General features: G+C 36.9%; 117 protein-coding genes, 1 tRNA gene, 1 pseudogene and 1 other annotated feature (2 of these 120 running past the window's edge). Of the genes and pseudogenes, 36 read left to right on the top strand and 83 right to left on the bottom strand.

The genetic code is table 11. The features are described 5' to 3' along the window. From phnE to BM012_RS14915, 11 genes are all read right to left on the bottom strand, one after another. Nucleotides 1-526: the 5' portion of a phosphonate ABC transporter, permease protein PhnE gene (phnE, locus tag BM012_RS14965; RefSeq protein ID WP_061803349.1), read on the bottom strand. Its footprint begins 284 nt before the window's first position; 526 of the gene's 810 nt are visible here — the first part of the coding sequence; the start codon lies at nt 524-526; its stop codon lies off the left edge, out of view. Next, on the bottom strand, nt 523-1,293 hold the full coding sequence (gene phnC / locus BM012_RS14960) for a phosphonate ABC transporter ATP-binding protein (RefSeq protein WP_061803348.1): 771 nt from the start codon (nt 1,291-1,293) through the stop codon (nt 523-525). Before phnC ends, phnE begins: the two co-directional genes overlap by 4 nt. Before the next feature lie 90 nt (nt 1,294-1,383). Then, nucleotides 1,384-2,322, bottom strand: a complete 939-nt coding sequence (gene phnD / locus BM012_RS14955; protein WP_061803347.1) for a phosphate/phosphite/phosphonate ABC transporter substrate-binding protein — start codon at nt 2,320-2,322, stop codon at nt 1,384-1,386. 193 nt (nt 2,323-2,515) lie between these two features. Further along, on the bottom strand, nt 2,516-2,623 hold the full coding sequence (locus BM012_RS14950) for a YjcZ family sporulation protein (protein ID WP_074842835.1): 108 nt from the start codon (nt 2,621-2,623) through the stop codon (nt 2,516-2,518). 162 nt (nt 2,624-2,785) lie between these two features. After that, a complete protein-coding gene (locus tag BM012_RS14945) occupies nt 2,786-5,407 on the bottom strand; it encodes a single stranded DNA-binding domain-containing protein (RefSeq protein ID WP_061803346.1) in 2,622 nt (873 codons plus the stop codon). A gap of 180 nt (nt 5,408-5,587) precedes the next feature. Continuing rightward, nucleotides 5,588-6,154, bottom strand: a complete 567-nt coding sequence (locus tag BM012_RS14940) for a shikimate kinase (protein WP_061803817.1) — start codon at nt 6,152-6,154, stop codon at nt 5,588-5,590. A gap of 151 nt (nt 6,155-6,305) precedes the next feature. Beyond that, entirely contained in the window at nt 6,306-6,956 is a 651-nt protein-coding gene (locus BM012_RS14935; protein ID WP_061803345.1) for an amino acid ABC transporter permease, read from the bottom strand. A 14-nt stretch (nt 6,957-6,970) separates the two neighbouring features. Next, entirely contained in the window at nt 6,971-7,624 is a 654-nt protein-coding gene (locus BM012_RS14930) for an amino acid ABC transporter permease (protein ID WP_061803344.1), read from the bottom strand. 73 nt (nt 7,625-7,697) lie between these two features. After that, nucleotides 7,698-8,519 carry a transporter substrate-binding domain-containing protein gene (locus BM012_RS14925; RefSeq protein ID WP_061803816.1) on the bottom strand — a complete coding sequence of 274 codons (822 nt, stop codon included), beginning with the start codon at nt 8,517-8,519 and terminating at the stop codon, nt 7,698-7,700. A gap of 25 nt (nt 8,520-8,544) precedes the next feature. Beyond that, a complete protein-coding gene (locus tag BM012_RS14920; protein WP_061803343.1) occupies nt 8,545-9,273 on the bottom strand; it encodes an amino acid ABC transporter ATP-binding protein in 729 nt (242 codons plus the stop codon). A gap of 308 nt (nt 9,274-9,581) precedes the next feature. Next, on the bottom strand, nt 9,582-10,463 hold the full coding sequence (locus tag BM012_RS14915) for a foldase protein PrsA (protein WP_061803342.1): 882 nt from the start codon (nt 10,461-10,463) through the stop codon (nt 9,582-9,584). A gap of 371 nt (nt 10,464-10,834) precedes the next feature. On the opposite strand from BM012_RS14915, the gene BM012_RS14910 reads away from it, so the two are divergent. After that, the gene (locus BM012_RS14910; protein ID WP_061803341.1) at nt 10,835-11,038 is read left to right on the top strand and encodes a DUF3311 domain-containing protein; all 204 of its coding nucleotides are present in this window, start codon (nt 10,835-10,837) and stop codon (nt 11,036-11,038) included. Continuing rightward, nucleotides 11,038-12,534, top strand: coding sequence for a sodium:solute symporter family protein (locus BM012_RS14905; RefSeq protein WP_061803340.1), 1,497 nt, complete (start codon nt 11,038-11,040; stop codon nt 12,532-12,534). Before BM012_RS14910 ends, BM012_RS14905 begins: the two co-directional genes overlap by 1 nt. A 30-nt stretch (nt 12,535-12,564) precedes the next feature. On the opposite strand, the gene BM012_RS14900 is transcribed toward BM012_RS14905, so the two are convergent. The 9 genes and pseudogenes from BM012_RS14900 to BM012_RS14865 all read right to left on the bottom strand — a co-directional run bounded on the left by BM012_RS14900 (nt 12,565) and on the right by BM012_RS14865 (nt 20,965). Then, nucleotides 12,565-13,422 carry a dimethylarginine dimethylaminohydrolase family protein gene (locus BM012_RS14900; protein WP_061803339.1) on the bottom strand — a complete coding sequence of 286 codons (858 nt, stop codon included), beginning with the start codon at nt 13,420-13,422 and terminating at the stop codon, nt 12,565-12,567. Between the two features lie 120 nt (nt 13,423-13,542). Continuing rightward, nucleotides 13,543-13,678 (bottom strand): annotated as a pseudogene (locus tag BM012_RS26855) (IS200/IS605 family transposase); the annotation flags it as partial. Nucleotides 13,679-13,729: 51 nt separating this feature from the next. Then, the gene (locus BM012_RS14895) at nt 13,730-15,055 is read right to left on the bottom strand and encodes a GntT/GntP/DsdX family permease (RefSeq protein ID WP_061803338.1); all 1,326 of its coding nucleotides are present in this window, start codon (nt 15,053-15,055) and stop codon (nt 13,730-13,732) included. An 80-nt stretch (nt 15,056-15,135) separates the two neighbouring features. After that, nucleotides 15,136-15,861: a GntR family transcriptional regulator gene (locus BM012_RS14890; protein ID WP_172460258.1), complete on the bottom strand. Its 726-nt coding sequence runs from the start codon at nt 15,859-15,861 to the stop codon at nt 15,136-15,138. Next, nucleotides 15,861-16,877 (bottom strand): sugar kinase, encoded by a 1,017-nt coding sequence (locus tag BM012_RS14885; protein ID WP_061803336.1) that lies wholly within the window; start codon nt 16,875-16,877, stop codon nt 15,861-15,863. The genes BM012_RS14890 and BM012_RS14885 overlap by 1 nt, the downstream gene beginning before the upstream one ends. Then, the gene (gene dagF, locus BM012_RS14880) at nt 16,870-17,625 is read right to left on the bottom strand and encodes a 2-dehydro-3-deoxy-phosphogluconate aldolase (protein WP_061803335.1); all 756 of its coding nucleotides are present in this window, start codon (nt 17,623-17,625) and stop codon (nt 16,870-16,872) included. Before dagF ends, BM012_RS14885 begins: the two co-directional genes overlap by 8 nt. 1 nt (nt 17,626) lies before the next feature. Continuing rightward, the gene (locus tag BM012_RS14875; RefSeq protein WP_061803334.1) at nt 17,627-18,730 is read right to left on the bottom strand and encodes a DgaE family pyridoxal phosphate-dependent ammonia lyase; all 1,104 of its coding nucleotides are present in this window, start codon (nt 18,728-18,730) and stop codon (nt 17,627-17,629) included. Then, complete coding sequence (locus tag BM012_RS14870; RefSeq protein ID WP_061803333.1) at nt 18,708-19,808, bottom strand: amidohydrolase/deacetylase family metallohydrolase; 1,101 nt, start codon at nt 19,806-19,808, stop codon at nt 18,708-18,710. Before BM012_RS14870 ends, BM012_RS14875 begins: the two co-directional genes overlap by 23 nt. Nucleotides 19,809-20,299: 491 nt before the next feature. Then, nucleotides 20,300-20,965: an HAD family hydrolase gene (locus tag BM012_RS14865; RefSeq protein WP_061803332.1), complete on the bottom strand. Its 666-nt coding sequence runs from the start codon at nt 20,963-20,965 to the stop codon at nt 20,300-20,302. Between the two features lie 303 nt (nt 20,966-21,268). Between BM012_RS14865 and BM012_RS14860 the strand changes: the two genes are divergently transcribed. Beyond that, on the top strand, nt 21,269-21,571 hold the full coding sequence (locus tag BM012_RS14860) for an MTH1187 family thiamine-binding protein (protein WP_061803331.1): 303 nt from the start codon (nt 21,269-21,271) through the stop codon (nt 21,569-21,571). A gap of 136 nt (nt 21,572-21,707) precedes the next feature. Here BM012_RS14860 and BM012_RS14855 read toward each other — a convergent pair. Then, nucleotides 21,708-21,779: transfer RNA gene (locus BM012_RS14855), tRNA-Val, on the bottom strand. 124 nt (nt 21,780-21,903) lie between these two features. Beyond that, nucleotides 21,904-22,269 (bottom strand): hypothetical protein, encoded by a 366-nt coding sequence (locus BM012_RS14850; protein ID WP_061803330.1) that lies wholly within the window; start codon nt 22,267-22,269, stop codon nt 21,904-21,906. 144 nt (nt 22,270-22,413) lie between these two features. On the opposite strand from BM012_RS14850, the gene BM012_RS26455 reads away from it, so the two are divergent. The 3 genes from BM012_RS26455 to BM012_RS14840 all read left to right on the top strand — a co-directional run bounded on the left by BM012_RS26455 (nt 22,414) and on the right by BM012_RS14840 (nt 23,947). Then, a complete protein-coding gene (locus tag BM012_RS26455) occupies nt 22,414-22,551 on the top strand; it encodes a hypothetical protein (RefSeq protein ID WP_161939288.1) in 138 nt (45 codons plus the stop codon). A gap of 102 nt (nt 22,552-22,653) precedes the next feature. Further along, nucleotides 22,654-23,406: an arylamine N-acetyltransferase family protein gene (locus BM012_RS14845; protein ID WP_061803329.1), complete on the top strand. Its 753-nt coding sequence runs from the start codon at nt 22,654-22,656 to the stop codon at nt 23,404-23,406. 70 nt (nt 23,407-23,476) lie between these two features. Then, the gene (locus BM012_RS14840; protein WP_061803328.1) at nt 23,477-23,947 is read left to right on the top strand and encodes a GNAT family N-acetyltransferase; all 471 of its coding nucleotides are present in this window, start codon (nt 23,477-23,479) and stop codon (nt 23,945-23,947) included. A gap of 38 nt (nt 23,948-23,985) precedes the next feature. Here the strand turns inward: BM012_RS14840 and BM012_RS14835 are convergent, their stop codons facing one another. Then, nucleotides 23,986-24,516, bottom strand: coding sequence for a phosphatidylglycerophosphatase A family protein (locus BM012_RS14835; protein WP_061803327.1), 531 nt, complete (start codon nt 24,514-24,516; stop codon nt 23,986-23,988). Nucleotides 24,517-24,693: 177 nt separating this feature from the next. On the opposite strand from BM012_RS14835, the gene BM012_RS14830 reads away from it, so the two are divergent. Next, nucleotides 24,694-25,419: an alpha/beta hydrolase gene (locus BM012_RS14830; protein ID WP_061803326.1), complete on the top strand. Its 726-nt coding sequence runs from the start codon at nt 24,694-24,696 to the stop codon at nt 25,417-25,419. A 92-nt stretch (nt 25,420-25,511) separates the two neighbouring features. Next, nucleotides 25,512-26,024 carry a YjcG family protein gene (locus BM012_RS14825; protein WP_061803815.1) on the top strand — a complete coding sequence of 171 codons (513 nt, stop codon included), beginning with the start codon at nt 25,512-25,514 and terminating at the stop codon, nt 26,022-26,024. A gap of 345 nt (nt 26,025-26,369) precedes the next feature. Here BM012_RS14825 and BM012_RS14820 read toward each other — a convergent pair whose 3' ends face one another. After that, nucleotides 26,370-26,603, bottom strand: coding sequence for a hypothetical protein (locus BM012_RS14820; protein ID WP_061803325.1), 234 nt, complete (start codon nt 26,601-26,603; stop codon nt 26,370-26,372). A 153-nt stretch (nt 26,604-26,756) separates the two neighbouring features. Here BM012_RS14820 and BM012_RS14815 point away from each other — a divergent pair, with 153 nt between their 5' ends. After that, nucleotides 26,757-29,030, top strand: coding sequence for an ATP-dependent helicase (locus tag BM012_RS14815; RefSeq protein ID WP_061803324.1), 2,274 nt, complete (start codon nt 26,757-26,759; stop codon nt 29,028-29,030). 28 nt (nt 29,031-29,058) lie between these two features. On the opposite strand, the gene BM012_RS14810 is transcribed toward BM012_RS14815, so the two are convergent. The 5 genes from BM012_RS14810 to BM012_RS14795 form a co-directional block, all read right to left on the bottom strand. Next, entirely contained in the window at nt 29,059-29,313 is a 255-nt protein-coding gene (locus tag BM012_RS14810) for a sporulation-specific transcription regulator SpoVIF (RefSeq protein ID WP_019393801.1), read from the bottom strand. 136 nt (nt 29,314-29,449) lie between these two features. Beyond that, entirely contained in the window at nt 29,450-29,596 is a 147-nt protein-coding gene (locus tag BM012_RS14805; RefSeq protein ID WP_061803323.1) for a YjcZ family sporulation protein, read from the bottom strand. Between the two features lie 85 nt (nt 29,597-29,681). Next, the gene (locus BM012_RS14800; protein WP_061803322.1) at nt 29,682-29,876 is read right to left on the bottom strand and encodes a hypothetical protein; all 195 of its coding nucleotides are present in this window, start codon (nt 29,874-29,876) and stop codon (nt 29,682-29,684) included. Between the two features lie 85 nt (nt 29,877-29,961). Continuing rightward, complete coding sequence (locus BM012_RS26450) at nt 29,962-30,117, bottom strand: hypothetical protein (RefSeq protein ID WP_161939287.1); 156 nt, start codon at nt 30,115-30,117, stop codon at nt 29,962-29,964. Between the two features lie 120 nt (nt 30,118-30,237). Further along, the gene (locus tag BM012_RS14795; RefSeq protein WP_061803321.1) at nt 30,238-30,699 is read right to left on the bottom strand and encodes a hypothetical protein; all 462 of its coding nucleotides are present in this window, start codon (nt 30,697-30,699) and stop codon (nt 30,238-30,240) included. A 269-nt stretch (nt 30,700-30,968) separates the two neighbouring features. Between BM012_RS14795 and BM012_RS14790 the strand changes: the two genes are divergently transcribed. Together BM012_RS14790 and BM012_RS14785 are read left to right on the top strand one after the other, a co-directional pair. After that, nucleotides 30,969-31,691 (top strand): BMQ_0737 family morphogenetic spore coat protein, encoded by a 723-nt coding sequence (locus tag BM012_RS14790; protein WP_061803320.1) that lies wholly within the window; start codon nt 30,969-30,971, stop codon nt 31,689-31,691. Between the two features lie 156 nt (nt 31,692-31,847). Beyond that, nucleotides 31,848-32,615: a hypothetical protein gene (locus BM012_RS14785; protein ID WP_061803319.1), complete on the top strand. Its 768-nt coding sequence runs from the start codon at nt 31,848-31,850 to the stop codon at nt 32,613-32,615. Nucleotides 32,616-32,652: 37 nt separating this feature from the next. Here BM012_RS14785 and BM012_RS14780 read toward each other — a convergent pair whose 3' ends face one another. The 5 genes from BM012_RS14780 to mgtE form a co-directional block, all read right to left on the bottom strand. Next, on the bottom strand, nt 32,653-32,988 hold the full coding sequence (locus BM012_RS14780) for a DUF1360 domain-containing protein (RefSeq protein WP_061803318.1): 336 nt from the start codon (nt 32,986-32,988) through the stop codon (nt 32,653-32,655). A gap of 57 nt (nt 32,989-33,045) precedes the next feature. After that, nucleotides 33,046-33,495 carry a CotO family spore coat protein gene (locus tag BM012_RS14775; RefSeq protein WP_161939286.1) on the bottom strand — a complete coding sequence of 150 codons (450 nt, stop codon included), beginning with the start codon at nt 33,493-33,495 and terminating at the stop codon, nt 33,046-33,048. A 144-nt stretch (nt 33,496-33,639) separates the two neighbouring features. Further along, nucleotides 33,640-34,419: an enoyl-ACP reductase FabI gene (gene fabI, locus BM012_RS14770; RefSeq protein WP_019393810.1), complete on the bottom strand. Its 780-nt coding sequence runs from the start codon at nt 34,417-34,419 to the stop codon at nt 33,640-33,642. Between the two features lie 114 nt (nt 34,420-34,533). Continuing rightward, nucleotides 34,534-36,414 (bottom strand): monovalent cation:proton antiporter family protein, encoded by a 1,881-nt coding sequence (locus BM012_RS14765; protein ID WP_061803316.1) that lies wholly within the window; start codon nt 36,412-36,414, stop codon nt 34,534-34,536. A 24-nt stretch (nt 36,415-36,438) separates the two neighbouring features. Next, nucleotides 36,439-37,815: a magnesium transporter gene (mgtE, locus tag BM012_RS14760; protein ID WP_061803814.1), complete on the bottom strand. Its 1,377-nt coding sequence runs from the start codon at nt 37,813-37,815 to the stop codon at nt 36,439-36,441. Nucleotides 37,816-38,076: 261 nt separating this feature from the next. Here mgtE and prpE point away from each other — a divergent pair, with 261 nt between their 5' ends. Continuing rightward, entirely contained in the window at nt 38,077-38,832 is a 756-nt protein-coding gene (prpE, locus tag BM012_RS14755; RefSeq protein ID WP_061803315.1) for a bis(5'-nucleosyl)-tetraphosphatase PrpE, read from the top strand. Between the two features lie 16 nt (nt 38,833-38,848). Here the strand turns inward: prpE and BM012_RS14750 are convergent, their stop codons facing one another. The 4 genes from BM012_RS14750 to BM012_RS14735 form a co-directional block, all read right to left on the bottom strand. After that, entirely contained in the window at nt 38,849-39,748 is a 900-nt protein-coding gene (locus BM012_RS14750) for an RluA family pseudouridine synthase (protein ID WP_061803314.1), read from the bottom strand. Between the two features lie 123 nt (nt 39,749-39,871). Next, nucleotides 39,872-40,666 (bottom strand): NAD kinase, encoded by a 795-nt coding sequence (locus BM012_RS14745; RefSeq protein WP_019393815.1) that lies wholly within the window; start codon nt 40,664-40,666, stop codon nt 39,872-39,874. Between the two features lie 22 nt (nt 40,667-40,688). Further along, a complete protein-coding gene (locus BM012_RS14740) occupies nt 40,689-41,312 on the bottom strand; it encodes a GTP diphosphokinase (protein WP_061803313.1) in 624 nt (207 codons plus the stop codon). A 44-nt stretch (nt 41,313-41,356) separates the two neighbouring features. Continuing rightward, nucleotides 41,357-41,737, bottom strand: a complete 381-nt coding sequence (locus tag BM012_RS14735) for a UPF0738 family protein (protein WP_061803312.1) — start codon at nt 41,735-41,737, stop codon at nt 41,357-41,359. A gap of 227 nt (nt 41,738-41,964) precedes the next feature. On the opposite strand from BM012_RS14735, the gene BM012_RS14730 reads away from it, so the two are divergent. From BM012_RS14730 to BM012_RS14715, 4 genes are all read left to right on the top strand, one after another. Beyond that, nucleotides 41,965-42,561, top strand: a complete 597-nt coding sequence (locus BM012_RS14730) for a CYTH domain-containing protein (protein WP_061803813.1) — start codon at nt 41,965-41,967, stop codon at nt 42,559-42,561. Then, nucleotides 42,554-43,186, top strand: a complete 633-nt coding sequence (locus tag BM012_RS14725) for a lytic transglycosylase domain-containing protein (protein WP_061803311.1) — start codon at nt 42,554-42,556, stop codon at nt 43,184-43,186. The genes BM012_RS14730 and BM012_RS14725 overlap by 8 nt, the downstream gene beginning before the upstream one ends. Nucleotides 43,187-43,432: 246 nt before the next feature. Next, the gene (locus BM012_RS14720; protein WP_061803310.1) at nt 43,433-43,834 is read left to right on the top strand and encodes a globin domain-containing protein; all 402 of its coding nucleotides are present in this window, start codon (nt 43,433-43,435) and stop codon (nt 43,832-43,834) included. Next, a complete protein-coding gene (locus BM012_RS14715) occupies nt 43,831-44,712 on the top strand; it encodes a ClpXP adapter SpxH family protein (RefSeq protein WP_061803309.1) in 882 nt (293 codons plus the stop codon). The genes BM012_RS14720 and BM012_RS14715 overlap by 4 nt, the downstream gene beginning before the upstream one ends. Nucleotides 44,713-45,208: 496 nt before the next feature. On the opposite strand, the gene pepF is transcribed toward BM012_RS14715, so the two are convergent. The 4 genes from pepF to mecA all read right to left on the bottom strand — a co-directional run bounded on the left by pepF (nt 45,209) and on the right by mecA (nt 50,771). Further along, entirely contained in the window at nt 45,209-47,020 is a 1,812-nt protein-coding gene (gene pepF / locus BM012_RS14710) for an oligoendopeptidase F (RefSeq protein ID WP_061803308.1), read from the bottom strand. A 154-nt stretch (nt 47,021-47,174) separates the two neighbouring features. Then, nucleotides 47,175-48,362 carry a competence protein CoiA gene (locus BM012_RS14705; RefSeq protein WP_061803307.1) on the bottom strand — a complete coding sequence of 396 codons (1,188 nt, stop codon included), beginning with the start codon at nt 48,360-48,362 and terminating at the stop codon, nt 47,175-47,177. 104 nt (nt 48,363-48,466) lie between these two features. Continuing rightward, nucleotides 48,467-49,972 (bottom strand): cardiolipin synthase, encoded by a 1,506-nt coding sequence (cls, locus tag BM012_RS14700; protein ID WP_061803306.1) that lies wholly within the window; start codon nt 49,970-49,972, stop codon nt 48,467-48,469. 121 nt (nt 49,973-50,093) lie between these two features. Next, nucleotides 50,094-50,771, bottom strand: coding sequence for an adaptor protein MecA (mecA, locus tag BM012_RS14695; RefSeq protein WP_061803305.1), 678 nt, complete (start codon nt 50,769-50,771; stop codon nt 50,094-50,096). A gap of 475 nt (nt 50,772-51,246) precedes the next feature. On the opposite strand from mecA, the gene BM012_RS14690 reads away from it, so the two are divergent. Further along, a complete protein-coding gene (locus BM012_RS14690; protein ID WP_061803304.1) occupies nt 51,247-51,918 on the top strand; it encodes a TerC family protein in 672 nt (223 codons plus the stop codon). A 42-nt stretch (nt 51,919-51,960) separates the two neighbouring features. Here the strand turns inward: BM012_RS14690 and spxA are convergent, their stop codons facing one another. Continuing rightward, nucleotides 51,961-52,359 (bottom strand): transcriptional regulator SpxA, encoded by a 399-nt coding sequence (gene spxA / locus BM012_RS14685; RefSeq protein WP_019393828.1) that lies wholly within the window; start codon nt 52,357-52,359, stop codon nt 51,961-51,963. A gap of 460 nt (nt 52,360-52,819) precedes the next feature. On the opposite strand from spxA, the gene BM012_RS14680 reads away from it, so the two are divergent. Continuing rightward, the gene (locus BM012_RS14680; protein WP_061803303.1) at nt 52,820-54,013 is read left to right on the top strand and encodes an efflux RND transporter periplasmic adaptor subunit; all 1,194 of its coding nucleotides are present in this window, start codon (nt 52,820-52,822) and stop codon (nt 54,011-54,013) included. Further along, entirely contained in the window at nt 54,010-57,060 is a 3,051-nt protein-coding gene (locus BM012_RS14675; RefSeq protein ID WP_061803302.1) for an efflux RND transporter permease subunit, read from the top strand. Before BM012_RS14680 ends, BM012_RS14675 begins: the two co-directional genes overlap by 4 nt. Nucleotides 57,061-57,078: 18 nt before the next feature. On the opposite strand, the gene BM012_RS14670 is transcribed toward BM012_RS14675, so the two are convergent. The 6 genes from BM012_RS14670 to BM012_RS14645 all read right to left on the bottom strand — a co-directional run bounded on the left by BM012_RS14670 (nt 57,079) and on the right by BM012_RS14645 (nt 63,411). Continuing rightward, nucleotides 57,079-57,651 carry a GNAT family N-acetyltransferase gene (locus BM012_RS14670; protein WP_019393831.1) on the bottom strand — a complete coding sequence of 191 codons (573 nt, stop codon included), beginning with the start codon at nt 57,649-57,651 and terminating at the stop codon, nt 57,079-57,081. 156 nt (nt 57,652-57,807) lie between these two features. Further along, entirely contained in the window at nt 57,808-58,749 is a 942-nt protein-coding gene (locus tag BM012_RS14665) for an ABC transporter ATP-binding protein (RefSeq protein ID WP_277949786.1), read from the bottom strand. After that, a complete protein-coding gene (locus BM012_RS14660) occupies nt 58,733-59,809 on the bottom strand; it encodes an ABC transporter ATP-binding protein (RefSeq protein ID WP_061803300.1) in 1,077 nt (358 codons plus the stop codon). Before BM012_RS14660 ends, BM012_RS14665 begins: the two co-directional genes overlap by 17 nt. Before the next feature lie 13 nt (nt 59,810-59,822). Continuing rightward, entirely contained in the window at nt 59,823-60,740 is a 918-nt protein-coding gene (locus BM012_RS14655) for an ABC transporter permease (protein WP_061803299.1), read from the bottom strand. A 3-nt stretch (nt 60,741-60,743) separates the two neighbouring features. After that, nucleotides 60,744-61,679 (bottom strand): ABC transporter permease, encoded by a 936-nt coding sequence (locus BM012_RS14650; RefSeq protein ID WP_061803298.1) that lies wholly within the window; start codon nt 61,677-61,679, stop codon nt 60,744-60,746. A 106-nt stretch (nt 61,680-61,785) separates the two neighbouring features. Next, a complete protein-coding gene (locus tag BM012_RS14645; protein WP_061803812.1) occupies nt 61,786-63,411 on the bottom strand; it encodes a peptide ABC transporter substrate-binding protein in 1,626 nt (541 codons plus the stop codon). Nucleotides 63,412-63,952: 541 nt separating this feature from the next. Next, nucleotides 63,953-64,155: a binding site (T-box leader), on the top strand. 56 nt (nt 64,156-64,211) lie between these two features. On the opposite strand from BM012_RS14645, the gene trpS reads away from it, so the two are divergent. After that, nucleotides 64,212-65,198, top strand: a complete 987-nt coding sequence (gene trpS, locus BM012_RS14640) for a tryptophan--tRNA ligase (RefSeq protein ID WP_040057151.1) — start codon at nt 64,212-64,214, stop codon at nt 65,196-65,198. A gap of 26 nt (nt 65,199-65,224) precedes the next feature. Here the strand turns inward: trpS and BM012_RS14635 are convergent, their stop codons facing one another. The 4 genes from BM012_RS14635 to BM012_RS14620 form a co-directional block, all read right to left on the bottom strand. Then, on the bottom strand, nt 65,225-65,974 hold the full coding sequence (locus tag BM012_RS14635; RefSeq protein WP_061803297.1) for a YjbA family protein: 750 nt from the start codon (nt 65,972-65,974) through the stop codon (nt 65,225-65,227). Between the two features lie 254 nt (nt 65,975-66,228). Beyond that, nucleotides 66,229-67,011: a DUF2268 domain-containing putative Zn-dependent protease gene (locus BM012_RS14630; protein ID WP_061803296.1), complete on the bottom strand. Its 783-nt coding sequence runs from the start codon at nt 67,009-67,011 to the stop codon at nt 66,229-66,231. A 108-nt stretch (nt 67,012-67,119) separates the two neighbouring features. After that, nucleotides 67,120-68,355, bottom strand: coding sequence for a beta-ketoacyl-ACP synthase II (gene fabF, locus BM012_RS14625; RefSeq protein ID WP_019393840.1), 1,236 nt, complete (start codon nt 68,353-68,355; stop codon nt 67,120-67,122). Nucleotides 68,356-68,414: 59 nt separating this feature from the next. Continuing rightward, the gene (locus BM012_RS14620; RefSeq protein ID WP_019393841.1) at nt 68,415-69,353 is read right to left on the bottom strand and encodes a beta-ketoacyl-ACP synthase III; all 939 of its coding nucleotides are present in this window, start codon (nt 69,351-69,353) and stop codon (nt 68,415-68,417) included. Nucleotides 69,354-69,691: 338 nt separating this feature from the next. Between BM012_RS14620 and BM012_RS14615 the strand changes: the two genes are divergently transcribed. Beyond that, entirely contained in the window at nt 69,692-69,955 is a 264-nt protein-coding gene (locus BM012_RS14615; protein ID WP_061803295.1) for a hypothetical protein, read from the top strand. Nucleotides 69,956-69,999: 44 nt separating this feature from the next. On the opposite strand, the gene BM012_RS14610 is transcribed toward BM012_RS14615, so the two are convergent. The 4 genes from BM012_RS14610 to BM012_RS14595 form a co-directional block, all read right to left on the bottom strand. Then, nucleotides 70,000-70,191: a ComZ family protein gene (locus BM012_RS14610; RefSeq protein ID WP_019393843.1), complete on the bottom strand. Its 192-nt coding sequence runs from the start codon at nt 70,189-70,191 to the stop codon at nt 70,000-70,002. A gap of 63 nt (nt 70,192-70,254) precedes the next feature. Further along, entirely contained in the window at nt 70,255-71,211 is a 957-nt protein-coding gene (locus BM012_RS14605; RefSeq protein WP_061803294.1) for a BMP family ABC transporter substrate-binding protein, read from the bottom strand. Between the two features lie 113 nt (nt 71,212-71,324). Further along, nucleotides 71,325-72,176, bottom strand: coding sequence for an NAD-dependent epimerase/dehydratase family protein (locus BM012_RS14600; protein ID WP_061803293.1), 852 nt, complete (start codon nt 72,174-72,176; stop codon nt 71,325-71,327). Nucleotides 72,177-72,287: 111 nt separating this feature from the next. Next, entirely contained in the window at nt 72,288-73,022 is a 735-nt protein-coding gene (locus BM012_RS14595) for an alpha/beta fold hydrolase (RefSeq protein WP_061803292.1), read from the bottom strand. Nucleotides 73,023-73,266: 244 nt separating this feature from the next. Between BM012_RS14595 and BM012_RS14590 the strand changes: the two genes are divergently transcribed. Continuing rightward, the gene (locus tag BM012_RS14590) at nt 73,267-73,470 is read left to right on the top strand and encodes a YjzD family protein (RefSeq protein ID WP_061803291.1); all 204 of its coding nucleotides are present in this window, start codon (nt 73,267-73,269) and stop codon (nt 73,468-73,470) included. A 24-nt stretch (nt 73,471-73,494) separates the two neighbouring features. Here BM012_RS14590 and clpB read toward each other — a convergent pair whose 3' ends face one another. From clpB to BM012_RS14525, 13 genes are all read right to left on the bottom strand, one after another. Then, nucleotides 73,495-76,089 carry an ATP-dependent chaperone ClpB gene (gene clpB / locus BM012_RS14585; protein ID WP_061803290.1) on the bottom strand — a complete coding sequence of 865 codons (2,595 nt, stop codon included), beginning with the start codon at nt 76,087-76,089 and terminating at the stop codon, nt 73,495-73,497. Between the two features lie 88 nt (nt 76,090-76,177). Then, nucleotides 76,178-77,218: a nicotinate-nucleotide--dimethylbenzimidazole phosphoribosyltransferase gene (cobT, locus tag BM012_RS14580; RefSeq protein WP_082802516.1), complete on the bottom strand. Its 1,041-nt coding sequence runs from the start codon at nt 77,216-77,218 to the stop codon at nt 76,178-76,180. 80 nt (nt 77,219-77,298) lie between these two features. Beyond that, nucleotides 77,299-77,478 carry a YjzC family protein gene (locus BM012_RS14575; RefSeq protein ID WP_019393850.1) on the bottom strand — a complete coding sequence of 60 codons (180 nt, stop codon included), beginning with the start codon at nt 77,476-77,478 and terminating at the stop codon, nt 77,299-77,301. 106 nt (nt 77,479-77,584) lie between these two features. Further along, nucleotides 77,585-78,235 carry an SDR family oxidoreductase gene (locus tag BM012_RS14570; protein ID WP_061803289.1) on the bottom strand — a complete coding sequence of 217 codons (651 nt, stop codon included), beginning with the start codon at nt 78,233-78,235 and terminating at the stop codon, nt 77,585-77,587. Nucleotides 78,236-78,360: 125 nt separating this feature from the next. Continuing rightward, on the bottom strand, nt 78,361-79,314 hold the full coding sequence (gene argF, locus BM012_RS14565; protein ID WP_061803288.1) for an ornithine carbamoyltransferase: 954 nt from the start codon (nt 79,312-79,314) through the stop codon (nt 78,361-78,363). Further along, nucleotides 79,314-82,430, bottom strand: coding sequence for a carbamoyl-phosphate synthase (glutamine-hydrolyzing) large subunit (locus tag BM012_RS14560; protein WP_061803287.1), 3,117 nt, complete (start codon nt 82,428-82,430; stop codon nt 79,314-79,316). The genes argF and BM012_RS14560 overlap by 1 nt, the downstream gene beginning before the upstream one ends. Then, nucleotides 82,423-83,493 (bottom strand): carbamoyl phosphate synthase small subunit, encoded by a 1,071-nt coding sequence (locus BM012_RS14555; RefSeq protein ID WP_061803286.1) that lies wholly within the window; start codon nt 83,491-83,493, stop codon nt 82,423-82,425. The genes BM012_RS14560 and BM012_RS14555 overlap by 8 nt, the downstream gene beginning before the upstream one ends. A 105-nt stretch (nt 83,494-83,598) precedes the next feature. Then, nucleotides 83,599-84,759: an acetylornithine transaminase gene (locus tag BM012_RS14550; RefSeq protein WP_061803285.1), complete on the bottom strand. Its 1,161-nt coding sequence runs from the start codon at nt 84,757-84,759 to the stop codon at nt 83,599-83,601. Beyond that, nucleotides 84,734-85,576: an acetylglutamate kinase gene (gene argB / locus BM012_RS14545; RefSeq protein ID WP_082802515.1), complete on the bottom strand. Its 843-nt coding sequence runs from the start codon at nt 85,574-85,576 to the stop codon at nt 84,734-84,736. Before argB ends, BM012_RS14550 begins: the two co-directional genes overlap by 26 nt. Further along, nucleotides 85,539-86,771, bottom strand: a complete 1,233-nt coding sequence (gene argJ / locus BM012_RS14540) for a bifunctional ornithine acetyltransferase/N-acetylglutamate synthase (RefSeq protein ID WP_061803284.1) — start codon at nt 86,769-86,771, stop codon at nt 85,539-85,541. Before argJ ends, argB begins: the two co-directional genes overlap by 38 nt. 31 nt (nt 86,772-86,802) lie before the next feature. Then, nucleotides 86,803-87,870 (bottom strand): N-acetyl-gamma-glutamyl-phosphate reductase, encoded by a 1,068-nt coding sequence (argC, locus tag BM012_RS14535; RefSeq protein WP_082802514.1) that lies wholly within the window; start codon nt 87,868-87,870, stop codon nt 86,803-86,805. Between the two features lie 429 nt (nt 87,871-88,299). After that, nucleotides 88,300-89,547, bottom strand: coding sequence for a molybdopterin molybdotransferase MoeA (locus BM012_RS14530; protein WP_061803283.1), 1,248 nt, complete (start codon nt 89,545-89,547; stop codon nt 88,300-88,302). Nucleotides 89,548-89,618: 71 nt separating this feature from the next. Continuing rightward, nucleotides 89,619-89,924 (bottom strand): metal-sulfur cluster assembly factor, encoded by a 306-nt coding sequence (locus BM012_RS14525; RefSeq protein ID WP_019393860.1) that lies wholly within the window; start codon nt 89,922-89,924, stop codon nt 89,619-89,621. 211 nt (nt 89,925-90,135) lie between these two features. On the opposite strand from BM012_RS14525, the gene BM012_RS14520 reads away from it, so the two are divergent. From BM012_RS14520 to BM012_RS14515, 3 genes are all read left to right on the top strand, one after another. Continuing rightward, entirely contained in the window at nt 90,136-90,945 is an 810-nt protein-coding gene (locus BM012_RS14520) for a Cof-type HAD-IIB family hydrolase (protein ID WP_061803282.1), read from the top strand. Between the two features lie 105 nt (nt 90,946-91,050). Next, nucleotides 91,051-91,197, top strand: a complete 147-nt coding sequence (locus tag BM012_RS26445; protein ID WP_019393862.1) for a hypothetical protein — start codon at nt 91,051-91,053, stop codon at nt 91,195-91,197. Next, nucleotides 91,197-91,679, top strand: coding sequence for a hypothetical protein (locus tag BM012_RS14515; RefSeq protein WP_061803281.1), 483 nt, complete (start codon nt 91,197-91,199; stop codon nt 91,677-91,679). The genes BM012_RS26445 and BM012_RS14515 overlap by 1 nt, the downstream gene beginning before the upstream one ends. A gap of 44 nt (nt 91,680-91,723) precedes the next feature. On the opposite strand, the gene BM012_RS14510 is transcribed toward BM012_RS14515, so the two are convergent. Next, complete coding sequence (locus tag BM012_RS14510) at nt 91,724-92,569, bottom strand: YitT family protein (protein WP_061803280.1); 846 nt, start codon at nt 92,567-92,569, stop codon at nt 91,724-91,726. 223 nt (nt 92,570-92,792) lie between these two features. Here BM012_RS14510 and BM012_RS14505 point away from each other — a divergent pair, with 223 nt between their 5' ends. The 4 genes from BM012_RS14505 to BM012_RS14490 all read left to right on the top strand — a co-directional run bounded on the left by BM012_RS14505 (nt 92,793) and on the right by BM012_RS14490 (nt 95,512). Beyond that, entirely contained in the window at nt 92,793-93,683 is an 891-nt protein-coding gene (locus tag BM012_RS14505) for a DegV family protein (RefSeq protein WP_061803279.1), read from the top strand. A 52-nt stretch (nt 93,684-93,735) separates the two neighbouring features. Beyond that, nucleotides 93,736-93,867, top strand: a complete 132-nt coding sequence (locus tag BM012_RS26095) for a DUF3941 domain-containing protein (RefSeq protein WP_074842833.1) — start codon at nt 93,736-93,738, stop codon at nt 93,865-93,867. A 212-nt stretch (nt 93,868-94,079) separates the two neighbouring features. Next, complete coding sequence (locus BM012_RS14495; protein WP_061803278.1) at nt 94,080-94,571, top strand: YajQ family cyclic di-GMP-binding protein; 492 nt, start codon at nt 94,080-94,082, stop codon at nt 94,569-94,571. An 80-nt stretch (nt 94,572-94,651) separates the two neighbouring features. Further along, nucleotides 94,652-95,512, top strand: coding sequence for an SDR family oxidoreductase (locus tag BM012_RS14490; protein WP_061803277.1), 861 nt, complete (start codon nt 94,652-94,654; stop codon nt 95,510-95,512). Between the two features lie 33 nt (nt 95,513-95,545). Here the strand turns inward: BM012_RS14490 and BM012_RS14485 are convergent, their stop codons facing one another. The 5 genes from BM012_RS14485 to asnB all read right to left on the bottom strand — a co-directional run bounded on the left by BM012_RS14485 (nt 95,546) and on the right by asnB (nt 101,139). After that, nucleotides 95,546-96,190, bottom strand: a complete 645-nt coding sequence (locus BM012_RS14485) for an ABC transporter permease (protein ID WP_082802513.1) — start codon at nt 96,188-96,190, stop codon at nt 95,546-95,548. Between the two features lie 4 nt (nt 96,191-96,194). Beyond that, a complete protein-coding gene (locus BM012_RS14480) occupies nt 96,195-97,094 on the bottom strand; it encodes a glycine betaine ABC transporter substrate-binding protein (protein WP_061803276.1) in 900 nt (299 codons plus the stop codon). A 41-nt stretch (nt 97,095-97,135) separates the two neighbouring features. Further along, a complete protein-coding gene (locus BM012_RS14475; RefSeq protein ID WP_061803275.1) occupies nt 97,136-97,777 on the bottom strand; it encodes an ABC transporter permease in 642 nt (213 codons plus the stop codon). Further along, nucleotides 97,778-98,941, bottom strand: coding sequence for an ABC transporter ATP-binding protein (locus BM012_RS14470; RefSeq protein WP_061803274.1), 1,164 nt, complete (start codon nt 98,939-98,941; stop codon nt 97,778-97,780). A gap of 353 nt (nt 98,942-99,294) precedes the next feature. Further along, complete coding sequence (asnB, locus tag BM012_RS14465; protein WP_061803273.1) at nt 99,295-101,139, bottom strand: asparagine synthase (glutamine-hydrolyzing); 1,845 nt, start codon at nt 101,137-101,139, stop codon at nt 99,295-99,297. Nucleotides 101,140-101,331: 192 nt separating this feature from the next. Between asnB and BM012_RS14460 the strand changes: the two genes are divergently transcribed. After that, entirely contained in the window at nt 101,332-101,895 is a 564-nt protein-coding gene (locus BM012_RS14460; RefSeq protein ID WP_061803272.1) for a DUF2777 family protein, read from the top strand. A 38-nt stretch (nt 101,896-101,933) separates the two neighbouring features. On the opposite strand, the gene BM012_RS14455 is transcribed toward BM012_RS14460, so the two are convergent. Next, nucleotides 101,934-102,818, bottom strand: a complete 885-nt coding sequence (locus BM012_RS14455) for a fumarylacetoacetate hydrolase family protein (protein WP_061803271.1) — start codon at nt 102,816-102,818, stop codon at nt 101,934-101,936. Nucleotides 102,819-102,873: 55 nt separating this feature from the next. Then, nucleotides 102,874-104,037 carry a DUF418 domain-containing protein gene (locus BM012_RS14450; protein WP_061803270.1) on the bottom strand — a complete coding sequence of 388 codons (1,164 nt, stop codon included), beginning with the start codon at nt 104,035-104,037 and terminating at the stop codon, nt 102,874-102,876. Nucleotides 104,038-104,213: 176 nt separating this feature from the next. Here BM012_RS14450 and BM012_RS14445 point away from each other — a divergent pair, with 176 nt between their 5' ends. The 6 genes from BM012_RS14445 to BM012_RS14420 all read left to right on the top strand — a co-directional run bounded on the left by BM012_RS14445 (nt 104,214) and on the right by BM012_RS14420 (nt 106,190). Then, on the top strand, nt 104,214-104,435 hold the full coding sequence (locus BM012_RS14445) for a spore germination protein (RefSeq protein WP_019393877.1): 222 nt from the start codon (nt 104,214-104,216) through the stop codon (nt 104,433-104,435). A gap of 12 nt (nt 104,436-104,447) precedes the next feature. Then, nucleotides 104,448-104,687, top strand: coding sequence for a spore germination protein GerPB (locus tag BM012_RS14440; protein ID WP_061803269.1), 240 nt, complete (start codon nt 104,448-104,450; stop codon nt 104,685-104,687). A gap of 84 nt (nt 104,688-104,771) precedes the next feature. After that, nucleotides 104,772-105,383 (top strand): spore germination protein GerPC, encoded by a 612-nt coding sequence (gene gerPC / locus BM012_RS14435; RefSeq protein WP_061803268.1) that lies wholly within the window; start codon nt 104,772-104,774, stop codon nt 105,381-105,383. Next, complete coding sequence (locus tag BM012_RS14430; RefSeq protein ID WP_061803807.1) at nt 105,383-105,559, top strand: hypothetical protein; 177 nt, start codon at nt 105,383-105,385, stop codon at nt 105,557-105,559. The genes gerPC and BM012_RS14430 overlap by 1 nt, the downstream gene beginning before the upstream one ends. Nucleotides 105,560-105,571: 12 nt before the next feature. After that, nucleotides 105,572-105,967, top strand: a complete 396-nt coding sequence (locus BM012_RS14425) for a spore germination protein GerPE (protein ID WP_061803267.1) — start codon at nt 105,572-105,574, stop codon at nt 105,965-105,967. Nucleotide 105,968: 1 nt separating this feature from the next. Further along, on the top strand, nt 105,969-106,190 hold the full coding sequence (locus tag BM012_RS14420; protein WP_061803266.1) for a spore germination protein: 222 nt from the start codon (nt 105,969-105,971) through the stop codon (nt 106,188-106,190). A gap of 28 nt (nt 106,191-106,218) precedes the next feature. On the opposite strand, the gene BM012_RS14415 is transcribed toward BM012_RS14420, so the two are convergent. The 5 genes in view from BM012_RS14415 to addB are tightly spaced (at most 46 nt apart) and all read right to left on the bottom strand, a layout consistent with a single transcriptional unit that may run on beyond the window. Then, nucleotides 106,219-106,527: an HNH endonuclease gene (locus BM012_RS14415; RefSeq protein WP_061803265.1), complete on the bottom strand. Its 309-nt coding sequence runs from the start codon at nt 106,525-106,527 to the stop codon at nt 106,219-106,221. A gap of 22 nt (nt 106,528-106,549) precedes the next feature. Next, on the bottom strand, nt 106,550-109,933 hold the full coding sequence (locus tag BM012_RS14410) for an AAA family ATPase (RefSeq protein WP_061803264.1): 3,384 nt from the start codon (nt 109,931-109,933) through the stop codon (nt 106,550-106,552). Then, entirely contained in the window at nt 109,930-111,087 is a 1,158-nt protein-coding gene (locus BM012_RS14405) for an exonuclease SbcCD subunit D (RefSeq protein WP_061803263.1), read from the bottom strand. Before BM012_RS14405 ends, BM012_RS14410 begins: the two co-directional genes overlap by 4 nt. Nucleotides 111,088-111,133: 46 nt before the next feature. Further along, complete coding sequence (gene addA / locus BM012_RS14400) at nt 111,134-114,844, bottom strand: helicase-exonuclease AddAB subunit AddA (protein ID WP_061803262.1); 3,711 nt, start codon at nt 114,842-114,844, stop codon at nt 111,134-111,136. Further along, a protein-coding gene (addB, locus tag BM012_RS14395; protein WP_061803261.1) for a helicase-exonuclease AddAB subunit AddB crosses the window boundary here: on the bottom strand, nt 114,841-115,343 show its 3' end. 2,965 nt of this gene lie beyond the right edge of the window; the window shows 503 of its 3,468 coding nt (coding positions 2,966-3,468); the start codon falls outside the window, past its right edge; the stop codon is at nt 114,841-114,843. Before addB ends, addA begins: the two co-directional genes overlap by 4 nt.

The raw sequence follows: 115,343 nt of genomic DNA, 5'->3' as shown, positions 1-115,343 counted from the left end.
CAAGCGGTCCTTTATCAATCGATTCAATTGATTCGTAGATAAGCTTAGCAATGATACCAAGTGAAAAGCCAGTTAGAGCAAATACGCCTGGAATAGGGCCAATTCCAAAAATAGCTACAAAGATTGCCGCCAGAAGTAGATCTGGAATTGTTCGGATTAAATTTAGAACAAAGCGAGCTGGAATGGTAATAACCTTTGTTTGAAAAATATTACGAGCAGATAATAAGGCAATTGGTATAGCTAACAATGCTCCGAATGTTGTCCCAAGAACCGCCATACGCAAAGTGTCTAGTATAGGAGCTGTAATGTTTGAAAAGTATGCCCAGTTTGGTGGAACCATTTGAACGATAAGATCACCCATGTTAGGTAAACCCGTTGCTAAGCTAGAAAATGAAAACTCAACTTGCTTTCCACTCAAATAAATGAATAGAAGTAAAAGTATAAAAGTTAGGCTATGTTTCACTTTCTTTGAAGGCATTTTGTTATAGTGAACGGCTTTGTTTTGTTTAACTTGAACAGTTTTCATTTTGCAACACCCATTAGTTCTTCATCTTGAATTGGACGTCCATATATTTCTGCAAACTTCTCATCTGTTGCTTCATCAACACTTCCATCAAATACTACTTCTCCTGCTCGAAGACCAATAATTCTTGTGGCATATTGACGTGCCAAATCAATAAAATGAAGATTAACAACGGTCGTAATACCAAGCTCTTCATTAATTCTTTTTAAATCGTCCATCACCTGCTTTGTTGTAAGAGGGTCAAGAGAAGCAACAGGTTCGTCAGCTAAAATAATTTTTGCCTCTTGAGCAAGCGCCCTTGCAATCGAGACACGTTGTTGCTGACCTCCGGAGAGCTCATCTGCTCTTGAATAAGCCTTTTCTAGAATATTTACACGATTAAGCGCTTTTAGAGCAAGCTCTTTGTCATGTTGCGGAAACATCCCTAACATCATACGTAATGTTGAATGATAACCAACACGACCAGATAAAACGTTGCGAAGAACTGACGAACGCTTCACGAGATTAAAGTTTTGAAAAATCATTCCAATGTCACGGCGAATTTCATACAAGTTTCTTCCTTTTGCTTTTGTAATGGATTTTCCATTCACAATAATCTCGCCCTCGCTTACTTCATGTAGACGGTTAACTGAACGTAAAAGGGTAGATTTCCCAGCTCCTGAAAGTCCTACAACGACGATAAATTCTCCTTTTTGCATCGTTAAGTTAATATTGTTTAATCCTTTTGTTCCATTTGGATAAACTTTAGATACATTTTTAAATTCAATCATTTGGAATCCCCCGCTCTTGTGAGTATAGACAACAGAAAGATGGCTGAAGGCTCAGCCATCTTGATTTTTCTCTCTAAAATCCTCAGTTCACTACTCTGTTTTTACTTTTTCTCCATATTCTCGTACAATTTCAAACTTGCTATCATCAGCCTTCACATAACCTTCATGTGTATAGATATCGCGAATGATTTTCTTACCTTCTTCATCTTTTCCAATATTAATGAACGCTTCTTGAATGTCTTTTCTTAAGTCTTCATCCATATCAGATTGAACAGCAACAGTATCATTAGGAATCGGCTCTGTGTAATGAATTACTTTTGTTTGATCAAATACATCTTCATAATCCTTTTGAACGATTGTACGTGCATCTTGGAATGTTACAGCTGCATCAATATCTCCATTTAATAAAGAAATAACAGCTTGGTCATGACCTTTCAATGTCACAGGTTGTACATCTTTTAACGGATCAAGTCCAACGTCCATTAAAGAGGCTGCTGGCCATACATAACCTGCTGAAGATGTTACGTTTTGATAGCCAATCTTTTTCCCTTTTAAATCTTCTAAACTATCAATACCAGAGTCTTTTTTCACGATGAACATAGACTTGTAAGAATCAACAAGCTCGTCCGTTGGGGAACCATCTTTATTATTTACTCCATAGCGCTGAGCTTGCAAAATAACGTCAGCTGCTCCTTGGTCTTTTGCTAAAACATAAGCTGTTGGTGGTAAAAAGCCAACATCTACTTTCTTTGAAGCCATTGCTTCTACAATTGTATTGTAATCTGTAGAAACACTAACTTTCACAGGTCTATCAAGCTCGTCACTTAATAGCTTTTCAAGCGGCTTTGCTTTTGCTTCAAGCGTATCAGCGTTTTGTGATGGAACAAATTGTACAGTTAGCTCTTTTTTCTCTGCGCCTTCTCCGTTAGTTCCAGAAGAGGTTGATGCTTCCTCATTGTTTCCACAACCAGCTAGTACACCTGCAGCAAGTGCAACTGACATACTAACTCCTATCAGTTTCTTAAACATATTATGCCCCCTAAAAAATATGTAGTGTTTTGTCGTACATACAAACTTTACCAACTAAATATTTACTTTATATTATCTCGCTGTAAATTATATGTTAAATTGGGTTAATATTCTGTAAACTCGTCAGAATTTATTACATCTATTTTATAAAATCGAAAGGTGACTCTTCCTGAGAGCCACCTTTTAATTCTTATTAACAGTAAGATGCGCCGATGATGATTAACAAAATGAAAAGAACAACTAGTAAAGCAAAACCTCCGCCGAAACCTACACCGTAACCATCATTACATCCTTGACCCATAAGTAAACCTCTCCTTTTACAAAATCATTTTTTGTGAGCAGCTCTTTTTGCTGAGCTGTTACTTGTATCGTATGTATTTTAGAAGAGATGGTGAAATAATCTAAATAGAATGGGCGAATATCCAGAAAAAAACCTTAGTATAGAAGCTATACTAAGGTTTTTTTACTCTATAATTTTCCAGTATGAAACAAATTCTTCAGCTACTTTTTTTCCATTTTGTTTCTCAATATGACAAAGCAGTTTTTCTAACTTCTGTTCTTGAAGATAAGAGGACTTTGCCTTTTGTATATTTGAAATCTGCTTTGAAAGGGAAACAAAAGCTCCTTTATTTTTAAGATATCCTCGTTCATTTCCGGCTTCTAGTAACTCATCAAGATGATCTACGTCAAGCTTAACAAGAAGATCATATGTTTTAGATGTCTCATTTCCTGCTTTATCTGTTACACGAATTGTCACAGGATACTTTCCTGGAGGTAGCTCCATTGGTGCTAAGTGAAGGTTATTGCTTTCTTTTCCATTGAGTGTGACAATAATATCATTTACTCCACTTTGATCATCTCTCACCTGAATTTCTTGTAAAAACTCACCTGTTACAAATACAGACATATCGCTCATGTCTTCGATTGTTGGCGGTGTGATATCTTGAGAAATGACTTTCTCAAGATCATCTAAACTCAATAGCTTAAGCTGATATGTTCCTTTAAAATTAGATGATATTCCGTTAATCGTAACTATATCTCCTTCTTTATATAGAAGATGGAATTCATCTTGTGTTATTTCTGTTCTATGATCAACTCGAACCTTTGTTATATTGTTCTCATGGATAAGATCAAACTCAAACGCTCCTTGGCTAGAAGTAACGTTGCTTATTTTGCCTTCCTTAAGCTGAACTTTCTCGCCTTGGTTTTCCTGATTTAAGCTGGTAACAACTTTTGATTCTGGAACTTGTGTCTTTCCAATTTTCTCAATGGAGGCTGGATTAACTAATTCAAATTCTCCGTTATATACATCTGTTTGAGCCGTTATTCTTAGGTGATCTCCAACATTGTAATCAGCTTCATGCTGAAAAACATAGATGCCTCCTGTATCATCTTGTATATAAAAACCTTGCCCACCAAAAATTCCTGGTTGAGATGTTACTATCCCTTCAACTGTTACCATTTGGTCAAGTTCACTTTGTCTAGCTTGTTTAATTGTCGTTATTTTTGTATTTTCTTCGGGAAGGGGAGAGGTTGCCACATCATCAACTTTTACAGACTTAGTTAGTACATTTTCTCCGTCTTTCCTTAAGCGTAGATTAACGTCCCCTTTTATTCCTTCCTTCACTCTCATTTTTAAATCTATAGTTGCTTCACCGTTTGAACCTGCTTTTAACGAAAAAGGTGTGCTGTACCCATAAGAGGAAGGCCATGTACCATTTTCACTTTTTACTTGGGCTACTTGCATTCCTCCTTCAACGTACATTCCGATCTGCAGACCACTTATTTCTGCATTTGGCTCTACTCCTTTTGCACTTATACGAAGTTGGAATTCGTCATTATTTGGCAATATATCTTGATGAATAAGTTCATAAGAAGCCTGAACAGGTGGATTTTCTGATGAGCCATATGAACCAGAAGCAAATGTTGAAGCATCGTACCACTTATACCCTTTTGCAGGCTGTGACCAAGGCTCTGCTTGAGGCTCTTTTGAATTCACTGGCACTTCTGTTTCTAACATAGGAGAAGGCTCATCAAGGGGAATACCCTTTTCTTCAAACGAAGTATAACTCTCCTCTTTTGCAAGCCAATCGATTGTGTTAAGTAAAAGTGTTGTATCGTCCGCTTCTTTAAAACCATCATACGTGCGTTTTGTTCCACCTGTTTCTTCTCGTTTATACTTAGGAGTTATATCTTCAACAGGAGAAGAGTCTCCAATGAATGCTGCTTTTCCTAATCCTAATTTCGAAATAGCTGCATAAGGTCCTTCCTCTTCTCCTCCACCAAAGTAAATCCCTTGGTCAACTGAATTATTCCACTTATCTCCTGCATCCAGGCCCTCAGGCAAGTAAACGATTCCCTTTGCTTTAGAAGGATCTGTAATAGCAAGTGTAGAACCAGCATGCATTGCAACTGTTTGAACTCCTTCTGTAATACCAAATGATTCACTTGAAGAAACAACTTTATTTGCATTAATATTTCCTGGTGCATTGTATCTAAAACGAATGCCAAAGTGATCTGAAAGCCAATCTGAGCTTTCGACTCCTTCCATCGCTTTTGAAGAAGCTTCCTCTGCTGTCATACCTTTTGCAGGATTTTCATATGCTCCTCTACGGTAACCGTTCATTACCTCTGACGAATCCCATCGGTTTTTATTTCGATCAGCATTATAATGATCTGAAATAAAAAAGATACTTCCTCCCTCTTTCACATATTGAATCATCGCTTCTTGTTCAGATGTTTTAAAAGGAATATTTGCTTCTGGGATGACAAACACATCATATTGAGACAAATCATCGAGAGTAATAGGCGCCTCTTTTCGTAATTCTTTTACATAATAACCATTGTTAGCAATCCCGTTGGCAAAATCTGAAAAAGCTCCATCAATCACCCAGTCTGCTGCTCCTGCTGTTTGGGCATGAGTATTGTCAAATAAAACTTTCAACCCATTTGCATTTTTAGGAACAATTTCGGGAGCCGGATCTTTTGGCCCTTCAGCTTGTCCGTTTGTTAGTGGATACATCATAAATATGCCTAGAAGCATAAGCATTACAAGACCACATTTCCCCAACCACCTATGTACCATTTGTCTATCTCCTCCACCTTGTAGTATGATCGTTCTATTTAAAAGGATATATGGAGAATATTTGCACGAAATGAACTATATATTAAATTATCGTAAATTTTTCTAAATTTTCAATTTAATTGTCATATTCTATCACCCAAAATTAAAAAGCCTAAAGCTTGATTGCTTTAGGCTTTTATCTTAATCTTTTTGAGGTTGATAAAGATCCCAACCGAGTTTTAAGGTCTCAACAATATAATCAGCAACTTCTTCAGCTACAAGATTATCTGTCTGAACTCTTGAGTTATGCTTTGAATAAGCATCTTGTCTTGCATTAAAAAGCTCCTGCATTTCTTCAAGTGTACGATTGTGTAAAACAGGTCTGCTTTCAATAATAAGATCCAACCGTTCCTTCCAACGATCCCATGACAAATCAAGAAATAGGACAATGCAGTTTTCTAAACAAACGTTGCGAACTTCTTCTTGTTGAAAAGCTCCCCCTCCTAGGGAGACAACTTTGCAGCGCTTAGCCTGACAAATATCAGAGATTGTTTCCCTTTCAATACGGCGGAATTCTTTCTCTCCATGCTTACTAAAAATATCTTTGATAAGCATTTTTTCATTTTTCTCAATTTCCACATCTATATCTATGAAATCTCTGTAAAGTTTTTTTGCTACAAGTTGACCAATTGTTGTTTTTCCAACACCCATAAAACCAATTAATACAATATTTTTTTCCCTTACAGGGATTTGTCTCATATAACTCATCATATATTCTGTTCAATCCTTTCTTCCCTCGTATGTGAATATGCTACAAGTTCTCTTCATTATGTTCATTATAAGGGAAGAAAGACAAGAGTGGTACTATATTGCTGAATAAAAAAGGAAGCACGTCTTAAACGCCTTCCTTTCTTTATCACTATGCTGTTTTACTCTCAAGTCTTCTCGCTACAAGAGATAAACCATAATTTACAACAAAATACATTACAGCAATAAATAAGAAGATTGGCAACACATAGTTAATATTTTGTCCGTTAATAATTTGTGCACTATGAGTCAATTCTGGTAATGCAATAACAACGGCAAGAGACGTATCTTTTAACAGGGAAATAAATTGGCTCACAATTGGAGGAACCATCCTTTTTAATGCTTGAGGAAGAATGATCCCAAACATTGTTTGAGTATAAGTAAGACCTGACGAACGAGCAGCCTCAATCTGTCCTTTTTCAATTGATTTTAAACCGCTTCTTACAATCTCGGATAACATAGCAGATTCAAAGATGGTTAAAGCAGCGATAGCAGAAACTGTAATCCCTAAACTTATTCCAATTTCAGGGAGTGCAAAGTACGTAAAGAAAATAATTAACAATAGCGGTAAATTCCGAATAACTTCAACAATGACAGCAAGTACTTGAGAAACAACAGGGATTTTAGCATAGCGCAGTATTCCAACAATGCTTCCAATAACAAAGCTGAGAATAATTGAAATAAAGGCAACCTTTAGTGTAACAAAAAAACCTTGAAACAAAAATTGCAAGTGATCCATTGAATAAGCTCCAACAAAGTCCATTGTTCCACTCCTTTCTAGTTGCTACGTGCAAGCCGTTTTTCTAAATAGCCAACACCCAAACTAAGCGGGATTGTAAGTACGAGATAAAACAGAGCAACGAAAATGTAAACATCAAACGTTACGAATGTTGCAGATGCAACTAAGTCGCCAAAATACATTAAATCAAGTCCTGCTATGACACTTAAAATTGAAGAGTTTTTTACAAGGTTAATAAACTGGTTACCAAGCGTTGGCACAACAATTTTAATTGCTTGTGGTAATATGATTTGAAACATAGTTTGTAAGTAGGTAAGCCCTGATGAACGAGCAGCTTCTGTTTGTCCCTTAGGAACTGCCATAATCCCTGCTCGAATGGCTTCTGCAATAAAAGCCGAGGTGTAAATGGAGAGTGCAACTGTTCCCGCTACAAATCCAGTTAAGCGAATTCCAATAGAAGGAAGACCAACGAAAAAAATAAAGGCAATAAGCAAAAGCGGGATATTACGAATAAATTCTACATATATAGTCCCAATTGCATTTAATATTTTAATAGGGGCAATCCTCATAACAGCAATAATAGCACCTAATACAAAACTTGCTACAAGTGCAATTAAGCTTACTAAAACTGTGTTTCTAAATCCTTGCATATATAAATCCCAATTGTTGGTGAGAATTGAGAAATCAAGCATAGATGTTCACTCCTTTGCTCTAGTAAAGGAAGCAGGACAAGCAAATGCTTATCCTGCTTAAAAATGGTGCTTTCTATTTTGATGGAACTTCTTTAATCCACTTTTTATAAATTTCATCATAGGTTCCATCTGACTTCATTTTTTCTAGGCCCTTATTGATTTCTTTCACAAACTCGTCATCACCTTTTTTCACCGCAATTCCATATGGCTCATCTGTAAATGGTTCTCCAACAAGCGTATAGTTTGAATCTTGATCTGCCATACCGTAAAGAATAGCATTATCTGTTGTTAACGTGTCCCCTTGCCCTGATTTTAAAGCCGTAAATGCCTCTGCATAGTTTTCAAACTCTAAAACAGTTGCTTCCGGAGACTTTTCGCGAATATTTTGAGTTGAGGTCGAACCTTTAACAGCTAAAACTTTAGTTCCTGCTTTAATATCATCAATTCCTTTAATAGAGCTTCCTTTTTTCACAAGCAAAGACTGTCCTGCTTCAAAATAAACATCTGAGAATGAAACTTGTTTCTTGCGCTCATCTGTAATTGTCATCGTTGCAATAATCGCATCAATTTCTCCGTTTTGAAGCATTGGAATACGCGTTTTTGATGTAACTTCTTTAAGTTCAATTTTATTCTCGTCTCCAAGAATTTGTTTGGCAAGCTGTTTGGCGATATCAATGTCAAATCCTTCAATGTCTCCTGAGCTCGGGTTCTTCAATCCGAACAAACGAGTGTCAGTTTTAACTCCAACAACAAGCTTGCCTCTCTCTTTAATTTGTTCTAGTGTACTTTTCCCATCACTTGAAGAAGAAGTTTCTTTACTTCCTCCGCTTCCACAGCCTGCAAGTAAAACAACAGCTATTAGTGAAATAAGTCCTATCTTTAGTAATCTTTTCATCGACACAGCTACTCCCCCTAAATAATTAATGATTTAAAATACGGCTTAAAAATAAACGAGCTCGCTCTTCACGCGGGTTCGCATAAAATTCAGCCGGTGTAGCCTCTTCAATGATTCTTCCTTCATCCATAAAGACGACACGGTCTGCTACTTCACGAGCAAAACCCATCTCGTGTGTTACAACAACCATTGTCATTCCTTCTTTCGCAAGAGCTTTCATAACGTCTAATACCTCTCCAATCATTTCTGGATCAAGAGCAGAGGTTGGTTCATCAAAAAGCATGACTTCGGGCTTCATTGCAAGTCCCCTTGCAATGGCAACACGCTGTTGCTGTCCTCCTGATAGCTGTGATGGATACGAGGAAGCTTTGTCAGGAATACCAACTTTGTTCAAATAATACATAGCCGTTTCTTTTGCTTCTTCTTGGGAAATCCCTAGTACTTTCATCGGAGCAAGTGTTATATTTTGGAGCACTGTTTTGTGTGGATAAAGATGAAAGTGCTGAAATACCATTCCAATGTTGCGACGAAGCTTGTTAATATCCATTTTTTTATCATCTACTCTTGCGCTGTTCACAAGAAGCTTGCCATCTGAGATGGTTTCAAGCCTGTTAATACAGCGAAGCATTGTACTTTTTCCAGAGCCAGATGGACCAATTACAACGACAACTTCTCCTTTATGAATTTCGAGGTTAATATCCTTTAAAACATGAAAATCTCCGTAATGCTTGTTAACTCCCTCAAATGTAATCATAATGGGCCCCCTAAGTGCTTTTTATCTATGCATGTTTAAATAAAGATAAGCTTACTTCAATTATATAAAGTTTAAGAGCGTCTATGTTAAAATTTTCTGATATTTTAGTAAATTCTAACACCTTTCTCTATCAAAGTAAACAAGCTTGTTACAGATTCTTACACATATATAGTTAATATGTATTACTTCATATAGATAATATAGCTAAAACTTATTTCAAACTTTTCCCATATAATACAAAAGATTCATTTTCAAACAAGAAAGGCCTCACCTTTTAACATACATATGCTAAAAGGTGAGGCCTTTTATTATTCAAAACTGTTCGTTATATCATATTCTTTTTTCTTCTTCTCTAACCATGTTGAATATTCGGTTTGAAGTTTCTCGTTGAAGATCGCTTCTTTTACTTGTGCTTTGCTGTCTTTATAACTTGCTTGTTTGGCTTCTTTAACATCTTCTACCTTAATAATATGATAGCCATAGTCTGTTTTGACAGGGTCACTAATTTCTCCCTTCTTCATCGAGAACGCTTTTTTATCAAATTCATCAGTCATTGTGCCTTCTTCAAAGTATCCAAGCTCTCCACCACTTTCACTTGTTGCCGTGTCTGTGGAATATTTTTTCGCTAATGTTGCAAAATCTTCTCCTTTATCTAACTTCTCTTTCATTTCCTTAGCTGTTTTTTCATCATCAACTAAAATGTGGCTTGCTTTCACTTGCGCTGCTTGTGCAAAACTATCTTTATTTTCATTAAAGTATTCTTTCATTTCCTTCTCTGTAATTTTAATAGATGGTCGTAAAAGTTCTTCAATTTCTTTATTCTTTTTAATGTCTTCTTTAAGAGAGCTTAACGACACACCACTTGCTTCAAGTGTCTGATTAAATGTATCTTCTCCACCGTATTGTTCTTTTAAGTTATCTAACTCTTGATTCACTTGCTTGGCCGTAATCTTAATATCTTCCTTTTCAGCTTCTTTATCGATAATCTTCTCGGTAATAAGAGTATCAACAGCTGCTGCTCCATTTTGATCTGCCAGAAGGTTATACACATCGTCTTTGGTAATATCGCTTCCGTCAACGCTCGCAACAACTTGTTCTTTTGAATAAACCCATCCACCGCAAACAATGAGAGCGACAAGAGCTACGCTTAAAATAATATACATAACCTTACGTTTAAATAGTTTTTTCATCTTTTAAACTCCTTTTTTCTATTCTATAATGCTTGTTTAGCATGTACTTTTCACAGGAAAGAGCTTATGCCGGAGAGAGGCATCTTTATGGAGATAAACATAAGCTCTTTTGTTCTTCTTTCATAATGTAACAAGTGAATGTGTCAGGAAGATGTCCGCTGCCTATTTTTTATAAACATTTTCCCTTTCTGTTATGTAAATTGAAAAACAATATTAAAAATAAATAACTTAAGATGAAAGCGCTATTTTCCAAAATTTCTATTTTATCAAACTATTTTAATAATATTCTCTTGCTTAATTATGTCAGAATTGCTATCATAGTGAACATTATCACAACCTAGTTAATCATACATAAGATAGGAGGACTTAAATTGAATAAAAAATTCACAATATTCTTATTATCATTAATTCCATTTGTAGGTCAGTTTGCTTTTTTACCTCTCGTAAACCGCATTCATCCTATTATTCTCGGATTACCACTACTTCATTTTTGGCTCTTTCTTTGGATTATTTTAACACCTATTATTTCATTTATTATTTATCGTGTACAAAAAACAAAAGGAGATGTTGAGTAATGCAAGGAAATTTAACAGCACTGTCAATCACATGTTGTATCATTTTAGCTGTTGTCTTTATTGGTTTTCTAGCAGGGCGGGATAAATCATCACGAAGCTCTGTTGAAGAATGGTCTGTTGGAGGAAGACGTTTTGGTAGTATTCTTGTTTGGCTATTAGTTGGGGCGGATCTTTATACAGCATATACATTCCTCGGTTTAACAAGTACCGCTTACCAAGGAGGAAGCACGGCTTTCTTTGCGATTCCATATTCCGTTATTGCTTTTTTCATCTCTTACTTTTTCTTACCAAAACTGTGGAGTGTCGCAAACAAACATCGTTTAACAACACTTGCCGATTATGCTCGTGAACGGTTTAGCAGCAAGTTTCTATCTTCTTTAATCGCTATTGTTGGTGTACTTATGCTTATCCCTTACATTTGCTTACAGCTTAGTGGGATTCAAGACACTCTTACTGCTGCAGGTACAGGTTATATTAACGTAAAGGTAGTTGTTATTATCTCTTTTCTTCTTGTTGGTCTTTATACATTTTTTAGCGGAATTAAAGGTCCTACGTATACAGCTATTATTAAAGATATTTTAGTTTGGGTTATTATGCTTTTCATGGTTGTGTCTCTTCCTATTATTCATTTTGGGGACTGGGGAACAATGATTAATAAGATTTCACAAGAAGCTCCTGAAATGCTTACACTCCCAACGGAAGGCCCAAAAGGAATTCCATGGTTCATTACCGCTTCCCTTGTATCGGCACTTGCTCTCTTTATGTGGGCTCATGCAGCAACAGGTGTATTTACAGCAAAAAGTGCAGATTCACTTCGAAAAAATGCTATCTTCTTGCCTTTATATAATATTGTGCTTATTCTCGTTATTTTCCTTGGATTTGTTGCTGCTCTTGTTCTTCCTGAAGATACAAATCCAAAGTTCGCTCTATTAAATCTCATTCAAATTTCATACGGTGGAGTTGGACAAGGACTTGCTTACTCAACAATTGCTCTTGCTTCTTTAATTCCTTGTTCAATCATGGCAATCGGAGCATCCAATTTATTTGCGAATAACATTTATCGCGATTTGATTAAGCCAGATGTAACTCCTAAGACATTAACACTTGTAACTCGTTCAATGGTATTTGTTGTCATCGGCCTTGCTCTTTTATTTGGGCTTCTTTTCCCACAAGCTCTTGTTTCTTTACAACTCTTAGGAGTATCAGGAATGGTTCAGATTTTCCCGGCAATTGTCATCAGCTTATTTTGGCGTAATCAAACAAAAGAAGCAACTGTCGTTGGACTCTTAGTCGGACTTATTGTAACTTTTACGGTTTATTCAACAGGCACGTCCTTTGGTATCTATGAAGGTTTCTGGGGCCTTAGCGCAAACGTTGTAACAATGGTCATTATAAACCCTTTCTTTGTAAAAAAAGCAAAGCGTTCTAGAAATGATGTTGTAAACACACTATTCTATAGTACGAATAAAGAGGAAGGTACTTCTAAAAGTGCATAAAATAAAAGAGCGACTTTTAAAGCCGCTCTTTTATTTTCTTACAATAGGCATTGAACAACAGCGGAAGGAACCGCCTGATTTAATAATTTCTGTAATATCCACTTCAATGATTTCATAGCCGCGTTTTTTCAATTCTTTATTTGTATTCTTATTAATTGGCAGGCTAATGACCTTCCCGTTTCCAATTGAAAGCACGTTTACTCCCAACGTAAACTGTTCATCTTCTTCAACATGAATTAAATCATAATGTTTCGCTAATACAGCTTCATATTTCTCTTCCATTGCTCCTCTAAATACAAGAGCTTCCTTTGGAGATAAAATATTAAATACACAGTCTAAATGAAGATATTTTGGATGAAATGGAATAGGAACAACTTCGTAGCCTTCCAGATGCCCTCTCAATACGTCTACTGCTTCTTCTGTTGTACGGTCACTGATTCCAACAAAAACATGATCTCCATCAACAACAACATCTCCGCCTTCAATGTTCGTCCCTTTTAAATCTATGTAATTGATTCCTAAGTTTTTTAACTCCTGCTTTAAAACTTTCTGCTCATCAAAACGAATATCATTGCTCATACCAGCAATAAACACCTTATTTCCAATCGTAAAGCCAATGTCTCTTGCAAAAACCTGCTCTGGACGATCTTCACCAGGAGGTAAAAGATGAACATTTACATTATACTTTCTTAACGTATCTACAAACTGTTTATGCTGCGCCATGGCTTTTTCCACATTAATATTTTCATCTTTAAAATGCTTCTGTGTTTCGTTAATTACATCGCGGATTGTCATATGCTTTGGTTCACATAAAAACACATCATGTAATAGTTCATATTCAGTGTTACATCTTGGAACAAGTGGTTGAAATGATTGTTCTGGTAGCAAGTTTTTTCCTCCTCTATATACGTTGTGTTTATTGTTCCCGTTTTTCATGAAGATATAACATGTAGAAATTTTGATGACCTAGATGTTCTGCGCTATATCAGATTGAGTCTAGTTACGTATTATATAGTCTTCTATTACCTTCTTGTTTCTTCCTTCCTACTATATCCCTAGTATATCCATTACACAAAACTTTTCCGTTCCCATCTCTGTATTTCAAATTTACGTGTCCATCAAATACTATCAACCTACTTTTTCCTTATAAAATAAAAACAACCTCCTTCTACAGATCTGTAGAAGGAGGTTGTTTTTAAATGAACATATCGAATAGTAAAACGGCTCCGAAAGCGATAAATGAAAGCAATGTCTCCATTACTGTCCATGTCTTAAAGGTTTCTTTTACCGTTAACCCTAGGTATTCTTTTACTAGCCAGAAACCAGCATCGTTGACATGTGAGAGCATGAGTGATCCTGCTCCTGTTGCTATAACAAGCAATTCCAAGTTCACACCTGACATACTTGCAATAATAGGAGAAACAATTCCGGCTGCTGTTGTTAAGGCAACTGTTGCTGAACCTGTTGCAATTCGAATTAATCCGGCTACCATAAATGCTAAAACAATGGGAGATAGAGATAAACTTTCGGACATGTTCGCAATCGTTGTTCCTACGCCACTATCGATAAGAATTTGTTTGAATCCACCACCAGCACCGATGATCAAAATAATCGAACCAACTGGTAATAAGCTTTCATCTGTTAATTTTTTAATGAAATTTTTGTCCATACCCTGACGCATGCCAAGTAGGTAAAAGGCTGCGAAACAAGAGATGAGAAGCGCAATAACAGGACTACCAATAAATACGAAGAAATTCATTAATCCATTAGGCATTGTGATATACGGTGCGACAACAGACAATATCATCAATAGAACAGGTAATAGAATAATGAAAAATGAAATTCCTGTACTTGGTAATTTCTGTATACTTGTATTCACACGAACTAACTCTGGCTCTCCTTCAGGAATCACTCGTTTATGCACCCATTTTGCAAACAATGGACCTGCAATGATAGCTGTAGGTAGTGCAATAATGAGTGAGTAAAGAAGGACTCTTCCAAGATCAGCATTATAAATACCAATTGCAGTCATAGCTCCTGGATGCGGAGGTACAAGACCATGTACAATAGATAACCCAGCAATAACAGGTATTGCAATTAGTAAAATATTTTGTTTTGTTGTTTTATGAATAGAAATGACAAGAGGTAATAAGATGACAATTCCTACTTCAAAGAAAACAGGGATTCCGATGATAAAACCTGAAAATAACATGGCCCACGGTAATTTCTTTACCCCAAACAACCGAACGAAGAAATCGGCAACTTGCATTCCAGCACCTGAATCTGACATGATTTTCCCTAAAATCGTACCTAATGCTAAAATCCCAACCAAATGCCCTAATACACTTCCAACCCCAGTTTCATAGGCACCAACAATTTTATCCATTGATAATCCTGACATAACAGCTAAAAACAAGCTTGCGACAGTTAAACTAATAAAGGCATGCCATTTCCACCATGATACTCCTAAAATAACAATCACAATAGATAATAAAGTGATAGCTAATACATATATATCCATATTAAACCCCTCTCTCCACCCTCTTAGTAAACGCTTTCATAAGAGCAGCGAGAAAAGAGTGCTACATTTTCTCGCTGCCTTTATACATCATAATTCACAACATAATGTTGCATTTCCGTATTGTAGTACCCTTCACTATATTCAATCAAATTACCCATTTCATCATAAGAATAGCGCAATCGTTTTAATAAAGGTGTCTTCCTTTTTACATGTAATCTATCTTCTACATAAGAAGGAGCAATAGCAACAGCAAACTGATCTCGAAACTTTTCTAAAGAAATATCTTGTTCTTCAATCACTTCGTACAAGGATTGAGTATTTAAGTCTGAGCGTTCAGTGCCTTCAATTTGTGCCGTCACATAATGTGTATAATGGATATACGGTACATCATCAAGATGATAAAGTCGTTCAACACGAAGACAATGCTCTCCAAATAATCGGTACGGTTCTGTTCCCTCTTCATTGCATACAACTTCTGCCTGCAACAACTGCCTTTGAATCTTATGACCTTCTTCTACTAAAACTTCTGTAAAACGTTTCCCTTTAGAAAGTTTTGAAGCGGAAGTATTGCGAATGACTTTTGTCCCTTTACCACTCTTCTTTTCGAGATATCCTTCTTGAACAAGTTCTTTGATTGCATTTCGGATGGTAATCTTACTGACATTGAATTCATTCTCCAGTTGCGGTTCAGAAGGTATATTCGTTTTAATAGGATATACACCGTGTAAAATCCGATCTTTTAAGATATTCTTAATTTGTAAATATAATGGTCCTTTTTTTCGAGATACGTTCACTGTTACATTCACTACCTTTCTACATCGCCCACTGATTCTGTCATCGCTCGGAATATATCGGCTTCCGATGATATAGGGGTATCCCCTACAACCGTATGCGCAAGCATTCCTGCCGCTGCGGCAAATGCGACTGTTTTTTCTGGTAAAAAGCCTTCCATTTCACCATGTATAATACCACTCGCATAAGCATCTCCTGCTCCTATTCTATCATAGACAGAAAACGTGACGGTCTTAGAAAATGTGAATGTTTGATTCTTAAATATAAAACCACGTAATGAATGGGTATTGTCACCGTTAATTGACCGATGCGTCCCCGCTATAACAGAGATTTTGTACTTTTTTGCAACGGCTGGAATAAGCTCCACAAGTTGTTCTGTACGTTCTTTTTTCTCCGTTTTCATACCAAGAACAAACATTGCGTCTTTTTCGTTCATCATGACGATATCAGCTAAATCTAGCATTTCCTCATAATATCTTTTTGACTTTCTATATCCGTCCTCACCCCAGAGGGACGGACGATAGTTACAATCAAAGACAACTGTGCCACCATTCTCTTTGACCGCTTTCGCGAATGTTTTCATATGTTGGCGGATAGAATCATTCATCGCAAGTGTAATTCCGCAAAAATGCACAACATCGATCTCACGTGCAATTTCTTCAAAATTATACGTTCCTTCAGAAGCTGTATTGAAACTGCTTTCTAATCGATTGGAATAAGTAACGCGACTAGGCCGCGCCCCAAATCCATTTTCTAAAAAGTACATTCCAACATAATCCCCGCTTCGATGAATGAACAATTGGTTAATTCCTAATTTCTGAAGATAGGATGCAGCCGCATCACCAACTGCGTTATCTGGTAACGTAGACACAAGATACCCCGTATAGCCAAAACGCGCTAGAGCTGAGGTGACATTTACTCCTGTACCAGAGAAAGAATAATTTAATGTGCTTGCTTGTGACAGGAACTCATATCCTGGCACTTGCAAGCGCATCATAACTTCTCCAAAAGAAGCAACTCTCTTAGCCATGGTTATCCACCAATTTCTTTACTGTTCCAAGTAATTCACGGACATCTTTGACATTTGTTTTTCCAGTTTCTTTATCGATAATTGATGAATATACATGAGGAATGATTTGCGGCACGTTAGCTTCTAATGCAATACGTAAAATGGCTTCGAAGTTCTCTTTGTCAATCCCCCCTGTTGGCTCTAATGCAAATCCTTCTTCACCGCATGCTACTGCAACAGCACGGAATTCGTCCTCCCGAGTTAATCCTTTCATTGGGAAGTATTTTAATGCATTCCCGCCCATATCGCGAACAAGAGCGATTGCTGTTTTAACAGGTACAATTGCCTGTTCATCCTGTGCAGCGCTTACAGGACCTGTTGAAATATTTACATAACCAACACGTCCTGTTGGGGAAACTAAGCTATTAATCCAGCTATCCTTTTCACCAAGGTTAGCACGTGTTGCGCCAACAGCAGGAAATACTTGGTTGATATGACTTCCATGATAGTGTTTTGCAATCTCTGCTACTACAGCAGCTTGACGATTGTCGCCAGCCCCTAACCCAATTGATACCGCTTCCTCAATCTCTTCTCCATATTTCTTCATTGCTGCTACGGCTTCTTCTACCGTTGGATAGTCTTTGGAAAGAACACCAACTAAGACATGTCCTTCGGCTGCTTCAAATACTTCTTTGGCATTCTCTACACTATTTGCTAATACATTTAAAGCAACACGTTCCTTATAAAAACGTTCTGTAATTGTTGACATATTATTTTCCCCCTAATAATTCACGTATTTGAGATTCAATCACGTGGATATCATCACCTTGAAGTGGACGTGGATCGATATCGAAATACCCTTGTCTTACCCCATAGTCACGTGTGTAAATGGCAATTTCTCCTTCACGCAACCCTTTCACAACTTCTTTTGCTGTTGTGTTTGTTTGCTCTGGACTAATTTGAATACGAGCACGGAATATAGCTCGACCTGCTTCATCCTGGACAATCGTAACTTGGACTCCTTCAATTTCTTCTAATGACATCAACGTTTGTAACATTTCTTTTTCTTGTTCACTTTTGTCTTCTTTGACACCGTATTCATCCAGGGCTTGAAGTAAACCAAAGGTGGTTTCTTTACCAACTTTCATACTTCTTCCAATACAATGTAATTGTACTTTTAACCATTCAATATAGTTTCGCTTACCACCAACAATCCCTGAAGTTGGTCCTTCAATAGCTTTTGAACCACTATAAATGGCAAGATCTGAGTATTTCACATACTTTTGAATATCTTCTTCTGCTGCTGCATCCACGATAAGTGGAACACCATTACGCTTGGCAACTTCCCATGCCTCTTCAACTGAAATCATATTTTTTTGAACAGCATGGTGAGATTTCACGTAAAGAATGGCTGCTGTGTTTTCAGAAATAGCATCTTCAATATGTTCTGCTTTACCTTCATTAGCATAGCCCACTTCAATTAACTTGCCACCGCCCAAATAAATCATGGTTTCAACAGGGGCTCCATATTGGACATTATGCCCTTTCAGCATAATGATTTCGTTTTTAGAAATCTCTTCTTGGTGCAGACGTTCACTTTTGCGGCGATTGCCTTGTGTCACAAGTGCTGCAACAGAAAGAGCAATTCCACTTGATGCTGAATTAACAACAACAGCCGCCTCTGAATCGAGAATTCTTGCGATGTGATCCCCTGCTTTATCAACTAAATCGGCAATCTCTACATAATTTTGTCCGCCTTGTTTCATTGCATCCATGACTGTATCTGTTGGGGCTGACACGCCAAGGATACTCATTCGTCCACTTGCATTAATTACACGTTTAAGCCCATATTTAGCATTCAATGAGTTCACCATTTGCAACCACTCCTTTTGTTTCTATTGTTCTTTCTGCTACACGCTTGTCTTCTTCAGAATCAATCAATGTAACCGGATTATTTTGAACTGTAAATAGCGTTAAGTTTGCAATGTCTCCAACTTTAATTCGACCAAGTTCTGGTTTTTTAAGCCAGTTTGCTGCATGGGTAGTAACCGCTGCGATCACCTCTTCAAGTGAGTATCCGAGGTAAAGAAATTTCGAGAGAACATTTGCCATACTATATACCGGACCATTTAAACGGTTCCCACGGTAGATGTCTGTGCTAATTGTATTCAAACCAATATGATGTTGTTTTGCAGCTTCAGCAACTTTAAACGAAAAGCTTGCTGTCCCATGCCCAACATCCAAGTGTACACCGCGTTCAATTGCATCCATTAATACTTGAAGTGGTTCCCCTTTATCACTGAAAAGATTATTTTCTTTCCCATTAAGATAATGAGTAATAACATCATTTCTTTCTAAGAGTGGAATAACCTCTTCAATACTTGGCGGTGCAGAACCGATGTGAACCATTAATGGCAACGATGTTTTGTGAGAAATTGTTCTTGCAACACGTAATGGTTCAATCCCACTATTACGGACAACACTGCTGCTAATACGCGCCTTTAGTCCAACAATGACATCTTGATACTTTTTAGCAGCCTGTATGACCTTCTCTTTATCTATCCATTCCATATTTGATAACTCATCAACACGTTTTAAGCCAATTCGGGAGATATTCAAAAAAGCAAACAAGTTTGTTTTGGCTTGTTCTCTGCTCGTAACCAAATCAGCAATTCGGTCTGCCCCACAACTTCCAGCATCAACAATTGTTGTTACACCTTGTTTTACACCTATTTCATCAATTTCATCACCATACGGATCAAACTCAGGAAATGCGTGGACATGTAAATCAATCCAACCACTTGATACGTACACACCTGAATAGTCAAATACTAGCTGTCCATGTCCATTCCCAGCCTTTGTCACTTCAGCAATTTTACCGTCTTTGATAACGATATCAATTGCCTCTCCACTCACACGTTTCACGTTACGTAATACGAACTGCTTTTCCATTCATTTCACCTTTTCTTCAAATCTATTTGAATACGTTTTCAGAATGAATTACATTCATATTTCTTTTTCACACATTTAGATTAGCATAGAAAATCAACAAAGTAAATATAACGTTATAATGTTTGTTGTACCATTTAATTCCATTAAAGAATGCATTTTATTAAGTTTTCTCAATTTCACCTATAGGATGGAATATTCAAACCTCCTTATCAAGAAGGAGTGAAGGCATTTTACAATAGCTCTTCCTAGAGTAGAATTTCCATACTGATGTCCCCCCCCTCCTTTTATAAAGGAATACACAAAAAAGGACAGTGATTTTAAGAAATCACCGCCCTTTTTCAAAATATAAGAACTATACGTTTTGTATTTACATCTAGGCACCAAGGGCTCTCACGTTTAGCCAATCCATTCAGAAGGTTACAGAACCACCTTTTAGCCGGCTTATCTTAGTCTTATCGGCACCTTACACTTTTTTAAGATGACGGTTATTTTCAACCCTTACCTTTTAGAAAACTCTTTAATTCTTCTATATGTATTTCGCCTAAGGAAGCCACAATCCTATCTGCCTGTGATAAATTCATATGGATTTCTTTATGCCTAACACCAATGCAATGCATACCAGCCCTTTTAGCGGCTGTTAAACCATTGTACGAATCCTCTATAACTACACAAGTTGATGTTGGAACTCCAAGTTTTTCGGCAACGTGGAGAAAAATATCTGGATCGGGCTTCCCTTTCTCAAAGTCTTCTCCACTTATCACTTCATCAAAATAGGCTCTTAATTCACATTGGTCTAACACAGCTGATATTTTCTTCTTATTAGAGGAAGAGGCTAATGCAGTAGGAATACGGTGTTCTTTTAATTCCTGTAAAAGTGGCAAAACTGCAGGAAATAACAATGATTTAAAAGCCCATTCTTTCTGCGAGAATATCTCATTTTGCAAACAAATAAGCTCTTCTACACTTGGCGATAATGAAAATTTCTCCTTTAATATTGTCCACTTTCTTTTAGCTGTTCCTCCCACAAAACTAAGTTGGGTCTCCTCATCCACCTGAATCTTTAGCTTCTTAAATACATCCTTGTTCCAACTCCGGTAAATTGGTTCACTATCAATAATGACACCATCCATATCAAAGATGACAGCTAATTTTCCCAAACTTTATTCCCCCTTGCTTATTTATTCGTGTCTGTTTTTTCATACCCTAATACTTGCTATTCTTTTACGCCTAAATAATCCCTTTTAACCCTATCATAGACGTAAAGATGTACATACTCTAAAAAGCATGCTCTCGTTGAATCAAAAAGATGATTGATTAGCTCCCTTGGCCATAACAGCAAATAAAATAGGCTGTTTTTAAAAAAAGGATTAGTTTCCTATACTCTCTTGTTCTTTTAACCTGTTTCATTTAGTTCAAAATCGGTAAAAGAATGAATAACAGTCGAAAAGGAGGAGCTTAAAATGACAACATTACTTGAAATCAGTGTAATCCCGGTGGGAACGGAAAGCGCAAGTTATAAGGAGTATATCACAGATGCAGTTAATTTAATTAAGGACAAGGGCTTAACCTATCACATCGGCCCCTCTTCTACGGTAATTGAAGGTGAGATCGATCAGGTAATGGAAGTAGCTAAGGAAATTCATAAACATTCGCTAAAGCAGAACGCTAACCGTGTCGTAACGAACCTCAGAATCGAAGAACGTTCGGACAAAGACATGAGTATTAGTCATCAAATGAGGGCAGTGAAAGAAGCTTCTCAATAGACCTTTCTTTTTCACTTTAGTGAACAGAAGAAAGACATTCATAGTCTAAAAACTTTTTGCAACCTTGAGCCTATTCTAAGTTTTCTTTCTCACAATAAAAAAGCGTATTCTCAAATTGAGAATACGCTTTTTGTAATGACCTGAGAGGGATTCGAACCCCCGACCCCTACCCTGTCAAGGTAGTGTTCTCCCGCTGAACTATCAGATCAACATAGTATAGTCTTAATTTTATGGATTGCCTCCTTTATTGTCAACCTTTTTATAAGTGGCTCACAAAGTAGGAAACGGTCCTAAAAAAGAAAAAAGGCTGAGTGTTAGTCAGCCTTTTTTCCTTACTTGTTGTTATCGTCTTTGTCATTCTCGACACCACTGTAATTTGGATCATCATTGTTATCAGGGCCGTCGTCATTAATATTTGCATCATCGTCGACATTGTTAATGTCGTCTCCATCATTTATGTTACCATTGTTATCATTGTCTTTGTTGTTATTCATATTATTCATATTTTCATTATTCATATCTTCATTATCCATGTTTTCATCCATGTTTTCATCATTATTCTCATTGTCTGTGCCATTATCATCGTTCACGTCGTTTTCTTCCTGCTGATTATTATCGTCATTGCCACCATTGTTACAAGCAGTAAGACCAAAACTTGCGAGTAGAGATGCTGCGAGAATTAAAAGCCATTTTTTCATTGTAAAAACCTCCATGTTGTTATGTTTATCCATTTCATAGACTGTACAGTTTCCTTATTTTTATACAGAAAAATTTCGGATAAAAATAAGCACCTCGGATATTCTAATAAATGACTTTCTTACTTTAGAAAACGAGGGATTAAAATGGACAAAAAATATGAAGGTTACCCAGTTGCGGAATTATCAGAAGAACAGCTTCAAAAGATTCAGCAGCTTGAACAAGAAATTGCTTCTTCTTTAAATGAGCATATTGTATTGATTGCCTATGAAGAAAAGATATAAAAAAGGAACAGAGCCCTCCTCTGTTCCTTTTTTATATGACAAAATTAGTCAGTATTTGATATTCTTATAAAAGAACGGCTGTTAACAAAAGGGGGCTTTTGTATGAATATTGAACGCTATTTAGAGAGAATTCATGCCGTATTTAAACAAGAGCGCACGCTCGTTTATCTAACTTATTTACAACAACAGCATCTTTTTCATATTCCATTTGAAAATTTAGATGTTGTCTATAAAAAAGAGATTGTGTTAAATGAAGATATTCTTTTTCATAAAATCATTGAGAGAAATCGTGGTGGGTTTTGCTATGAGCTAAACAGTCTCTTTTGTGCTTTTTTACAAGAAATCGGATTTCAAGCAAAACTTCTTAGCGCCACTGTTCAAGATGAACAAGGGAAAGCATTTAGAGAAGAAAGTCATGCTACAACGCTCGTTCTTCTTAATGGAAAAGAATATCTTGTTGATGTTGGGTTTGGAGATTCAGTCCGTCAGCCACTGCCTCTTTCAGGTGAAATGGTTCGTGACGTTAGTGGAACGCACCGAATTTTCAAATCTCAACAACACTTTTGCTTACAAAAAAAGCTGAATGGAAAATGGATAACAAAATATCTCTTTTCTACAGAAGAAAAAGCTGCAGATTCTTTTAAAGAAGCCTGTATCTTTACTCAAACGTCCCCTACTTCTCCTTTTACAGGTCGCAGAATTGTAACAATCGCTACGCCAAGAGGACGTGTAACACTCTCTGACAATACGCTAACAATTGCGCATGAAGAAACCAAAACGAAAAAAACATTCAAAGAAGATCAATTTTTTCATATTTTACAAACTTACTTTCATATTCCTTCCTCTTCTTTATAAACTTAACACCCTATTTGGTTTTTGCTCATATACTGTTTTATCTTGGGATGAACACGGAGAGGAGACGGTTATGAACTTTCGAAAAGCAACACTTGGAGACTTTAGAGCCCTAAACACGCTTTTATTTGAGTCACAGCGCATGCATGCTAATGCACTTCCAGAGCTTTTTTCTATATCGCGAACAGTCATCCCCTACCCTGATTATCAGACAATGATTCACGGTTCTAACTTTCACATAATCGTGGCTGAAGAGCATGGAAAACTTATTGGATATTCAATAACTGAACTTACGGTAACTAGTTCTGGAATTGGACGTTCCAGTTCGCGTGCTGCTTATATGTACTACTTGGGCGTTGATACTTCTCATCAAAAGAGCGGCATTGGACGTAAACTGTTTGAAGAAGTAAAGAAATGGGCTATACAAAATAAAGCAAAGACAATTCATCTTAATGTGTGGTCATTTAATCAAAATGCTGTTGCTTTTTATAACCGCCTTGGTATGAAAGAGATTGGAAAATTAATGGCGTATGAACTCCATTAATAAAAAGATCATCCTAATTTGTTAGGATGATCTTTTTATTAATTAACTCTTTCTTGTTCTTCTTCAAGCAAATCACGTTGTTTGTGAGCAAGACGACTTGCTGCACTCGCCGCAACGCTTGCGACAAGATCATCAAGAAACGTATTAACGCCTCTCTTTTTATCTGTATCAAGTTTATTAATAATACCAATTTTACACTTATCAAGATGACCAAATGTTGTAACACCAATACTTCCGTATGTTAATGTGGCACCAAAAGCAATTGTTTCATCAACGCCAAACAGCCCCTCATCTTGTTCTACAATCGTTTGAAGCGGCTCTGATAACATTCCCTTTTCAGCAAGCTTATCAAGCTCAACTCCAACAAGGATAGCATGCTGAATTTCCCTTTTTGTGAGAACTCTTTCAACACTTGTAACGCATTCTTCGATTGTTAGCTTATCATTGTACGGCTTTTGCATTTCAAAAACAATTTCGGCTATATCCACAACAGTGACGCCACGTTCTTTTAATAAATTGAAGGTTGCTTCTGTAATTTCTTTGCTTGAAACAAAAGGTTTTTTTTCCACTATGTAGTTCCTCCTCTTATGAACGCAGTAAGGTGCTTCTTTTTTATTGTATCATGCGAAAAAGAGAGTGAAAAGAATACGACAGAAGGACAAACTAAAAACAGCACACACGGCTTTCCCCCGCTGCTTTTCCTGTGATAAAATAAAGGTAACGCTTTCAAGTTTGGAGGATTTTTAATGGATTATCGCCCTGGAAAAATTGAGGAACTAACGTTTTATAGTGAAGAACTTCAGGAAGAGATGACGCTGCTTTTATATCTTCCAAAAACATATTCTCCACTTTATAAATATTCCTTATTAATCGCTCAAGATGGGAAAGATTATTTTATGTTTGGAAAGCTATCACGGACGCTTGACGAATTGTCTGAGGAAGAGGAAATTGAACCAACAATTGCAGTGGGTATTCCTTATAAATCAGTAGATGAGCGACGCAAAATGTATCATCCTGACGGGGAAAAAGTTGAACAATATGTTCGATTTTTAGCTCATGAACTCCTTTCTTATTTAGATGACCTTCTTCCAACTCATAAAATGGGAGGAACAAGAACACTTATTGGAGATTCGTTAGGTGGAACAGTTTCGTTATTAACAGCACTTCAATATCCTCACACATTTAACAAAGTTGTGGCTCAGTCACCGCTTGTAAATGAAACGCTTCTAAATAAAGTGGCTGACTTTTCTTCTCCAAATGCCTTACATATTTATCATACAATTGGTCTTCAGGAGACAGAAGTTAGGACAACGGATAAGAAAATTGCTGACTTCCTAACACCTAACAGAGAACTTTATCAACTTCTTAGTACAAAAGGATTTTCTTACTTTTATGAAGAGATGGAAGGAAATCATACGTGGAGATATTGGCAGAAAGATATGCCTCGCGCTTTAAGAAAAATGTTAAGTTAACTAACATACTTTTGAGAATATAATACTTTTCAGAAATTTGCTATAATTAACAAGAAACTGCATCTTTATACAATTTAAGGAGGGACTGTATGATGAAATACGGAGTTGTTTTATTTCCATCAAAAAAATTACAGGATACTGCAAACTCTTATCGAAAACGCTATGATTCTAGATATGCTCTAATCCCGCCCCATATTACAGTTAAAGAACAATTTGAAACGTCTACTGATGAGCTTGAGACGTTAATTCCTACATTTCGTGACATCGCTCATAAACTCAAGCCAATCACCATTAATGTCACTAAAATTAGTTCTTTTTCTCCTGCAAATAATACAGTTTATTTAAAAGTTGAAAAAAATGATGATTTAAAAACGCTATACGAGCACCTTCATAGCGGACCTCTTGCTCAAGAAGTAGAATATTCATATATTCCTCACATTACAATTGGGCAAAACCTATCAGACGATGAACATCTTGATGTATATAGTCAACTTAAACTTGTTGATGTTAATCATGAAGAAGTTATTGATCGTTTTCATCTTCTTTACCAGCTTGATAATGGTTCATGGACGGTTTATGAAACATTTCGTTTTGGACATGAATAACATTACTTAAAAAAGAAGGCACAGTAGAATCCCTAATCTTACAGGGATTCTACCGTGCTTTTTTAATTTTAAACATAAAAAGAGCTCCTACAAAAACAAGCAATGCTGCTGAAACTTTAAAACTCTGCACAAAATAATAAAAAAGATTAGGTACGCTTTTCATTGCAAAATCTCCTTACTCTTATCAAACTATCTCTTAAATTCCACAAAATGTCATGTTACTAGTAACATCCTATATAATAATATGTTTTCCTTGTTAATTACAAGTATTAGTTACTATAAAAAGTAAATGTTTTCCTGAAATATTCTTTAAAATGAGTTTGAAGTTCCCCTATGTGCCCCTCTTTACACAAGATTGTTAAAGAACTTTCCTTTTCCAGTTATTTCACTTATCGTCTTTTGTATTTGCCTATTCTTTTGTCTTCTCATTTCTATTTTTTCTTTTTGAGATCTTTCATTACTTCCGTATAAGGCTTGTGTTGGAACTATTTTATGCACTGCCCCTCCCTTATGACCTTTTACTGTTCTATTAAGGTATTGAAGGTACGTATAATTTTTAATTGGTAAAATATACCCCATCCTTCCTCCCTCCTATTCTTTCCTATTATTTGCCCTTATTTGTTTCCTTCTAATCCTCTCAAAATGCTGTTGTTCTTTCGTTCTCCTTTCCATTCTGATATGATGAAGTTTGATTATAATGTTTAGATAAGTGCAAAGTGAGGAGACTATTTCATGAATCAAGCCATTTATCAAAATGAAATGATTTCACTTTCAACAATGAAAAGAGAGCTTTATCAATCTTTGTATGAAGAAAGTCAGCGTGGACTCGTTACATGCGCTCACTGTCATGAAAGTGTAAAGCTTTATATAGGAATGGAAAAAAAACCTTATTTTTATCATGCTTTAAAACCTTATGAACGTCCTGAATGCATAAAAAGCATAGAAGAAAAGGAGCAAAAAAAGGTTGTAAAAGAAACAAAACCTGCCTACCGTGAAAGTGCTGGATTTCGCTTACCTACGAGTAGAGCAATTAGTGGAAATACAGCAACGATTGATGTGTCTTTTACAAAAACAAAAGCGCTTGTTTCTCAAAGTTCCTTCAAAACACGGAGAGGCACGGTTATTAATTATGCCGGGTTGTCTCTTGATATACAGCAGGAAGAAGCGGTAAAAAAGACAGAGGGTCCATTGCTTGTTTTGGCTGGAGCTGGAAGTGGAAAAACACGAGTTCTTACAGCGCGTGCTGCTTACCTTCTCGTGGAGAAAAAAGTAGATCCATCTTCCATTATGCTTGTAACTTTTACAACAAAAGCAGCTCAAGAGATGAAAGAGCGGCTTCGTTCATATGAAGGTATCCAGTCCTCCATGATAGGAAAGATGGTAGTTGGCACATTTCACAGCATTTTTTATAGAATATTAAGCTACCATAAACCACAAGAGTGGCGGAACGACCGTCTAATGAAGTGGGAATGGCAGCGCGAAAAGTTTGTAAAAATAGCAGCACGAGAGCTTGATATTGAAGAAGAACAGTTTCCTTTTGACCAAGCTTTAAATGAAATAAGCTATTGGAAAAACACCCTCATCTTACCGAGTGATGTTAAGCCTGAGAATCAATGGGAAAAAGATGTTCAATATCTTTACAGACGCTATGAAGAAATGCGAATAGAGCAAGGGATGTTTGATTTTGATGACATGCTTCTAGGCTGCTATGAGCTTTTAAAAGAAAATGAAGAAATTCGTTCTTATTATCAAGACCGCTTTCAATACTTTCTAGTTGATGAATTTCAAGATATTAATCTTGTGCAATACGAAATCATGAAGCTTTTAAGTGCAAAATCTCAAAATATCTGTGTTGTTGGCGATGATGATCAATCCATTTATGCGTTTCGTGGAAGCAATCCAAGTTTTATTCGAAACTTTAGCAATGACAACGATGGCACCCAGATTGTTACACTTAGTGAAAACTATCGTTCAAGTCATGCTATTGTGGACGGAGCAAATGCGGTTATTAAGCGAAACAAAGATCGCTACACTAAAAAAATGCGTGCTCAGTTTGAAAATGAATTCACTCCGCTCTCATTTTCTCCTTATGATGAAGAAGAAGAAGCAACAATGATCGTAACGGATATTAAAGAAAAGATTGAACAAGGAGCAGATCCTAGTGATTTTGCCATTCTTTATCGCACACATACAATGTCAAGAGCTCTCTTTGAGCGACTGTCATCTTCTAATTTACCTTTTTCAATTGATTATGGTGCAGATTCTTTCTATAACAGACGCATGATCAAAGCAATGCTTGCCTTCTTACGATTGAGTATAAATGAGAACGACCAGGAAGCTTTAGGGCAACTTTTACCTGCTTTATTTTTAAAAGCTTCTGCTTTGAATGATGTAAAAGCATTGAGCATTTTGCATGATTGTTCATATGTAGAAGCGCTCATTCATTTAACAAACCTTCAAAGTTTTCAAAAACGAAAGCTTATGAAGCTTGTTCCACTGTTTTCGACATTAAAAAATCGTTCTCCTCTTGGAGCAATTGATATTATTGAAAAAGAAATGGGCTTTAATCAGTTTGTAAAAAAGCGTGGCAATGAAGGGAATGCTATTGAAAAAGGTTCTGACGATATTCGGGACTTAAAAGTTGTAGCGAAAAAATTTAACACTGTGAAACAATTTATAGAACATGCTGATCACATGAAAGCAATGAATGAAGAAATGAAGAAACTTAGCAAAACATTTCCTTCTTCGATTACACTTACAACTATTCACCGTGCAAAAGGCCTTGAATATAACCATGTATATATATTAGGAGTTGTTGATGGAGCTCTCCCTCATGACTATGCGCTTGATGCTTATCGAAATGGGGACGAGGCTCCCCTTGAAGAAGAAAGAAGACTTCTTTATGTAGCGATGACACGAGCTAAGCAATCTCTTTTTCTATCGATACCAGAACATCGCAGAGGAAAGAAAGCCCATCCATCCCGCTTCCTCAAAGGTTTATTTTAAAAAAGAACCCCATCTTTAAGATGGGGTTTTATTTTTTATTAATCATTTTCGCGATTGTTCCAAAATCAAGTGATTGACCGTTATCTGTAATCGCTTTAACAATTTTATCTTCTTTTTCTTTTGGTACAGGTTTGTTTGCAATTTGTGAAACACGGCGCACAAGATTGCGTACTGTTTTTTCATCTTTGAAGTTTGCTCCTTGCACAGAGTTAGCAAGTTCAAATACGTCTTTCATATTTACGCCTGTTTTCTTTTCAATATTTTTAAAGAGATTGTTATCCATCATGATCCCTCCTTATCACAGTAATATATCGTATGAAATTAAAGAAGAAATGGTGAAAAAGAAAGTGCGAGTAAAAGTTTACTCGCACTCTTTAACATACAGTATTGTTTAGGAGGGAAGTGTTCCAAAGTTCTGTTTAGCTACAAAAAGCAGCACCAACGATAATTAATAGAATGAACAATACAACGATTAGCGCAAAGCCGCTGCCGCAGCCGCCACCACCGTAGCCGCCACCGCCGTAACTATAGCCGCCACAACCGTAACCACCATATCCGAAGCCCATATCTTTACACCTCCTCTTTCCTTATTCTTTAACACGATATGTTGAAGGAGTGTATTTGGTATGGGCACATGTGGTTTTTCTTTTTTTATTTTCCAAAAGGATCGTTCATCTCATATTTCCCAAACGCTTCTTCACTTTTTTCAATGTCATGCATTTTTTTCTCGTCTTCCATCTTCTCTACATATCTTTCTAATTTCTGTATTCCCTCTTCTTCTTTCTCCATTTTGTTACTATGGAAGTTCTCAAAAAAAATTTCAAGCTCCTCTAAGAAATCACTCATTTCTTTCACCTCACACTTTCATGTTTATTCACCAAAAGAAAAAAGGGCAATCTATTATTGCCCTTTCTTTCGTATAATCTCGTGATTAACGTTTTGGATCTACTTTTAACTTCTTTCCACATCCACAGTCTTTAACTTGTTGTTTGTTTGCATTTGCATAAAGCTTGGGTTTCTTTTGCGGATGCTTATGTGATGAAGGATGATAGACATGACCATTTTGAGGATACTGAGGATATTGCATGTTTAATTCACCTCTTTTCTACTGTCATGTTTTCATTTGCTAGCACGAGTATGAAAAACAATATGAAACTCTCTCTTTACTATATTCTTCAAGACGCTCTCTGTTGATAGGATGTTTACCTTATTTTCTTGGTCTTCGCTTCTCTTTATAGAAGTTTTGCTCTTTTAAATTACGCATAAACCAATCATTATCATAGTTCTTAACATTATGAGGTTGGTCAACAGGCTTCTGATCGCGCACTTTCTTTTCTAGAATAGCAACTTGTTCTTTCAGCTTAGCTGTTTCTTCTTTTTGAAGTTTAAGCAGATCTTCTTCCTTCTCTTTTTCAACCGTTTCAATTTTTTCACTTAGTTCCTCTGCTCTTTCACGCCATTTTTCTTTTTCAAGTATAATTTGTTCTTTTTCAAGCATAATTCGCTCTTTTTCCTCAAGCCACTGCTCCTCTAATTCTTCTTCAATATCTTGTAAGTTCAACGTTTTTAAACGATTCTTATTATATTCACTTTTATAAAATTCAAGCTCTGCCCTCATTCGCTGTAGATAACCTTTTAGCTGTTCATATGTTGGTTTTGTTTGAGACACTGTCATACACTCCTTGCTGTCTTTGATGAACTCCCATATAAGCGCACAGAACAATTATCCATTTTAACGAAAAACCTAAAATAATTTCAAAAGAACACTAACACTTTTGTCATTTATGAATATGCTGTCACTGAGCAAATAATTCCGCTTTTACCCACGAAATTCCGCTATCGTTAAGGAACATAACAGAGCATTCTTCATACTATGTATTAGTCCTAAACGTGTTTCAGGGATGAGAGCGAGGACAATTATTTATAGGAGGTAAAACGATGGAACCTATTAAAGAGAGACTATGCATCCGCGTGCCAAAAGTCTACGATTGGGTTAATCGCGAAGTTGAATTACCTGTTTCTTGTCATATGGGGAAACATGGATTTGACAACTTAGACTTTGATTTTCATTTTGACTTACCAGAGGATACAGATCCGTATGAACTGGATTTCTTATCAGACACTTGTGAAGCGTCTTGTATGATTACAGATTCTTCTGGTAATCCAGTTGACCACAACTGCGCAGAAGGATTAGAAATTACAGAAGTTCTTCAATCAGGCGGTCGTCCTGAAGTAACAGTTACACTTCCAGATGGAGAGTGTGTAACACTCCAAAGAGTTAAAGTACTTGTAAGAGGTTACTATGTTGTTCGTATTCTAGATGAAGATGGAGATCTTTGCTACTCAGCTCCACAGCCTTTTGCAACAATCCAAACATTCTTCTTATGTGCTCCAGAAGGAACAGAGCTTGTCGGTCATATTACGTATGCTGACTGTCACGCATCAATTGTCAGCAACCCACACAACTGCTTCCAACAGCTTGATGTATGCTTAACACTTTGCTTAGACATTCAAATGGAAGCATATGTGAAAATTGAAGTTGAAGGAAAGTTCTGTGATCCACGTCCAGATATCGACATCGTTACAAACGGATCTTGCCCTGTAAAACATGCGCCACCACAGTGCCCAGAGATTTTCCCTGGCTATTCTCTATATGAATAAGAGGAGATTTTTTCTCCTCTCTTTCCTCAATAAGTGATGTGTCAACAGGCGATTGGCCCCCTCCAATTGCCTTTTTCTTATAAAGCAGAGAGTTTTTTAGAATATTGACAAATCCATCTTCGTATCTTCATACATATAAAAAGAGGAGGTAGAACTATGGGAAAAAAAACAGCTTCATCTTCTAATCAATCTATACAGCTACAACAGAAACTCATTCACTATAAATCTGAAATTGACCGATTGGAACATACAATAAAAAAGTACGAGCAAGATCTTGAAACAGAACGAGCAAATGTATCGTTTTGGAAAAAGAAATACATTCCACCTATTCATTCATTAGATGACGGACAGATAGAAGTGCTAAAAAAAGAACTTTCTCTGTTAAGAAATGAGCTTTCTGAACAAAAAATGATTAATGAACGCCTGCAGGAAGAAAGAATTCTCTCTTCTCCTAAGACCACTTTAACAACTTTGAAATGTTATTTTATGTACTCATCAATTATTCCGTCTGGAGAAGAAGAAGATGTAACACTCATTGGAAATGCCGTTATTAAAAATGAAACGGAGGATACAGTTCACGCTCCCCTTCTATGCTTAAAGGTAAGTGAACCAAAGTGTATCATAAGCGGGAAAATTCGAGATTCAGCTCATAAAGAAGAACCTGGTCTTTCAGAACAAAACTCAGAAGGATGGGAATACGCTGTAAAGGATTGGAAAGAGCGTGTTCAAAAAAATGGAGAGTATTGGTTGAGACCTTTAAAAACGCATGAAATTCCTCCAGGAGAATCTGTTACCTTTGATTCTTTTCAACTAACTCTTAGTTCTAGTCTTTCGTCTTTTATTTTAGAAGGATATGCATACACAACTGAGTTCAAAGAAGGCGTTCCATTCTTAAATAAGGCGATATTCAACTTCTCATCTTAGAAAAACAAGGTGTGGTTCAAAAACCACACCTTGTTTTTTATTCTACAAATGATTCAATAATTCCAGCTATACCTGCAATTGCAAGCACAAAGAGAAACGGAAATGAAATATCCGGATATATTGAATAAAGAGCATAAAGACCGATAGCACACCACATTCCTGTGCACCAATAACAGCTTAACAGTTCACCAATCCACCTTCTCAGTCCTGTTCCTTTCATTTTTATATACGTAGTTACAGAACCATCTTCAAGCGTTTCTTCTACAATTTCATGAAAGGGACGACGAATAAAGAAGGTAATCTTATCAAAAACAATGAGTCGTGTTAGACGAAATGTAGCAAGAACGAGCAGTAGCAAAGTCATCCACGTCATAAAAGTTTTTGCCTTCCTTTCATAGGCTAAACATTGTGTTTAGCCTAATTAAGATTCCTATATTTTTAAAATGGTAATATCTTTTACCTCAGTTGTAGGAACAACAGTTTGTTCTGTTTTAGCTGAATTGAGCATGTAAAGAGTCTCATCTTCTACTTTCACAATTGTGCCACTATAAGTTCGTTCTTTAGTTTCTACTTGGCAAACAGGCTGTGAGAGGTGTGGTGGAAAATCAGCTAAAAAAGCCGCTTTTTCCTCAATACTCATCTTCTGAAACATTTTATTTTCTTTTTTCTCTTTTTCTTTTTCTGCTAAAGGATTTTGGACTACTTCAAGCGCTTTTGAAAGCGATGCTACTTTTTCACGTTCATCTCTTGTTTTCTTCACTTTCTTAAAACATGAGTTTTGGTACACAGATTGCATCGATCGCTTTGGCTTTTCTATCGTCTCTGGTTGGACAATATACATAAGCGGCGTGTTTTCCCCTTCATTATTAAACTTTTTCAAACTCTTCTCCCCTTCCATGCTGACGTTCACTTAAAATTGCGACATTCTTTTAAAAATGTATGCTGTAAGGGAGCAAAGTTTGTTCGTTTCTCTAAAAAACATAAAAAAAAATCAGCTTTTCATAACGAAAAGCTGATTTTTTAGTTATCGTGCCATGCTATGGAAACCAGAATCAACGTGAATTGTTTCTCCCGTAATTCCGCGTGCAAGGTCGCTGAATAAGAATAATGCTGTATCCCCAACTTCTTCAGGGTTTGTTGTGCGACGAAGTGGGGCACGCTCTTCAATATCTTTTAAAATAGAGTTGAAATCGCTAATTCCTTTTGCAGAAAGCGTGCGAATGGGACCTGCTGAAACAGCATTTACGCGAATTCCATGCTGACCAAGATCAGATGCTAAATATTTCACGCTTGCATCAAGGGAAGCTTTGGCAACACCCATTACATTGTAGTTTTGGACAACGCGTTCTCCACCTAAATAAGTTAGTGTAACAATGCTGCCGCCCTCTGTCATGAGATCTTTGCTTGCTTTTGCAACAGCTGTTAATGAATAAGAACTAATGTTATGCGCAAGCAGGAATCCCTCGCGCGTTGTGTTCATGTATTCACCTTGTAACTCTTCTTTGTTTGCAAATGCGATGCAGTGAGCAATTCCGTGAATTGTTCCAACTTCTTCTTTAATTTGTGCAAAACATTTTTCAACTTCCTCGTCATTTGTTACATCACAAGGTAATACAAGTGAATTTGCTCCTTCTAAAGAAGAAGCTAAGTCTTGAACATTCTTTTCAAGACGTTCTCCTGCATATGTAAAAACTAGGCGAGCACCTGCTTCGTGTAAAGAACGTGCAATAGCCCAAGCAATGCTTCGTTTATTAGCAACCCCCATCACTACGTATGTACGGCCTTCTAAGGATAAACTTTTCATTGAAGATTCTCCTCACATTTTTTATTGTTAGTATTAGTATCAGGTACTAATATCATCTTCAGTATACCACATTATCACTTCTCAACAAATGCTTATCAAAAAAAAAGCCTGAACTTAAAGTTCAGGCTTCTCGATTGAATAACTCTTTCCAAACTGCAGTGTTCGCTTTAATTCTTCTACGTACTCTGTAGAGCCCGTGACAATAATCCGATCATCTCTTAATAGTTCAGTGTCTCCATGAGGAATAAGAGACTCGTTTCCTCTAAAAATCCGAACAAAAATCACATCTCCTGTAAATGGAAATTTTCGAAGTGGAATATTCATGTACTTTGGATTATGAACGTCAATTTGATAAAGAGCTGTATCTCTATTTGTTAAAATCCCAATTAAGCTTGGTGACTCGATAAGAGCTTTCATTAACGACGTTGTTGAAGTTAATACTGAAAAAACGTCAACATCGTGTTCGCGTACTTTGTCTTGTAAAGTTGGCGTTTCAATTCGCGCAATAACACGCTCAACACCTATCTCTTTTGCATAAAGAGCAATATCTGCATTTCGTTCCTCATTCCCAGATGTCACAACAAGAATGTCTGTATCAAATACATCTTGCTTCTTTAGGTCTCCTATGTCATAGCTTTCAATTTCAACAATATCAAATAGTGAACTTGATGTTTCATCTTCTACTTTTTCCTGTGCTGGATGAAATAATGTAACATCGTATACATGTGGGCTAAGCTCTTTTGTCACAGGTAAAGTAAGCTGGTTTGCTCCAATAAGCTTCACACGCACGCTAGGATCTTCTGAAGACGGATTACGGAACAACTTAGCAAATAAAATGGGCGAGATGATACTTGAAATAACAGCAACTAAAATCAGAGCTCCGCTCATTTTTTGATCAATAACGCCTAGATTTTCACCAACTTTTGCAGCTGCAATAACAAGAGACAAAGTTGAAGTTAGTAAGAAGCCAGCCGCAAATACTGTTTTTGTATCGTACCATTTTTTTAATAGATAAACTGGAATGATTTTTGAAATAAGTAAAGCTATAACAAGAAGTGGGATAAGAATAATTACTTTTGAATCACTTAACATCTCACCTAAATTCAACTCTACTCCAACCATTACAAAGAAAATTGGAATTAAGAAGCCATATCCAAAGGAATCCAGTTTCTGTACCATATCATGGTTTGGTGACAATAAGGAAACTAGAACACCTGCTAAAAATGCTCCTAAAATATTTTCTGCCCCAATAGATTCTGATAATCCAACAAGAACGATGATAAGTGTAAAGATAGCTCGGGTTCCAATTTGAATCGTCCCTGTTGATAAGGATTCAACAAAAGATCGCTTTTTGAAATAGTTTCCAAAAATATAAAGTACAATACCAGCGCCAAATAAAATAAGCAGAAGCCACATGCTTCCTCCGCCACCTTCATGAAGAGAAGCGAAAACGGCAAGCAAAATCATTGTAACAAGGTCAGCAATAACAGCTACAAGTAAAATGATTTGCCCAATATTTGTTTTCATAATTTGGCGGTCTTTTAGGGTTGGAACTACAACACCAAGGGAAATGGTTGAAATAATAAGCGTCATTAAGAATGCATTGTCGATAAACCCCATCCATACAAACAAGTATGAAAGAAGAAGGGAAAGAATAAAAACTCCTACAAAAATCAAGGTTGAAACTATAAACGTATTTGGAGCATTTTTTCCACTCGGAAGCTTCTCTTTTTGCTTGCCCCCAGTGAAAGCAGAAAAATCTATTTCTACTCCGCTTAAGAACATTAAAAAGATAAATCCTAGTGTTGATAATGTTTCAAGCCACATGTCTTGTTGAACAACATCAAATCCACTTTTTCCAATAATAAGACCAACGATAATTTCAGCTACAACAACAGGAATCACTCTTAACCTGAAACGATGTAGCAAAATAGGAGTTAAAAAAGCACAGATAACAACAATAGCTAATGAAACAACTGAAGCATTTTCTGCCATGTCTCTTCACCTTCTTTCTTTAATTTAAGATGTTAGATAACTCATAAACGTTGTTGCAAGCCCAAAATAAATAAGTACGCTTATAATGTCATTTACCGTTGTAATGAACGGACCTGAAGCAACAGCAGGGTCAATTTTAAATTTGTGCATAATAATCGGAACAAGCGCTCCTGCAATTGTTGCTGCAATAAGAGTCGCAAAAATAGAAGCTCCAACAAGCAGTCCTAACACGAAGCTGTGTTGCCATATATAAACAACAAAAACGACTAGGATTCCACAGCTTCCTCCTGTTATTACCCCTGTTAATCCTTCACGGATGATAAGTTTCCATTTGCTTTCCTTATCTGCTTCACCTGTTGCAATTCCTCTAACAGCAACTGCTAATGCCTGTGTTCCTGTATTACCAGCCATTCCACCAATAAGGGGAATAAAGACTGCAAGTATTGCTACTTTATCAAGTGTCTCTTCAAACTGCCCAATGAGATTTGCTGTTAACATTCCCAAAAAGAGCAGGATGACAAGCCACGGCAAGCGTTTCTTTGCCGCTGAGAAGGGAGTTCGAATCGTATCATCAACGTCTGAAATCCCGGCAAGCTTTGAATAGTCATCAGATGCCTCTTCATCAATAACGTCCATTACGTCATCAACGGTAATAATTCCAAGGAGGTGGTGCTGAAAATCAACAACTGGAAGAGCTAAAAAATCGTAGTCCCGCATTGTACGTGCTACTTTTTCTTGATCTTCAGCAACAGAAACAGCTACAACTCTTTCGCTCATTACTTCACGAATTAACGTGTCATCTTCTGCCACAATAAGATCACGTAAAGAAATAACTCCAACAAGGCGTTTCTCATCATCAATTACGAACACATAATAAATAGTTTCAGCAACAGGTGCTTTTTCTTTTAAAATTCTCATTGCTGAACTTACTGTTTCGTTTGCATAAATAGCTACGTACTCTGTTGTCATAATACTTCCGGCAGTTGATTCTTCATAATGAAGAAGTTCTTTAATTTCATCTGCTGCTTCATCATCCATAATCGTTAAATAGCTTGCAACTTGTTCTTTATCAAGCTCATTTAACACGTCAACTGCATCATCAGCGTACATATCTGCTAACATATTAGCTGCAAAGTCCGGCATCATTTCGCCAAGAAGCTCCTTATACTCTCCCTCTGAAACTTCAATACTTTCAAAGATTGAAGCCATTTCCTCTGGTGAGAGGAAATCATATAAAATAAGGCGTTCTTCTTCATTAAGCTCTTCATAAAACTGAGCTTGATCATAAGAATGGAGATTCAGAAATTCTTCTCTAAATGTTTCAATGTCACGTAAATGAAGTAAATGAAACAAAATGAGCTCTGTCTGCTCCTTTCTTTCTTGCGCTTTTTCATTATTCATCATAACCCACCTCCATGAAGTTGTTCATCTATAGAAGCTAGACAATACATGTATTCCGATAAAATCAATGTACCCTCTTTTGTTTTAGTTTTTATCCTTTAATATTAGAGTAGAAAAAAAACGGATAGGACATGATAAAATGTGTTGAAAAAGTTCTAGAAACTTCGAACGTTTCCTCTAGAATTACTACATATCGAAGAGAAATATAGAAGAAAACCCTCTAAAATTCAACTACGGATAAACTTAAAAAGGAATGATAACATGGTTAAACAATCTGCGCAAGGATTTGATGTAATCGGTGATATTCATGGCTGCTATGATGAATTTGTCCTTCTAACAAAAGAACTTGGTTACCAGTGGAATACCGATATCCCTCTCCATCCAGAAGGAAGGAAACTCGTATTTTTAGGTGATTTAACAGATCGAGGAAAAAATTCCTTAGCTGTTATAGATACCGTTTCAAAACTCGTTAGCAAAAAGGCCGCTTTCTATTGTCCTGGTAACCATTGCAACAAACTTTATCGGTTCTTTAAAGGAAATAAAGTACAAATCACCCACGGCCTTGAAACAACTGTTGCTGAATATAGATCTCTCTCAAAAGACAAGCAGTCGCTTGTTCGTGAACAGTTCATGAAACTGTATGAAAAAGCTCCTCTTTATCTTGTGCTTAATAAAGGAAAATTAGTTGTTGCACATGCTGGCATCCGGGAAAAAGATATTGGAAAACATAGTCATCATGTAAAGACCTTCGTTCTTTATGGAGACATCACAGGGGAAGTACATCCAAACGGCTCCCCAGTTCGTCGAGATTGGGCTCAGCACTATGAAGGGAAAGCAACTATTGTCTATGGGCATACACCTGTTAAAAACGTCCGAAAAGTGAATAATACATATAACATTGATACTGGAGTAGTGTTTGGAGGAGCTCTCACAGCTTTCCGATACCCTCAATATGAAACGATTTCTATTCCCTCCTCAATGCCATATGTTGAAGAGAAATTCTCTACTTTCTCCTAAAAAAAGAGAGCTTGCTTTACTGTGCAAGCTCTCTTTGACATTTCAACATATCTTCTGGTAGTTCTCCTACAAATGATAAATATTGACCTGTAAACGGATGTTTAAATTCCATTTTACAGCAGTGAAGCGCTTGACGGTTCATTCTCCCTTGCTTACCTCCGTATAAATCATCTCCAAGTAAAGGGTGCCCGATATAGCTCATATGCACGCGAATTTGATGCGTCCTTCCCGTTTCTAAAGAAAGCTCAACAATAGCTGCATCTTTGAAGCGTTCAAGCACTTTGTAATGAGTTACAGCATGCTGGCCATTCTCTACAACTTCTCTCTTAATAATGCTATCATCTGCTCTGCCAATTGAAGCAGATACTGTTCCTTCTTCTGTAGGCACACCATGAACAAATGCTTGATAAAAGCGATGGATTTTATGACTTTGCTGCGCTTTTGAAAATAAGTAATGACTATATCTATGCTTTGCCACAACAAGAAGTCCTGATGTATCTTTATCAAGTCGATTAACAAAGTGTAGCGTTGCATGAATATCGTTCTGCACGTAATAGTACAAAAGCGCATTACTCAACGTACCTGATTGATGTTCCCGTGAAGGAATTGTCGCAATACCCGCTCTTTTATTAACAATGAGAAAATGCTCATCTTCATATAGAATATCCAAGGGCATTTTCTCCGCTTTAATGTTCTCACTTCGTTTTTCAAGTGGAAAAGCTACCTCTAAAACGTCACCTTCTTTTAATATATATCGTACTGTTTCATCTTGATTATTAACCTTAATAAATCCACCTTGAAATTTAATTGCTGTAAGCGATGCTTTTGAGATGGAATGATCCTTTAAAAAGTCTCTCGTTATTGTTCCATCATAGCGCGCTGAAATTTCCCAAGAAAGGGTAAACCTTTTTTCCATTATCTCTACCCCTTTATTTAATATAGACCAAAAACTTTTTATCACTTATTTAAAAAAGAAAACGCAACTCGTGCTTTATATAAACTATACAAAAAAGGCAGCTTTTTATAAAGCTGCCTCCTTTTATTCTGTAACAAATGAATCTCGTACTCTTTGCCAAAACGGAAATGTACGAAAGCGCGCAAAGCGAATTTTCTCTTGAGCCACACGACATTGGATAGACTTTACTTCTTTATGAAGCAACGTCAGGTGATCAATTGTAATTTGAAAATCCACGTCATTCACAGGTTTGAACATTCCTGTATGATGAGCTGGCAAAACGAGCGGTGAACCAATTGTTCTGAATACGCGATTATTGATAGAAGCCATCTCTGCAACTTGGATAGCTTGAAGAGATGGATGAAGAATAGCTCCTCCCAATGCTTTATTATAAGCAGTACTTCCAGAAGGAGTCGAAATACAGAGACCATCCCCTCGAAACGTTTCAAAGAGCTGCCCTTTAATTTCAACGTCTACAACTAAAGAACCTTCAACGCTTTTTATTGTGCACTCGTTTAAAGCAAGATAGCGCGATTCTTTCCCTCCACCTAAATAGCGAATAATGACTTCAACAAGGGGATATTCCACAATTTGAAACGGAGTTTTAGCGATTGCAATAACGAGCTTTTCAATCTCTTTCGGTCTCCAATCCGCATAGAAGCCTAAATGTCCTGTATGAACTCCAACAAAAGCTGTTTTATCTAAACGATGCTGATAACGGTGAAAAGCATAGAGAAGTGTTCCATCTCCTCCAACTGAGATAACAATATCTGGATGTGTTTCATCATACTCTAAATTAAAATCAAGCAAATATGTACGCATTTTTTGTGCGAGCGTATTCGATGTTTCATCACCTTTTGACGTTACTACAAATTTCAATTGTGGCTCCCTCCATTGATTGCTATTTTTCTTTCTTTCGTGAAAACATAACTTGGGCTTCTTGGATTTCTTCCCTTATTTTAGACATCTCTTCGTCAAGTTGAAAAGCTGCTTCTGAAGCGCGTTGTAAACGCTCTTTAATTTCTTTTGGAAAGTTGCCGCTATATTTGTAGTTCAACGAATGTTCAATTGTTGCCCAAAAATTCATCGCAAGCGTTCTAATCTGAATTTCGACGAGAATTTTTTTCTCGCCTTCGATCGTTTGAACAGGATAGCGTAATACAACATGGTAAGAACGATAGCCGCTTTCCTTCTTCTCTGTAATATAGTTTCTTTCTTCTACAACTTCAAAATCGTTTCGTTCTTTTAAAATTTCTACAACAGAGGGAATGTCATCGACAAACTGACACATCATACGTAGCCCCGCGATATCCTGCATTTCTTCTTCTAAACGATCTAGCGGAATCCCTTTTCTTGCTGCTTTATCAAGGACACTCGGAATCGGCTTCACCCGACCTGTTACAAATTCAATCGGAGAATGAGTTGATTTCAACTCATACTGAGATCTCATTCCTTTTAATTTTACTTTTAATTCTTCAACCGCTTGTTTATAAGGAGCTAAAAATAAATCCCAATGTTTTAACATACTGATTTACACCACCAATTTTGTTCAAGAAAATATGTGCTCTTTTAAGCTTTATTTAAAAATATTTTTTCAACAGAACCCATAAATTCTTCTCCATAGTTAGAGTTTCCTTCGATGTTTTCTACAAGGTCTTCTAATTCTGTGAAAATATTTTCAAGTTGTACTTCATGTTCGCCTACAAGAGCTACAACATTGGCGTTATTTTCTTTCGCTTCCTTAATGTTATTCCAGTATGACTCCGTAATACTAACATAAACAAACGCTTCGTTTACATCTATAATATAAATGAAAGATAAATTATCAGAATCCACAATCATTTGACCTGTATCTTCTATTGTTTCGATGTTTTGATTTAACGCTTCTGTTTTAATATATAGGCGTCCCTCTTTCCATTCCGTACCATTTACTTCGATTCTGTTTGACATAGCAGTAAATCTCCCTTCAACAATAAATGAGCATATTATGTATATTTAGACTAAAATCTCTGAATTACCCGCCTTCATTTTACCATATTAAAGCTAAAATTCGTAGAGAAGTCATGCTAGTAAAGAAAGGTACTTAATAAAGAAAAAAAAGAGACAATTGAGTTTACTTTTAAAACATGGAATAATAGAAAAGATATTATTTTTTTTACAAGGAAAGGAAATATATGATGAAACAAGAAATTGAGATTGAATTTAAAAATTTATTAACTTCTACTGAATTTCACAAGCTTATGGATGCTTTTCATATAGACAACAGTCAGTTTAAAGAACAAACAAACTATTATTTTGATACTCCAAATTTTGATATTAAAGAAAAACGAGCTGCTCTTCGGATACGATCTAAAAATGATCGCTATGTTTTGACACTTAAACAGCCAAGTAAAGTTGGTCTTCTTGAAACGCATGAAACGCTGACAAAGGAGGAAACAACTCGTTTATTAAAAGGAGAATGCCCTCTTCCTTCTTCAATGGAAAAACAAATCAAAACACTTGGTATTGAAGTAAGAAAGGTTAACTTATTTGGCAGTCTTACAACAAAAAGAGCGGAGGTTCCTTATAGGGACGGACTGCTTGTTTTAGATCATAGTACATACCTTAATCATGAAGATTTTGAACTCGAATATGAAGTAAAAAATGAGGAAAGTGGAAAAAAAGCATTCCTAGAGCTTCTCAACCGTTTTCATATTCCGATACGAGAAACGAACAATAAAATCCAGCGTTTTTTCAACTTAAAATATAAGCAACTAGGAGAGCATGATGAATGATATTCAATCTTATTTAGCACTTCTGCAGCTTCAGGCTTTTCAAACGATGACATCTAATAAACTACCCGCAAATGAATCATCTTTAAACTCTCTATTTTCATCGATCCTTAGTGATGTATTGCTGACATCCGCTTCATCATCTGAAGCGGAAAAAAGTTCATCTCGCACTGCCTTTTTGCAGAATCAGCTTACACTTTCCTCTCCTCCAAGTGTGATGAGCCCATCTGTACAAGCGTCAGAAAAAAGCGATACGCCATTTATGGACCTTATTCATAAAGCGAGCGAAGAATTTGGAGTAGATGCTAAACTCATCAAAGCCGTCATTACGCAAGAATCTAATTTTAAAAAAGATGCTAAGAGCGGCGTAGGAGCATTAGGTCTTATGCAGCTTATGCCAGCTACAGCACAACGTCTAGGTGTACTAAATCCTTTAAACCCTCTTGAAAACATAAGAGGAGGCACAAAATATTTGAAAAAGATGCTTGAGAAATACGATGGAGATGTCTCCCTTGCTCTTGCTGCCTATAATGCAGGACCTGGAAATGTAGACAAATATGGAGGAATTCCTCCTTTTACTGAAACAAAAGAATATGTGAAAAAAGTAATGGGTTATTATCAAGTATAAAGGCTTCCTGTCTAAGACAGGAGCTTTTTTTTGCATGATGCTTATAGGCGGATAGTTTGAGTTAAAGAGAGACGACTGCTACAATATAACAAAGTAAACCGTTGTTTCTGACTGTTATTGCTATAGTAGAATCATTAAGTTTTTGGCAATATATTAACGAAAGCGGATATAACCTAAACAAAGCTATTTTGAATTTATTCACAATTTTATGTTTGAATAGAGATTTTTTATAAAGGAGTTATGACAATGGAAAAAAGAGATATGACGCCTTATGAAGCTATCGGGGGTGAACACATGATTTCTGACCTTGTAGAAGCTTTTTATAAGAGAGTAGGAAATCATCCAGACTTAGCTCCAATTTTTCCAGACGATTTAACTGAAACAGCTCGAAAACAAAAACAGTTTTTAACACAGTATTTAGGAGGGCCTTCCGATTACACAAACGAACATGGACATCCAATGTTAAGGGCTCGACATTTGCCTTTTGAAATCACGCCAGCGCGAGCAAAGGCTTGGCTCTCCTGTATGAGTGACGCAATGGATGAAGTAGAACTTGATGGTATGTTGCGAACCCAAATTTTTCATCGGCTCACGCTCACTGCCCAGCACATGGTGAATACTCCAGATGAAGAAGGCGTATTACCTTGAACAATAAACAATGTGAAAAAAGAAAGGCGTTCTCTTTACAACACCTTTGCAGAGGATCAAACAAAAAGCCGGTCGAAGTCTACTTTTTTGTTGATCCACTTTGTCCAGAATGTTGGGCACTTGAGCCGATTGTTAAAAAACTTCAAATTGAATACGGAGAGTATTTTAGTCTTAAACATGTTTTATCTGCTCAGTTAACGAGTCTGAATACGTTAAAAAAAGCAAAGCCTGAAAAAATGGCGCAAGTTTGGGAAAAAACAGGAAGTCGCTCTGGAATGTCCTGTGATGGAAGCTTGTGGCTAGAGAATCCAATCTCTACTCCACACGCAGCTTCAATTGCTATTAAATCAGCATGGCTTCAAGGAAAACAGCATGGCATTCGTTTTTTAAGAGCAATGCAGGAAACGCTTTTTCTTGAAAAACAAAATGTTACAGACCCAGATGTACTGCTTGACCTTGCCGCACAAGTAGGACTTGATGTCGAAGAATTTAAAAAAGACTTATTCAGTGAAAGCTCTGCAAAAGCTTTCCAATGTGATGCAAAGATTATGTATGAAATGGACGTTGATCAAAGTCCAACACTTGTTTTCTTTAACGAGAATATTGAGGATGAAGGAATTAAAGTTTCTGGATACTATGATTATGAATTATTTAAAAACATTTTATTTGAAATGTTAAAAGAAGTGCCAGATCCTTCGCCACTGCCACCGCTTGAAATCTTTTTAGAATATTATACATTTGTGGCAACAAAAGAAGTTGCAGTTGTTTATGATTTATCAATCGAACAAGCTGAAAAAGTACTTAAAAAATTTCAGCTTCAACAGCGTGTTGAAAAAGTCCCTGTCAAACATGGAACATTTTGGCGCTATATTATTTAATCATCTAAAACAGTCCTTATATCTTTTTTAAACAAAAGAAAGACCCAGCAAATTTGCTGGGTCTTTCTCGTTGTCATTAAGACAACAAGGGGATGGGAGAAATTTTTCACGGTCAAACAAAGGGGTATATGTTTGTGATTAATTTCACATCTATAATATAACAAACGTTATCTAGTGCTGACAAGTACTTTGTATTTCATTTCACATTTTTGTCAAACTTTTTAATACGGATGTTATGATTTCTTTTTCATATATATAGAAGCAAAAGTACAGAAAGGAGAAAAATATGAAAAAACTTTATCCACTTTTGCTTTTTTTCACGGCCTTTTGTTCGTTCCTGTTCTATGGTCTTTCTTTATTAAACCTTGTTTCTTTACTTATTGCTGCTCCACTTTTTTTCCTTGTTATTTTAGCTTTCTTCTCCTATCTTAATAACCGGAAGCGCTTTTCGGGATTCAAATAGAAAAAGGCAGGAAATAAGCTCCTGCCTTTCTTCTTATTGATTTAGAAGTTTTTCCATTTCATCAAGTTTTTCTTCAAATACTTTTAAAGCTTCTTCAATTGGTTTTGCACTTGTCATATCTACGCCTGCTTTTTTCAATACGTTAATTGGATAATCAGAGCTTCCAGCCTTTAAGAACTCTAGATAGCGTTCAACAGCTGGCTCTCCTTCTTCTAATATCTGTTTACTTAAAGCTGTTGCAGCACTAAAACCTGTCGCATATTGATAAACGTAGTAATTATAGTAAAAATGAGGAATACGTGCCCATTCTAAACTAATGTCTTCATCAATAACCATATCTTCCCCAAAATACTTCTTATTCAAATCATAGTATGTTTTAGAAAGAAGTTCAGGTGTTAACGGTTCACCATTTTGCGCCTTCACATGAATATCATGCTCAAATTCTGCGAACATTGTTTGACGGAATACAGTTGCACGGAATCCTTCTAAATAGTGGTTTAACACATACTGTTTTTGTTTTTCATCTTCTAAATTCTCTAATAAGTACTCATTTAAAAGTGCTTCATTTGTTGTTGAGGCAACTTCTGCTACGAAGATGGAGTAATCTCCATAAGGATATGGTTGCGTTTTTCTTGTATAGTAACTATGCACAGAATGGCCAAATTCGTGTGCTAAAGTAAATAAATTGTTCACATTGTCTTGCCAGTTCATGAGTACATAAGGGTTTGTTCCATATGAACCAGAAGAATAGGCTCCACTGCGTTTTCCTTTGTTTTCATGCACATCAACCCAACGATTGTTAAATCCTTCTTCAAGTACGCTTTTATACTCTTCTCCAAGAGGTTCAAGGCCTTTTAATGTATATTCTTTTGCTTCTTCATATGTTACTTTCATGTTGACGTCTTTGACAAGCGGAGTATACAAATCATACATATGAAGCTCGTCAACGTTTAACACTTTTTTACGAAGCTTTGTATAGCGATGAAGAAGCGGAAGATGCTTATTAATTGTCGTTACTAAATTATCGTATACTTCTTCCGGTATATTATTTGCACTAAGAGCTGCTTGACGAGCTGACTCATAATGACGAACAAGCGCATTGAAATTATCACGTTTTACTGTCCCAGATAGCGTGCTTGCAAACGTATTTTTAAATTTCCCGTATGTATCATACATTGCTGAAAATGCTTCTTTTCGAACACGACGATCTTCACTTTCTAAAAATCTTGTATAGCGGCCATGTGTTACTTCTACTTCGTTTCCTTCTTCATCTTTAATCGTTGGAAACTCTAGATCCGCATTATTCAGCATTCCAAATGTTGTGCTTGAAGCCCCTAAAACGTCTCCTGCTTTAGCTAGTAATGCTTCTTCTTCAGCGGATAAAACATGTGGACGCTGTCTTGTTATTTCTTCTAAAGCATGTTTATAAAGACGCAATGCTTCATTCTCTTCTAAAAAAGAAGAAATTTTCTCTTCTTCAATAGCTAAAATTTCGGGTGTCATAAATGACAAGGCACTTGCTACTTGCGTGTATAAATTTTGTATTCTGTCATTTAATCCTTGATAAAAACTGTTTGTTGTATCTTGATCGTAGCGCATATGTGCATATGCGTACAGTTTCTCTACTCTTAGTGTTACATCATCTTGTGTTTTTAAAGCATTATATAGGTTCTCTGATGACTCTCCTAATTTACCCGCATAAGCTGTAACAGATGGGATAAGTTCTTTTACTTCATCAAATTCTTTTTCCCATTCTTTATCTGTTGCAAAAATATCTTCTAGTCTCCACGTATCCTTCTCAGGAATTTCGCTGCGTGCTGGTAGTTTTTTAGTTTGTTCTGTCATCATTTTCCCTCCATATCTTAATTGTTCAAAGTTAGTTGTTAAAAAATTTACTACTTCTTTATAAATTCTTTGTTTATTCTATGCTTCCCTGCTTTTTTTCAAACATAGGGATGTTTTTCCTATCCTTTTATCGTATCGTTTTCTTTCTATGCTGTCATCCTTTTTGCTGTTTGAGTTGGAGTTTATTCATAATTTGATAGTCCCCATCAATTGGATGCTTGTGTATAGGCATTGTTGTCCACACTCTGTTGATTAAAAAGCGATTGGATTCTATTTCAGTAATAAATCCAACAGTAATAAGCAACCTTAAATATTCTTTCAAAGCGTCTTCAAAGCTTCCTTTTGTTACCATTGGAAGTTCTCTTAATTTTACATGTCGATTTTGTATCCTTCTTTTAAACTGCTTGAGAATGGTTTCATAGTGGATGATACTATTTCTTTTTTGAGGTAGAAAATGATCAAGTAATATATAAAGTTGCCACACACAAGAATGGCTCTCAATGAAATAGCCGTTTTTCACAGGCAGACCGGCTTCACTAGGAAAATGAGAAGGAGGAATATGATGAGTATAGAGAAGCTTTAAAAGAGGGGTGTACGGATTTCTAGGATATAAGGCGTATTTCATTCTCCATCCTCCTTTTTTAATAACCCAAGGTACGAAGAAAGAAGCTTTTGAGTAACGAAGGTGAAAAAGAGAATGGAGAGATAAGGAGGCTGTGCTGTAGTAAGAAACAGTAGCAAATACAGATGTCGGGGAGAAAGCTATAATATCGCTAACGATAGTAAAACGGGAAAAATTCGGACAATAATAGAGGAGATAGGGAGATAAATGAGAGACGGGATATTGAAGGAACTTCCATTCATTATACGATATCTTCAGACTTCCTTTTGCACTTCTTCTAAAACGTTCAGCACTTAAGATCCAAAGAGGCGTAATATTTAAACGGGAATAGCCTTTATTGCGCTTTCGAAATGCTTCAAGTGAAAGAGCTGAACATTGAAATTCAATAGCTATATGAGAATCAGGTAAAAAAAGATCAGGGCGCTGCGATATAGAAGGCAAATATTCTTCCATCTTTACTTTTGTTTGTTTTTCGAGCCATCTGTAGAGGCCTTTTTTCCCCTCTAAATGATAAGGTGTTTCCCTTTCATATTCGAAGGCACATGAGGACTTCGGTTCGTGAGCAAAGTGAGCAATGTTTTTTATCCCTACTTTCAATATGAGCTTTCCTTTACAAATTGGACAGTAAAATTTTGTTTCCTTTAGCGTTTGATAATAATCAGACGAATAGCGTTCTAACAAAGCAATCTTTTGACCTGTTTCAGTTTGAGCAACAAGCAAAATTCAAAAACCTCCCCTTCTTAGTTTTTCAGAGTACGAGTCATAATTCGACAACGTTTTCTAAAATCCTTTTTCCCATAAAAAAAGTTCTCAATAAGAGAACTTTATAAAAGAGGAGATAAAAGTCTACACGCTGATTCTATAAGACGAATGGCTAAAGGCCTTTGAGCAAACTGCTTACTTTCTAGATGATTCGCATCCTCAAAATCTTCTAAAAAAGCATACACAAGTTTCTGGGTGCTTCCCGTTTTATAAAGAAAAGCATTAACTTCGAAATTCAGATGAAAGCTCCTCATATCCATATTAGCTGTACCAATGGAAGCTATTTCATGATCTACGATAATAATTTTGCTGTGTAAAAAACCTTTCTCATATTCATATATTTTTACTCCTGCTCCCATCAACTCAGGAAAGTAAGATCGGGAAGCATAAAAAACAATCTTTTTATCAGGCCGTTTCGGAGTTAAAATTCGCACATCAACACCGCTCAAAGAAGCGACTTTTAAAGCAGTCACAATATCTTCATCAGGAATAAAATAAGGAGATGCAATCCAAACAGACTCTCTTGCTGTCGTAATCATAGAGAAAAAAAGATGCTTAATCACTTGAAATTCCCTATCAGGACCTCCAGCAATAATTTGGACGCCACCGTCTTTTTTTACATCAGGAAGCGTTGAAAAAAGATACATAGAGTTCAGCAAATCCTCTCCTGTCATGTAATACCAGTCCTGTAAAAAGGTTAGCTGAAGAGAACGAACACCTTCTCCTCTTATTTTCAAATGGGTGTCACGCCAAAATCCAAAATGCCTGCTATGTCCAAGATACTCCTCTCCAATATTCAATCCACCAACAAAACCAATAGAGCCGTCTACAATAATTAACTTACGATGGTTTCTAAAATTCACTTTGCTTGTTAGCAACGGGAAAGTAACAGGCAGAAAAGGAACCATTTCTACTCCTGCCTTTACAAGCTCTTTTATATACTTTTTTTTCAGTTTAAAACTTCCTACTGCATCATATAAAAAACGAACTTTCACACCTTGCAAAGCTTTTTCAATGAGAATTTCTTTAATCTGATTTCCTAACTTATCACTTCTTACAATATAATATTCTAAATGAATGTGATGTCTTGCACTATACAAAACGTTCATAATGGCAGCAAACGTTTCTGTTCCATTTGTTAATGTCTCTGTTTCGGTTTTGAAAGAAATTGGGCTTTTCCCAACATTATGAGCAAGATGGAACAATCGTTTTTCGTGCTGATTAAACGGATGTTGAACATCTTTAAATAGTTCTCCCTCTTGTTCTTTGAGGACTTTTTCATCTAATTTCCCTTTCTTCTCGAAAAGTCTTCGTTTCCGAACGTTGCGTCCAAAAAATATATAAAAAATGAAGCCAAAAAGCGGAAAACTTCCAAGAACAACGAGCCATGTAAGCGTCTGGTTAGGATGGCGATTTTCTAAAGAAATAAGGATGCTAATGAAGATAACGCTTATTGTCATAAGAATGCTCAAGATGCCAAGCAGTGTACTGTTCCATAAATGTTCAGTTAATAGAACGAAGGAGACGGTAACAACAACAAATAAAATAAGCTTAATTCCGTTCTTCAACAAATATGCACCTATTTCATTTTATATTGTGAAAAAACAGAAAGCCGTTACCACAATAAGGCAACGACTCATTCTCCACATATTATATATATCGCACAACCTTCAAGCTCAAAACTAAAAGTTAAGAATTTGCAAGAAGTGGGAAATGTTTTTTTACTTCTTCTAGTGCATTCTCTTTCATGACAAGCTTACCGTACTCTTCAAGATGATGAACAGTTGTTCTTGATTCTTCACTATATTCAAGCAAAATGCTAAGAATATCATCTAACTTCTCAATGTCATCTTGGCAGTTGAAAAACTCTACGTATAAGTAGTAACGATTTTCGAAAGCATATAAATTGTTCGGAATCTCAGGAAGCTGAATACGATGACTTAAAGAAATTAGATCTTCAAAATCTTTAAAATGAAGAACAAACTGAAGGGATTCTTCATCATCTTCATCTTCAGCAACTTCACTTATATTATGATCATCAAGCAAGGATTCCAGTTTTTCATCAACAGGAATATCAATTTTTTTGTCTTCCCCAACAGGGACTTCAAATTTTTGACCATCTTTAGAAAGGCTTGCTCTTGTAACGACAACCTCGATTCCTTTATCCATTGCTTGCACTTGAATCCAAAGAGGACCTTCAATTGTAAACTCCTCTTTGTGATGAACTTCATCCATCATATCCCAAAAGAGTTCTTCACTTCGTTCGCGACTAAACCAAATTTCATTTCGATCGAAGCCTCTTTCTTCTATATCAATATAGGAAACGTAAAATTTTACTGTATTTTCATTTATGCGTTCTATTTCCATTCGTAGCTCTCTCCCTTCTCGTTTTCATTACAAGGCATTTGACCTGTTTCTGAAGGGACGATATGACCCCTTTTTTATATTTCTTTTACCCACTTACAGTCATTCCTAACCGCTCCGAAAAACGTTATAGATCAGCAATTCACATCAGCTCTTTGCTTTGCGTTGGACATATTCTACACTAGAACACGTTTTTCGTAAAGTTTCTTCCTCTCTCCCTTTTTAAATCTTATCATTAGTTTCCCTAAAAGGACTTTGAATAGAAGTGGAAGACTTCGGTACTAAAAACTTCTGCTCTCACTGTAGATATTCATTACTACGGTAAATTATATCTTCATTGTATGACAAAATACCTCAGAAAGAAAATAAAATGTTTGGGAAGACTTTCATATCACTTTTTTTCTTCAATTAGAAAATAACAGACAAGCTTGAGACTTTTTTGAATATATTTAGATAATGAAGATGGGAGGATGTCAAATTGGAACTTGAAGCGCTCACCATTATTTTAATGATTATCGGCATTGACATTGTACTTGGAGGCGATAATGCCATTGTTATTGCTCTTGCTTGCCGCAACTTACCAGAAAATCAGCGCAATAAAGCGATTGTACTTGGTACAGGCCTTGCCATTATAGTGCGCATTCTTCTGACGATGGTTGCTGTCTATTTGCTTACTATCCCTTATTTACAGTTCGCTGGTGGTATTTTGCTCATAAGCATTGCCATTAAGCTACTGATCCAAGAAGAAGAAGAACAACATATTAAGGCTAGTGTGTCCATTTTTGCAGCCATCAAAACGATTGTTTTTGCGGACATTGTAATGGGTCTTGATAATGTACTAGCTGTCGCTGGAGCTGCACACGGAAACTTAACATTTGTTGTCATTGGCTTGCTTGTTTCAGTTCCAATTATTGTCTGGGGAAGCAAAATAGTTCTTTATTTAATGGAGCAATTTTCTTTTCTTGTATACGTTGGTTCTGGTATCCTTGCGTTTACAGCAGGTAAAATGATCACCCACGAAGAAAAGCTTGCTTTTTTCTTTCACTCCTCGTCAACTCTCTACATTGTTCCAACACTGCTTGTTGTATTTGTTGTTGCAATTGGGTTTATTTTCAATCAAAAAAAGACAAATCGAAAAAAAGTGGCTTAACTTATTGTTAAGCCACTTTTTTTATAGAAAGAAATATGTTTCTTATTCGTTAACCAATTTTTGTGCTTCACGTAGTTGAAATGTACGAACTTTTCTTGGTAAGAAACGACGAATCTCATCTTCGTTATACCCAACTTGCAGGCGTTTTTCATCAAGAATAATTGGGCGACGCAATAAACCAGGGTTGTCTTTAATTAGACTGTATAAATCTTTTAATGGCATTGCATCGAGCTGAACGTTCAGCTTTTGGAACGTTTTAGAACGAGTTGAAATAATTTCATCTGTTCCGTCCTCAGTCATACGTAGAACTTCTTTAATCTCATCAATAGACAATGGCTCTGAAAAAATGTTACGTTCTGTATAAGCAATATCATTTTCCTCTAACCACGCTCTTGCTTTTCGACATGAAGTACAACTTGGTGAAGTATATAGTGTAACCATTCTTTCATTCCTCCTCATTGGAATAAAATCATAAACACTTCAAACATGATGGAAGCGGTTCTTTTCTGTATACTAAAAATAGCATAGTTTGTATAATACTTATTTAAAATAGATACTAATTTAAAATAAGTTTAAATTGAGAATCTCTATCAGTATTATACAATAAATCTGACCTTAATGGTATACTTTTTCGAATTTTTCTTGTGCTTCCTTTTTTTTTACCACACCTAATATACGAATAAACGTCATAAGGGGTTTCATGTTCTTGATAAATATTCGTGACAACTTTTTGAACAAATTATTTTTCTTTTCTTAAAAAGGAAATTCTCCTGTAAAATTTGGCTTACTTGAAGGAATATTCCTCTCTTTTCGTTATAAAAGTTGAAAAAGAGCGCACGTTAAATATGATTTCACTTATTTATGAAGAGATACTACATAAACTCATCAAGGCGGTGAACATATGCGTAAGTTATGGTTAATAACCAGTATTCTTACTTTAGCTGCTTGTGCTCCAAAAGAAATTACAACTGATAATAATGAGAAAACAGCCATTCCCATTCAAACAGCCAAAGTAAAAGAACAAGATATATCAGGGATAATGGAACTATCAGGCGTAGCTATGCCTGCCAAACAGGCTCCTATTGTAACCTCTCTCCCCCTTCCTGTGGAAAAAGTTCATGTTAAAGTGGGCGATAGCGTAGAAAAAGGAGATGTGCTTATTACGCTTAACAATACAAAAGCTCAGCAACAGCTTAATACAGCCTCGGATACATTATCATCTATTGATTCCACCTTAAATGAAACCAAAAATGAAGACGTTGGTGCTGAAGTTCAAAAGCTTCGTAAAGATTTGCAAACCTCTATTTCTGCTTCTAAATCTCTGTTAGAGGGAATGGAGCAAGGAGAAAAAGTACAACAAGAAGCTTTAGCAAAAGGACTAGAAGTAGTGGTAACTCAAGCTCAACTTTCTCAAAAGATTCTAGAAAACCAAACAGCAACTGTCCCGGCAGAAACGTTGAATCTACAAAAACAACAAGCTCAAGCAGCGGTTGGTGAAGCTGAGACAGCGGTTGAAAACACTGTACTTCACGCTCCTTTCAGTGGACAAGTTGCAGATATTGCAGCTGTAGAAGGAAGTCCGCTTTCACCAAATTCTCCCGCTGCTGTCATTGTGAATCAGGATACAATAAAGGCAACCTTTCAGCTGAACAGCTATGAAGTAGCAGAAATAAAACCGAATATGAATGCCACCCTTTCCTTTGAGGGAATTAAAGAAAACTACCGAGCGACGGTTACAAGCATTTCTCCAACAGCAAATCCAGAGACAGGCCTATTTCCTGCTTCCATTTCTGTACAAAATGAAAACGGTGCTATTAAAGGTGGTGTTCGAGTTTCTGCTTCAGTTTCTGTTCAAGAAGTCCACGATGCTCTTACAGTTCCAGTAGAAGCTTTGCTTTATAACAAATCTAAACCATACGTTTATGTTGTAAATGATGATAAAGCACAACGAAGAGAAATTGAACTTGGCATAAAAAGTAATAATGCATATGAAGTGAAAAAAGGGCTAAAAAAAGGAGACCTTGTAATTATTGAAGGAAAAGAAGATGTAAAAGACACCAGTGATATAGAAGTGATTAAAGGAGACGTTTCATGAAAATTGTCCAATTCTCTGTTCTTCGTCCTATTGCTATGTCAATGGTTATTTTCTTTCTTATTATCCTTGGCAGTGTTAGCGTTAAAAACATGTCTATTGATTTATTTCCTGAGCTTACGTTTCCTACAGCCGTTGTAACAGCTACATATGATGGAGCAAGTCCAACAGAAGTAGAAAATTTACTCGCCCAACCAATTGAAGGAGCAATGGGGACCATTCCAAATATCGAAAAAGTTTCTTCTGTTTCTCAAAATGGCGGTGCTCTTGTTCTTGTTCAGTTCAATTGGGGAACAGATATGGATTTTGCCACTCTAAAAATGAGAGAACAAATTGATGCTGTTCGTGATGTTTTGCCAGACGGCGTCCAAACACCAAAAGTACTTCGCTTTAACCCAAGTGACCTTCCCATTATGCAGCTTGCTGTAACAGATACAAAGGGAAATATTGAAAACGCAAAAGAAGTAGCCCAAAAGGAAGTAAAGACAGCGGTTGACCGGCTCGATGGAATTGCCTCAACTTCTATTGAAGGTGGACCAGAACAAGAAGTTCAACTTATTACAAATCCGCAAAAGCTACTTTCTTACGGCATCACATTGAAGAATCTACAAGAAATCATTGGGTCAGAGAATATTGATTTACCTGGCGGAAATGTAGAAGATGACCAAGAAACACTGCCAATTCGCATTACAGGTAAGTTTGGCTCTTTAAATGATTTAGAAATGCTTCCCATTCCAACTAGGAAAGGAACTGTTCTTTTAAACGACTTAGTAGAAATAGAGCAAAAAGAACAAAGAGAAAATGGATTAAGTTATTTAAATGGAAAAGATGCTGTTGGCCTTTCTATTTTAAAACAGTCCGGAACAAATACAGTGCAAGTTGCTAAGAATATTCATAATGAGATAGAAAAGTTGAAAGAAGAGCTTCCAAGCAACATTAAGATTCAGACCATCTTCGATCAAAGTATGTTTATTAACCAATCCATTTCTGCTGTATCAAGCAATATGATCGTAGGAAGTTTACTTGCTGCTTTCGTTCTTTTTCTATTTTTGCGAAACTTTAGAAGTACAATGATTATTTCCTTAGCGATTCCACTGTCCATTATGACAACATTTATTTTTATGTATTTCAGTAACCAAACACTCAATTTATTGACGCTTGGTGGGCTTGCCTTAGGTGTCGGAATGATGGTTGATAATGCCATTGTTATTTTGGAGAACATTTATCGTTTAAGACAAGAAGGAGAAGGAAAAAAAGACGCCGCTATAAAAGGTACCAATCAAGTTGGACAGGCAATTATTGCTTCTACTCTTACAAGCGTTGTTGTATTTTTACCGATTATCTTTGTCGATGGCCTTGCTGCTCAACTCTTTAAACCTCTTGCTCTTGTTGTTTCATACTCTCAGTTTGCTGCTCTATTTACAGCCCTTATTATCGTTCCTCTTCTTTCTTCTCTAATTCTAAAGTTAAAGGAGAAGGAGAAAAAAAGTGTCTTCGATAAATTCAACAATCGCTATAAAGCACTGCTTTCCGCTTCGTTAAAACATCCGAAAAAAACGGTCGGTGTTGTTATTGTTCTTTTTCTTCTTTCCTTTGCAGGAGTACCTTTTATTGGCACAGAGTTTTTACCCTCACAAGATCAAAGCTATCTGTCTATTGAGGCTGAACTTTCTCCTGGAAGTACAGTTGAGAAAACGTACCGAAAAGTAAAGGAAATTAATGAGAAAATAAGACCTGTTGAAGAAATTGCGAACACGTACGTTACGATTGGTGGCAGCAGCAGCTTTTCAATGGGGGGCAGAAATAGCAATAATGAAGCAAATTATAGCGTTTTATTAACAGATATCGAAAATCGTTCAAGAACCGATTTAGAAATTGCAGAGGACATTCGTCAGAAGTTAAAAAGCATCCCAAACGCAGATATTACGGTTTCCTCTGGTACTTCTGGTTTTTCTGCTAATCCTATTTCTTTGAAAATATCAGGTCCTAATCTTGAAACATTGCGAAGCCTTTCAGATCAAACAATTAACCTTATTTCAAAAGTAGATGGAATAAGAGAACCAAAAGCAAATTATGAAGAAGGAAATCCTGAAGTTAGTATTTCTGTTAATCGTGATAAAGCAGCTCAATATGGAATTGGTAATGCCTCTGTTGCTCAAACAGTCTCAGACGCCACTAAAGGTCTTGTTGCAACAAAACTTTCAGGAGACGTTGGTGAAGAGCTTGATGTTCGCCTTCTCGTAGACGAAAAGTACATTTCCTCAACAGAGGAGCTTGAGAATCTTACCATTCAAACACAAGTGGGGACATCTATTCCTTTAAAAGCCGTTGCATCCATTTCAAGAGATACAGGTCCTTCTCAAATTACAAGAAGTGACAGAGTAAGAGAAATTACGGTGAATGCCGATATTCTTAATCGGGATCTCGGTACAATTACGAAAGATATTGAAAAAACATTGAAAGAAAACTTACCGTTACCAAATGATCAATACAAAGTAACCTTTGGCGGACAAAATGAACAAATGAATGATGCTTTTTATAAATTATCTCTTGCCCTTGCGCTTGCCGTTGTACTTGTTTATATGGTAATGGCTGCTCAGTTTGAATCGTTTTTTCATCCTTTTTTAATTATGTTTTCCGTTCCATTAACATTCATTGGGATTATTCTTGGGCTCTTAATCACAAATGAACCGCTTGGCGTTGGTTCTCTTGTTGGAATTCTTATTTTGACAGGCATTGTTGTTAATAATGCCATTGTGCTTATAGACTATTTAAAGCAGCTCAGAGAAGAAGGATACGATGCCAAAGAAGCCATTTTACTCGCTGGTCCTACAAGACTCCGTCCTATTATGATGACGGCTCTAACATCTGTTCTTGGCCTTCTTCCCCTTATGTTCGGGATTGGAGAAGGCACAGAAATCCAGCGTCCAATGGCAATTGTCATTATATTTGGGCTTACAGTTTCTACTTTTATTACGCTCATTTTCATTCCGACTTTATACTATATGTTCGAACAAAGAAGGATAAAGAAAAAAGAAAAGACAGGATGAATATTCATCCTGTCTTTTTTATAAATCATCTAAAATATTATCATGTTCTTCTTCACGAAGCTTTAATACTTCATCAGCATTCAGATAAGATCTGCCATACCATTGTTTATCTTTATACGTATGAATCGTCTCATACGTTCTTTTCATATGCTCTAAAATATCTTCTTCTGTTTCTTCATTAGGTGACCAATATAGAATCTCCATTGTATTCACTTCATTTGTAGCGAGGGAACGGCGACGATATCCAATTGAACGAGCATGTTTAAAACCTGCTCTCTTGTAGAAACGCAGTCGTTTTTCTGTGTCATGATCATCTTCATCAACGGGTTCCACTTCTAGAATGATTGGTTTTCTTTTATCTTTGAGTTTATCAAGGAGTTTATTACCAAGACCTTGCCCTCTTGCTTTACCTGATACGAATAAATAATCAATAAATAAAAACTCATCAAATTCCACATACATTAAAACGTGGTTTGAACTTTCATCTTTGTGATAAATATCTCCTTGTTCACTTAGAAGTGCCTCAATATGGTCCTTTGATTTCATTTCCTCCACCGGAAAATATTCGCTCAGTTTCTCATACCAATTCATTGTCTTATAGTAGTCCTCCCTTATTTTTTAGCGTTCTCCCTTTTATCTAAATGAAAAAGTGAGTCGCTCTATAACCATTCTTCCCATACCCGCGAAGAAGAAAACCTAAACTTCTTTGAAATCTAAAAAAGAGCAAACTCTAAAAGAGTATGCTCGCTAACTTTTATAATAATCTTTTTGGTATTGAATAAGCTCTGACTCTGAACAATAAACAAAATGATCATCAGCAACTTCTTGAAGTGAAGGTGTTTCATTTGTATAGTCATGCACTGTCACGTCATATGATTGTCTTACACGCTTTCGTTCAAAATCAGGATCTGGAAGCGGAATAGCTGATAAAAGGGCTTTTGTATATGGATGTATTGGATTACGATAAAGCTCTTCACTTGTTGCGAGCTCAACGATTTTTCCAAAGTACATTACCGCAATTCGATCACTAATATATTTGACCATTGATAAATCATGAGCGATAAACAAATATGTTAATCCACGCTCACGCTGCAGTTTTTTCAATAAGTTTACAACTTGAGCTTGAATTGATACATCAAGAGCTGAGATTGGTTCATCTGCAATAATAAACTCAGGTTCAACAGCAAGCGCTCGTGCAATACCAATTCTTTGACGTTGTCCACCGCTAAATTCATGCGGATAGCGGTTTGCATGTTCTCTATTTAATCCAACTGTATTTAGAAGACTATACACTCTTTCCATCCGATCTTTTCGGTTTTTCGCTAATCCATGGATATCAATGCCCTCCGCAATAATATCGCCAACGGTCATACGTGGATTAAGAGACGCATAAGGATCTTGGAAAATCATTTGCATTTTTCGGTTGAACTGCAATAACTCTGAGCGTGATTTTTTACCGTGAACATCATTTCCTTCATAAAGAACTTTCCCATCTGTTGCATTATAAAGTCTAATGATACTTCTGCCTGTTGTTGACTTCCCACACCCTGACTCTCCTACAAGCCCCAGTGTTTCTCCTTTATAAATATCAAATGTAATCCCGTCAACAGCCTTTACCGTTCCTTTGGAAGATGGGAAATGCTGTTTTAAATTTTGAATTTCAAGCAGTTTCTCAGCCATTTTGCTCACCTTCCTCAATTAATACTGGATTATCGTAACTTGTATTAAGTGCTTTAATGCGTTTTTGAACAGCAAGTGGTGGTTCAACTTTTGGTGCGTCTGGATGTAAAAGCCACGTCTTTGCAAAGTGTGTGTCTGACACTTTGAACATTGGTGGTTCTTGTTCAAAATCAATTTTCATCGCATATGAACTTCTTAGCGCAAAAGCATCTCCTTTTGGCGGATTAATTAAGTCTGGAGGTGTGCCAGGAATAGCTAGAAGCTCTGTTTGCGCATCGTTATCAAGACTTGGCATTGAAGCGAGCAGTCCCCATGTGTATGGATGCTTTGGATTATAAAAAATCTCATCGACTGTTCCTGTTTCAACAATTTGCCCTGCATACATAACCGCTACTCTGTCTGCTACGTTAGCAACAACTCCAAGATCATGCGTGATGAAAATAATGGCTGTATCAATTTTCTTTTGTAAATCTTTCATAAGCTCTAAAATTTGAGCTTGAATTGTTACATCAAGTGCTGTTGTTGGCTCATCCGCAATCAACAACTTCGGTTTTGCAGCAAGCGCAATAGCGATAACAACGCGCTGTCTCATTCCACCGCTGAATTCATGAGGATATTGATTAACTCGTTTTTCAGGCATTGGAATCCCAACAAGCTCTAATAGCTCAATTGCACGTTTTTTTGCAGCCTCTTTTGAAATTTTTTCATGTTTGAAAAGAACTTCTGTAATTTGTTTTCCAACTTTCATTGTTGGGTTAAGAGCTGTCATTGGGTCCTGAAAGATCATCCCGATATCTTTTCCACGGATAGCCTGCATTTGTTTTTCTGTTTTTGGAACAAGATTATCTCCATCAAGCAATATCTCCCCATTTTTAATAAAACCAGGAGGCATTGGGATGAGTTTCATAATTGTTTGTGATGTTACACTTTTCCCTGATCCAGATTCCCCTACAATCGCAAGTGTTTCACCTTTATCTAAATGAAAATTCACGCCTCGAATCGCTTGAACTTCCCCACCGTATGTTTTAAATGATACTGATAAGTTTTTCACTTCTAGTAAATGTGACATCTTTCACCCTCCCTTATTTTCTTTGTTTTGGATCTAACGCATCACGCAGTCCGTCTCCAATTACGTTAAATGCAAAAATCGTTAAGCAAATAAACGTGGCTGGGAAAAGCAAGCGCCATGGATAGTATTCAAGGGCTGGTACTCCTTCTGTTGCCATTGTTCCCCAACTTGCTAATGGAGCTGGAACCCCAAGGCCAAGATAGCTTAGAAATGCTTCTGTGAAAATAGCGCTTGGAATCGTTAACGTCATTGTTACAAGAATAGGACCCATTGAGTTTGGAATAAGGTGTTTAAACAATAAGCGGCTTGTTTTTGCCCCTAATGTTTGAGAAGCAAGCACAAATTCTTGGTTTTTTAATTGGAGCACTTGCCCACGTACAATACGAGCCATATTAATCCATCCTGTAATTGACATTGCAATAATCATTGGAAGCAGTCCTTTATCCAAAATAACCATTAAAAGAACAACCATTAACAGATAAGGAATTGCCCATAAAATATCTGCAATCCGCATCATGGCTTCATCGGTTTTCCCGCCGCGAAAACCTGCAATACTTCCCCAAATCACTCCAATAATTAGGTCAATAAAAGCAGCGGCAAGGCCGATGAAAAGAGAGATACGTGCCCCTTCCCATGTTCTGACGAAAATATCTCGTCCAAGGTCATCTGTTCCAAACCAGTGCTCACTTGAAGGAGCTTGATTTGTATTTAATAAATTTGTTGTTTCATAGTCATATTTTGAAAATACGGGAGCAAAGATAGCCATTACTAAGAGAAGAATAATCAATACTGTACCAAACATTGCAAGCTTGTTCTCTCGATAGCGAAGAAAAGCATCTTTCCAAAATGATAGACTCGGCTTTGAAATTTTCTCAGCCTCATTATGATTAGTAGATACAGGTTCAAACATGTCTTTTGGAATTTGTTGCATGAGTTAAGCTCCTTTCTTCGCTTTGGAGATTTTAATACGTGGATCAATAAATCCGTATAGAATATCAACAAGTAATACACACAATAGTAAGATGACACCGAAGAATACGGTAACGCCCATAATCACTGTATAATCACGGTTTGTAATACTGTTAACGAAGTGCGCCCCAAGACCGGGGATTCCAAAGATATCTTCAATAACAAAACTTCCTGTTAATACTCCAGCAGTCATAGGTCCCATATACGTAATAACCGGAAGCATTGCATTACGAATGCCGTGCGTAATGGTTACTCTTGCTCTACTTAATCCTTTAGCTTTTGCTGTGCGAATATAATCGCTTCCTAGTACTTCAATCATGCTAGAACGAGTAAGTCGAGCAATAAATGCCATCGGAGTTGCAGCAAGGGCTAGTGTTGGTAAAAATGTATGTGCCCATGACTCCCACTGTGCAACAGGGAATAAACCTAGCTTCATGGCAAAGATATACTGAAGAGCAGCTGCCATAATAAAACTTGGGATAGATATTCCAAGTACAGCAATAATGGCCACCGTATAATCCGGCCATTTATTATGATTTAATGCTCCAATAACTCCTAATAGCACTCCTAGTGCTAAAGCAAGTAGAATCGCTTCCATTCCTAATGTAAAAGAAATCGGAAATCCTGAATTAATGAGGTCGTTTACCGTCTGACCTTTATATTTAAATGATGGGCCAAAATCCCACTGTGCTACTGAAACTAAGTAATCAAAGTATTGCTTATAAAGCGGCTGATCTAGACCATAATGTGCATTTAAGTTTGCTTCAATCTCAGGTGGAAGCTTTTTCTCTCCGGAAAACGGTCCCCCTGGTGCTGCTTGCATAAGGAAAAACGTAGCTGTCACAATAATCCATAGTGTAATAAGAATATAAACTAGTCTTTTTCCAATGTATCTTAACAAAGCACTACACCTCCACGTTTTGACAAATTTTGCGTTTTGCAGACAGAAAAGTATATGAGAACACGACTCTCATATACTTTCCGCCTTCAAACTATGAAATTACTTTTTATTCAAAGTAAGCCCATTTGAACTGTACATCACCAAGTCCTGATAAGACAGCTCCTTTAAAGTTTTCATCTTGCAGCCATGGGTTTGTATAGAAATAGATTGGTGCAATTGGTAACTCATCCATAATAATTTCTTCAGCATCTTTTAGCATTTGTTCACGCTTTTTCGGATCTGTTTCTTTCGAAGAGTCGATTAGAAGTTTTTTGTATTCTGGATTTTCCCAATTCGTATCATTGTTTCCGCCTTCTTTATCGCGGTAAAGCTCAAGGAAGTTAATGGAATCGTTGAAGTCCGCAAGCCATCCTAAACGTCCAATTTGATAGTTTCCGCTATGAAGTTTATCAATGTATACGTTCCACTCTGAGTTATCTAGCTCAACGTTAACACCAAGCTCTTTTTTCCACATTTCTTGAACTGCTTGCGCAATTTTAGCATGTGCGTCATCTGTGTTGTAAGAAAGATTGATTTTTGGAAGTTCTGATGCATCTTTAAGACCCATTTCTTTTAAGCCTTTTTCAAGATATTCTTTTGCTTTTTTCACATCATGATCTTTGAAATAGCCTTTTTCATTATCTTTAAAACCTTCCATTGTTGGCGGTACAAGTGCCATTGCTGGAAGTTGTCCTGCCTGTGTTATTTCTTCTACAATTGCTTGACGGTTAATTGCGTAAGTTAGTGCTTTACGGATATTAACATTGTCGAATGGTTTTTGTTCTGTATTAAACTTATACACATATACAGAGGCAATTGGTTCAACGTTCAATGAACCATCTTTCTCTAAACTAGGAATCGCTTCTGTTGGAAGAGCTTCAAACGGAAGACCAGCCCAATCAATTTCACCTTTTTTGAACATATTTAAGTTGGTTTGAGCATCTTTAACCATTGCCATTGTAATCTTCTTAAGCTTTACAGAATCCTTGTCCCAATATTGATCGTTCTTCTCTACTGTAATAGAACCACCGTGCTTCCATTTTGTCATTTTGAATGGTCCGTTTGATACATAGTTCTCACCAGCATTTGTGTACCATTCAGGGTTTGCTTCAGCCACTTTTTTGTTGACTGGATAATACGTGTAGAATGCTGTTAGCGATTCAAAGAACGGTGTTGGGTTTATAAGCTCAACTTGTAATGTTTTGTCGTCAACTGCTTTTACGCCAACATCATCAAGGCTTCCACCTTTTGTATTTGCTTCTTCTGCTCCTTTAATATAATAAAGCTGATAAGCATATTGTGATTGGTTTTTCGGGTCTAATGCCCATTTCCAAGCATATTCGAAATCTCCTGCTGTTACAGGATCTCCGTTTGACCATTTCGCATCATCGCGAATTGTGAAAGTATATGTTTTCTTGTCTTCACTAGTTTCAATTTTTTCAGCCATCGCATTTTCAGGTTTTCCATCTTTTCCAATGCGCGTTAGCCCTTCAAATGTTTGTAATAAAACGTTACTTGATACGTTATCATTTGCTAAACCAGGATGTAGTGAAAATGGCTCAGTTCCGATGTTAATCTTCAACGTGTCCTTAGAACCACCATCACCTCCGTCTCCACCGCTTGAGGATTCTTTACTACCGAATCCACATGCGCTCAAGACAAGTGTAAAAACAAGTAGTAAACTTGTAAGCATTGCCCATCGTTTCTTTTGCACGATTGTTTCCCCCTTTTTCTATTTGTCAGCAATCACACGCATAAGTTCCTACTAATCTAAATTTTCAGAATAGGGACGGCATTAATTAGTAGATCTTTTAGTAGATAAAAGATGAATGGCTTCTTATTCATTTTATTATGTAATGTTTTATAACATTGCGCTCATAAGGATGAATTGACCATTTATTTGTTCTTTTCTGAAAATTAAAATGTTGTAATGAACTTGTAAAATAACTGTGGATTACGTTTATTATAAATAGTTTAAAAATTTATTGCAATACTAATTTTCTATAATTTTCATAAAAAAAAAGAAGTTGTAAGATAGAAATTGCTAGCTAAACCCTATATGCCTCTTGTGAAACAACCAACATATAGCTAGTTCACAATGTTTAGGAATCCGAAATGACTTTACCTAAAAAGCTTTTCGCATATAGTATGGGAGATAATATTACACAAAAGTTTTATTATTTTGAAGTTTGGAGAATTCGAATCATTTATGTATAATAGAAGCAGAGTTTTAATATCAGGCAATGAGAAAGAATAGTACATATGAAATGTAACTTTTTCAGAGAGTTTGTGGTTGGTGTGAACAAACAGTTACTCATATGGAATGGACTTTTGAGCTTCTAAGTGCAAAGCTTAGACGTATTATTCAACGTTACTGAATACGAGCTGGCTTTTTAAAAGCAAGTAGGGTGGTACCGCGAACCGATTCGTCCCTAGTATTTACTAGAGATGAATCGGTTTTTTAGCGTTCAATAAAGAAAGGATGAAAAACAAATGGAAACTATTTTTTCAGGCATTCAGCCGAGCGGTTCCGTTACATTAGGGAACTACATTGGAGCAATGAAACATTTTGTAGACTTACAAGAGGAGTATAACTGTTATTTTTGCATTGTTGATCAGCATGCAATTACAGTTCCTCAGGATCGGCTAGCACTTCGCAAAAATATCCGCAGTTTAGCAGCTCTTTATGTATCAGTTGGGATTGATCCAACAAAATCAACGCTGTTTATTCAATCGGAAGTTCCAGCACATACTGAAGCAGGATGGTTGCTACAATGTGTTGCTTATATTGGAGAACTTGAAAGAATGACACAGTTCAAAGATAAATCAGCTGGAAAAGAAGCTGTTTCTGCAGGACTGCTCACATATCCACCATTGATGGCTGCAGATATCTTACTTTATGGAACAGATGTTGTACCTGTTGGTGAAGACCAAAAGCAGCATATTGAATTAACGCGTGATTTAGCAGAGCGTTTTAATAGGAAACACAATGATATCTTCACAATTCCAGAACCGCGTATTCCTAAAGTAGGTGCACGCGTTATGTCACTAGCAGATCCAACTAGAAAAATGAGTAAATCAGATCCAAACCAAAAAGCTTTTATTACGTTGCTTGATGAGCCAAAGCAAATTGAGAAAAAAATTAAAAGTGCTGTAACAGACTCAGAAGGCATCGTAAAATATAATCGCGAAGAAAAACCAGGCATTTCAAATTTACTTGGTATCTACTCTATCCTTGGAAATAAAACAATTGCAGAACTTGAAGCTCAATATGAAGGGAAAAACTACGGGGAGTTCAAAAGTGATTTAGCACAAGTCGTAATTGACGCTCTTGCTCCTATCCAGAAACGCTATTACGAACTTATTGATTCAAAAGAACTTGATGACATTTTAGATCAAGGTGCTGAAAAAGCGAACAAAACAGCAAATAAAATGCTTAGAAAAATGCGTAATGCAATGGGAATTGGACGCAAACGCTAAAAAAAAGGCTGCAAATGCAGCCTTTTTTAATTTACCTTTGATTCTTGTTCCATTTCCCACAGTTTTTCAAAGAATGGTTGTCCTTTTACAAGTCGTTCGCATAGTAAAAGGTGTCGTCCTGACCATCCTTCTTTTGTTTCTTCGTAAAGTCGCTCCCACACTTCGTTAAAAGCCATTGTTTGAATTACTTCATACTCACTTGGATTCCATTCTGTGTACCAATAGCGAAGCTGAGCTGTATTCTTTGATGTATGTAGTTGATCTAAAGCCATAAAAAGAAGTTGCTTAAGCTGTCTTTCTTTTCGTGTTAAGCCATTCATTAATATAGGAGACGGCGATAAAATATGATGTTCCTTTTTCAAGAGCTGTTCTTTATCAAATTGGAAGACAAGTTCTTTTTCGTCTTTCACCATCTCATAGACAATTTGCTCTTGCCTTGGAATAAGGCGACTTTTGCGAATTGGGATTTGATATCCCATTGTATCAATAGCTAAAATATTTTTCCCATCTGTGACAATAAAACAATAGTCCATTTGAATACGTTCATGATTTTTTCTGATATATGCTTTTTGATAGATATCAGATAAAAGCTGCTCTGGAAGCTCCGCTAAGTCGTTTTCAATGTAATCAAAAAGCAGAGAATTAATTTTAAGAAGCGGAGCCTGATCTAACAACTCTACAGTATCTTCTTTTCTCCATTCATGAAATGAACATACATTGTAACCATTTTCTTCACCCTCAAACCAATTGACCCATACGTCATGAAGATATAGCATTTTTATCCCTCGCTTTATCACGGTTTATTAAAAATCAGTATAGGCATAGAAAACTCTTTTTATTCTATTTCAACATATATTTTATCCAACATTCCTCTACATTTTTCGATATATGAAAGAAAAGAAATGTATTTTAAAGGTTTAAGAAGATGCTACCAAAGAGAAAGGTAATCTTAAAAAGACTCCAACTTACTTACTACCTTTGTAATAAAATTCCCCCCTCTACTCTCCTATAAAACGTTGTTTTTAAAGTTTTATGAAAAGTTTTCCTCAGCCCACTTTGACTTTTCTAGTATGCTCTGCCCGTCTAAAAAAAATAAATCCTTCATTTTGTAAGATTGGTTTGAAAGTAGAGTTTGAACAATTTGAAAACCAACATGGTACCCAATCATCCTTGGCATAAATCCCCCTCCCACAAGCAATTGATCATGAGCTCGCTCTCTTTTTTTTACATGTAGAGAAGGTTTAATTACCTTTTTAAACAGATGATGAGCCTGTTTTTCTGTATAGTATGAAGCCCAAGAAGAAACATAGTCTTCTCCAACGTATTCTTGAACAGCAGACTCCGCAAGTCCTTCCATTATAATAGAATCAATGAGTGTATAGTTTTCTTCTTTTTTATTTATTTTGTGTAATCGACATACGTGGTGATATTCGTGTACAAGAACTGCCTGAATCTCTTTTAAAGGTAAACTTTCGCTCAAGAAAAGAAACACTTTATCATTAAAGGCTAAGCCTGATTTTCCACGCTGGGTGCGAACCATTTTTTTCTTCATTACGTCTAGTGGTGCAAGAAAAAGGGGAACGTTTGGACCTTCCCATTCTTTTTGCAATTCCCTATACGTTTTCTTAATACATAAAAGCACTTCTTTTGAAAAAATAGGACATATCTTTTCCTTTTCCCACTGAGAGATGGGAAGCATTCCATTCCTCTGTAAAAGAGTTAAGATGTGCTGGTTGTCATATCCTTTAAAAAAAGGGATGAGCTTTGAAACTACTTGCTCCTTTTCCCATTCATACATCTTCATAACCTGCATATTTTAAGTCTCCTTTATGCTTTTATGACATCATATGCGAGGAAAAGGAAAATGCACAAAAAAGCGCTCTTTCATTTAATGTTGAAAGAGCACTTTGAAGTCTAGCCTTTATTGATATTTTTTAAAGATAAGAGTTGCATTATGACCACCAAAACCAAGTGAGTTACTTAATACTGCGTTCACTTCTTGAGAACGAGCTTCATTTGGTACGTAGTCTAAATCACAGTCTTCATCAGGAGTTTGGTAGTTAATTGTTGGTGGGATAATGCTATCTTCAATCGTTTTCACACTAAAGATTGCTTCAATTCCACCAGCAGCTCCAAGTAAGTGACCTGTCATTGATTTTGTTGAGCTAATGGCAAGTTTTTTAGCATGTTCACCAAACACTTCTTTAATTGCCATTGTTTCATATTTATCGTTATACTCTGTACTTGTACCGTGTGCATTAATATAATCGATATCTTCAGGTTTCAATCCTGCATTTTCAAGAGCCATACGCATTGCGCGAGCTCCACCTTCTCCACCTGGAGCTGGAGCAGTGATATGATGCGCATCTCCTGTTGCACCATAACCAACAATTTCAGCATAAATGTGAGCACCGCGAGCAAGTGCATGCTCAAGCTCTTCTAGTACAAGAATTCCAGCGCCTTCTCCCATGATAAAACCATCGCGGTCACTATCAAATGGACGGCAAGCTGTTTTTGGGTCTGGATTTGTTGATAAAGCTTTGTTTGCACAGAAACCAGCTAGTGACATTCTTGTAATTGGCGCTTCTGTTCCTCCTGTAACCATTGCATCAGCATCACCACGTTGAATAACTTTGAATGCATCTCCAATAGAGTTTGTTCCTGTAGCACAAGCTGTAACAGTACAAGAGTTAAATCCTTTTGCTCCAAGAGCGATTGATACTTGGCCTGCTGCCATATCTGGAATCATCATTGGTACAAAGAAAGGACTCACACGGCGCGCGCCTTTTTCTGTTAATGTTGTGAACTGGTTTTCAAATGTCTCCATTCCACCGATACCAGAACCAATCCATACTCCAACGTTTGGAGCAATCTCTTCTGTAATTTCAAGCTTTGCATCTTCAACAGCCATAAGTGAAGCAGCAACAGCATATTGAGTAAAGCGATCCATCTTTCGAGCTTCACGACGATCCATATATTTTTCAACTTCAAAGTCTTTTACTTCCGCTGCTACTTTTGCAGAGAACTCTTCTTTATCGACTCTTGTTAGTTCTCCAATTCCTGATACACCTTTAATAGCATTTTCCCATGATGTTTTAGCATCATTCCCTAGTGGTGTTAAAGCCCCAACACCCGTAACAACAACACGACGTTTCATGTAGACATCTCCTTTTCTTTCATTTCAAACCTTAAAATAAAGAATTTTCTATAAAAAGCTTATCTTCCCCAACGCATAGCGATCGCGCCCCATGTTAACCCGCCGCCAAAACCAACCATAACTAACACATCATCATCTTTAATCTTCCCTTGTTCTAGCTCTTCAACAAGAGAAATAGGAATAGAAGCTGCTGATGTATTTCCGTAAAGGTTCACAGTCTTAGACATCTTCTCCTCAGGAAGATCAAGACGCTGACGAGCAGATTCCATAATGCGAATATTTGCCTGGTGTGGAACTAAAAAGTCCACATCTTCTTTTGATAAACCTGCTTTTTCAATTACATTTACTGCAGATTCTCCCATTTGACGAACGGCGAATTTGAATACTTCTCTACCGTTCATAAAAATAAAATCTTTTTGTTTTTGATAAAGGTGTTTTCCACCTGTTCCATCTGCTCCAAGCTCAAAAGATAAGATCCCTCTTCCTTCTGATACTGGTCCAATAACAGCTGCCCCTGCTCCATCTCCAAATAAAACAGCCGTATTACGATCATTCCAATCAGTAATAGAAGAAAGCGTCTCAGCTCCAATAACAAGAATATTTTTGTACGCGTTTGTTTCAATAAATTGTTTTGCAGTGATCACACCGTACATAAACCCTGCACAAGCGGCACTAATATCTAACGCTGCTGCACGAGTTGCACCAAGTCGCTCTTGAATCATACAAGAAACTGTTGGAAACGGCTGATCTGGCGTTACAGTTGATACAATAATCATATCAAGCTCTTCCGCTGTGATACCTGCGTCCTCTAGAGCTCTTACTGAAGCATGATAAGCCATATCCGATGTTTTTTCATTTTCTGCTACAATTCTACGCTGTTCAATTCCTGTTCTTGTGCGAATCCATTCATCAGATGTATCCACCATTTTTTCAAGATCATGGTTTGTGAGGATTTTTTCTGGTAAATAGCGCCCCATTCCAATTATTCCTGCATTCATATGAGCAACTCCTTTAAAAGAAAACTCTTTTATTTATCATTTACTATCATTTATTTTTTACACGCTCTCTATTATACAATAAAACTTTTAAGACATAAAAAAATCGCTTTGTTCTCGTCCCTCTGAGACTGAACTGAGCAAAATAGCATTGTAATTTAATATCAATTATTATGACTTGGTACTAATTTTAAATTATTTTAGTGTATTTGTCCACTTCAATCTATACAACTCTCTCAAAAAGTTTAGTATTTATAGTTACTTGCCCTAAACCTTTCTCAGTTCCTATCATATAGTAATAATTAAGGATTGGGTAATTTAGTCAAAGGGAGGGGAAAGGTTTGGCAGATCGTGAAATGGACCATTTCTCTAAGCTTATGTTCGGTTATAAAGAAACAACAAAGGAAGAAGAAAAAGAGACTGAAGATCAAGATTGTGAATGGGAAGAAAGACAAAAAGTAGAAGCTGAAGAAACAAATTCGTTTGAAAGCTATGGGGATATGGAACTTTTTGAACAAATATTTGAAATTATGGCCTCTTTAGAACGCGTGAAACCTCTTTTAAAAGAAATTTCTCCTCTTTTTCTAAAGTGGTTAAACAAGTAAACGTTCTAAAAAAGCAGCTAAGAGTATACTCTTAGCTGCTTTTTTTATGCTTCTTCAGAATTTAGTGCATCTTGTTTACCAAGCTCATATGCTTCATTCATCACTTTTGTAAGCAATGACATAAACGGCTGAAGATGTTCGGCGGTAAGCTCTGCTCCTGTTTCATCTAAGAGCTGCTTTGCTTCTGGAAGATACTTCATTGCAATTTGCATGAACTGCATACCTTTTTCATCCATCTTATGTTCCTCTTTTCTATTTAGCATTACTGTTTCTATCTTAACGAAAAAAAAGAAGAAACGCTACTTTTCATTTGGTAACTTCCCTGTCTTTTGATAAGTTTCAATATCGCGCTGTATTTTTTCTCGAAATGAATCATCTATATTCCGACTAAATTTCCCCATTGAAACAACTCCATCTTGAAAATCAAAGTAAGCATTCCCTGACTGCAACTCGCCTTTATCAAACTTCTCAGCTGCGACAACATAAAGATGAGCAACATCCTGAACAGTACTTGTTAATACCGTATTTCCACCAAAATGGCTCTGATCAGAGATAAATCCAATTGAATAAAGGTTTCTTTCTTTCAATTTTTCAATAAGTGGAACATTATAACCGTCCCCTGCTGGATATACAACATCAACATTGTTTTGAAGCATATTGTTAAGAATATGTGATGCTGCTTGTACATCGTCCCAGCTATGAACATAGCGAATATCAACATTTACTTTCTTATTCTGAAAAGCAGCTCCGTCAGCAAACCCCTTTACCTCTGGCTGCCATGCGTACGCGGCAATGATGCCTACTTGATCTGTCTCCGTCATCTTTCCCGCTACCATGCCACCAAAAAAACCCATAGCATAAGCGCTAAAATTCAAACTTGTTACATTATCCTCTTTTGCATCTCCATTAAATCCTACAAAATGCATATCAGGATATTTTTTTCCAAGCTTATTAAAGACAGGCGTATAAATATCACCATGCCCAAAGACTAAATTGACGCCTCTTTTATGAAATTCTTCTACCGATTCTTCTATGAGACTCTCTGAATCTATCTTTTCTTTATAAAAAATATCAACACCAAACTCAGATTGAATATCGACAAGTCCTGTATAACCTTTCGTACCCCATACCTGATCATTAACAGTACTTGGGATAAGCAAACCCACTTTTTCAATTTTATGTGGCTTATTGTCACACCCTGTTAAAAGCAAAAAAAGAAGGCATAGAAGCCCTAAACCTTTCTTCTTGTTATTCATTTCTCTCATTTACACCTTTCGCTGCTCCGACTCAAATGTTTAGTTCTCCTATATTCTACAACTTTGATGACCCTTTGTAAAAACCTATTTCCTCCATTAAATAGAAGGTTTTATTACTTTTCCAAAAACAGTAACTCTGTACTCTTTCTCTGCTTCTCAATTCCTTCCTCAACTCTTGTATAGGCAATATGATGGCCCTGTTGACAAGAGATATGTGGGCCATTTCTGTCTCCTTTTACCCCAGCTAAGGACGCAGCTTTTTGCCATTGTCTCTTTTGACCTGAGATAAAATGGGAGAGAGGAGCCAATTTATTTAGTTTCCTCTCATCACTAAGTTCTAATGCCACGTCTTCTACATATAATAAATCTCGTTTGTCTTCCGAAATTTTAGAGATTTGATTTCCAAGGAAGGATTGCTGAAAAACCATTGACATAGGCTGTAATGGACCATAAAGTGTAGCACATCGCACGATATAACACCTGTTTTGGTTACAGTGATATTGAAGCTTTTTTTCAAACTCATAATATAGCTTACCAGCTGCTGTTGTCGGTTCTGGAAACGTGCTTTTCTCAACAGTTTGTTGATGATCTCCGAAAACCTCTAGAGATGATGGAAAAATAAGTGGAATATGCTGGCGTTTACAAAAAGAAATAGTCTGTTTTAATGCATCATAAGCTTCAACAATTTTACCTCTTAAAAATGAACGTCTATAAAGATCTCCTCCATCTATGTACGTAAAATACACTGCTTCAATATTTTGGTCTTTAAAAATTTTAGAGAGGTCTGTTACTTCTGTAAAATTTGCATTACGGCCATACATAAAGGACATTTCTTTTCGCACAATTCCTTCCTCAGGATGACCGTCATGGACATATCCATAAACTTCTGTACCTTGCTCTAAAAAAATTTTTGTTAAATGAAAACCTAAAAAACGATTTGCCCCAATAATAGCTACCTTTTTCATATGAAGGCTCCTTCTCTAGTATGATACTGTATCGTATGCATGAAATAAGCTTTGCAATACTTATTTATTTCCACTAAAAGAAGACCTTTTTTAAAAAGGTCTTCTTGCTTTTTATAGTTCTTGTTCCCAGCTCTTATAGAATGAACAAAGCGCTTTTGAAAATAAATACTGTTTCTCAGGCAAGTAAAAAGAAATTTCTAGATTTCCTCCTTGCTCACCTTTCAATTTTTCATATTGCTTACTATGCTCAACAGAATACGGAGAAGAATTTCGTACATCGGCCCAAATTTTGGCTGGCACTTCGTTTTGATAATATTCAAGCCGCACATGATTTTCCATTGCCTCACGCGTCGTGGAACGTGTTAGATTATGTGCTTCACGATACTCTTTTTCAAGACGCTTTAAGAAAAAAGGATGTTTTTGAGCCTGCTTATAGTAAAGCTCAAAATCTAAACAAGGATTGAGAAAAGCAGCAGAGCGAATCTCCTCAGACATTTCTTCCATCAATTGAAGAGCAAGAAGCCCTCCCATCCCTTCTGCTAATAAATGGATTTTTCGATTTAAAATCTCCTGACGCATAACAAGATGATAAAGCTGTCTTGCTAAACGAAAAGCTTTTATACTTCCCCAATTCGCTCCAAATAAATTTGAATAAAACACCGTGTATCCTTCTTCAAGTAAGCAGTCTACCAGCCGTTCTCTCCCCTTATGCTGAGTCCATAAACTAGTTGAACCTTCTACAAAATGGTTGCTGTCTCCTAAAATTAAAATACCAAATCCACTTGGCTTTTCAGGAAGATGAATAACGTTCCATTGATTTTCAAGCATAAAGTAACGGCAATTCATAATGTTGTCCCCCGAATAGTTACTCTCTAACTTTAACAAGAAAGCAAAATGTTCTCTCGCTATGAACAGTCTATGAGAAAACAAGAGAAATGATAGGGAAGAGCGCCTAGTCTCTGCATTTTTTTAGTATCTGTTTTCTTTTTCATCTGTTTTAAAATGTTCAAAAAGTTTTTTTCTTTGCAATGATAATCCTCTAAAGGCTGTGGTACAATAGGAGCAAAAGCAGGGAGAATGAGGTGAGGAATTGAGAGTTATCGTATCTTTATTTTGGAGCTTTTTATTAGTAAACATGACAGCATATGTTGTGAATTCGATGCAAGGCGGTACATATAATTTTACCGTTGCTTCTATTTTATCTGTCGTTGTAACAGTACTAGTTATTATCCTAGGAGAAGCACTAGGCACTGGTGAAGAAGAAAAAAGAAAAGTAGAACTTGGTAAAGAATAAAGCAGAGGATTAATCCTCTGCTTTTTATTTTGTAATGAAAAATTCGCCGTCTTGCATATCGAGAACGATATGATCGTTATCTTGAATCGTTCCTTTAATCATTTCACGTGCAATTTTGGTTTCAATATTCTTTTGAATAAACCGTTTGAGAGGTCTTGCTCCGTATACAGGATCAAAGCCTTCTTTCGCTACATACTTCTTAGCTTCATCTGTTAATTCAACCGAAATTTGACGATTTTGCAATCGTTCGCTAAGCTCCTTTAACATTTTATCTACAATACCTGTAATTTCGTGTACAGTAAGTGGCTTAAATAAAATTGTTTCATCAATACGATTCAAAAACTCTGGTCTAAAATGGGCTTGAAGCTCATTCATGACGCTTCCACGCGCACTTTCTGTCAGCTTACCGTCTTCTAACCCTTCTAGAAGGTAATGTGATCCAATATTTGATGTCATAATAATTACCGTATTTTTAAAATCAACGGTCTTTCCGCGAGAATCTGTTATACGCCCATCATCAAGCATTTGTAATAGAACATTAAATACTTCTGGATGAGCTTTTTCAATTTCATCAAGCAAAATAACAGAATAAGGCTTACGACGCACTGCTTCTGTTAACTGTCCACCTTCTTCATATCCCACATATCCAGGAGGAGCTCCAATTAAACGAGAAACAGCGTGCTTTTCCATATACTCTGACATATCAATGCGAACCATTTGGTCTTCACTGTCAAATAAGCTTTGAGCAAGCGCTTTTGCAAGCTCTGTTTTCCCTACCCCTGTTGGCCCTAAAAAGATAAAAGAACCAATTGGTTTACTAGGGTCTTTCACACCAGCTCGTGCACGTAGCACGGCGTCTGTGACAAGTTCAATAGCTTCATTTTGTCCCACTACACGCTCTTCTAGGATAGATTCTAAGCGAAGCAGTTTCTCTCTTTCTCCTTCAACAAGCTTGACAACTGGAATTCCAGTCCATCTTCCTACTATCTCGGCAATTTCTTCTTCCGTTACTTCCTCTCGAAGCAAGCTGTGTTCTTCTCTTTCACTCATTTGTTTTTCAAGAGACGCTAGCTCTGTTTCAAGCTGAGGGATTTGGCCATGTCTTAGCTCTGCTGCTTTTTCTAAATTGTAAGCTCCTTCAGCTTCCTCTAGATCACGGCGAGCTTTTTCAAGACGCTCTCTTACTTCTTGAAGCGACTCAATATCTCCCTTTTCCTTTTCCCATTGAAGACGCATTGATTTAGATGATTCTTCTAAGTCTGCTAGCTCTTTTTCCAGAATGCTGAGGCGTTCTTGACTTATGCTGTCTTTTTCTTTACTTAAAGCTGCCTTTTCAATTTCAAGCTGCATAATGCGTCGGGTCACTTCATCAAGCTCAGCAGGCATTGAATCAATTTCTGTTCGAATTGTTGCACATGCTTCATCAATTAAATCAATGGCTTTATCAGGTAAAAAACGGTCTGAAATATAACGATCTGAAAGCGTTGCTGCTTCAACAAGCGCTCTATCGTGAATATTGACTCCGTGATGAATTTCAAAACGTTCTTTTAATCCGCGTAAAATTGAAATCGTATCTTCAACAGTTGGCTCTGCTACTTGAACTTGTTGAAATCTTCGTTCAAGTGCAGCATCTTTTTCGATATATTGACGATACTCATCAAGCGTTGTTGCCCCAATACAGTGAAGTTCACCACGAGCAAGCATTGGCTTAAGGAGATTACCAGCATCCATCGCCCCTTCTGTTTTCCCTGCTCCAACAATTGTATGAAGCTCATCAATGAAAAGTAAAATCCGACCGTCGCTTTTCTTAATTTCTTGAAGAACAGCTTTTAATCTTTCCTCAAACTCGCCTCTAAACTTCGCCCCTGCAACAAGCGCTCCAAGATCAAGGGAAAAGATTGTTTTATCTTTAAGCCCTTCAGGTACATCCTTGCGTACAATTCTCTGTGCTAATCCTTCCACAATCGCTGTTTTCCCTACTCCAGGTTCTCCAATAAGCACAGGATTGTTTTTCGTTTTTCGGGATAAAATCCGGATAACACGACGAATTTCTGCATCTCTTCCAATGACAGGGTCAATTTTCCCTTCACGTACTTCTTGAACAAGATCACGTCCGTATTTCTCAAGCACTTCATATGTGCTTTCAGGATTTTGACTATTCACGTGTGAATCACCTCTTATCGCTTTCACAACTTGTAAAATTTCTTTTTCGGTTAGCTTATATTTTAAAAATAAGTCTTTAATTTCTTTCTGTTCGTCTTCTGCTAATGAAAGCACAATATGTTCTACTGAAATGTAGGCATCTTTAAAAGCTTCCGCTTTCTTTTCTGCTCGTTGTAAAAGAGCCGAAAAAGAGCTCGTAATATAAATGGACCCTGCTTGAGCTCCTGAACCTGTTATAACAGGTTTCCGCTCAACAGCTTTTTCAACGTCAGTTCTAAAGTCCGTTACTGAAATATTCAGTTTTTCCAATATACGTTGTGCTATTCCCTCTCTGTCTTCTAAAAGAGCCGATAGCATATGAATAAGATCAATTTGCTGATGATGTTTTTCAATTACAAGATTTTGTGCACGCTGAATGGCTTCCTGCACTTTCCCTGTCATTGAATTCATATCCATTTAAATCACACACCATTTCACTAATTTGACTTTCTTTGACCTTTAGTAATAGTATATAAATTTTTTCCTTGTAGAACAACTAGAATGCTTAGATTTTCATGCCTGCTTCTTCAAATGTCATCATATCTTCATTCATAAATGTTGCTGCTTCAATAATGTTAAAAGAAAGAGCTGCACCGCTTCCTTCTCCAAGACAAAGTCCTAGTTCCAACAAAGGTTTAAATCCTAAAAACTCGGCCGCGGCTTTTGCTCCTTGCTCCATTGATAAATGAGCAGGAATTAAATAAGGAAGAACTTTAGGTTCAATAGCATGAGCAATAAGGGCTGCTGATGTTGAAATAAATCCATCCACAACAACAGGAACTTTCCGCGCTGCACCGGCTAACATAACTCCTGCCATTGCCCCAATCTCAAATCCGCCAATCTTCGCTAAAACGTCCACCCCATCATTTTTATTGGGCTTATGTCGTTGAATTGCTTCTTTAATGACAAGTGCTTTATGTGACAACTTTGCTGTTGGAAGGTTTGCTCCTACCCCTGTTACTTCCTCTGGATCTTTCCCTGTAAAAAGAGATACAATGGCGGAACTTGGGGTTGTATTAGCAATCCCCATTTCTCCTGTGCCAAGCAAGTTTTTCCCTTGATCAATTTGCTCATTAGCAAGACGGATACCGACCTCAAGTGCCGCTACTGCTTGCTGCCTTGTCATCGCAGCTTCCCTTCTAATATTTCCTGTTCCATAAGCAATTTTATAGTTTCGAATAAGCGGATAATTGATATCCGCTGCGACCCCTACATCTGCTACAACAACTTCTGCTCTAGCTTGTCTTGCTAAAGCACAAACTCCTGTAACTCCCTTAGTAAAAAGCTCTGTCTGTAAAGCAGTGATAGACTGAGGGAAAGCTGTTACTCCTTCTGAAAACACGCCATGATCTCCAGCCATTACGAGAACAACTTTTTTATCTACTTTTGGATGTAGAGTTCCAGTAATGCTTGCAAGCTGTATGTAGAGCTCTTCAAGTCTTCCTAAACTTTTTAACGGCTTAATAAGCGTGTCTACACGTTTGGTCGCTTCTTCCCTTTTATGTACATCAACTTCTGTAATGTTTTTTACTGTATTGTTTAACATATTTATACGTGCCCCTTTCACTTCCATTTTAAACGAAAAAGGCAGAGCTCGCTTTAAAAAATAAAAGCGAGCTCCAACTGTTATGGTTTTCTCATATATGTCCAGTGACGGTCATCGTTTGACGTTTCAGGGAAACGATCGCCTGCTTTAAGCTTCAATTGCTTCGGATTGTTTACATTGCTTCCTGTCTCACCGATTTCAATATATCGGCCATTGTTAGGAGCTTTTTGTCCTGGTGTAAAGTGTCGATTTTGACCCATTGTAAAACCTCCTTATAAGCTTTTCCGCCCTCTTAATATACCCTTTCTAAGCTTCATTACTACCTATTAAAAACTTCCATAAAAAAACGGCCATATCAGCCGTTTTCTACATACTTTCCAGTGCTTCCTCTATATGACGTTCACCAGATAAAATCTCAAATGTTTTATTTGTTACATGTTCATTTGTTAAGGATTCAATCAGCACGTTCGCAACATCTGCTCTTGGAATAGAGCGATCTTTCATATCTTCAATTTTTTCTTTTGCTTCGATTTGACCATTTTCTGCATCATTAGAAAGTGGTCCAGGACGCACAATTACATAGGAAAGACTAGATTTCTGTAAATACTCATCAGCAGAGCCTTTTGCTTCAAGATAAACTTTCATATTCTGATCTGATGTAGCATCTGGATTCCCTGCTCCGATTGAACTAAGCATAACAAAACGTTTTACTCCATGCTTTTCTGCTTGATTTACGAGTTGTTTCGCTCCCTCTTGATCAACAGCATACGTCTTATCTGGCCCTGTTTTTGAACCTGCCCCTGCTGCAAAAATAACAGCATCCATTCCTTTTACAGCATGTTCTATATCTTTTTCAAGATCAGCAATCACAATCTCATCTGCTCCTAGTTGCTCCACTTTGGCTTTTTGTTCCTCTTTTCGAACCATGGCAACTGCTTTGTGCTCTCTGCTTTTTCCTAGTTTTTCGACAAGAATATTTCCTGTAGTACCGTTTGCTCCAACAATAAGTACATTCATTTATCTTTCCATCCTCTCTACCCACAAAATTAATTTGTCCTTCTTTCTATTGTTGAAGTTCCCGCCTCTTTCTATCCTAAAACAAAAAAGCAGCACACTTTAAAGTGTACTGCTTGAAATCCTTTTTAGCCAAGAATAAGCTGTAACAGAGCTTTCTGAACGTGCATTCTATTTCCAGCTTGTTGAAAAACGTAAGAATTTTCTCCATCGATTACTGAAGCTGTTACTTCTTCTTCACGATGTGCAGGAAGACAATGAAGGAACAAGTAGTCATCTTTAGCATGCTTCACAAGCTCATCGTTTACTTGATAGTTTGAAAAAGCTTTTAAGCGAATATCATTTTCAGCTTCTTGCCCCATACTTGTCCACACATCTGTGTAAACTGCATCTGAATCTTGGACAGCTTCAATAGAGTTCTCTACAATAGTGATATTTGCGTCTTGTTGTTCAGCAATTTTTCGTGCTTCGTTCACAATCCACTCTTTAGGCTCATAGCCTTTTGGACAAGCAATTGAAAAATGAGCCCCTACTTTGGCACATGCAATCATTAAAGAGTGAGCTACGTTATTGCCATCCCCAATATAAGCTACTTTTAAACCCTTCAATGTACCTTTTTCTTCATAAATCGTCATCAAATCAGCAAGAGCTTGGCATGGATGAAACTCGTCTGTAAGGCCATTAATCACAGGAATTGAACCGTACTTTGCAAGTTCTTCTACCTTGCTGTGTTCAAACGTTCTAATCATAATAGCATCAATAAATTCCGAGAGCACTTTAGCTGTATCGTGAATGCTTTCTCCTCTGCCAATTTGTAAATCTTGCCCATTTAGATAAAGCGCATTTCCACCAAGCTGTATCATCCCAGCTTCAAACGATACTCTTGTACGTGTTGAAGACTTTTCAAAAATAAGACCAAGGGTTTGACCATTAAGAGATGTATTCAACTTTCCTTCCTTACGCTCTCTTTTGAGTTCGATCCCTTTTTGTAAGACTGCTTCAATTTCTTCCTTTGACCAGTCGAGTAATGTTAATAAGCTTTTTCCTTTTACATTTACTGCGTTTGCTTGTAAAGAACTCATTATGCACCAACCTCTTCTCTCTCATTTTGCCATTCTTGAAGCGACTGCACTGTATAGTTTTGGTGACTATATCCTTGTAAAAAGACAAAGCACGTCTCTAACTCATTCATAACAAACAAGCCATGTTTTAAAGCTTTTAGGCGATTCTCTTTTCCTTCTGAAACATCTTTTAAGCTTAAAAATAGTAGAGCAGAATCTCCTTTAGCCCAATCTTCTATAGCGCCTTCTGTTATAAGCTTTACACCTGCTTCTTTCGCTTTTTGAGTAAGAAGCTCTGGAATGTCACTGCTGTCTACATAAATTTCTGTGCCTTTATCATGAGTCTCAAGATAGCTTTTAAACACTTTATATGCTGCTTCTTCTGCGGTAGCTGCGATTGCAACTCCTTCACCTGTTGACTTCATTTCAGGCCCAACATGCGGATCAACACCAGAGATTTTCGTTGTCGAAAAGACAGGGAATTTTAATACTTTATATGGAATATCGGACAATAATCCTGTTTCTTCACAAAGATCCGTCAATAATTTCCCAAGCAATACATCTGTTGAAAGTGAAATAAGGGAAACGCCTGTGACTTTACTTACGAGCGGTACTGTTCGACTTGCTCGTGGATTTACTTCCAATACATAAACAGTTCCATCTTGCACAATATATTGAATGTTCATAATCCCCTTGTAACCGACTTCTTTTGAAATTTTCTCTGCATAATCTACAATGTATGATTTTTCTTTTTCTGATAAACTTTGAGCTGGCAACCATGCATAGCTATCACCAGAGTGGACACCTGCTTTTTCAACATGCTCTACAATTGTTGGAATCACAACGTTTTCTCCATCACATACCGCATCAATTTCAACTTCTGTTGTTTTCAAATAACGATCGATTAAAATTGGATAATGTGTTGGATGAACTTTAGCCAGGCACTTTTCAAGCTCTTCTTCATTATAGATTGTCATCATTCCTCTTCCGCCAATTACAAAAGATGGGCGAATCAGAACAGGGAATCCAATTTGCTTTGCCTTATGAACAAGCTCTTCTTCATTTGCTGCCATTTCCCCTTGAATATGTGGAATATCTAGTTTTTGAAGAAGCTTATAAAACTGGTCACGATCTTCGAGTGCATCAATCACTTCTTTACCAACACCAAGAATAGAAACGCCAGCTTCTGTTAACCCATCAACAAGTGAAATAGCTGTCTGACCACCATATTGAACGATAACATCCATTGTGCCTTCTGCTTCTAGCACGTTTAATACATCTTCAACAATCAATGGTTCAAAGTATAAGCGATCAGCAAGTTCAAAGTCTGTACTTACTGTCTCTGGGTTATTGTTAATTAAAATCGTTTCATATCCTGCTTTTTCAAGTGCCAGTACCCCATGAACAGAGCTGTAGTCAAATTCAACTCCTTGACCAATACGGATAGGACCTGACCCAATGATAGCAATTTTTTTCTTTGAAGAAGGGATCGTTTCTGTTTCTCCAAAATAACTTGAATAATAGTAGGCTGTCTCAGAAGCAAACTCTGCTGCACACGTATCGACCATTTTGTAGCTTGGTATGATTCCTTTTTCCTTACGTTCTGCTCGCACAATAGATTCTGTTGTATTCCACACGTGGGCAAGCATGGCGTCTGAAAAACCTTTTTCTTTTGCAAGTTTAAACAAGTCTTCTTCAACTTTTTCTAACGTTGTTTCTGTAAGCTGTTTCTCCAGCTGAACAAGATTTTGGAAGTGATCAATGAAAAACAAATCAATTTTTGTTAATTCATGAATTCTCTTGCCGTCAAACCCTCGACGTAGCAGCTCAATAATCCCAAATAGGCGCTCATCTGTTTGAGCTAAGATAAGTTCAACAAGCTCGTCTTCACTTTTATGTGCAAGAGATGGAAGAACCATTCCATCGTTATCCATTTCAAGTGAGTAAAGGGCTTTTTGGAAGCTTCGCTCAAAATTGCGGTCAATTGCCATTACCTCTCCTGTTGCTTTCATTTGTGTTCCAAGTGAACGGTCTGCCTCCATAAATTTATCAAACGGAAAGCGAGGTACCTTTGTTACTACATAATCAAGAGCAGGTTCAAAGCTTGCATATGTTGTTCCTGTTACAGGATTTAAGATTTCATCTAAGCTGTAACCAACAGCAAGTTTTGCTGCAATTTTGGCAATTGGATATCCTGTTGCCTTTGAAGCAAGTGCTGAAGAGCGGCTCACCCGTGGGTTTACTTCAATGAGGTAGTACTGCTTGCTGTTTGGATCAAGAGCAAACTGAATATTACAGCCCCCTACAATCCCAAGTGCCGAGATGATTTTAATTGATGCAGAACGAAGCATGTGATACTCCACATCTGTGAGCGTTTGAGACGGAGCAACAACAACAGAATCACCTGTATGAACTCCAACAGGATCGATATTTTCCATATTACAAACCGTAATACACGTATTTTTGTAATCACGCATAACCTCATATTCTACTTCTTTAAACCCCGCAATGCTTTTCTCTATTAAGCACTGTGAAATAGCACTTTCACGAAGTCCACTCTCTGTTAGTGTTCTGAGATCTTGAAGTGTATGAGCAATTCCGCCTCCTGTTCCTCCAAGCGTATAAGCTGGTCTTACAATGAGAGGAAAGTCAATTTTCTCAGAAAACGCCACTGCTTCTTCAACCGTTGTTACGATTTCACTTTCAGGAACAGGCTCATTTAACTCTTTCATAAGAGCACGGAATTTCTCACGACTCTCCCCTTTTTGAATAGATTCAATAGGCGTTCCAAGGAGGCGTACTCCGTATTTCTCTGGAATTCCTTGTTCATCAAGATTCAGTGCTAAGTTTAGCCCTGTTTGACCTCCGAGTGTAGCAAGAAGACCTTCTGGCTGTTCTTTTTCAATGATTTTCTCAACAGAGCTTACTGTTAAAGGCTCAAAATATACTTTATCTGCAATATGACTATCAGTCATAATTGTAGCTGGATTGTTATTTAAAAGAATAACTCTGTATCCTTCTTCTTTTAGAGATAAGCAAGCTTGAGCCCCTGAATAATCAAATTCCGCTGCTTGCCCAATTACAATCGGACCAGAACCGATGACTAGTATTGTGGATAATGTTGTGTCTTTAGGCATATGCTTTCTCTCTCCCTGCTTCTTTCATAAGTGTTAAAAATTCATCAAAAATGTAGTTACTTTCACTTGGTCCTGGATGTGCTTCAGGGTGATATTGTACAGAAATGACAGGTAACTTCTTATGTGTTAATCCTTCAACAGATTTGTCATTTACATTTTTAAAGCGAACTTGTAGTTCTGTATTTTCTAGACTTTGTTCATCAACAACATAGCTATGATTTTGAGATGTCATAACAACACGCTTTGTTTTCAAATCAATTACAGGCTGATTTGCTCCACGATGACCAAATGCAAGTTTTTTAGTTAATGCACCAAAAGTCAATCCTATAAGCTGATGACCCATACAAATGCCGAGAGTTGGGTATGATGATACAATTTCCTTTAAATGTGAAAGCTGTGGGTTCATTTGAACAGGATCTCCTGGTCCATTAGAAAGCACAACTCCATCTGGCTTGAGGGCTTCAATTTGCTCTTTTGTTGTATTGTACGGAGCAATCGTTACTTTACAATCTTTCTCAAGAAGAGAATCCAAAATGGATTTTTTAAAGCCAAAGTCCATCAACACGACGTGTCGCTTTCCTTCCCCGATTGTTTCGAACTGTTCAACAGATACAGCTTGAATTTGCTTTCCTTCTTTTAACGGATTCACAACAGCTGCTTCTGCCGCAATCGTTGCTCCCATTGTTCCTTGTTTACGAATTCTCTTCACAACCGCTCTTGTATCAACGTGTTTAATAAGTGGAATATCCCATTTTTTTAAATATTCCTCTAATGAGTAATTAGCTTCATAATGGTGTTTACTCGTTTTGCTTTCATATACAACAACAGCAGACACGTGAGGCTTCTTACTTTCAAAATCTTCTTTATTAATTCCATAATTGCCAATAAGCGGATATGTGAACACAATAATTTGATCTTTGTAAGAAGGATCTGTTAGTACTTCCTGATAGCCCGTCATTCCGGTGAAGAAGACAATTTCGCCTCCTACATTTTGCTTTGCTGATGTTTTAGCTAACTCTCCAGTAAATGTTTCTCCGTTTTCTAAATGAAGATAGCCCTTCATAATGCACCTCTCACGAATAATTATTTCTTTTTAAGTATTTTTATACAAGCTTATTTTAAAAAGAAGGTCTGATTAAAAGAACAATCAAACCTTTTACTCTTTTCATTACTGTATTACTGGCGTAGTCATCTCAGTAAATACTTTTTCTAGCTTTTCAATGGCTTCGTCCAGTTCTTCTGTTGTAACAGTTAGTGGTGGAAGAAGTCTTAAAACCTGTGGTCCTGCAGGTAGAGCTAATAATCCATTTTCACGAAGCTTTGTTAAAAGTTCCCCTTGATTCACAGATGTTTCAATTCCAATTAGAAACCCTTTCCCTCTCACTTCCCGAATTTCTTCAATATGTTGAAGCTTCTCAGCTAATTTCTCTGTAAAATAATCTACTTTTTGATTGACTTCTGTTAAAAAACTCTCATCAAAAATCTCAGCCAAGACAGCTTTTGCAGCTGCCATTGCCAGTGGATTCCCTCCAAATGTTGTACCATGTGAACCAGCGGAAAAAGTATCACGGAGGAATTCCTTTCCAAGCATCGCCCCTACTGGAAATCCATTTCCAAGACCTTTTGCAATCGTAATTACATCTGGTTCGATGTCATAATGCTGATAAGCAAATGGTTTTCCAGTTCTTCCGATACCTGTTTGCACTTCGTCAACAATAAAAAGTGATCCGTTCTCTTTGCAAAGCTGTTGTACTTTCTGTAAAAACTCAGCATTTGCAGCATGAACGCCGCCCTCTCCTTGAACAACTTCTAGCATAACAGCTGCAACACTCTCATTGATTTCACTCGCTAAAGCTTCGCTATCGTTATAAGGAAGGTAAACAAATTCTTGTAAAAGAGGGCCAAATCCTTCTTGAATTTTCCCTTGCCCTGTTGCACTCATTGTAGCAAATGTTCGACCGTGAAATGATTGCTTGAACGTAATCACTTTTGTTCGCCCAGTATACTTTCGTGCTAGCTTAATTGCAGCTTCATTTGCTTCTGCTCCACTGTTACAGAAAAAAGCAGCATCGCAGCAGCTATGAGCAACAAGCTGCTCTCCTACTTCCTCTTGAAGAGAAACCGGAAAAAGGTTGGAAACGTGCCAAACTTTTTCGAGTTGCTCTTCGATCGCTTTTTGCACAGAAGGTGGACGGTGACCTAAATTACAAACAGCAATTCCAGAGATAAAATCAAGATATGTTTTTCCATTTGTATCAGTTACTTTCGTTCCTTCTCCATGTGCAATTTCAAGCTCTAATCGATTATATGTTGGAAACAACGCGCTCATCATTACACTCCTTACTTTTTGTGTCATATTTTATAGATGTTCCGATTAATCCTTGCTCATTACAAAATGAAGATGTGCCACTTGCAATATAAACATTATCTAATGATGATGACAGAGCACTTACAGCTGTTTTTACTTTCGGAATCATTCCTCCTGTAATTACTTGTTCATCGATAAGTTTTTCAACCTCTTTTACTGTTAACGTTTCTAGCAGTTCTCCATCTTTTAAAACACCTTTTACATCTGTAATAAAAAGCAATCGCTCTGCTTTCAATCCTTTTGCAACAGCTCCTGCTGCAACATCTGCATTTACATTTAAAAGCTGGCCGTTCTCATCCATTCCGATTGATGAGATAACAGGAACATATCCCTGCTCTAGAAGACTATAAAGGAGGTTGCTCTCAACATGACTCACTTCTCCTACAAATCCTAATTTTCCGTCTTGAATTTGCTGTGCCTGTAGAATAGCTCCATCGCATCCAGAAAGACCGACTGCTTTGATTTTATTTTTAAACAGTTTTGTGACAAACGTTTTATTCACTTTTCCTCCGAGCACCATTTGAACAACGTTAAGTACCTCGACAGACGTTTTTCTAAGACCTTCTACAAATTCAGTTTGAATATTTAAGCTGTTCAAAGTCTCGGCAATATCAGGTCCCCCACCATGCACAATTACAACATGATGATTTTGTTTTAGAACGTTAAGACTTTGAAAAAAATCGTCTGTTAGTTCATTAATGATGCTTCCTCCACATTTTATAACAACAACTGATTTTTCCTCACGTTCTGTAGCTAGCATTGATTTTGACATAGTCATACGTTAAGTCACACCCCCATGCTTTTCCAGTTTCTTCTCCATTATGAAGATTCACATGAATGACAACAGTAGAATTCTCAAGATATTTTGTTGCTTCTTCCTCATCAAAAGGTTGTGGTGTACTGTTTTCGAGCATTGTAATTGGTCCGAGTGCAATATGAACAGTTTCAGGGTTAAGGTCTGCACCAGAATAGCCTATTGCACAAAGAACTCGGCCCCAGTTTGCATCAGATCCAAATACAGCTGACTTTACAAGATTTGAACCAATAACAGATTTCGCCACTTTGTTTGCATCTTCTTTTGTAGCTGCTCCTGTAACATTCACTTCAATCAGTTTTGTTGCTCCTTCTCCATCTTTAGCAATCTGACGAGCGAGATCTTCACAAACAAGCTGAAGTGCGTTATAGAATGTTGACCATTCTTTATGTTCTGTTGTTAATGCTTCATTTCCCGCCATGCCATTTGCCATTACAAGCACCATATCGTTTGTTGACGTATCTCCATCAACTGTAATTTGATTAAAACTGTTGTCTGTAATAGAACGAAGAGCACCTTGTAGAGATTCACTATCAATATTTGCATCTGTTGTTACAAAGCCAAGCATTGTGGCCATATTTGGATGAATCATGCCTGATCCTTTTGCAGCTCCGCCGATTGTCACTGTTTTCCCATCAATTTCAAACTGATAACAAGACTTTTTCATTATTGTATCTGTTGTTAGAATAGCCGTTTGAAAATCTTCCGCTCCGTTTACTCCGTGATTTGTTGTAACATCAAGAATACCGTTTCGCACCTTCTCCATTGGCAGCATTTCTCCGATTACTCCTGTCGAAGCAACTGCTACATAGTGCTCTGGAACAGAAAGCTTATGTGCTGTAAGCTGTCTCATTTCATACGCGTCTTTCAATCCTTGTTCACCAGTACAAGCATTTGCATTAGCGCTATTAACAATAATCGCTTGTAAAAGCTGTTCCTCTGCAATACTTTCTCTCGTTACTTTTAGCGGAGCTGCTTGAAATACATTTTGTGTATATACAGCTGCGCAGCTTGCTGGTTTCTCACTTACAACAACTCCAACATCTTTCTTTGCGTGACGAAGTCCTGCATGAACACCTCCGGCTGAAAAGCCTTTTGGAGATAAAAGCGAGCCCTCTTCTATTTTATAAATCTTCTGTTCTACCTGAACTTGTAGCAATGTTTTCTCCTCCTTGAATCCTTCTATTCTATTACGGGTACATAGGTAGAAAGCCTAAACCTGTCTCTGCTTTTAGCCCCATTAAAATATTTGCATTTTCAATTGCTTGCCCTGCAGCTCCTTTTACAAGGTTGTCAATGACTGAAACAATCGTTACCCTATTTGTTCTTTCATCGTAATCAATCCCAATGTCACAATAGTTTGATCCACTTACTTCTTTCGTTGCTGGGAACTCACCTAGAGGACGAACTCTTACAAATGTTGAACGTTCATATGCTTTTTTATATACCTCATAAAGCTCTTCACAAGTCATAGCGTCTTTTACCGTTGCATATATTGTCGACATAATTCCTCTTGTCATCGGGACAAGGTGCGGATTAAATGTGACGTGTCCAATATTGTCATCAAATCTGTGCAATGTTTGTTCAATCTCCGGAATATGCTGATGTTTATTCACTTTATATATTTTCATATTTTCATTAATTTCTGCGTAATGAGCTGTTCGTGATAGCGAACGACCTGCTCCTGAAAGACCCGACTTTGCATCAATAATAATTGAATGAGGCTGAATCATTCGCTCTTTTACAACCGGAATGAGACCTAAAAGCGTTGCAGTTGGATAACACCCAGGATTAGAAATAAAAGTACTCTCTTTCACTTCTTCTGAAAACCACTCTACAAGTCCATATGTTGCTTCATCTATGTATTTCTTAGGACCTGGTGTTTTCCCATACCACTTTTCATACATGCCTTCTTCTTTTAATCGAAAATCTCCTGATAAATCTACGACTCTGCTTCCAGCTTCGATAAGCTGTGGTACGAGCGTTGTTGAGATTCCTGATGGAGTAGCCGTAAATACAAGATCAACGCTTTTTGCCATCTCTTCGGGATCAATTTTTTCAAGTAACCAATTATAGTGGGCAAGATGAGGGTATTCCTCTCGAACTTCTTTTTGTTCTTTTGAAGAAGAGTAAACAGCTTCCACTTGAAACACAGGGTGTCCTTCAAGTAAACGAATTAACTCAACGCCTCCATATCCTGTAGCACCAACAATGCCAACTTTCACTTTTTTCTGGTTTTCTTGAATTTCGCTATCCATTCTATATATGCTCCTTTGTTCGCATGCTCTGTTTCCTCTAAATTTAGGTTAAAGAATAGAACACTTAGTTGAATTAATTGTTATTATAACTTTGCATAAAAATAAAGTCAATTGTATATTTAATTCATTTCGCAATACTTTTTCTTTTCACAATTCGTCTTAACGCTAGAATCTTACCTCATTTTTATTAAAAACCCTTTCCCCTCCATGTATTTATATACCATCGCCATTCAAAAAAGATAGCAAAAATCATAAACATAAAAATAAAAAATCTATATTTTTAGAATTTTTGTTATCTTTTTATTCCTTCAACGTTCTATATACCAATTTTTAATATATGTTAAACCCTCTTTTTTCAGCACCTTGTTATGCTGTACTATTTTAAATGTCATAAAAAAAAGCGTGCCAAGCAAGTCTGGCACGTTTTGATTAATTCATATCTTTAGTTAATAAAACATCTACTTTCTGACCCTTTTGAAATCCTTTTGTTCCTCCTGGAAGAATTGTTAAACCATTTGTAAAGGCAAGTGAAGATACAACATTTGATTTATCAAGACGAGCGGGATTTACAACAAATCCTTCTTTTGTGTATTCAATGCTTGTTCTCACAAATCGAGTAAAAGGGTTTGCCTTTAAAAAATCACTTCCAAGCGTTGCCTTAACAACACTGTGGTGAGGGTTTTTACTATGAAGAAAAGATTTAATGATTGGATAGGTAAAAAGCTCAAATCCAACGTAGCAAGCAGAAGGATTTCCAGATAAGCCAAAAAGAAGTTTACCATCAAGCTCTGCAACCGTTGTGACACTTCCTGGTCTCATGCCTACTTTGTTAAAGAGTACATTTGCACCTATTTTTTCGTAAATAGCTGGAAGATAGTCAAAATCACCTACAGATACGCCTCCTGTCGTAATAAGAAAATCAACGGAGTTTATTGCTTCTTCTACTGCCCCATAGCATTTTTCGAAATCATCTTCCAATATTCCTAAATCTATTGCTATTCCACCGCTTTGTTCAATTTGAGCGCATACCATTGGCGCATTGCTGTTTCGTATCTTTCCTGGTTCTAACTCCTGATCTACGCTTAAAAGCTCTGTACCTGTTGCAAATACTCCGATCCTTGGCTTTTGAACAACTTGTAATCGTGAATAACCAAACGTTGCTAAAAGAGCTACAGTGCCTGGGTTAATCTTTGTTCCTTTTTCAACAAGCACTTCTCCCCTTTGGACATCTTCTCCTTTAAATGAAATATTATCTCCAGCTGAAAATGATCGTTTGATAGACATAAATGTTTGTTGTTCTTTCACATACGAATGAGTCAATTCAAGCATAACAACTGCATCTGCTCCCTCCGGCATTTGAGCTCCTGTCATAATGCGAACAGCATGAAATGGCTGAAGGGGAGCTGAAGCGACTTTTCCAGCTCCAATTGTTTCTACTACTTTAAATGAAACAGGATTTTCTCTTGTCGCATATTTACTATCTTCTGCACGGATTGCAAAGCCATCGTACGGTGAGCGATCAAATGGTGGAACAGGATGCGTAGCAATGATGCTCTCTCCCAAATATCTTCCACATGCTTCTTTCAACAATACTTCCTCAACTTCTCCATGTTTCATATACTCCATCACTTTATGTACAGCTTCTTCAACTTTTACTGGTGTTCTTCTCTCAACCATTAATAAACTCCCCCTGAATTATGTATAGAAAAAAACCCCACTAGTGTGTTAAACACCTAATGGGATTTCTTTTATTGTACGCCAAGCGCGATTTTTGCATAGCGAGTCATACGATCTTTTGACCACGGTGGATCGAAAACAATATTTACTTCAACGTCTTCTACTCCTTCGACAGCCCCAAGAGCTGTTTTCACTTGGTCTGAAAGCATACCTGCAAGTGGGCAGCCAATAGAGGTTAACGTCATTGTAACAAATACTGTACCTTTATCTTCTTCAACTCCATAAACTAAACCTAAGTTCACAATATCAACGCCTAACTCGGGATCAATTACGTTCTCAAGAGCTTCCATGATGACTTCTTCACGTTTTGCTTCCATTTTTTTACCTCCTTAAAGTTCGCCTTTTACGGTCTTACTTTTTAGGCTTTTTATGTCCCCATTATAACGACAAATGAAGTCTATTGAAACCAATTACGCTCACAACAATTGAAAAAGCGTTAAATCCTTGCTAAAACGTTCATTTCGCCCACTGTTCTACATATACTTGTGTTACAGTAAAAAAGACAAGCTTTATAAGAAAGGAGCTCTTATGCCAGAAAAACATTTGATTGCTTTAGACCTTGATGGAACATTACTAACAGATAAAAAGGAAATTACCCCCTATACAAAAAGAGTCATTGCAAGCGTTAGGGAGCAAGGCCATATTGTAATGATTGCTACAGGACGTCCTTATCGTTCAAGCACGATGTATTACAAGGAATTAGACTTAACCACTCCTATCGTGAACTTTAATGGAGCACTTGTTCATCATCCACAAGACGGGACATTTGGAACATATCATAGTCCAATGAATCACAAAACAATTCACGAAATTGTAGAAGCAATGGAACAGTACGAAGTCACTAATATTTTAGCTGAAGTTATGGACGATATGTACGTTCATTATGATGATAGACAATTAACAGATGTACTTGCACTTGGCCATCCTAAAGTGACAAGAGGCGACTTACGAAAGTTTCTCCGAGAAGATCCAACCTCTATTCTTATCCATGCAAATCAATCACAAGTAGATGATATTCGTTCACACCTTTCAGATGTTCATGCAGAAGTTATTGAGCATAGACGATGGGGAGCTCCTTTCCACATCATAGAAATTGTTAAGAAAGGAATCAATAAAGCTGTTGGCTTAAAAAGGGTTGCCGAACATTATAACATTCCTACACAGCATATTATTGCCTTTGGTGACGAAGATAATGACTTCGAAATGATAAAGTTTGCAGGAGTTGGCGTTGCAATGGGAAATGCTATTCCCTCATTAAAAGAAATAGCTAACACTTCCACTTTAACAAATGAGGAAGAAGGCATTGCTCATTTCTTGATTGACCATTTAAAACTATAGTAGGCAAATTTTTTCCGTTATATTTTTCTCTCCCAAGCAAACAATAGAACTGACACCAACCAACGTTGGGTCACTTGCGGGTATATTTTTAAGGGGGAATGAAGAATGGGCAGAAGCAACAAATCAAAACGTTTTGTAAAACAAGGTGCAGACGCAGTAAGTAAACATGCTGAACGTATTCCTTATCACTTAACGCTAGAACAAGCTGAACAAGCACGTGCTCATTCCTCTTCAACAGGAGGACAACTGTAATGGAAAAGTCATTTTTAAGAAGTCTTATGGAAAGATTTATGCAACGTTCACATTCTGGAAATGGCAAGAAAGCTCAACAGCCAACACGCCGCCCTTCACCAGAAAGTATTGAGATGGCTGAAGAAATTCTCGGTCATCCGCACAAAGGTATTGATAATGAGGAGAAAAGCCACTTAAGTAACTTGCAGAAAAACTTCTCAGGGTCTCATTCTCAAAGCTCACGAGGCCATAACGGGCAGTATGATATAACAAGTGAAACAGTCAATAAAGCTAAAGCAGGCGCTTCAAGTGTAGAACAAAAGCATTTAGACACTTTCTCACAGCAGTCACTACATGGAAGCAGTATGAAGAATAATCAAAACTACAGTGAAGAAATTGCGAATGAGACTGTTTCAGGAGCCATGCAAAAGGCAGATGCTCAAGAAAAACAGGAGTTAGAAAACTTCTCTCGTCAGCTAAAAGGTCCAAACAATAAGAAATAAAGATAAAAAAAGCTGAGGTCATAAGACACATGACCTCAGCTTTTTTAATTGTCTCTTCTAAAAAATCCAAAAACCCCCGCTGTTTCAATAATATTTGTAAATGCTTCGGGATCGATTTCTCCAATGATTTTTTCTAAGTCATAAAGTTCATACCGTGTAATAACCATAATCATCATCTCTTTTTCTTTGTTTGTAAAAGCGCCTCTAGCAGGAACGGTTGTAATACCCCGCACCATTTTGGCATAGATAGCTTTTTTCAGATCTTCTGTTTTGGTCGTAATAATCATAGCTGTTAATTTTTCGTGTCTTGTATGAATGGCATCAATAACCCTTGTTGAAACATATAGCGTTACTAACGTATAAAGAGCCTTTTCCCAACCAAATAAAAGTCCAGCAGTTAAAATGATAATAGCATTCAAAATAAAAAAGTACGTGCCAATTGGTCTGTCTTTCATACGAGATAAAATCATTGCAACAATATCAAGTCCTCCTGTAGATGCTCCCCACTTTAACGTAATTCCCATCCCAACTGCTGCAATGACTCCACCAAACACAGCATTTAGTAAAAGATCTTCTGAAACATTTAAGACAGGTACAATAGCAAGAAAGAACGTTGATCCTATAACGCTTATAAAACTGTATAAAGTAAATGACTTACCTACTTTTAACCACCCTAAGATAGCTACAGGTATGTTTAACAGTAATAAAAGAGTTCCTGTGGAAATATTAAATGCTGTAAATTCTGTTAAAATGCTTGAAATAAGCTGAGCTGCCCCTGTAAAGCCACTTGCATACACATTAGCAGGAATTAGAAATAAATTTAACGAACATGCATTTAACAACGCTCCAATCAGTACAATGATAAGGCGCTGGATTTCAATCAGCATCATAAGATTCCTCTCTTTCAGCAGCAAAGTGATTTTTATGTCTTAATATCTAGTTAGAAAGATTTTTTCACAATAAACAAGGCTTTAGAAGCATTCCCTTTGTCTCATTTATTGCATAAAGACCTATGGATACTTTTCCATTTAATCTTTATAATAGAAATTCAAACAACACTTATTTTTATCGTAAAATAGAAACTTTTTATCTTAACTTTAGGAAGGTGAAATAATGGCTATCCAGCTTATTACAGATAGCGGAGCTGACTTATCTCAACAGACTTTATCTCAATATAATATAACCTCAATCCCACTCCGTGTTCATATTAACGGAGTGGACTATGAAGATTCTCAATCGCTCTATCCAGAAGAGCTTTATGAACATATTCGACTTGGTGATGAAGCGAAAACATCACAACCATCGCCAACAAGGCTTTATGAAATATTAGAACCACTTGCTAAAAAAGGCGATCCTATGCTTTATATTGCTTTTTCATCAGCACTTTCAGGTACATACCAAACCGCACTCAGCGTGCGTGAGGAACTTTTAACTACATATCCAAACATTGAATTTGAAATTATCGACTCCAAATGTGCATCCCTTGGTCAAGGTCTTGCTGTTTATTATACCGCTCAACAAATTTTACAATCCAAATCCTTTGAAGAAGTTATTGAACAAGCAAAATTTTATTGCGAAAATATTGAACACATCTTTACAGTTGATGATCTTGCCTTACTAGCTAAAGGAGGGCGCGTTAGTAAAACAGCCGCTTTTGTAGGCGGATTGCTAAATATTAAGCCTCTTCTTCATGTTGAAGACGGAAAACTTATTCCTCTTGAGAAAATTCGCGGTCGAAAAAAAGTTTTTCGACGCATGGTTGAACATATGAAACATCGTGCCCCTACCTTATCAAATCAAACAATTGCAATTAGTCATGGTGATGATGAGCAAGCTGCAATTGAGCTAAAAGAAATGATTGTACAAGAATTTGGCCCTCGATCTTTTATTATTGAAATTATTGGGGCTGTAATTGGTTCTCATGCTGGCCCAGGTGCTCTTGCTCTTTTCTTTGTAAATGAAGCGAAAGCAACGGATAAAAGAAAACATCCTGAGTTATCCTAATACCTGTAGTACTACTATAGAAATACTTTAAGGATGAAAGGAGCTGTTTTCATTGTCTAGAACAAGTGATAACGATAAAAAAGCAAGAGACCATAATGCTGAGCTTCATGAAAAAAATCTTCTCCGGGAGCGTAATCGCAAGCTTGGAAAACATGCAGAATCAAAGAAACCTGATCACCTTTAAGACTCGCTTCTAATTTCCATAAAAATGGAATTACCATAATTTTTTATAACGAATTTAAGGGTAGTCTGTCAACAAGCTGAATCATAACGACTAAAAAACTTTGCTTCTAAAAGCAAAGTTTTTTAGGTTTAGGATTGTCTCTATCCTTTATTTTTTCTATAATAAACCCAATTAGACTTGCTCAAAAAGCAAAAAAGATGGTGGAGGTTATTATGGCTAAAGAAAATTCTTTTGATGTTGTATCACAAGTAGATTTGAGTGAAGTAACAAATGCAATCAACATTGCCCTAAAAGAAATTAAAAATCGCTATGACTTTAAAGGAAGCAAAAGCGATATCTCTCTTGATGGAGAGGAACTTATCTTAATTTCGGACGATGACTTTAAACTTGATCAGCTAAAAGACGTGCTAATTACTAAACTAATTAAACGAAATGTCCCAACCCGAAATATCTCTTATGGTAAAGTTGAAAATGCCTCAGGAGGAACAGTTCGTCAGCGCGCAACGCTTGTCCAAGGCATTGATAAAGACAATGCAAAAAAGATTAATACAATTGTAAAAAATTCAAAGCTCAAAATAAAAAGTCAAGTGCAAGATGATCAAGTACGCATTAGCGGGAAAAATCGTGATGATCTTCAACAAATTATGAACGCTATTCGTGAAGCTGAGTTACCTATTGATGTTCAATTTATCAATTTTCGTTAAGAGTCCTTTTAAGGGCTCTTTTTTGTATAGCAAGGAAAAAACAAGCTCAAACTAAAGTAAAACTCACAAGGAGCCCTGTTATGACTAATGAAAAAAAGACCTTTCCCCCTCAGCATCAGCAGCATCAACCAGGTATTGAAAATGAAATGAACCCACTTCCTGTTTCCATTGATCCAAACTATAAGCCCTCTGATAAATTAGCTGGAAAAGTTGCAATTGTTACTGGTGGAGATAGCGGAATCGGTCGAGCTGTTTCTTATCATTACGCTTTAGAAGGAGCTAAGGTTGTTATTGTATATTTAAGTGAAACAGAAGATGGAGAGGAAACGAAGAAAAGAATTGAAGAAATGAACGGCGATTGTTTACTTCTTCAAGGAGATGTTGGAGACGAATCATTTTGTAAAACAGTTATAAAAGAGACAATGAAAAAGTATGGGAAAATTGACATTCTTGTTAATAATGCTGCTGAACAGCATCCACAAAAAAGCTTGCTTGATATTACAAAAGAACAGCTTCATAGAACATTCACAACAAACATTTTTTCTTTTTTCTATCTAACAAAAGAAGCTCTCCCACATTTTAAAAAAGGCAGCACTATTATTAACACAGCTTCTGTTACAGCCTACAAGGGGCATGAAACCCTTATTGACTATTCTTCAACAAAGGGAGCTATTGTTTCGTTTACTCGCTCTTTAGCTGCTTCTCTTGTTGGACAAGGAATACGTGTAAATGGCATTGCTCCAGGACCTATTTGGACCCCTTTTATTCCGTCTACCTTTGACAGCAATCAAGTTGAGACATTCGGCTCTAATACTCCAATGGAACGAGCTGGCCAGCCATCTGAAGTTGCTCCAAGCTATGTCTTTCTTGCGAGTGACAGCTCTTCTTATATGACAGGTCAAATGCTACATGTAAATGGCGGAACTCCTGTAAATGGGTAACAAAAAGGCATAGCGTTCTCGCTATGCCTTCTTTTAACGTGTAACTTTTATTTTCATTTTACGTTCGAGCTTTCCTAATAAAATATCAGCTATGACAGCTACAATACAAGCTGGAATTGCTCCTGCATAAATACGAATGGTATTACGGGAGTTAATCCCTGAGAAGATTTCTCTTCCAAGTCCGTCTCCACCAACAATTGGAGCAAGTGTAGCAACACCAACAGCGATAACTGCTGCAATACGCAGCCCGGCCATAATAAATGGCATTGAAAGAGGAAGCTGTACTTTTGTTAGAATCTGAAAGTACGTCATACCAATTCCATGACCTGCTTCAACTGTAGTTTTATCAACTTCTTCAAGCCCAACATACGTATTTCTAATAATAGGAAGAAGTGAATATAAGAAAAGTCCGATTACAACTGTGTAAAATCCTAGTCCAAAGTAGAGCATTAAAACAGCTAATAAAGCTAAGCTTGGAATAACTTGAACAACGTTGGCAAGCGTCAAAATAATAGGAGCTACCCTTTTATACCTAGAGCAAATAATGCCAAGCAGCGTCCCAACAATAAGAGCAAGGCCAACGGCAATAATGACCATTAGAAGATGTTCTCCTGTATACAAAAGCAGTAAATCAATATTATCTGCCCAATATCCAAAAAGTTCTTTAATAAAATTCATTGTCTCACTCCGATTTATCCCCGAGTAAACCTCTCTCGGTTAGAAATTCTTTTGCCACATCACGCTCACTTCGATTTTTAATATCCACTTCATAGCTTAATTTTGTAATCGTTTCAGCATCAATTTTTCCTGTTAGCTCATCTATAATTCCTTCAACTTCTGGATGCTCTTTTAAAATGTCGTTACGAGCAACCATTGAAGCATCATAAGGTGGGAAAAATCTTTTGTCATCTTTTAAAACTTTTAAATCGTATTCAATAATGCGTGGATCTGTTGAATATGCCACAACAACATCTACATCTTTTGTACCTACAGCTTGATATAATAAATTGATATCCATTGCATATAAGTTTTGGAAATTTAAACCGTAATATTTAGAAAAAGGGCGATATCCGTCTTCTGTTCTTTCCTTCCAACTTGAATCAACACCAAGCTTCATACTATCTTGATATGGTTCTAGATCAGAGATATTTTGCAGGTTCTTTTCATCTGCCTCCTCTTTGCGAACAGTGACGGCATATGTATTTTCCCAGCCTAATGGATCAAACCATTTAAAATCGTAGTATTTATTAAAACCTTCTTTTGCAATCTTTAATACTTCATCGCGATCTTTTGTTGATTCTACCGGAAAGAAATTATTGAAAACAACGCCTGAATACATTAAAGACATATCAATATCTCCACGATCCATTGCTTTTAAAATCATTGGTGTTGAAAGCAAATCTGGAATAACGTCTACTTCAATATCTGTTCTATCTTCAATAAGCTGTTTATAAATTTGAGCGATAATTTTCGATTCTGTAAATGTTGCTGCTCCAATCTTAATCGTATCTTTTGAACTACAAGATGATAAAAATAAAAGCGAAACAACACAAATTATCGTTAGTTTACTTAATATCCTCATAATATCCTCCTTGGCTGTTGAGATGAACGAATCCAAATTGTTTAGGCTCTTTGTGTTTTCTTCACAAGGAAATTTAGTAGAAAATCTACAACAAGGGCGAGGATAACTGAGCTTATTGTACCTGTGAAAATTAAAAAGTTGTTGTTGGTACTCATTCCTGAAACAATTAAATCCCCTAAGCCGCCTGCTCCAATAAGTGCTGCGAGCGTTGTCCAGCTAATAATATATACAGTTGTAAGACGCACGCCTGACAAGATGTATGGAAGAGATAAAGGTAGTTCAACTTTAAAGAGTCTTTGCATTGAACTAAACCCCATTCCTCTGGCGGATTCAATTAAACTTTGATCAACTTCCTTAATTCCTGAGTATGTATTCCGTAATAGAGGGAGAATAGAATAAAGAAAAAGCGCAAAAATAGCCGGATACATACCAACTCCAAAAAGAGGAATTAACATAGCAAGCAATGCAATGGTTGGGACCGTTTGAAAAATGTTTGCAAGCCCAAACGTTAATGAATTAATAACTCCCTCTTTTATACGTGTTAACAAAATAGCAACCGTAATAGAAAGAATACAGCCAGCAATAACGGCTAATACAACAATTAAAAGATGCTCTCCTAACCGACTCAAAACTTCTGGATACCTAGATTGTAGAAACACTCCATATTCTTTTAGCGTATCCATCTATATAACCTCATCTTCTGCGGAGTAAGCAGATGCCATCAACTTTACCATACTCCCTCTTGTAATAACTCCAAGGAATATGCCTTCCTTTGTTACAACAGGAACATAAGGCAAATTATGCTCACTCATATAGTCAAGTGCAACAGTAAATGGAGTGTTTTTATGAACAACATAAGTAAAAGGTTCCATCGCATCCTTTAGAGTTTTTGTTTCATCTCGATACTGTTTTAAAATATTCAAAATAGGAGCATATCCAAGTAATTTTTTATGATGATCAACAACAATTAGCGTATCTACTTTTTTCTTCTCCATTAGTTTCAATGAAGAAGCAAGCCCTCTCTCAGGATAGGCTGTTACTGGTTTTGGAATCATTACTTCTTCCACTGTTGGAAGTTCATCTCCTTCAAAATCAAAAGATGAGTCTCCTCCGTTTCCTTTTAATCGTTTCTCACCAATGAATTCTTTCACAAAGTCATTCGCAGGGTGACGCAGAATTTCATCTGGGGAGCCAACTTGAACAACTTCTCCATCTTTCATTAGCACAATATTGTCAGCAATTTTAATTGCTTCATCCATATCATGAGTAACAAATACAATCGTCTTTTTTATATTTTCTTGAAGGTTTGAAAGCTCATCTTGGAGCTGCTCACGACTAATCGGATCAAGAGCACTGAATGGTTCATCCATTAAAATGATATCAGGTTCTGCGGCAAGAGCTCTAACAACCCCAACACGTTGCTGCTGACCTCCGCTTAGTTCATTTGGATAACGGTCTCGATATGTATGTGGATCTAAGTTAACGAGTGAAAGAAGTTCATCTACTTTCGTTGAGATTTTATCTTCATCCCATTTTAATAAGCGAGGAACAATAGCTACATTATCTGCTATTGTCATATGAGGAAATAAGCCGATGCTCTGAATAACATAGCCAATCTTACGGCGCAATTGAACTGGGTTCACTTGTGAAATATCCTCGTCATCAATATAAATTTTACCTTCCGATGGAGTGATTAATCTGTTAATATGCTTCATTGTAGTTGACTTACCACACCCGCTCGGGCCAATAATCACGTGAATTTTCCCACTTTCAAGCGTTAGGTTTACATCCTTTAGGGCTTGAAATCCATCATTGTACCTTTTAAATATTTTTTCTAGTCGAATCATTGATTGTCATCACCTCTTAGGTTTATTGTTCCTTGATTGTCACCTTTTAGACCTAAAATATCAGATAAATTACACAGGTGAACTAAACATTTACCCTTATTCTACATAGAATAAACCTCTTTTTTTAAAATCCGTCTTCTTTTTTTCTAATTTTCTAAAAAAAATCCCTACTTCATAGGAAAAGGCTTCTAACTAATTGTTGCTAAAATTCTATTTTTATCATCTTTAGTTACAAAAGTTTTCTCATTTTTCAACGATAACTTGTCCAAATAAAGCCTACTTTTTTACTCCTTATCCTTAATGTTGCATTAAAAAAACATAGTCTCTCCAAAAAGGAGACTATGTTTTTAGCTTTATTTCACAATTTTAATATTGTAATTCTCAAACCAAACATGAATCTGACAAAGGTGGGCTAGAAGCTGCGGACCTGTCATAAGCTGCCCGAACCAAGGAACAGAAAACTCTTTTCCTTTTGAATCCGCAATTGCCTTAAGTTTTTCAGCATTAAAAAGCTCATAAAGAGGTGAATTAGAGTCTTTTAAAATATCTTTTAACCATTTTTGCACAATGTTTGTATAGTGAGGATTGTGTGTTTTAGGATATGGACTTTTTTTGCGATAAAGAACTTCGTTTGGAAGTACTCCTTCAAGCGCTTTTCTTAAAATCCCTTTCTCATATCCTCCTGCCATTTTCATCTCCCATGGAATGTTCCATACGTACTCTACAAGACGATGATCAGCAAATGGAACGCGCACTTCCAGACTTGCTCCCATACTCATACGGTCTTTTCGATCAAGAAGCGTTGGCATAAACCAAATCATATTCAGATAAAATAAGTTTCTTCTATTTGCCTCTTCTTCACTTTCCCCGTCAAGAGCGGGAACTTCCTTAATGGATTGCTCATAGCCGTTCTTTACATATTCCTTCAATGAGAGTTTTTTTTGCCACTCGTCTTTTAAAAGATCTACCCTTGCATCAACAGAGCGCATCCATGGAAAGTTATCAGAAGAAAGAGCATGCGTTTTATGGAACCAAGGATATCCACCGAAAATTTCATCTGCACATTCACCTGAAAGACCAACAACAAAGTCTTTCTTAATTTCTTTACAAAACCAAAGGAGAGAAGAATCGATATCAGCCATGCCTGGTATGTCTCGAACAAGCACAGATTCTTCTAAATAATGAGCAAGCTCTTCATTGTTAATCACACAGCTATGGTGAATTGTCTTAAATTCATCAGACATCTTTTTGATGTATACTCCATCTGAGTTTGGTTGGAACTCTGATGCTTTAAAGAACTTCTCGTTATCTTCATAGTCAATTGAGTAAGTATGAAGGGACTGGCCTTGTTCCCGAAAAGCATTGGCAGCAATGGCTGTAATGGCACTTGAATCGATTCCCCCCGATAAAAAGGTACAAACTGGAACATCAGAAACAAGCTGTCTTGTTACAGCATCCTGAAACAGTTCTCGCACATGTTCTGCTGTCTCTTCAAGTGAATCGGTATGTTTTTCACTTTTCACATTCCAGTAGCGCCATATGTTCAATCCTTCTCTACTAAATGTCAAAGCATGTGCAGCACGCAGTTCGTCAATCCCTTTAAAAATTCCATGGCCAGGCGTATGTGATGGACCAAGACCTAATACTTCAGCTAATCCGTCGTACGTAATTTCTACCTCTACATCTTCATGAGCAAGAATAGCTTTTAGCTCTGAAGCAAATTGAAGCCCTCCTCTATATACACGATAAAACAGCGGCTTTACGCCGAGTCTGTCGCGAGCCATAAAAAGAGATTGTTGTTCTTCATCCCAAATGGCAAAAGCAAAAATACCGTTAAAATGTTCAACACATTTCTCTCTCCACTCTACATAGGAAAGAAGAAGAACCTCAGTATCAGAATGACCGTTAAATGTATAGCCTCTCTTTAAAAGTTCCTTACGAATATCTTCTGTATTATAAAGTTCTCCATTATAGCAAATGGTGTAAGAATTTTCTTTTTTATCTCTTGTCATTGGCTGTATGCCGCCGCTTGGATCAACTACAACAAGACGCTTATGTCCAAAAGATACATGCTCTCTTACCCAAGTGTTCGTATCATCAGGCCCTCTTTTTTCAAGTGTTTTTGTCATCCTTTCAATTGTGTCACGCTTTTTCAGTAGGTTCTGATTATAATCGATCCAACCAGTAATACCACACATGTTTTCCCCACCCTTTCATTATCGTGGTCCATAGCTTTTTCAATAGTGCTATCTTATGCGTAAAAAGTAAGAGGTTGATTTGTCCATCCGCTTTTTCTTCAAAATTTTGTGTTTTATAGTTATAGAAAATAGGAAATTAGACAACAAAGAATAGTAATAGGATTTTCAACAAACCATTTGGAGGAGTGGCCTATGAAAAATTTATCGAAAACGCAGTGCTTAGAAATGCAACCACGCTCCTTTATTTCAGGAACGCTTGAATGTATTGATTCACAATGGATTTTTTTTGATGAAGAAGATGAAGCTTCAATGCTCCAAGATATTCTTAGCTCATCTTGTGAGGTATATTGGAAAGGTCATTGGCAAAAAGCATGTTGGAAAAAAGATAATTCATTTGAAATTAACAACACAGTTTGCTTTTTACAAGATGGGGCAGAGCTACGCGTTGGAAAAAAACTACAACACGCTTATCAACTTCTTATTGATGAGCTTTCAACTCACTCATTCATGCGCTTAAGCCAACTATTGAATGATCTCTCTTTTTCTCTTTATGATTGTATTTATTGCTTTAACACTTTATGTTTCTTACCTACTGATGGTGAAAGAAACGGCGTGAATTTCCTTATATTTGATAACGAAGAAAGAATCTGTTCAGTGCATCACCACTTTAATTGTAGTGAAGAAAACGACCGGTTTGAGATTACACTCAATACAGGTGAGCAGTTCTTATCATCTGATTTAAGAAAATTGGGATAAAAAAAGATCGTAAGAAGAATTCTTACGATCTTTTTTGGTTACTGCACTTTATTTCTTAATGTTCCAATACCTTCAACTGTTATTTCAATGATGTCCCCTGAAGATAGAAATTTTGGTGGATTAAATCCTTTTCCAACTCCAGCAGGCGTTCCTGTAGCAATAATGTCACCAGGTTCAAGTGTTGTTCCTTTTGATAACGTTGCAATAATTTCTTCAATCGGAAAAATAAACTGTTCTGTATTGCCATCTTGTCTTATTTCTCCATTTACTCTCGTTTCAATATGTAAATTTGCTGCATTCTCAATTTCTGATTTATGCACAATAAAAGGCCCCATTGGACACGAAGTATCCAAACTCTTTCCGATTAGAAACTGTTTATGTTTTGACTGCAAATCTCGTGCTGTAATATCATTCAAAATGGTATAACCAAAAACGTGATGAAAAGCATCATCTTTAGAAATTGATTTTCCTTTTTTTCCGATAATAACAGCAAGCTCTCCCTCATAATCTAATTCATCTGTTACATCTTCATGTCGTAAAATAGGTGCATCAGGGCCTACTACAGCTGTTGGTGCCTTTGAAAACATCATAAGATTCGTTGGGATATCTTGTTCACTTCCCATTTCAATGGCATGATCACGATAGTTCTTTCCAACACAAAATACATTTTTACTCGGTCTTGGAATTGGAGCAAGAATCTCTGTTTCCTCTATGGAATATGAAAAAGCATCATGCCCTTTTTCTTCGATAATTTCCTTAATAATATGTTCAAAATAATGAAAATGCTCAATAAATGAAATCATATTTGTTGGAATATCTGTCTGAAAACGCTCTTTTGCAATTTTATTTATATGAATTGCTTTCTCTCCTTGGATCATACCAATAAACTCATCATCATGTAGTCTAGCTGTCACAAATTTCATTTTTTATTCCTCCTCTTTCTACCTTTTAAACAATTCGCTCTTTCTTTCTATATTCCTACTTTCCAACTGCGTTTTTTTCATTTTTCATTCCTCGATATGTGAAGGAGCGCAGAAGATGCTCCAAAGGACCTCTAGAGTATCTCTTCAGGATAATAGAACTTCCAATGCATTGAACAACAAAGAAACCAAGGGCTAACAGAAAGCCTTCCATAACTGTTACGTTTCCATAAAAACCTAATCCATAATTATAAAACAGGAGCGTACATACAACAGATTGAGCAATATAATTTGTGAGTGCCATTCTTCCTGCTGACTGTAGAGGCTGCGCGGCAAACCGCGGTATTTTTTCACCATATAGCATAAACAGTGTAATATAAAAGATTGCTCCTAAAGGTCCGCCAACGCTGTCTTGCATAAAGTCCGTAGCTACGTTAAACCCAATCAAATACGGAAGCACTTTAAAAAATAGGAAAGCAAAAAAGCATATCATACATACATATTTAATGAAAAGAACATTTTCCTTTATACGTTCAAAACCTTTTTCTTTTGCTAAAAAGGCTCCGATTAGAAAGAAAGGAAAAACAGATAAGAATAGAAGCGGGAACGTCCCTATATTATTGATATAATACCAATCAAGGAAACGCTGAGAAAAAATCTCAGCAATGCTTCCATCTCTATAAGCACTTATGGAACTATCAATAAGCGGCTGCACGACGCCAACAGCATTTGACTCTGCTTTTGAGAACGAAGCAACGATAAGAAGAAGAATCATAATGATACTTGGAATAATAAATAAAGCTCCTCCCCAATAAAGGAAGGTGCGCCCTCTTGCTTCTTGAAAAAAAAGGAGAAAAAAACCGCACACAGCATACAAAATTAAAATATCACCATACCAAATAACAAAAGCATGTACACATCCGATACACAAAAGTAAAAACAGCCTTCTTGAAAACAAAGGAGTAAAAGCAACATTATTCTTAAAAGAAGTTTGAAAGATTTTCATAAATCCAAAACCAAATAAAGTAGCGAAAATAGGATAGAAACTTCCCTGTCCTAAAATATCTATAACCATATATATTTTTGAGTGGGTATCCTCAAAGGAATCCATATAGATAGAAGGTGAATAAAATCCAGGCATGTTGACAAGTAGAATCCCTAAAAGAGCGAACCCTCTCAAGAGGTCAACAGTTGCTATTCTTTCATCTTTTATTCCATTCATTTTCTCACTTCCTTATTCATTTCTCTCTTAGCCATCCATTATAGCTGAAACTTAATAGATCATCAGCTTTAAAGGGGTCAGAAATTTATTCCAATTACAAAGGGATAAATAGGCTATCACCTTATATTTCGTCCTAACATACGATACACTATAACTCAAAATCAAAGGGTGTTTTTATGCCAGCTATTGTTGGAGCAGTTAGTGTAAATAGTGTTGGAACAGCAAGTATTTTTCATATTGGAGACGTTTATACAATCGCACCTTCAGCAAATTCTAAAACATTTGCTGGAGCAGGATCTTTTAGCACTGGAGATGGATTGGTGATTAACAATAAAATTAGTTCAACGAATACGCAGGATCAAGACTTTATTGATCAACCTATAGCGGCCAATGCTTAATGAGGTGAGGTTATGAATTTCTATGTAAATCAAAGCATTTGCATCCATTCAATCCGGATTGCGAGCGTTAGTAACTCTTCTGTTTTTCAAATTGGAAGCGCTGGAATGATTCGTTCTCTTGCGCAGCTTTACAATACAGGTGGCTTCACAGGGAAGGCTCCTGAAACCGTAAAACCAGGTGAGACCACAAACATTGTTGATCCAGAAGCACCAAGCGTTCCTCTTAATTTAGGAAGAAAAAAGAACGTATGAGTTGAGAAGAACTCCTTCACATCTTTTGGGCACATGCATAATGTATAAAAGTAGCTTACTCATATGAAATGGAGGAGATTCTTTATGCAATACGGAGGAACGATGCAAACATATATCCACCAACTTCAGACCCAAATTCAACAACAGAATCAGCGAATTCTGCAGCTTGAGCAAGCTATAGGAACCCTCCAGAAACAGATGAATTCATTAAAAGAGGCCCCTTCAACTAAAATCGACAGAATTGAATACAAGTTTGATCAACTCAAAATTGAAACACTAGAAGGAACGCTAAATATAGGACTTAATCCACTTTCTCCTGATCATCAGATTGAAGATTTCAGCATTAGTCAGAGTGACTTAACTCCACCAAATCGGAATGCACATATAAAAGAGCTAGGCGATGAAATTTATGAAGAGACGCTCACCTTATTAGAAGGAAACGGCCATGATTGGATTCGTGACCTTGCTAGGGAGAAAGGAATCAACTTACATGAATCCTATTATGATTTCATTACAGAAGATATAAAGAAGCAGCTTGAAGAACGGATTCTTTTCCATCTACAGCAACGAGATGACGAGCAATCAAGAGAAGAGAAAAAAGAAAGTATAAAAACTCAAATTACTCAGGATATGAAACGGGGAATCGATGCCTTTTTAACACATCTCCCTCAATCATTTAAAGGAGCCGAAAAATGATGAATTATACGATTGTGAATAGAGACTTACTTGTTGGAAATATTCATGTGCTTGGTGTATCTACCTCTTCTGTATTTTTGATTGGTGATACTGAAAGCATAGCTCTTTCCTCTGCCTACGATACACCTCCAGAGTCTCTTATTATCGGTCCTTATGTTCCTCTGTCTTTACAATAAAGGAGAAAAAGTATGCGTACTTCAAAAGTAGATTGGTTTCAAATGAATTCCTTAACATCTAGCTCTATTTTTAATATCGGCGATTCAACACATATTAGAGCTTCGGCAAAAGTAATCGCTATACAACGTGAAGCAGAACTTTTTTTGGGCAGGGAAGGAAATTTTAAAGATTATATACTTTTTAAACGAAGCTATCCTCTACTAACTTTAAAACGAATTCCAACGGTAAAATATAACGAATCTAATATGATTCATGTTGGATCGGTTCGGGTGACTGGAGCTTCTACATCTTCTGTTGTTCAAGTTGGCTCAACAAAAGATATAAAATGTTATTCACGTGTTAAACATATTAGACAGCTTCTAAGTGATCGGCGAGAGAAAGAGCAGGGAGAAAGAGAGGAGGGATAGCATGCCAGCACTTGTTGGACCTGTACAAATTGTAAGCATTGGCGGCGGTGGTGTTGTTACATTTGGGGATACCTTTTATGTTTCACCTAAAGACACTTCAAAAGTTGCTTATGGATCGGGATCTGGAAATACAGGGAACCTTATTAACACAAATACAGGCGGATCTGCTACAAATACGTTCGACCCAGATATTGCAGATCAAACCATAGCAGGAAATGGATAAAAAAAACAGGCCGTCGAGGCCTGTTTTTTTATGCTTTTCTACTATTAGACTTGCGTGTTCTTGGGAGGCGTGATGACGGCTGCTTTCTGATCCACTTAATAAATTTACTGATTTTTTCATCCTGCTGCAAGTTAGGAATTGTATTCAATCGAACTGCTAGCTCGTCATTTGTATAAAGAGCGTGAATTTGCTTGTGACAAGGAATACAAAGGTTTGCTGTTGGTTCAAATGTGCCTCCCATTTCCTTTGGAGTTAAATGATGAACAGTTGTATAAACATCATCTCTTCCACAAAGCTCACATCGACCAATTCGTCGCTCTTCTTTTGATCTTGCCACACCATACCTGCTCCTTTCTCCTTTAAAGCGTTTCGAATTTCACTTTTGTTCCATTGCCAAGATCATCTGCTTTCTCAACAATAAGGCGTTTAGGCAGACGTGCACGCAGCTCTTGAACATGACTAATGATTCCAATTGAAAGATCATTAGACTGAAGCTTTTCGAGTGCTGTAATAACTGTATCAAGAAGCTCACTATCAAGTGTACCGAACCCTTCATCAAGGAAAAAGAACTGCAGCGGATATTCTCCTCGAAGCTGAATGCCTGCAGAAAGAGAAAGTGCTAAAGATAGAGAAGTTAAAAATGTCTCTCCACCAGACAAGCTTGAAATCGGTCGCTTTACTCCCCCGTTGGCATCATCTCGAATAACAAATCCTCCTTGTGAGTCTACTTCAAGAGCATATCTCTGTCTTGTTAAAAACCCTAATCGTTCTGATGCATCGCGGCTAATTGCAATAAGCTGCTCTTGAGCCATATACTCGATAAAAGCATTTCCTTTAAATACGCTTTGAAGCTTCTGATACTGAGAGAGCTCTTCTTGTATCTTTTCTCTCTCTTTTTCCAAACTTCCCAATCGTTCATTTCTTACTTGCAAATCTTTTAAAAGAGCTCTTGCTGACCCTAGTTCTGTTGTTGCTTCTTTCACACTTTCCTTTAAATCAGCCAAAATAGAAGATGTCTCTTTAAAAGATTGTTCTGTGACGCTTTGATTATCAAGCAATTTTGTAACATGTTCTAATGCTATTGTGACGCTCTTTAGTTTATCCCAAAATGCTTCTACTTCTTCACGAATCTTCTGCTGTTGCTCCTCTGTTATGAACATTTCTTTTACATCTATATCAGAATGAAAGCCTGAGCTATTTCTCTTATCTTTCCATTTTCTTTCTTTCTCTTCATATCGCTCATTTAACTCTGCGAGTGAGGAGACTATTGATTCATATGAAGCTTTTACTTCTTGATGTTCATTATTGAGAAGGTACCATCTTTTCAATGTTTCTTCTTCTCTTTCTTTTAAAGAATGGAGCTCTTTATTTATTCCATTAAGAAGCTCGTCTAGCAAATTTTCTCCAATAATTTGTGTTAAGCGTTGCTGCTGTTCTAAAAGTGATGCTTTTTTGTTCTGCAAGAATGAGGAAAGCTCAACTTCCTTTCGTTCGTGAACATTCCACTCTTCACGCAATTTCTCCAATGCTTTTTCTGTTTCCTCCAGGTATTCCACACTTTTTTCAATTCGCTGATTAAGCTCAGCCATTTTTTGATCATTACGTTCAAGTTGCTGTTGAATAGATGAAATGCTAGTAATCTCAAATTCTTTGTAACGTTCTTGCCATTCTGTTTGCGCCTTATTCATTTCTTGTTCTACTTGCTGAACAAACTTTGCTTGTTCCATTAACATTTTGTTTTGTTGCTCAAACTCAAACAATAGCTTATTCTTCTTCTCGCTTACATCCCCTGCGATTTTTACGAGGCGATCAATTTTCTCTTTTTGACCAATATAATCTTGCTCCAGCCCTTTTAGTTCTGTTTGCAATTTTACAATACAGTCTTTTAACGTTTCATCTTTCGTAAGAAGCGGCGTAATATCTTCTTGCTCGGTTTGTTCAAAATCCCCAAAACAGTCAAGTAATTTCTCAGCAAGCGGCTCAAGCTTCAATTTCAAGGAGGAACAAATATATTTACGTTCTTGTAAAATTGATAAGTTTTTTCTTAATAAATCAATCTCTTTTCCATCAGTTTCCTCTATCCCTTCTCCTGTTGCTGGTAAAGGATGTGTCGTTGATCCACATACAGGACAAGGCTTACCATCATAAAGGTGTGCAGAAAGTGTTAATGCAAGCTTTTGTTTATTTACTTCTTCTACCTTTCTCTGCATTGCCTCAATTTCATGTTCCCCGCTAGCAATAAATCGTTCAATTTCACGCTCTCGCTCACAAACAAGATTATAGATATGTTGCAGAAGATCGTATTGCTCTACTGCTTGTTTTTTTACCTTTTCTTCATTTTCTATAGAACTCTTCATTTCAAGTTCTAACTGCTTAAGATTCTTCTTCACTTGATTATGCTGTTCTTTTTTCTCCTCATGTTGCACCTTGAGGCTACCAATATCCCGGCTTTCTTGAACAGCATATTGCACTTTAGTTCGGTAAGAAGGAGACACACTAAGCCTCTCTCGTTCTTCCATCAGCTCTTTTTGTTTTGCTTTTCCACGCTTATATAAACTTTCTCTCTTTTGAAACTGCTCTTTAATACCTCTTCCTGATTCCAAAAGTTCCTCATGTTGCTTGCGAGCATTCTTTACCGTTTGGGATAAAGTTGTAACATCTTTATTTAGCTCTTCCGCATATTGGTACTTCTCACGCTGAGCAAGAAGGAGAGGTTCTCTTTGCTCTCGCTCTTTATTTGCTCGTTCATATTCCTCTTTGGCCAAGGCTGCTTTTTGATTTACTTCTTCTAATTTTCCTGCCCGTTGATTTTTTTGTTTCTCCGCTGTTTGCTTCTGTAAAAATAGATTTTCACATTCTTCTAAATACGGACGCAAACTCTCTGCTTTGAGCGCTTTACTTAAACGCTCTTCATATTTCTTTATCTCCGGTTCTTCCTCTTTAAGCTCTTTTAACTTTGCTTCATTCTCTTCTTTCTCTTTCTGCCATTCCCATAGTTTTTGCTTATGTTCATATTCCTTTTGAATATGTATAAGCTCTTGTTCTCTCTTTTGAAGCAAAAGTTCACAGCTCTTCACTTCTTGTTCAGCTTCTTTTACTTTTTCAACGGTGGCTCCTCCAAGTTCCGCCTGTGCTGCTAAAATTTTATCAAGTTCATGCTTCGCATTTGTAAGGTTTCGCTTAATTTTTTGAAGAAGCTCGTCCCCATATTTCTCTAAATTAAATAATCTTTGAAGCATTTGACGACGTTCTGCTCCTTTTAAAGACAGAAATTCAGCAAACTTTCCTTGTGGAAGTACTACAGCCCGTGTAAAGTCATCAATCGTAAGACCTAACAGGGAGTTAATATACTGATTGACATCATTCATTTTGTCTGCTAAAACAACTCGTTCGTCCCCTTCTTCAATGAGGCGACTTGTTGTTGACTTTACTCTCCACTCGTCACTTCGCTTGAAATTCCGTTCAACAGTATACGTTTGCATGCCGTCTGCATTTTCCAAACAAAAAGTGAAAGCGACTTTAAGCTCATCTTCTCCATGATTTAAAATACCGTGCGTATTGTTTGCTGCTCTTTCTACTTTCCCGTACAAAGCAAGCGTCATTGCATCTAATATCGAAGATTTTCCACTTCCAGTTGGTCCGAAAATCCCAAAAACTCCTCCTTCACAAAGCTCATCAAACTGAATCATTTGCATTTGGCGAAAGCTGTGGAGCCCTTGGATTTTTAACGTTATTGGCTTCACTCCTCTTCCTCCTTATGAACAAGGCTTAAAAACAGCTCCATTAATCGACTATCAGGAGTCCCTCCTCCTGTTTGCCGTTCATAAAATCGACGGAATGCTTCATCAATCGGAATGTCTTTTACCTTTTCTTCTGATAGTGTTTCTTCATAATGAAATACAGGACGAATATGAATAATACCGTTATGCTCTTTTCGCAAACGATGGATCTCCTCCATTGAAAGAGCATCTGTTAAATGAATTTCAAGGTCAATCCAAGCGCTAGTATCTTTCCCCTCTTCAAACCATTGATAAACTTCTTGTATTCCATGCTTAGCTTTCCATCTTACAAGCGGTTTCCCGCTGTTGATAGGAATTTCCGTCAGCTCTGCTTTCCCACCAGGCACAACATCAATAATAGATAAGGACTTCGTATACCCTGCTTCTGAAAAACTGTAGGCAAGAGGTGACCCTGAATAACGGGCAAGTGTTTTGGCTCTGCCGACATTTTGCGGCCGATGAAGATGTCCAAGTGCAACATACTGAGCTTCTTCTGGCAAACTTGTTGCCGCTACTGTATATGCTCCTCCAACTTCAATTGGTCGCTCTGAATCACTAGCACTTCCCCCTGCAACATGAATATGGCTCATTGCCATATGTACAGCACCTTTTGTAAACTGACTTGCAAGATTGCTAAAAATCCCTTGAATTCTAGCATCATAAGAGTTTCGAATTTCTTTTTCATCACTATTCTCTGACAGAAGTTCGTTAAGACGAGACTCAGAGGGATACGGTAAAGCCGCAACTTCAAGCATTTCTCCTCCAACCGGAACCTTGACAATATTGTTCACTGGGTAGCCAAATAGATGAATGTTTTGTACTCCTGCAAGTGGAGAAGAAGCACTTAACCGATTTGGGCTGTCATGGTTCCCTGCTATTGTAATGATTGGACATGCTCCTTGCTGTGACAATTTTGCCACACTATCATAAAACATTCCTTCAGCTGTTGCAGGTGGATTTACTGTATCAAAAACATCTCCTGCCATTAAAATGGCATCAATTTTTTGATCTTTCACAACCTCTACTAATTCAGCTAAGAACTGTTCCTGTTCTTCAAGACGGCTTCTTCCTTCTAATGTACGCCCAAGATGCCAGTCTGCTGTATGCAAAATTCTCATGCTCAATACTCCTTTTGAAAAAAGAGAAGAAAAATCTCTTCTCTTTTTATAATGATAAAAAATGACCTCCATCAAAGAAATAAAGGTATCGTTCACTAATATGAATAGATCCTATTTCTTCAACGGCTCGTGTATAAAGATTCAGTTGTGTTTTATATCTGCTTAGAAGTGTATCTCTTGCTTTTTCAAAGTTGCCTTGAAAACGGTTCGCAATATCATCTGTCTTAAAATCTAATAAAACAACTCCTTTTTCGTCTCTGAACAAACAGTCAATAATCCCTTGAATAAGCACGGGTTCTTCTTTTCCTTCCCAGTTTTGTTCAAGCTCTGATGCCTTCGCAGAGAAACTGAACGGCATTTCTCGATAAACAGAAGGTGCCTGCTGCAGACGCTGTCCAACCTCACTTTCAAAGAAACCAAGTAACCCATTAATATTAATCGATGATGCTTCTTTTTCTGTTAAAATTTCTCTTGTAATTAAAGAAGAACAAAGTTCAAGAAGAGAAGCTGCAGTTACATCTGTTTTTAATGGAATATGCTGCATAACTGTATGCATAGCCGTTCCTTTCTCAGCGCTTGTTAACTTTTTAGCTTGCAAAAAGAGCGGACGTTCTGTAATAGGCTTTTGAAATCCTTTTGTTTGTTCTTCTTCATCGAGAAGCTGACTTTGTCGTTTAAGCTCTGAGACAGATTGTTTTGATTTTGTTTTAGAAGCTTGTTGGTAAGCGTATCTCCATCCTAGTCGACGCTCAATTTCTTCTTTGTACGGGCTTTGTATTTTAACCTGCTGGCTGTTTTTGATTGCTTCGACAAGATCTTTGTCTTCTTCTTCTTTCTTTTTTTCACTTTCCTGTAGAGAGAAAGAAGGGACAACATTTAGCTCCCATTTTGACGGATGGTTATAAAGCTCTTGATTTGAAGCTGGTTGGTTATGAGCAAAGCTCTCAAAATCCCTGTGGCGAATAAGCGAAGGGACAATCCAATCAAGATAGGATTTTGCTTCTTCTCTAACAGCTGATTGCAAAAGAATATCCTCATGATAAAAAACACTTTCCCATTTGTTCACGAGCTTTTCTTTATCACTTGTTGTTCCAACTAAAATCAGCTTTTCTTTTGCACGCGTAAGAGCAACATAAAGTACCCGCATTTCTTCTGCAATACTCTCTCTTCTAATTTTGCGTTTCATTGCTTGTTGAATAAGGGTTGGATATGCTACACGCAAGCGAGGGTTAATTCGCTTTGAGCCAAATCCAAGCTCTTTATGAAACAAATAAGATTTATTAACATCCATTAAGTTAAATGACCGACCAATTCCACCTAGAAAAACGATTGGAAACTCGAGCCCTTTACTGCTATGAATGGTCATAAGGCGTACAACATCTTCCTGTTCTCCAAGAGCACGAGCTGTGCCTAAATCATCTCCGCGCTCCTGCATGCGTTCAATAAAACGCAAGAAGCGGAAAAGCCCTCGGAAAGAAGTTGATTCATACTGACGCGCTCTGTCATAAAGGGCATTCAAATTGGCCTGTCTCTGTTTTCCTCCCGGTAAACCACCGACAAATTCGAAGAAGCCTGTTTCTCTATACAGATTCCAAATTAATGTATATAGTGGACGCTGACGAGCTTCTTTTCTCCATTTCAAAAGACAGTGATAAAAATGTTCAACATTTTTGTATTTCTCATCTTCTGCTGAAGCTTCTTTCAGATACGCTTTTAATGCTTCATAGTACGTTCCCTTCTCATCATAAAGACGAATTGAAGCAAGTTCTTCATCATTTAATCGTACAAGTGGTGAACGGAGAACGGAAGCAAGCGGAATATCTTGATATGGGTTATCAATGACTTTTAAAAGAGACAGCATAATCGTTACTTCTGTTGCTTCAAAATAACCTTTAGAAAGATTAGCATAAAGTGGGACACCTTGTTCTTTAAATTCTTCTAAAATTTGAGGTGCCCATGTCATAGAGCGAAGTAAAATGACAAAATCACGGTATGTTACATTTCTTGTTATGCCTTTTTTAGCATCATAAACTTGAAAACGATTTTGAACCATCTCTTTAATTTTTCCAGCCATCAAACGTGCTTCAAGCTGAGAGGTTTCAAGCTCTTCAGTTGAAAATTCTCCCTCCTGCACAGGAACATCTGCCCCGTTCTTTTCAATAAGATGAAGCTCTGTTGCCATGTTCTCGTCTTGCGGATACGAAGCCCCTCTTTTTAGCTCTGCATCGCTATCATAAGAAATTTCTCCAACGCCTTCATCCATAATCTGACAGAAGAGATAGTTTGTAGCATCAAGAACTTCACTTCGACTTCGGAAGTTTTTATTAAGATCAATTCTTAATCCACCTGTTCGACCATCTTTTGTAAATCGCTTATATTTATTAAGAAATAGAAATGGCTCAGCAAGTCGGAAACGATAAATAGATTGCTTAACGTCCCCTACCATAAATAAATTTCCTGTACTCTCTTCGTCTCTTGTCACTAGCTTGATGATTGTTTCTTGCACCATGTTTGTATCTTGATATTCATCAACAAGAACTTCATGAAACTGTGAAACATACTGTTTAGCAATTGCTGAACGCTCAATTTCTCCATCTCTTTCTTCTGTTAAAATAGCAAGACAATAATGTTCAAGGTCTCCAAAATCAACGAGACCTTTCTCACGTTTTTTAAGACTATAACATTTGCTAAATTCCTTTACGAGCTCTGTTAATACTTCAATAACAGGCTTCATATCTATCATATCCTCTATATAAGCTGTTAGTGGTCGAGAAAATAACTCAGACTGCAGCTTCTCTAGCTTTTCTTTTGCTGTTTTGCGAATATCGCTACTCTGATCCACAAGATTTTGATCATATTCGCCTTTTTTGCATGGTTTCAAGCGTGAAAAGGTTAGATTTCTCATTGCTTCATGCGCTTCTTCAAAAGATAAAGCTGCCCCGCTTTGAATTTTTTGAAGCTGTTCAAGATCTTCCTCAAAGTTTATACTTCGTGGTGCCGGTCCATCTGGTTTCTTTGTTAAGGCTAATCCTTGATTCAATAAATCTTCAACACTATGAAGCTGTTTCCTTACTTCATTCATTAAAAAAGGCATAAAAGATAAATCACTAATTCTCGTATTTTCATTTACTTTATACTGTAAAAGCAGTTCATCTAAAAACGTTGAAGGTGACGGAGTTGATTGAGAAAACTCATACATTTTTCGGACAATCTCTTGAATTTCAGCATCACTTCGATCACTCGTATAACGATCAACAACATCTAAAAATTGAAGATTATCTTCACGGCTGTAATAGTCCTCAAAAAGCTCCTGAAGTGCTTCATCACGTAGAAGTTCTGCTTCTGTATCATCTGCGATTCGAAAGCTAGGGTCAATATCAATCTTATAGTAATAATTACGAATAACGTTCAAACAGAACGAATGAAGAGTCGAAATGGAAGCCTTGTTTAATAAATTCAGCTGACGGCGAAGATGGAGTGAAGATGGAGCTTTTTTTAGCTCTTTCTCCAACGCTTCCCCAATTCGATGTTTCATTTCTGCTGCAGATGCATTTGTAAAAGTTACAACTAGAAGTTGATCAACGTCAATAGGAGATCTCTCGTCTATCAATTTTCCGATGATACGCTCAACTAGAACAGCTGTTTTTCCAGAACCAGCAGCTGCTGCCACAAGCGTGTCTTGACCAGTAGAAACGATAGCTTTCCACTGGTCATCTGTCCACTGACTGTTTGCTGGCTTCTCTCTTAGATCCGTCATTTTGTTTCACCTTCTTCTTTCATACGTTCTAACACAATTTTATCTTGCTCTTTCTTAAGCTCTCGGTAGCTATTTTCTTCAAATGCTTGATCAAACTGACAAACAGATTTGTAAGAACAAAACTCACACGGCGTACGATCTTTTAATTTGTACGGAGAAATATCGATCTTTCCTTCTGTGATACTTGTTCCAGAAGCTTCAAATTGTTGGCGAATATAGTTCCGAATTGTCTCAAATTCTTGTTCACTTGCAACAGAAGAATTTGAATAAAAACCGCCCGTCTTCTTCAAGCCTGCTGATACAATTTTTGAATGACCTGATTCAAGCGTTGTGTCCATTAACTTAATAGACTCCTCTTCACCAAGAAGAAGACCTTTCATCTTGAACTTTTTGAATAGCTCATTTTCAATTTCATCTTCTTTAAGAAGTTTTGTACTGTTCACGTATGGATTGTGTACATGAAAATAAAGGACACCTGCCGGCAATGCTTCTTTACCAA

Origin of the sequence: Priestia endophytica DSM 13796 (assembly GCF_900115845.1) — a bacterium.
In the GTDB taxonomy this organism is placed as follows: domain Bacteria; phylum Bacillota; class Bacilli; order Bacillales; family Bacillaceae_H; genus Bacillus_I; species Bacillus_I endophytica.
The sequence above is the reverse complement of the archived record's forward strand: the minus strand, read 5'-3'. Positions and strand labels throughout refer to the sequence as shown.

Coding starts and splice junctions, on each gene's coding strand:
- phnC (WP_061803348.1), bottom strand. CDS start 1,293: ATGATTGAATTTAAAAATGTATCTAAAGTTTATCCAAATGGAACAAAA.
- phnD (WP_061803347.1), bottom strand. CDS start 2,322: ATGTTTAAGAAACTGATAGGAGTTAGTATGTCAGTTGCACTTGCTGCA.
- BM012_RS14950 (WP_074842835.1), bottom strand. CDS start 2,623: ATGGGTCAAGGATGTAATGATGGTTACGGTGTAGGTTTCGGCGGAGGT.
- BM012_RS14945 (WP_061803346.1), bottom strand. CDS start 5,407: ATGGTACATAGGTGGTTGGGGAAATGTGGTCTTGTAATGCTTATGCTT.
- BM012_RS14940 (WP_061803817.1), bottom strand. CDS start 6,154: ATGAGTTATATGAGACAAATCCCTGTAAGGGAAAAAAATATTGTATTA.
- BM012_RS14935 (WP_061803345.1), bottom strand. CDS start 6,956: ATGGACTTTGTTGGAGCTTATTCAATGGATCACTTGCAATTTTTGTTT.
- BM012_RS14930 (WP_061803344.1), bottom strand. CDS start 7,624: ATGCTTGATTTCTCAATTCTCACCAACAATTGGGATTTATATATGCAA.
- BM012_RS14925 (WP_061803816.1), bottom strand. CDS start 8,519: ATGAAAAGATTACTAAAGATAGGACTTATTTCACTAATAGCTGTTGTT.
- BM012_RS14920 (WP_061803343.1), bottom strand. CDS start 9,273: ATGATTACATTTGAGGGAGTTAACAAGCATTACGGAGATTTTCATGTT.
- BM012_RS14915 (WP_061803342.1), bottom strand. CDS start 10,463: ATGAAAAAACTATTTAAACGTAAGGTTATGTATATTATTTTAAGCGTA.
- BM012_RS14905 (WP_061803340.1), top strand. CDS start 11,038: ATGCAAGGAAATTTAACAGCACTGTCAATCACATGTTGTATCATTTTA.
- BM012_RS14895 (WP_061803338.1), bottom strand. CDS start 15,055: ATGGATATATATGTATTAGCTATCACTTTATTATCTATTGTGATTGTT.
- BM012_RS14885 (WP_061803336.1), bottom strand. CDS start 16,877: ATGGCTAAGAGAGTTGCTTCTTTTGGAGAAGTTATGATGCGCTTGCAA.
- dagF (WP_061803335.1), bottom strand. CDS start 17,625: ATGTCAACAATTACAGAACGTTTTTATAAGGAACGTGTTGCTTTAAAT.
- BM012_RS14875 (WP_061803334.1), bottom strand. CDS start 18,730: ATGGTGAACTCATTGAATGCTAAATATGGGCTTAAACGTGTAATTAAT.
- BM012_RS14870 (WP_061803333.1), bottom strand. CDS start 19,808: ATGGAAAAGCAGTTCGTATTACGTAACGTGAAACGTGTGAGTGGAGAG.
- BM012_RS14860 (WP_061803331.1), top strand. CDS start 21,269: ATGACAACATTACTTGAAATCAGTGTAATCCCGGTGGGAACGGAAAGC.
- BM012_RS14850 (WP_061803330.1), bottom strand. CDS start 22,269: ATGAAAAAATGGCTTTTAATTCTCGCAGCATCTCTACTCGCAAGTTTT.
- BM012_RS26455 (WP_161939288.1), top strand. CDS start 22,414: ATGGACAAAAAATATGAAGGTTACCCAGTTGCGGAATTATCAGAAGAA.
- BM012_RS14845 (WP_061803329.1), top strand. CDS start 22,654: ATGAATATTGAACGCTATTTAGAGAGAATTCATGCCGTATTTAAACAA.
- BM012_RS14840 (WP_061803328.1), top strand. CDS start 23,477: ATGAACTTTCGAAAAGCAACACTTGGAGACTTTAGAGCCCTAAACACG.
- BM012_RS14830 (WP_061803326.1), top strand. CDS start 24,694: ATGGATTATCGCCCTGGAAAAATTGAGGAACTAACGTTTTATAGTGAA.
- BM012_RS14825 (WP_061803815.1), top strand. CDS start 25,512: ATGAAATACGGAGTTGTTTTATTTCCATCAAAAAAATTACAGGATACT.
- BM012_RS14820 (WP_061803325.1), bottom strand. CDS start 26,603: ATGGGGTATATTTTACCAATTAAAAATTATACGTACCTTCAATACCTT.
- BM012_RS14815 (WP_061803324.1), top strand. CDS start 26,757: ATGAATCAAGCCATTTATCAAAATGAAATGATTTCACTTTCAACAATG.
- BM012_RS14810 (WP_019393801.1), bottom strand. CDS start 29,313: ATGGATAACAATCTCTTTAAAAATATTGAAAAGAAAACAGGCGTAAAT.
- BM012_RS14805 (WP_061803323.1), bottom strand. CDS start 29,596: ATGGGCTTCGGATATGGTGGTTACGGTTGTGGCGGCTATAGTTACGGC.
- BM012_RS14800 (WP_061803322.1), bottom strand. CDS start 29,876: ATGAGTGATTTCTTAGAGGAGCTTGAAATTTTTTTTGAGAACTTCCAT.
- BM012_RS26450 (WP_161939287.1), bottom strand. CDS start 30,117: ATGCAATATCCTCAGTATCCTCAAAATGGTCATGTCTATCATCCTTCA.
- BM012_RS14790 (WP_061803320.1), top strand. CDS start 30,969: ATGGAACCTATTAAAGAGAGACTATGCATCCGCGTGCCAAAAGTCTAC.
- BM012_RS14785 (WP_061803319.1), top strand. CDS start 31,848: ATGGGAAAAAAAACAGCTTCATCTTCTAATCAATCTATACAGCTACAA.
- BM012_RS14780 (WP_061803318.1), bottom strand. CDS start 32,988: ATGACGTGGATGACTTTGCTACTGCTCGTTCTTGCTACATTTCGTCTA.
- fabI (WP_019393810.1), bottom strand. CDS start 34,419: ATGAAAAGTTTATCCTTAGAAGGCCGTACATACGTAGTGATGGGGGTT.
- BM012_RS14765 (WP_061803316.1), bottom strand. CDS start 36,414: ATGGCAGAAAATGCTTCAGTTGTTTCATTAGCTATTGTTGTTATCTGT.
- mgtE (WP_061803814.1), bottom strand. CDS start 37,815: ATGAATAATGAAAAAGCGCAAGAAAGAAAGGAGCAGACAGAGCTCATT.
- prpE (WP_061803315.1), top strand. CDS start 38,077: ATGGTTAAACAATCTGCGCAAGGATTTGATGTAATCGGTGATATTCAT.
- BM012_RS14750 (WP_061803314.1), bottom strand. CDS start 39,748: ATGGAAAAAAGGTTTACCCTTTCTTGGGAAATTTCAGCGCGCTATGAT.
- BM012_RS14740 (WP_061803313.1), bottom strand. CDS start 41,312: ATGTTAAAACATTGGGATTTATTTTTAGCTCCTTATAAACAAGCGGTT.
- BM012_RS14735 (WP_061803312.1), bottom strand. CDS start 41,737: ATGTCAAACAGAATCGAAGTAAATGGTACGGAATGGAAAGAGGGACGC.
- BM012_RS14730 (WP_061803813.1), top strand. CDS start 41,965: ATGAAACAAGAAATTGAGATTGAATTTAAAAATTTATTAACTTCTACT.
- BM012_RS14725 (WP_061803311.1), top strand. CDS start 42,554: ATGAATGATATTCAATCTTATTTAGCACTTCTGCAGCTTCAGGCTTTT.
- BM012_RS14720 (WP_061803310.1), top strand. CDS start 43,433: ATGGAAAAAAGAGATATGACGCCTTATGAAGCTATCGGGGGTGAACAC.
- pepF (WP_061803308.1), bottom strand. CDS start 47,020: ATGACAGAACAAACTAAAAAACTACCAGCACGCAGCGAAATTCCTGAG.
- mecA (WP_061803305.1), bottom strand. CDS start 50,771: ATGGAAATAGAACGCATAAATGAAAATACAGTAAAATTTTACGTTTCC.
- spxA (WP_019393828.1), bottom strand. CDS start 52,359: ATGGTTACACTATATACTTCACCAAGTTGTACTTCATGTCGAAAAGCA.
- BM012_RS14680 (WP_061803303.1), top strand. CDS start 52,820: ATGCGTAAGTTATGGTTAATAACCAGTATTCTTACTTTAGCTGCTTGT.
- BM012_RS14675 (WP_061803302.1), top strand. CDS start 54,010: ATGAAAATTGTCCAATTCTCTGTTCTTCGTCCTATTGCTATGTCAATG.
- BM012_RS14670 (WP_019393831.1), bottom strand. CDS start 57,651: ATGAATTGGTATGAGAAACTGAGCGAATATTTTCCGGTGGAGGAAATG.
- BM012_RS14660 (WP_061803300.1), bottom strand. CDS start 59,809: ATGTCACATTTACTAGAAGTGAAAAACTTATCAGTATCATTTAAAACA.
- BM012_RS14655 (WP_061803299.1), bottom strand. CDS start 60,740: ATGCAACAAATTCCAAAAGACATGTTTGAACCTGTATCTACTAATCAT.
- BM012_RS14645 (WP_061803812.1), bottom strand. CDS start 63,411: ATGCTTACAAGTTTACTACTTGTTTTTACACTTGTCTTGAGCGCATGT.
- trpS (WP_040057151.1), top strand. CDS start 64,212: ATGGAAACTATTTTTTCAGGCATTCAGCCGAGCGGTTCCGTTACATTA.
- BM012_RS14635 (WP_061803297.1), bottom strand. CDS start 65,974: ATGCTATATCTTCATGACGTATGGGTCAATTGGTTTGAGGGTGAAGAA.
- BM012_RS14630 (WP_061803296.1), bottom strand. CDS start 67,011: ATGCAGGTTATGAAGATGTATGAATGGGAAAAGGAGCAAGTAGTTTCA.
- fabF (WP_019393840.1), bottom strand. CDS start 68,355: ATGAAACGTCGTGTTGTTGTTACGGGTGTTGGGGCTTTAACACCACTA.
- BM012_RS14620 (WP_019393841.1), bottom strand. CDS start 69,353: ATGAATGCAGGAATAATTGGAATGGGGCGCTATTTACCAGAAAAAATC.
- BM012_RS14610 (WP_019393843.1), bottom strand. CDS start 70,191: ATGGATGAAAAAGGTATGCAGTTCATGCAAATTGCAATGAAGTATCTT.
- BM012_RS14605 (WP_061803294.1), bottom strand. CDS start 71,211: ATGAATAACAAGAAGAAAGGTTTAGGGCTTCTATGCCTTCTTTTTTTG.
- BM012_RS14600 (WP_061803293.1), bottom strand. CDS start 72,176: ATGAAAAAGGTAGCTATTATTGGGGCAAATCGTTTTTTAGGTTTTCAT.
- BM012_RS14595 (WP_061803292.1), bottom strand. CDS start 73,022: ATGAATTGCCGTTACTTTATGCTTGAAAATCAATGGAACGTTATTCAT.
- clpB (WP_061803290.1), bottom strand. CDS start 76,089: ATGGATATGAATTCAATGACAGGGAAAGTGCAGGAAGCCATTCAGCGT.
- cobT (WP_082802516.1), bottom strand. CDS start 77,218: ATGTTAAACAATACAGTAAAAAACATTACAGAAGTTGATGTACATAAA.
- BM012_RS14575 (WP_019393850.1), bottom strand. CDS start 77,478: ATGGGTCAAAATCGACACTTTACACCAGGACAAAAAGCTCCTAACAAT.
- BM012_RS14570 (WP_061803289.1), bottom strand. CDS start 78,235: ATGAATGTACTTATTGTTGGAGCAAACGGTACTACAGGAAATATTCTT.
- argF (WP_061803288.1), bottom strand. CDS start 79,314: ATGAGTTCTTTACAAGCAAACGCAGTAAATGTAAAAGGAAAAAGCTTA.
- BM012_RS14560 (WP_061803287.1), bottom strand. CDS start 82,430: ATGCCTAAAGACACAACATTATCCACAATACTAGTCATCGGTTCTGGT.
- BM012_RS14555 (WP_061803286.1), bottom strand. CDS start 83,493: ATGAAGGGCTATCTTCATTTAGAAAACGGAGAAACATTTACTGGAGAG.
- BM012_RS14550 (WP_061803285.1), bottom strand. CDS start 84,759: ATGAGCGCGTTGTTTCCAACATATAATCGATTAGAGCTTGAAATTGCA.
- argB (WP_082802515.1), bottom strand. CDS start 85,576: ATGACTATGTCAAAATCAATGCTAGCTACAGAACGTGAGGAAAAATCA.
- argC (WP_082802514.1), bottom strand. CDS start 87,870: ATGGATAGCGAAATTCAAGAAAACCAGAAAAAAGTGAAAGTTGGCATT.
- BM012_RS14530 (WP_061803283.1), bottom strand. CDS start 89,547: ATGGTTGAGAGAAGAACACCAGTAAAAGTTGAAGAAGCTGTACATAAA.
- BM012_RS14525 (WP_019393860.1), bottom strand. CDS start 89,924: ATGGAAGCAAAACGTGAAGAAGTCATCATGGAAGCTCTTGAGAACGTA.
- BM012_RS14520 (WP_061803282.1), top strand. CDS start 90,136: ATGCCAGAAAAACATTTGATTGCTTTAGACCTTGATGGAACATTACTA.
- BM012_RS26445 (WP_019393862.1), top strand. CDS start 91,051: ATGGGCAGAAGCAACAAATCAAAACGTTTTGTAAAACAAGGTGCAGAC.
- BM012_RS14515 (WP_061803281.1), top strand. CDS start 91,197: ATGGAAAAGTCATTTTTAAGAAGTCTTATGGAAAGATTTATGCAACGT.
- BM012_RS14510 (WP_061803280.1), bottom strand. CDS start 92,569: ATGATGCTGATTGAAATCCAGCGCCTTATCATTGTACTGATTGGAGCG.
- BM012_RS14505 (WP_061803279.1), top strand. CDS start 92,793: ATGGCTATCCAGCTTATTACAGATAGCGGAGCTGACTTATCTCAACAG.
- BM012_RS14495 (WP_061803278.1), top strand. CDS start 94,080: ATGGCTAAAGAAAATTCTTTTGATGTTGTATCACAAGTAGATTTGAGT.
- BM012_RS14490 (WP_061803277.1), top strand. CDS start 94,652: ATGACTAATGAAAAAAAGACCTTTCCCCCTCAGCATCAGCAGCATCAA.
- BM012_RS14485 (WP_082802513.1), bottom strand. CDS start 96,190: ATGAATTTTATTAAAGAACTTTTTGGATATTGGGCAGATAATATTGAT.
- BM012_RS14480 (WP_061803276.1), bottom strand. CDS start 97,094: ATGAGGATATTAAGTAAACTAACGATAATTTGTGTTGTTTCGCTTTTA.
- BM012_RS14475 (WP_061803275.1), bottom strand. CDS start 97,777: ATGGATACGCTAAAAGAATATGGAGTGTTTCTACAATCTAGGTATCCA.
- BM012_RS14470 (WP_061803274.1), bottom strand. CDS start 98,941: ATGATTCGACTAGAAAAAATATTTAAAAGGTACAATGATGGATTTCAA.
- asnB (WP_061803273.1), bottom strand. CDS start 101,139: ATGTGTGGTATTACTGGTTGGATCGATTATAATCAGAACCTACTGAAA.
- BM012_RS14460 (WP_061803272.1), top strand. CDS start 101,332: ATGAAAAATTTATCGAAAACGCAGTGCTTAGAAATGCAACCACGCTCC.
- BM012_RS14455 (WP_061803271.1), bottom strand. CDS start 102,818: ATGAAATTTGTGACAGCTAGACTACATGATGATGAGTTTATTGGTATG.
- BM012_RS14450 (WP_061803270.1), bottom strand. CDS start 104,037: ATGAATGGAATAAAAGATGAAAGAATAGCAACTGTTGACCTCTTGAGA.
- BM012_RS14445 (WP_019393877.1), top strand. CDS start 104,214: ATGCCAGCTATTGTTGGAGCAGTTAGTGTAAATAGTGTTGGAACAGCA.
- BM012_RS14440 (WP_061803269.1), top strand. CDS start 104,448: ATGAATTTCTATGTAAATCAAAGCATTTGCATCCATTCAATCCGGATT.
- gerPC (WP_061803268.1), top strand. CDS start 104,772: ATGCAATACGGAGGAACGATGCAAACATATATCCACCAACTTCAGACC.
- BM012_RS14430 (WP_061803807.1), top strand. CDS start 105,383: ATGAATTATACGATTGTGAATAGAGACTTACTTGTTGGAAATATTCAT.
- BM012_RS14425 (WP_061803267.1), top strand. CDS start 105,572: ATGCGTACTTCAAAAGTAGATTGGTTTCAAATGAATTCCTTAACATCT.
- BM012_RS14420 (WP_061803266.1), top strand. CDS start 105,969: ATGCCAGCACTTGTTGGACCTGTACAAATTGTAAGCATTGGCGGCGGT.
- BM012_RS14405 (WP_061803263.1), bottom strand. CDS start 111,087: ATGAGAATTTTGCATACAGCAGACTGGCATCTTGGGCGTACATTAGAA.
- addA (WP_061803262.1), bottom strand. CDS start 114,844: ATGACGGATCTAAGAGAGAAGCCAGCAAACAGTCAGTGGACAGATGAC.